The organism is Kiloniella antarctica (genome assembly GCF_042682825.1).
Lineage (GTDB): Bacteria > Pseudomonadota > Alphaproteobacteria > Kiloniellales > Kiloniellaceae > Kiloniella > Kiloniella antarctica.
Genome location: NZ_JBHUII010000011.1, coordinates 221,027 through 316,677, shown reverse-complemented (window position 1 = coordinate 316,677; position 95,651 = coordinate 221,027). Strand labels below are relative to the sequence as shown.

The 95,651-nt window shown below is 43.5% G+C and carries 87 protein-coding genes and 2 tRNA genes (1 of these 89 cut by a window edge); 32 read left to right on the top strand and 57 right to left on the bottom strand.

Features of this window, described 5'->3' with window-relative positions; translation table 11 throughout:
- Nucleotides 1–34: 34 nt before the first annotated feature.
- The gene (locus tag ACFSKO_RS17490; RefSeq protein WP_380254021.1) at nucleotides 35–1,486 is read right to left on the bottom strand and encodes a sodium:proton antiporter; all 1,452 of its coding nucleotides are present in this window, start codon (nucleotides 1,484–1,486) and stop codon (nucleotides 35–37) included.
- Between the two features lie 326 nt (nucleotides 1,487–1,812).
- Between ACFSKO_RS17490 and ACFSKO_RS17485 the strand changes: the two genes are divergently transcribed.
- The 6 genes from ACFSKO_RS17485 (at nucleotide 1,813) to ACFSKO_RS17460 (ending at nucleotide 8,803) form a co-directional block, all read left to right on the top strand.
- Nucleotides 1,813–3,600 carry an ATP-binding protein gene (locus ACFSKO_RS17485; RefSeq protein ID WP_380254019.1) on the top strand — a complete coding sequence of 596 codons (1,788 nt, stop codon included), beginning with the start codon at nucleotides 1,813–1,815 and terminating at the stop codon, nucleotides 3,598–3,600.
- Between the two features lie 6 nt (nucleotides 3,601–3,606).
- A complete protein-coding gene (locus tag ACFSKO_RS17480; protein WP_380254017.1) occupies nucleotides 3,607–4,989 on the top strand; it encodes a sigma-54-dependent transcriptional regulator in 1,383 nt (460 codons plus the stop codon).
- 260 nt (nucleotides 4,990–5,249) lie between these two features.
- Nucleotides 5,250–6,230, top strand: coding sequence for a TRAP transporter substrate-binding protein (locus tag ACFSKO_RS17475; protein WP_380254015.1), 981 nt, complete (start codon nucleotides 5,250–5,252; stop codon nucleotides 6,228–6,230).
- A gap of 117 nt (nucleotides 6,231–6,347) precedes the next feature.
- Entirely contained in the window at nucleotides 6,348–6,899 is a 552-nt protein-coding gene (locus tag ACFSKO_RS17470; protein ID WP_380254013.1) for a TRAP transporter small permease, read from the top strand.
- 2 nt (nucleotides 6,900–6,901) lie between these two features.
- A complete protein-coding gene (locus ACFSKO_RS17465) occupies nucleotides 6,902–8,263 on the top strand; it encodes a TRAP transporter large permease (protein WP_380254011.1) in 1,362 nt (453 codons plus the stop codon).
- A gap of 81 nt (nucleotides 8,264–8,344) precedes the next feature.
- Nucleotides 8,345–8,803 carry a CoxG family protein gene (locus tag ACFSKO_RS17460; RefSeq protein WP_380254009.1) on the top strand — a complete coding sequence of 153 codons (459 nt, stop codon included), beginning with the start codon at nucleotides 8,345–8,347 and terminating at the stop codon, nucleotides 8,801–8,803.
- 51 nt (nucleotides 8,804–8,854) lie between these two features.
- Here the strand turns inward: ACFSKO_RS17460 and ACFSKO_RS17455 are convergent, their stop codons facing one another.
- Complete coding sequence (locus ACFSKO_RS17455) at nucleotides 8,855–9,676, bottom strand: alpha/beta hydrolase (protein WP_380254007.1); 822 nt, start codon at nucleotides 9,674–9,676, stop codon at nucleotides 8,855–8,857.
- Between the two features lie 239 nt (nucleotides 9,677–9,915).
- On the opposite strand from ACFSKO_RS17455, the gene ACFSKO_RS17450 reads away from it, so the two are divergent.
- The 3 genes from ACFSKO_RS17450 (at nucleotide 9,916) to ACFSKO_RS17440 (ending at nucleotide 12,369) form a co-directional block, all read left to right on the top strand.
- Nucleotides 9,916–11,025, top strand: coding sequence for an S-(hydroxymethyl)glutathione dehydrogenase/class III alcohol dehydrogenase (locus tag ACFSKO_RS17450; protein ID WP_380254005.1), 1,110 nt, complete (start codon nucleotides 9,916–9,918; stop codon nucleotides 11,023–11,025).
- Nucleotides 11,026–11,096: 71 nt separating this feature from the next.
- Nucleotides 11,097–11,957, top strand: coding sequence for an S-formylglutathione hydrolase (gene fghA / locus ACFSKO_RS17445; protein ID WP_380254003.1), 861 nt, complete (start codon nucleotides 11,097–11,099; stop codon nucleotides 11,955–11,957).
- 118 nt (nucleotides 11,958–12,075) lie between these two features.
- Nucleotides 12,076–12,369, top strand: a complete 294-nt coding sequence (locus ACFSKO_RS17440; protein WP_380254001.1) for a hypothetical protein — start codon at nucleotides 12,076–12,078, stop codon at nucleotides 12,367–12,369.
- A gap of 100 nt (nucleotides 12,370–12,469) precedes the next feature.
- Here ACFSKO_RS17440 and ACFSKO_RS17435 read toward each other — a convergent pair whose 3' ends face one another.
- Together ACFSKO_RS17435 and ACFSKO_RS17430 are read right to left on the bottom strand one after the other, a co-directional pair.
- On the bottom strand, nucleotides 12,470–14,911 hold the full coding sequence (locus ACFSKO_RS17435) for a GcvT family protein (protein ID WP_380253999.1): 2,442 nt from the start codon (nucleotides 14,909–14,911) through the stop codon (nucleotides 12,470–12,472).
- 42 nt (nucleotides 14,912–14,953) lie between these two features.
- Nucleotides 14,954–16,525 carry a trimethylamine methyltransferase family protein gene (locus tag ACFSKO_RS17430; protein ID WP_380253997.1) on the bottom strand — a complete coding sequence of 524 codons (1,572 nt, stop codon included), beginning with the start codon at nucleotides 16,523–16,525 and terminating at the stop codon, nucleotides 14,954–14,956.
- A gap of 209 nt (nucleotides 16,526–16,734) precedes the next feature.
- On the opposite strand from ACFSKO_RS17430, the gene ACFSKO_RS17425 reads away from it, so the two are divergent.
- Nucleotides 16,735–17,619 (top strand): LysR substrate-binding domain-containing protein, encoded by an 885-nt coding sequence (locus ACFSKO_RS17425; protein ID WP_380253995.1) that lies wholly within the window; start codon nucleotides 16,735–16,737, stop codon nucleotides 17,617–17,619.
- A 57-nt stretch (nucleotides 17,620–17,676) separates the two neighbouring features.
- Here ACFSKO_RS17425 and ACFSKO_RS17420 read toward each other — a convergent pair.
- The 8 genes from ACFSKO_RS17420 to ACFSKO_RS17385 form a co-directional block, all read right to left on the bottom strand.
- A tRNA-Glu gene (locus tag ACFSKO_RS17420) sits at nucleotides 17,677–17,752 on the bottom strand.
- 364 nt (nucleotides 17,753–18,116) lie between these two features.
- Nucleotides 18,117–18,192: transfer RNA gene (locus ACFSKO_RS17415), tRNA-Glu, on the bottom strand.
- Nucleotides 18,193–18,266: 74 nt separating this feature from the next.
- Nucleotides 18,267–19,046 (bottom strand): DUF1194 domain-containing protein, encoded by a 780-nt coding sequence (locus tag ACFSKO_RS17410; RefSeq protein WP_380253993.1) that lies wholly within the window; start codon nucleotides 19,044–19,046, stop codon nucleotides 18,267–18,269.
- Between the two features lie 9 nt (nucleotides 19,047–19,055).
- Entirely contained in the window at nucleotides 19,056–20,846 is a 1,791-nt protein-coding gene (recJ, locus tag ACFSKO_RS17405; RefSeq protein WP_380253990.1) for a single-stranded-DNA-specific exonuclease RecJ, read from the bottom strand.
- A 112-nt stretch (nucleotides 20,847–20,958) separates the two neighbouring features.
- Nucleotides 20,959–21,927, bottom strand: coding sequence for a class II fructose-bisphosphatase (gene glpX / locus ACFSKO_RS17400; RefSeq protein ID WP_380253988.1), 969 nt, complete (start codon nucleotides 21,925–21,927; stop codon nucleotides 20,959–20,961).
- A 63-nt stretch (nucleotides 21,928–21,990) separates the two neighbouring features.
- Nucleotides 21,991–23,280, bottom strand: a complete 1,290-nt coding sequence (locus ACFSKO_RS17395) for a homoserine dehydrogenase (protein WP_380253986.1) — start codon at nucleotides 23,278–23,280, stop codon at nucleotides 21,991–21,993.
- A 3-nt stretch (nucleotides 23,281–23,283) separates the two neighbouring features.
- On the bottom strand, nucleotides 23,284–24,510 hold the full coding sequence (locus tag ACFSKO_RS17390; RefSeq protein ID WP_380253984.1) for an LL-diaminopimelate aminotransferase: 1,227 nt from the start codon (nucleotides 24,508–24,510) through the stop codon (nucleotides 23,284–23,286).
- Nucleotides 24,511–24,703: 193 nt separating this feature from the next.
- Nucleotides 24,704–25,717, bottom strand: a complete 1,014-nt coding sequence (locus ACFSKO_RS17385) for an OmpA family protein (RefSeq protein WP_380253982.1) — start codon at nucleotides 25,715–25,717, stop codon at nucleotides 24,704–24,706.
- A gap of 244 nt (nucleotides 25,718–25,961) precedes the next feature.
- On the opposite strand from ACFSKO_RS17385, the gene ACFSKO_RS17380 reads away from it, so the two are divergent.
- From ACFSKO_RS17380 to ACFSKO_RS17350, 7 genes are all read left to right on the top strand, one after another.
- Nucleotides 25,962–27,749 carry a PHA/PHB synthase family protein gene (locus ACFSKO_RS17380; protein WP_380253980.1) on the top strand — a complete coding sequence of 596 codons (1,788 nt, stop codon included), beginning with the start codon at nucleotides 25,962–25,964 and terminating at the stop codon, nucleotides 27,747–27,749.
- Nucleotides 27,750–27,852: 103 nt separating this feature from the next.
- Nucleotides 27,853–28,104: a hypothetical protein gene (locus ACFSKO_RS17375; RefSeq protein WP_380253978.1), complete on the top strand. Its 252-nt coding sequence runs from the start codon at nucleotides 27,853–27,855 to the stop codon at nucleotides 28,102–28,104.
- Between the two features lie 17 nt (nucleotides 28,105–28,121).
- Entirely contained in the window at nucleotides 28,122–29,399 is a 1,278-nt protein-coding gene (locus ACFSKO_RS17370; RefSeq protein WP_380253976.1) for an efflux transporter outer membrane subunit, read from the top strand.
- A complete protein-coding gene (locus tag ACFSKO_RS17365; protein ID WP_380253973.1) occupies nucleotides 29,389–30,729 on the top strand; it encodes an efflux RND transporter periplasmic adaptor subunit in 1,341 nt (446 codons plus the stop codon). The genes ACFSKO_RS17370 and ACFSKO_RS17365 overlap by 11 nt, the downstream gene beginning before the upstream one ends.
- The gene (locus tag ACFSKO_RS17360; protein ID WP_380253971.1) at nucleotides 30,722–33,880 is read left to right on the top strand and encodes an efflux RND transporter permease subunit; all 3,159 of its coding nucleotides are present in this window, start codon (nucleotides 30,722–30,724) and stop codon (nucleotides 33,878–33,880) included. The genes ACFSKO_RS17365 and ACFSKO_RS17360 overlap by 8 nt, the downstream gene beginning before the upstream one ends.
- Nucleotides 33,877–34,536 (top strand): response regulator, encoded by a 660-nt coding sequence (locus tag ACFSKO_RS17355; RefSeq protein WP_380253969.1) that lies wholly within the window; start codon nucleotides 33,877–33,879, stop codon nucleotides 34,534–34,536. Before ACFSKO_RS17360 ends, ACFSKO_RS17355 begins: the two co-directional genes overlap by 4 nt.
- Nucleotides 34,533–35,969, top strand: coding sequence for an ATP-binding protein (locus tag ACFSKO_RS17350; protein ID WP_380253967.1), 1,437 nt, complete (start codon nucleotides 34,533–34,535; stop codon nucleotides 35,967–35,969). The genes ACFSKO_RS17355 and ACFSKO_RS17350 overlap by 4 nt, the downstream gene beginning before the upstream one ends.
- On the opposite strand, the gene ACFSKO_RS17345 is transcribed toward ACFSKO_RS17350, so the two are convergent.
- The gene (locus ACFSKO_RS17345; RefSeq protein WP_380253965.1) at nucleotides 35,960–36,475 is read right to left on the bottom strand and encodes a gamma carbonic anhydrase family protein; all 516 of its coding nucleotides are present in this window, start codon (nucleotides 36,473–36,475) and stop codon (nucleotides 35,960–35,962) included. The genes ACFSKO_RS17350 and ACFSKO_RS17345 overlap by 10 nt on opposite strands.
- On the opposite strand from ACFSKO_RS17345, the gene ACFSKO_RS17340 reads away from it, so the two are divergent.
- Nucleotides 36,466–37,026, top strand: a complete 561-nt coding sequence (locus ACFSKO_RS17340; RefSeq protein WP_380253963.1) for a hypothetical protein — start codon at nucleotides 36,466–36,468, stop codon at nucleotides 37,024–37,026. The genes ACFSKO_RS17345 and ACFSKO_RS17340 overlap by 10 nt on opposite strands.
- A gap of 156 nt (nucleotides 37,027–37,182) precedes the next feature.
- Here the strand turns inward: ACFSKO_RS17340 and argC are convergent, their stop codons facing one another.
- Complete coding sequence (gene argC / locus ACFSKO_RS17335; protein WP_380253961.1) at nucleotides 37,183–38,130, bottom strand: N-acetyl-gamma-glutamyl-phosphate reductase; 948 nt, start codon at nucleotides 38,128–38,130, stop codon at nucleotides 37,183–37,185.
- 208 nt (nucleotides 38,131–38,338) lie between these two features.
- On the opposite strand from argC, the gene ACFSKO_RS17330 reads away from it, so the two are divergent.
- The gene (locus ACFSKO_RS17330; RefSeq protein WP_380253959.1) at nucleotides 38,339–40,300 is read left to right on the top strand and encodes a methyl-accepting chemotaxis protein; all 1,962 of its coding nucleotides are present in this window, start codon (nucleotides 38,339–38,341) and stop codon (nucleotides 40,298–40,300) included.
- A gap of 36 nt (nucleotides 40,301–40,336) precedes the next feature.
- Here the strand turns inward: ACFSKO_RS17330 and ACFSKO_RS17325 are convergent, their stop codons facing one another.
- Both ACFSKO_RS17325 and ACFSKO_RS17320 read right to left on the bottom strand, forming a co-directional pair.
- Nucleotides 40,337–40,894, bottom strand: coding sequence for a hypothetical protein (locus ACFSKO_RS17325; protein WP_380253957.1), 558 nt, complete (start codon nucleotides 40,892–40,894; stop codon nucleotides 40,337–40,339).
- Nucleotides 40,895–40,945: 51 nt separating this feature from the next.
- Nucleotides 40,946–41,863, bottom strand: coding sequence for a LysR family transcriptional regulator (locus tag ACFSKO_RS17320; RefSeq protein WP_380253955.1), 918 nt, complete (start codon nucleotides 41,861–41,863; stop codon nucleotides 40,946–40,948).
- Nucleotides 41,864–41,973: 110 nt separating this feature from the next.
- Here ACFSKO_RS17320 and ACFSKO_RS17315 point away from each other — a divergent pair, with 110 nt between their 5' ends.
- The 3 genes from ACFSKO_RS17315 to ACFSKO_RS17305 all read left to right on the top strand — a co-directional run bounded on the left by ACFSKO_RS17315 (nucleotide 41,974) and on the right by ACFSKO_RS17305 (nucleotide 44,941).
- Nucleotides 41,974–42,573, top strand: coding sequence for a short chain dehydrogenase (locus tag ACFSKO_RS17315; RefSeq protein ID WP_380253953.1), 600 nt, complete (start codon nucleotides 41,974–41,976; stop codon nucleotides 42,571–42,573).
- 172 nt (nucleotides 42,574–42,745) lie between these two features.
- The gene (locus ACFSKO_RS17310; protein WP_380253951.1) at nucleotides 42,746–43,330 is read left to right on the top strand and encodes a LysE family translocator; all 585 of its coding nucleotides are present in this window, start codon (nucleotides 42,746–42,748) and stop codon (nucleotides 43,328–43,330) included.
- Between the two features lie 678 nt (nucleotides 43,331–44,008).
- Nucleotides 44,009–44,941, top strand: coding sequence for an AEC family transporter (locus ACFSKO_RS17305; protein ID WP_380253949.1), 933 nt, complete (start codon nucleotides 44,009–44,011; stop codon nucleotides 44,939–44,941).
- A 184-nt stretch (nucleotides 44,942–45,125) separates the two neighbouring features.
- Here ACFSKO_RS17305 and ACFSKO_RS17300 read toward each other — a convergent pair whose 3' ends face one another.
- Nucleotides 45,126–45,623 (bottom strand): Lrp/AsnC family transcriptional regulator, encoded by a 498-nt coding sequence (locus ACFSKO_RS17300; RefSeq protein WP_380253947.1) that lies wholly within the window; start codon nucleotides 45,621–45,623, stop codon nucleotides 45,126–45,128.
- Nucleotides 45,624–45,708: 85 nt separating this feature from the next.
- On the opposite strand from ACFSKO_RS17300, the gene ACFSKO_RS17295 reads away from it, so the two are divergent.
- On the top strand, nucleotides 45,709–46,266 hold the full coding sequence (locus ACFSKO_RS17295) for a cysteine hydrolase family protein (RefSeq protein WP_380253945.1): 558 nt from the start codon (nucleotides 45,709–45,711) through the stop codon (nucleotides 46,264–46,266).
- 43 nt (nucleotides 46,267–46,309) lie between these two features.
- Here ACFSKO_RS17295 and ACFSKO_RS17290 read toward each other — a convergent pair whose 3' ends face one another.
- Nucleotides 46,310–46,474: a hypothetical protein gene (locus tag ACFSKO_RS17290; protein WP_380253943.1), complete on the bottom strand. Its 165-nt coding sequence runs from the start codon at nucleotides 46,472–46,474 to the stop codon at nucleotides 46,310–46,312.
- Between the two features lie 22 nt (nucleotides 46,475–46,496).
- Nucleotides 46,497–46,721 carry an IS66 family transposase gene (locus tag ACFSKO_RS17285; RefSeq protein ID WP_380254454.1) on the bottom strand — a complete coding sequence of 75 codons (225 nt, stop codon included), beginning with the start codon at nucleotides 46,719–46,721 and terminating at the stop codon, nucleotides 46,497–46,499.
- A 14-nt stretch (nucleotides 46,722–46,735) separates the two neighbouring features.
- On the opposite strand from ACFSKO_RS17285, the gene ACFSKO_RS17280 reads away from it, so the two are divergent.
- Nucleotides 46,736–47,014, top strand: coding sequence for an EamA family transporter (locus ACFSKO_RS17280; RefSeq protein WP_380253941.1), 279 nt, complete (start codon nucleotides 46,736–46,738; stop codon nucleotides 47,012–47,014).
- Between the two features lie 138 nt (nucleotides 47,015–47,152).
- Here the strand turns inward: ACFSKO_RS17280 and ACFSKO_RS17275 are convergent, their stop codons facing one another.
- The 8 genes from ACFSKO_RS17275 to ACFSKO_RS17240 all read right to left on the bottom strand — a co-directional run bounded on the left by ACFSKO_RS17275 (nucleotide 47,153) and on the right by ACFSKO_RS17240 (nucleotide 56,568).
- A complete protein-coding gene (locus ACFSKO_RS17275; protein WP_380253939.1) occupies nucleotides 47,153–47,920 on the bottom strand; it encodes a retropepsin-like aspartic protease family protein in 768 nt (255 codons plus the stop codon).
- 147 nt (nucleotides 47,921–48,067) lie between these two features.
- Nucleotides 48,068–48,700, bottom strand: a complete 633-nt coding sequence (locus tag ACFSKO_RS17270; protein WP_380253937.1) for a LysE family translocator — start codon at nucleotides 48,698–48,700, stop codon at nucleotides 48,068–48,070.
- Between the two features lie 206 nt (nucleotides 48,701–48,906).
- Nucleotides 48,907–49,650, bottom strand: a complete 744-nt coding sequence (locus tag ACFSKO_RS17265) for an ABC transporter ATP-binding protein (protein WP_380253935.1) — start codon at nucleotides 49,648–49,650, stop codon at nucleotides 48,907–48,909.
- Entirely contained in the window at nucleotides 49,647–50,402 is a 756-nt protein-coding gene (locus tag ACFSKO_RS17260) for an ABC transporter ATP-binding protein (protein ID WP_380253933.1), read from the bottom strand. The genes ACFSKO_RS17265 and ACFSKO_RS17260 overlap by 4 nt, the downstream gene beginning before the upstream one ends.
- Before the next feature lie 12 nt (nucleotides 50,403–50,414).
- Entirely contained in the window at nucleotides 50,415–51,563 is a 1,149-nt protein-coding gene (locus tag ACFSKO_RS17255; RefSeq protein ID WP_380253931.1) for a branched-chain amino acid ABC transporter permease, read from the bottom strand.
- A gap of 4 nt (nucleotides 51,564–51,567) precedes the next feature.
- Nucleotides 51,568–52,584 carry a branched-chain amino acid ABC transporter permease gene (locus ACFSKO_RS17250; protein ID WP_380253929.1) on the bottom strand — a complete coding sequence of 339 codons (1,017 nt, stop codon included), beginning with the start codon at nucleotides 52,582–52,584 and terminating at the stop codon, nucleotides 51,568–51,570.
- Nucleotides 52,585–52,733: 149 nt separating this feature from the next.
- Complete coding sequence (locus ACFSKO_RS17245) at nucleotides 52,734–54,101, bottom strand: substrate-binding protein (RefSeq protein WP_380253927.1); 1,368 nt, start codon at nucleotides 54,099–54,101, stop codon at nucleotides 52,734–52,736.
- 394 nt (nucleotides 54,102–54,495) lie between these two features.
- Nucleotides 54,496–56,568 (bottom strand): methyl-accepting chemotaxis protein, encoded by a 2,073-nt coding sequence (locus ACFSKO_RS17240; protein WP_380253925.1) that lies wholly within the window; start codon nucleotides 56,566–56,568, stop codon nucleotides 54,496–54,498.
- 309 nt (nucleotides 56,569–56,877) lie between these two features.
- On the opposite strand from ACFSKO_RS17240, the gene mazG reads away from it, so the two are divergent.
- Nucleotides 56,878–57,690, top strand: a complete 813-nt coding sequence (mazG, locus tag ACFSKO_RS17235) for a nucleoside triphosphate pyrophosphohydrolase (RefSeq protein WP_380253923.1) — start codon at nucleotides 56,878–56,880, stop codon at nucleotides 57,688–57,690.
- A 192-nt stretch (nucleotides 57,691–57,882) separates the two neighbouring features.
- Here mazG and ACFSKO_RS17230 read toward each other — a convergent pair whose 3' ends face one another.
- From ACFSKO_RS17230 to ACFSKO_RS17210, 5 genes are all read right to left on the bottom strand, one after another.
- The gene (locus ACFSKO_RS17230; RefSeq protein ID WP_380253921.1) at nucleotides 57,883–58,764 is read right to left on the bottom strand and encodes an AEC family transporter; all 882 of its coding nucleotides are present in this window, start codon (nucleotides 58,762–58,764) and stop codon (nucleotides 57,883–57,885) included.
- Between the two features lie 124 nt (nucleotides 58,765–58,888).
- Entirely contained in the window at nucleotides 58,889–59,233 is a 345-nt protein-coding gene (locus tag ACFSKO_RS17225) for an antibiotic biosynthesis monooxygenase family protein (protein WP_380253919.1), read from the bottom strand.
- Nucleotides 59,230–59,559 carry an NIPSNAP family protein gene (locus tag ACFSKO_RS17220; protein ID WP_380253917.1) on the bottom strand — a complete coding sequence of 110 codons (330 nt, stop codon included), beginning with the start codon at nucleotides 59,557–59,559 and terminating at the stop codon, nucleotides 59,230–59,232. The genes ACFSKO_RS17225 and ACFSKO_RS17220 overlap by 4 nt, the downstream gene beginning before the upstream one ends.
- 159 nt (nucleotides 59,560–59,718) lie before the next feature.
- Entirely contained in the window at nucleotides 59,719–60,534 is an 816-nt protein-coding gene (locus ACFSKO_RS17215) for an inositol monophosphatase family protein (RefSeq protein ID WP_380253915.1), read from the bottom strand.
- Between the two features lie 83 nt (nucleotides 60,535–60,617).
- Nucleotides 60,618–61,634: an adenosine deaminase gene (locus ACFSKO_RS17210; protein ID WP_380253913.1), complete on the bottom strand. Its 1,017-nt coding sequence runs from the start codon at nucleotides 61,632–61,634 to the stop codon at nucleotides 60,618–60,620.
- A 143-nt stretch (nucleotides 61,635–61,777) separates the two neighbouring features.
- Here ACFSKO_RS17210 and ACFSKO_RS17205 point away from each other — a divergent pair, with 143 nt between their 5' ends.
- A complete protein-coding gene (locus tag ACFSKO_RS17205) occupies nucleotides 61,778–62,083 on the top strand; it encodes a nucleotide pyrophosphohydrolase (protein WP_380253911.1) in 306 nt (101 codons plus the stop codon).
- Between the two features lie 132 nt (nucleotides 62,084–62,215).
- Here the strand turns inward: ACFSKO_RS17205 and groL are convergent, their stop codons facing one another.
- The 12 genes from groL to ACFSKO_RS17145 form a co-directional block, all read right to left on the bottom strand.
- The gene (groL, locus tag ACFSKO_RS17200; RefSeq protein WP_380253909.1) at nucleotides 62,216–63,877 is read right to left on the bottom strand and encodes a chaperonin GroEL; all 1,662 of its coding nucleotides are present in this window, start codon (nucleotides 63,875–63,877) and stop codon (nucleotides 62,216–62,218) included.
- Between the two features lie 49 nt (nucleotides 63,878–63,926).
- Complete coding sequence (gene groES / locus ACFSKO_RS17195; RefSeq protein ID WP_380253907.1) at nucleotides 63,927–64,214, bottom strand: co-chaperone GroES; 288 nt, start codon at nucleotides 64,212–64,214, stop codon at nucleotides 63,927–63,929.
- Nucleotides 64,215–64,379: 165 nt separating this feature from the next.
- Nucleotides 64,380–65,705 (bottom strand): GTPase HflX, encoded by a 1,326-nt coding sequence (hflX, locus tag ACFSKO_RS17190; protein WP_380253905.1) that lies wholly within the window; start codon nucleotides 65,703–65,705, stop codon nucleotides 64,380–64,382.
- 26 nt (nucleotides 65,706–65,731) lie between these two features.
- The gene (gene hfq / locus ACFSKO_RS17185; RefSeq protein ID WP_380253903.1) at nucleotides 65,732–65,992 is read right to left on the bottom strand and encodes an RNA chaperone Hfq; all 261 of its coding nucleotides are present in this window, start codon (nucleotides 65,990–65,992) and stop codon (nucleotides 65,732–65,734) included.
- Between the two features lie 164 nt (nucleotides 65,993–66,156).
- Nucleotides 66,157–66,804 (bottom strand): HAD family hydrolase, encoded by a 648-nt coding sequence (locus ACFSKO_RS17180; protein WP_380253901.1) that lies wholly within the window; start codon nucleotides 66,802–66,804, stop codon nucleotides 66,157–66,159.
- Nucleotides 66,805–66,872: 68 nt separating this feature from the next.
- Entirely contained in the window at nucleotides 66,873–68,249 is a 1,377-nt protein-coding gene (gene trkA / locus ACFSKO_RS17175) for a Trk system potassium transporter TrkA (protein ID WP_380253899.1), read from the bottom strand.
- Nucleotides 68,250–68,308: 59 nt separating this feature from the next.
- The gene (gene ntrX, locus ACFSKO_RS17170; protein WP_380253897.1) at nucleotides 68,309–69,700 is read right to left on the bottom strand and encodes a nitrogen assimilation response regulator NtrX; all 1,392 of its coding nucleotides are present in this window, start codon (nucleotides 69,698–69,700) and stop codon (nucleotides 68,309–68,311) included.
- Nucleotides 69,701–69,741: 41 nt separating this feature from the next.
- On the bottom strand, nucleotides 69,742–72,099 hold the full coding sequence (locus ACFSKO_RS17165) for a sensor histidine kinase NtrY-like (RefSeq protein WP_380253895.1): 2,358 nt from the start codon (nucleotides 72,097–72,099) through the stop codon (nucleotides 69,742–69,744).
- On the bottom strand, nucleotides 72,099–73,568 hold the full coding sequence (gene ntrC, locus ACFSKO_RS17160; RefSeq protein ID WP_380253893.1) for a nitrogen regulation protein NR(I): 1,470 nt from the start codon (nucleotides 73,566–73,568) through the stop codon (nucleotides 72,099–72,101). The genes ACFSKO_RS17165 and ntrC overlap by 1 nt, the downstream gene beginning before the upstream one ends.
- Nucleotides 73,565–74,728, bottom strand: coding sequence for a two-component system sensor histidine kinase NtrB (locus ACFSKO_RS17155; protein ID WP_380253891.1), 1,164 nt, complete (start codon nucleotides 74,726–74,728; stop codon nucleotides 73,565–73,567). Before ACFSKO_RS17155 ends, ntrC begins: the two co-directional genes overlap by 4 nt.
- A gap of 1 nt (nucleotide 74,729) precedes the next feature.
- Complete coding sequence (gene dusB / locus ACFSKO_RS17150) at nucleotides 74,730–75,713, bottom strand: tRNA dihydrouridine synthase DusB (protein ID WP_380253889.1); 984 nt, start codon at nucleotides 75,711–75,713, stop codon at nucleotides 74,730–74,732.
- A 144-nt stretch (nucleotides 75,714–75,857) separates the two neighbouring features.
- Nucleotides 75,858–76,658, bottom strand: a complete 801-nt coding sequence (locus tag ACFSKO_RS17145; RefSeq protein WP_380253887.1) for a cytochrome C assembly family protein — start codon at nucleotides 76,656–76,658, stop codon at nucleotides 75,858–75,860.
- 108 nt (nucleotides 76,659–76,766) lie between these two features.
- Here ACFSKO_RS17145 and ACFSKO_RS17140 point away from each other — a divergent pair, with 108 nt between their 5' ends.
- The 5 genes from ACFSKO_RS17140 to ACFSKO_RS17120 all read left to right on the top strand — a co-directional run bounded on the left by ACFSKO_RS17140 (nucleotide 76,767) and on the right by ACFSKO_RS17120 (nucleotide 80,415).
- The gene (locus ACFSKO_RS17140; RefSeq protein WP_380253885.1) at nucleotides 76,767–77,960 is read left to right on the top strand and encodes a bifunctional 2-C-methyl-D-erythritol 4-phosphate cytidylyltransferase/2-C-methyl-D-erythritol 2,4-cyclodiphosphate synthase; all 1,194 of its coding nucleotides are present in this window, start codon (nucleotides 76,767–76,769) and stop codon (nucleotides 77,958–77,960) included.
- A 78-nt stretch (nucleotides 77,961–78,038) separates the two neighbouring features.
- Nucleotides 78,039–78,542, top strand: coding sequence for a phosphatidylglycerophosphatase A family protein (locus ACFSKO_RS17135; RefSeq protein ID WP_380253883.1), 504 nt, complete (start codon nucleotides 78,039–78,041; stop codon nucleotides 78,540–78,542).
- A gap of 9 nt (nucleotides 78,543–78,551) precedes the next feature.
- Nucleotides 78,552–79,046, top strand: a complete 495-nt coding sequence (locus ACFSKO_RS17130; protein ID WP_380253881.1) for a CinA family protein — start codon at nucleotides 78,552–78,554, stop codon at nucleotides 79,044–79,046.
- The gene (locus ACFSKO_RS17125; protein ID WP_380253879.1) at nucleotides 79,043–79,807 is read left to right on the top strand and encodes a CPBP family intramembrane glutamic endopeptidase; all 765 of its coding nucleotides are present in this window, start codon (nucleotides 79,043–79,045) and stop codon (nucleotides 79,805–79,807) included. Before ACFSKO_RS17130 ends, ACFSKO_RS17125 begins: the two co-directional genes overlap by 4 nt.
- A gap of 80 nt (nucleotides 79,808–79,887) precedes the next feature.
- The gene (locus ACFSKO_RS17120; protein WP_380253877.1) at nucleotides 79,888–80,415 is read left to right on the top strand and encodes an NADPH-dependent FMN reductase; all 528 of its coding nucleotides are present in this window, start codon (nucleotides 79,888–79,890) and stop codon (nucleotides 80,413–80,415) included.
- A 66-nt stretch (nucleotides 80,416–80,481) separates the two neighbouring features.
- On the opposite strand, the gene ACFSKO_RS17115 is transcribed toward ACFSKO_RS17120, so the two are convergent.
- The 8 genes from ACFSKO_RS17115 to ACFSKO_RS17080 form a co-directional block, all read right to left on the bottom strand.
- Nucleotides 80,482–80,943, bottom strand: a complete 462-nt coding sequence (locus ACFSKO_RS17115; RefSeq protein WP_380253875.1) for a type II toxin-antitoxin system RatA family toxin — start codon at nucleotides 80,941–80,943, stop codon at nucleotides 80,482–80,484.
- A 15-nt stretch (nucleotides 80,944–80,958) separates the two neighbouring features.
- Complete coding sequence (gene lipA, locus ACFSKO_RS17110) at nucleotides 80,959–81,987, bottom strand: lipoyl synthase (protein ID WP_380253873.1); 1,029 nt, start codon at nucleotides 81,985–81,987, stop codon at nucleotides 80,959–80,961.
- 196 nt (nucleotides 81,988–82,183) lie between these two features.
- The gene (gene lpdA, locus ACFSKO_RS17105) at nucleotides 82,184–83,581 is read right to left on the bottom strand and encodes a dihydrolipoyl dehydrogenase (protein WP_380253871.1); all 1,398 of its coding nucleotides are present in this window, start codon (nucleotides 83,579–83,581) and stop codon (nucleotides 82,184–82,186) included.
- An 11-nt stretch (nucleotides 83,582–83,592) separates the two neighbouring features.
- Complete coding sequence (locus ACFSKO_RS17100; RefSeq protein WP_380253869.1) at nucleotides 83,593–84,906, bottom strand: pyruvate dehydrogenase complex dihydrolipoamide acetyltransferase; 1,314 nt, start codon at nucleotides 84,904–84,906, stop codon at nucleotides 83,593–83,595.
- Between the two features lie 22 nt (nucleotides 84,907–84,928).
- A complete protein-coding gene (locus ACFSKO_RS17095; protein WP_380253867.1) occupies nucleotides 84,929–86,317 on the bottom strand; it encodes a pyruvate dehydrogenase complex E1 component subunit beta in 1,389 nt (462 codons plus the stop codon).
- 27 nt (nucleotides 86,318–86,344) lie between these two features.
- The gene (pdhA, locus tag ACFSKO_RS17090; protein ID WP_380253865.1) at nucleotides 86,345–87,370 is read right to left on the bottom strand and encodes a pyruvate dehydrogenase (acetyl-transferring) E1 component subunit alpha; all 1,026 of its coding nucleotides are present in this window, start codon (nucleotides 87,368–87,370) and stop codon (nucleotides 86,345–86,347) included.
- A gap of 190 nt (nucleotides 87,371–87,560) precedes the next feature.
- Nucleotides 87,561–87,875 carry an FtsB family cell division protein gene (locus ACFSKO_RS17085; RefSeq protein WP_380253863.1) on the bottom strand — a complete coding sequence of 105 codons (315 nt, stop codon included), beginning with the start codon at nucleotides 87,873–87,875 and terminating at the stop codon, nucleotides 87,561–87,563.
- A gap of 218 nt (nucleotides 87,876–88,093) precedes the next feature.
- On the bottom strand, nucleotides 88,094–89,797 hold the full coding sequence (locus ACFSKO_RS17080) for a methyl-accepting chemotaxis protein (protein ID WP_380253861.1): 1,704 nt from the start codon (nucleotides 89,795–89,797) through the stop codon (nucleotides 88,094–88,096).
- A gap of 571 nt (nucleotides 89,798–90,368) precedes the next feature.
- On the opposite strand from ACFSKO_RS17080, the gene ACFSKO_RS17075 reads away from it, so the two are divergent.
- Nucleotides 90,369–91,085: a DUF4198 domain-containing protein gene (locus tag ACFSKO_RS17075; RefSeq protein WP_380253859.1), complete on the top strand. Its 717-nt coding sequence runs from the start codon at nucleotides 90,369–90,371 to the stop codon at nucleotides 91,083–91,085.
- Nucleotides 91,086–91,171: 86 nt separating this feature from the next.
- Here ACFSKO_RS17075 and eno read toward each other — a convergent pair whose 3' ends face one another.
- The 5 genes from eno to tpiA form a co-directional block, all read right to left on the bottom strand.
- A complete protein-coding gene (eno, locus tag ACFSKO_RS17070; protein ID WP_380253857.1) occupies nucleotides 91,172–92,449 on the bottom strand; it encodes a phosphopyruvate hydratase in 1,278 nt (425 codons plus the stop codon).
- A gap of 62 nt (nucleotides 92,450–92,511) precedes the next feature.
- The gene (gene kdsA, locus ACFSKO_RS17065; RefSeq protein ID WP_380253855.1) at nucleotides 92,512–93,375 is read right to left on the bottom strand and encodes a 3-deoxy-8-phosphooctulonate synthase; all 864 of its coding nucleotides are present in this window, start codon (nucleotides 93,373–93,375) and stop codon (nucleotides 92,512–92,514) included.
- A 55-nt stretch (nucleotides 93,376–93,430) separates the two neighbouring features.
- Entirely contained in the window at nucleotides 93,431–95,059 is a 1,629-nt protein-coding gene (locus ACFSKO_RS17060) for a CTP synthase (protein WP_380253853.1), read from the bottom strand.
- 90 nt (nucleotides 95,060–95,149) lie between these two features.
- Nucleotides 95,150–95,482, bottom strand: a complete 333-nt coding sequence (secG, locus tag ACFSKO_RS17055) for a preprotein translocase subunit SecG (protein ID WP_380253851.1) — start codon at nucleotides 95,480–95,482, stop codon at nucleotides 95,150–95,152.
- A 147-nt stretch (nucleotides 95,483–95,629) separates the two neighbouring features.
- A protein-coding gene (gene tpiA / locus ACFSKO_RS17050; RefSeq protein WP_380253849.1) for a triose-phosphate isomerase crosses the window boundary here: on the bottom strand, nucleotides 95,630–95,651 show its 3' end. It continues 725 nt past the right edge of the window; 22 of the gene's 747 nt are visible here — the last part of the coding sequence; the start codon falls outside the window, past its right edge; it ends in the stop codon at nucleotides 95,630–95,632.

The window sequence follows — 95,651 nt, the reverse complement described above, 5'->3', positions numbered from 1 at the left end:
CGAAGAGGGCTTTTTTTGTGGTTGGGTTTAATTTTTAGATAAAGAACATAAAGGTCAGAAGAACAAAGCAAGGGATCAAGATTGCGCCTGACCAAAGCATGTATCCAAAGAAACTTGGCATTGGAACGCCGGTTTCTTCTGCAATTGATCGAACCATAAAGTTCGGTGCATTACCAACATAGGTGTTTGCCCCCATAAAGACCGCTCCTGCAGAAATTGCCAGCAGAGTATTCGACATTTCGCCAGTCAATACACTGACATCAAGCCCCGTCGTGTTAAAGAAAACCAAATATGTTGGGGCATTATCCAAAAAGCTGGATAATAAACCAGTCGCCCAAAAATACATATAGTTCACAGGCTCCCCATTTTCCGTACTTACAGATTCGACAATAACCCCAAGAGCACCATCTGTCCCCGCTTTCAAGATCGCAATTGCCGGAATAATTGTGATGAAAATTCCGATAAACAATTTCCCGACTTCAAGTATTGGGAACCAACTGAAACCGTTTTTAACACGACTTTTGTCATCAGTAAGACGCATAGATAGATAAGCGATGGCGAGAAGGATTGCATCGCGCACCAGATTTTGAAGCTCGACATGTACATGATACACCTCAAAAGAGACGCCAGGCTTCCAAATCCCAGACATCAAGACGGCACCAATCACACCAAGTAGCAAGATAAGGTTAGTCTTCCCTTCTAAACCAAAAGCAACATTCTGTTCTTTTGTTGGAACAGTCTCAACAATAGGTCCTTCTCTTTTATAGAGGTAACTATCCAATAGGAAATAAACGCTCAACAGGATGGCAGAAAGCACCAACATCGGTACAAACATATGAGATGTCGGCCAAAAGAAATCGACCCCTTTAAGGAAGCCTAAAAAGAGCGGAGGATCACCCAAAGGGGTTAGTGAGCCCCCAATATTGGCTACGAGAAAAATGAAGAAAACAATCGTATGGGTTTTATGTTTTCGGCCTTCCAAAGCTCTGATAAGTGGTCGGATCAAGAGCATCGCAGCCCCGGTCGTGCCCATAAAACTAGCGAGTACAGTACCTATCAGAAGGATCGTCGTATTTAGACCGGGCTTGCCTTTTAAATGCCCTTTGACCCGAACGCCACCAGCGACAGTGAACAAAGAAAAAAGCAATATAATGAAAGGAAAATATTCAAGTAAACTAACGTGCAGTGTTTCGTAGAGGGCAAGCTCAAACCCAAAGAAAAAAGTGAAAGGAATAAGGAACATTGCAGCCCAAAATGCTGAAATTTTTCCAAAATGGTGATGCCAAAAATGTGGAGCCACTAAGGGGAAAATTGCAATAGAAAGCAGCATACACGCAAATGGAACAACCCAGATCAAGCCCAAGCCTTGGCCATCTAAATGAGGTGCGCCCTCGCTTGCAGCCATAGCCATTTCTGGAATAGTTAAGGTTATTACAGCTGAAAGACATAATGCGAATAACCGACTCATTCTTGTTATTAGAGTCATATTTTCCTCTTACTCGTTCGTATCTGGTTACTTTACTAAAAACTGAAAACAGTAATTAAATTTGAATATTATGCCTTTTTCTTAACCACATTACACAGCAAAGACAAGGCAAGCTTGCCTCATGAGTATACCCTCTGATGACGATAGAAGCTTCTGTTACAAATATTCCACAAAATGAAACGCTATTAATAATTCGGGTTTTAATATAAAGCCTTCTCTCTCTGATTAAATGTCGATTATACTTTCCAGCATCCAATTGGCTGCAAGCCTTCTGATACTCTACACCCCTCCTATCCCTCATAAGAGAAATTGATAGCCTCGCAGTTATGTTAAATAAGAACAGAGATGTCTCAAAAAAGATCCTATATGGGTGGTTGCTATTTTTAACGCTCGGGATTGTACTCACATGGCTTACCAGCCACTGGGTCGGAGTTAGCACCGCTCTGGAATTAAGGCAGGTCGCTAAAGAACGTCTTAGCCTTTATCAAGGTACATTAACCGGAGCTTTGGAGAAATATCGTTACCTCCCGTTTGTCTTATCGGGAAACGAGGATATTAAGCAGCTGCTAACAACGTCCAGATCAGATCCTTATTTTTCCAATACGGTAAGCAGATCTCTGTCAGCGACAAATAACAAAGCAGAATCAAACGTTCTTTATGTCATGGACAACAAGGGCAATACACTCGCATCTTCGAACTGGAAGGATATAAACAGCTTTGTCGGTCACAATTATTCTTTTCGACCCTATTTTTTAGACGCTATGCAGGGGAAAGAAGGCCGTTTCTTTGCCATTGGAATCGCATCCGGGATACCTGGATTTTACATGTCCCACCCTGTTTATGAAAAAGAAGGCATCGTCGGTGTTGTTATCGTCAAGGTAAACCTTGCTCCACTTCAACGACAATGGAGAGATGGCGGCGAAACAGTTTTTATTTCTGATGAGAACTCCGTGATCTTTTTATCTAGCAGAGATGATTGGCTATACAAAACGCTTAATCCGATCACGTCAGAAAGAATGAAACAAATAAAGTCGGTTCGACAATATGGTAACTCAAGTTTAGAACAATTAACTTATAAATCGGCGAAATTTGCGGGTGAAAAAATTATTGAAATTAACAAACGGAAGTATCTTGAAACAACCTGGATTATCACAAACCAAAGGTGGAATTTACACTATCTTTTTCCTGTAGATTTAATTAAAGAACGTCAGCGAACAACAATCGCGATAGGATCTGTACTTCTTATAACAATATTCGTTGCTGCTCTCTTTATCAGAGAACGTCGACAAAAACAGATTTCAAGTCGCAGAGCTTTAGAGAGCGAAAAAATACAGGCCATTAACCAGCAATTGGAAGTCGAAATTGTTGAGAGACGCAGAACAGAAAAAGAACTCCGCTCTGCACAAGATGGATTGGTACAAGCAGGAAAACTTGCCGCTTTAGGACAAATGTCCGCAGCAATCGCCCACGAAATTAATCAACCCATTGCTGCAATGAGAACTTTTGTGGCTAGTGCTCGGCTCCTTCTGCAGAAAGGCAAGATAGAGGAGCTGGATATTTCCTTACAAAATGTCACCTCCTTAACCGAACGAATGGGCGCGATAACCGGGCAATTAAAAACCTTTGCACGGAAAGCACCTAGCAAACTTGAACATGTCGAGATCATGCAAGCCATTTCACGCGCGATAGCACTCGTTCAGCCTCTTTTGGATTCAGGAAATGTTGTTCTTACTATAATGCCTCCCAAACATCTCCTCTTTGTCGAAGGGGATGAGGTAAGACTGGAACAGGTTTTTATCAACTTATTACGCAACGCAATTGATGCAATGGAACATATTGACAAAAAAAGGCTTGAAATATTTGTTGAAGAAAAAGACTCTAACGTAGTAATTCGCGTCAGAGACAACGGTACTGGGTTAAACGACACAGTTATAAATCAACTATATGATCCATTTTTCACAACCAAAATAAACAATGAAGGACTGGGATTGGGTCTATCCATTACTTATGGCATTGTGAAAGACCTTACTGGGCACATAGAAGCTACGAACAATGCAGTTGGCGGGGCTGAATTCTTGATTACATTTCCATCATCGAACAAACCAACGGACTAATACCTTATGAAAGATACAGATTCTAAAATAGACGGTCCCGTTTTCCTGATCGATGACGAAAGAGCGATAAGAGTCTCAACCCGTCAATGGTTAGAATTGGCTGGTCACGAAACCGTTGAAGATTTTCAAGATGCCCGCTCTGCATTAGAGAAACTTGACTGGCATTTTGCAGGTATCGTCATTTCAGATGTCAAAATGCCGGGAATGGACGGACTTTCGCTCTTAAAGGAAATAAAAAATATAGACGCCAACATTCCTGTTGTTCTGGTAACGGGTCACGGTGATGTTTCGATGGCGGTAGAAGCCATGCGTATTGGTGCTTATGATTTTATTGAAAAACCCTTCGAACCAGAACATCTTTTAGACATAGTCCGACGTGCACTTGAAAAACGCGCCCTGGTTCTTGATAACCGTGCCCTAAAACGAGATCTTTTTGCGGCTGAGGGTCTTGATGCCAGACTTGTTGGCGCCAACCCGATTATGCGGTCTCTCAAAAGAGACATAATGGATATAGCCCCAACGAATGCATCGGTTCTCATTCAAGGAGAAACCGGAAGCGGTAAGGAGGTTGTAGCAAGCTGCCTTCACGAGTTTGGCCCCAACCCCTCTGGTAATTTTGTTGCTGTCAACTGTGCCGCCATTCCCGAACAAATGGCAGAGAGTGAGTTTTTTGGTCATGAAAAGGGTGCGTTTACAGGGGCTCAAACCAAGAGAATGGGCAAATTAGAAGCCGCGAACGAAGGTACACTTTTCCTAGATGAGCTTTCTTCCATGCCTATGGAATTACAGGCCAAGCTCCTAAGAGCCCTTGAAGAACGCAAGGTCGTGCCTCTTGGCGCGAACACATCAAAGCCCGTCCAGTTCCGCTTAATCGCTGCCCTTCAGGAGCCACCTGAAGAAGCCATCGCAGCAGGAAGATTACGAGAAGATCTCTATTACAGAATAGCCACCTTTGTCATGGCGATCCCTCCTCTTAGAGCGCGTAAGGACGACCTCCCTATTCTTTTTCGCCTTCTCGCCAAGCGTGCGGCGGAAACCTTTGGCCGTGAGATTGAAATGCCGGGACCAGAAGGTATCGCCAGTCTCATGGCACACAATTGGCCGGGAAATGTGCGGGAACTCAGAAATGCCGCAGAACGTTATGCCTTGTCGACAAGACCATCTGAAGAAAAGCTCTCAATAATTTTAAACAGCGAAAAAGAAACCCAAGCTAGGACATACCTTCCACTGGCTGAACAGGTCCGTTTGTTTGAAAGAAACGTTATTCTCGCGTCATTGGATCGCCACAAGGGAAATGTCGCAGCTGTGATGGAAGAACTCTCCATTCCCCGGAGAACTCTGAATGAGAAAATGGTTAAATATAATCTCAAAAGAGCAGATCATGAATAAGGGTATGCACTAAAACAGCTGGCTAAAAACGACAAATATCGGCGAATTTCCGCCGATACATAGAACAGACATAGGCAAACACTTGCCAGCAACATTATTACGTATGGTTATTATCTTTTAAAAACAACATATTACAAATTCATTAAACTGGCACATCCTTTGCTGATATAACAGTTAGGTAAATAGCAATCGTTACCTATAAGATTTGCGAATTGTATATTTTAACAAATAATAAAAACTGATCCTTTGGGAGGATACTTATGCGTAAACTTACTCTGCTTTTGGCAGCTGCTGGTGTTGCACTCAGTGCTTTTGCTGTTCAGGCTGAACCTATTGTCATCAAATTGAGCCACGTTACTAAAGAAACTGGCCACCCTAAGGGTGAAGCCGCGGCTCTTTTTGCAAAAAGAGTAAACGAAGAAATGGCTGGTAAAGTCGTTGTTGAAGTTTATCCAAACTCTACTCTTTATAACGATGATAAAGCCCTAGAAGCCCTTCTTCTTGGCGACCTTCAAATGGCCGCACCTTCTCTTTCAAAATTTGAGAAGTTCACAAAAAAATATCGTATCTATGACTTGCCATTCCTCTTTAATGATATCGCTGCAGTTGATCGTTTTCAAAACAGTGAGAAAGGGCTAGAGCTTCTTGGAGCTATGGAAGCAAATGGTCTTCGTGCTCTTGGTTACTGGCACAATGGTATGAAACAAATTTCTGCAAACAAGCCGCTTGTTAATCCAAGTGACGCTGATGGTTTGAAATTCCGGGTACAAACATCAGATGTTTTGGTTGCCAACTTTGAAACACTTGGTGCAAACCCACAGAAGATGGCTTTCAGTGAAGTATATGGCGCCCTACAACAAGGCGTTGTTGATGGTCAGGAAAACACTTGGTCAAACATCTACACAAAAAAATTCTACGAAGTTCAAGACGGCATTACCGAAAGTAACCACGGTATTCTCGATTACCTTATTGTAACATCTTCTGAATTTTGGGACGGGCTTCCAGCCGATATCCGTGCTGATCTAGAGCGCATTCTTGCTGAAGTATCACAAGAACGTAACTCGATCTCTGCCCAGATCAACCAAGATAATAAACAGAAAGTTATCGATGCCGGTGGTGTTGTTCGTACTCTGACTGCAGAACAAAAAGCAGCTTGGCGCGCGAAACTCTCTCCTGTGTGGAAACAGTTCACAGATGATATCGGTCAGGACATGATTGATGCGGCTTTAGCCTCTAATTAATGAAGTCTTCGGCCTTTTTCAAGAAGACTAGGGCCTTTTCGTTCTGATCTGTTAATATAGGGAGGGCTTACTGGGTCCAGTACAGCCCTCCTTTTTGATATCCGGAAGCATTATCCCATGAGCAAAATCATCACGCACATAGAGGAAAGCTTCATCGCCCTACTTATGACCTCAATGGTACTGGTCACCTTTTCGCAGGTCGTAGCCCGATACGTTTTCAATAGCGGGGCTCTGTGGGCGCTGGAACTCACCACTTATCTCTTCGCCTGGCTCGTCATTTTTGGTATTTCCTATGGCGTTAAAACACATATTCATATTGGCGTAGATGCCTTCGTCAAAATATTTAACACACCAATACAAAGGTTATTTGGACTTTTAGCCGTAACAGCATCAATCATTTACGGTGCCATCATGTTTTATGGTGGATGGATCTATGTTGGAAAGTTGAAAAAAATTGGCATCGAAACTCATGATATGCCTGTCGAAAAATGGCTCTTCTTAAGTATTCTTGTTATTGGCATGGGTTTACTGATATTTCGTTTACTTCAAGCTTTTTGGACAATCCTTACCAATAAAGAATCAACGTCTATTCTTGGTGACGAAAGCAAAGATGCAATTGAGCAATTCATGGATGATGATTTAAATAACAATAAGAAAGAGGGAGAATAATCATGGCAATCGCTGTCCTCTTTATTTTGTTATTTCTACTACTTCTAATCGGCACTCCTATCGCCTTTTCACTCGGACTAGCCAGCCTTACTACCATTATATTCTTCTCTAATGACTCATTGGGCTCAATATCACTAAAGTTCTTTGAAACAATGGAGCATTACACCCTTCTTGCTATTCCATTTTTCATTTTATCCTCGGCATTTCTCTCCACCGGAGGAGTGGCGCGTCGATTAATACGCTTTGCAATGGATTGTGTTGGCCATCTTCGTGGAGGTATGGCGATAGCATCTGTATTGGCTTGTATGCTTTTTGCCGCTGTTTCTGGATCTTCTCCTGCAACGGTTGTCGCTATCGGATCTATCGTGATTGCAGGCATGCAAAAGGCAGGCTATTCAAAAGATTTTGCCGCTGGTGTGATATGCAATGCAGGAACATTAGGCATACTGATTCCCCCATCGATTGTCATGGTTGTCTATGCTGCAGCAACAGATGTATCTGTTGGTCGTATGTTTATGGCTGGTGTCATTCCGGGCATCATTGCAGGTGTAATGCTAATGATAGGTATTTACATTGCTGCGCGTGTAAAGAAACTTCCTCAATTACCCAAGGCATCTGCATCTGAAGTTTTCAGTGCTTTTAGTGAAGCTATTTGGGGTTTGTTACTTATTGTAATAATTATGGGCGGTATTTACGGCGGTATCTTTACCCCGACAGAAGCCGCAGCAGTCGCTTCCGTTTATGCTTATATTATCGCTGTCTTTGTTTACAAAGATATGGGCCCACTTAAAGGAAGAGATTCCTCTTCACTCGGCATTAGTGATTATATTATTGCATTTCCGAAAAGCTTTTTTGATCCAGAGGTTAAAAAGACCGTTCTTGAAGCCTCAAAAGTCACGATCATGCTGTTATTTATTGTCGCCAATGCAATGCTGTTTGCGCATGTACTAACGACAGAGCGTATTCCTCAGACAATAACAGCTGCGATTACAAGTGCAGGTCTTGAACCCTGGATGTTCTTGGTTGTAGTCAATATTCTTTTGCTTGTTGCCGGGAATTTTATGGAACCATCTGCCATCTTATTGATTATGGCACCGATCCTTTTCCCGATTGCAATCCAGTTTGGTATTGATCCCATTCACCTTGGTATTATCATGGTCGTAAATATGGAGATTGGTATGATCACACCTCCTGTAGGATTAAACCTTTTTGTCACAGCAGGAATAACGGGCATGCCGATACTTTCTGTCGTAAAGGCCGCGCTCCCTTGGTTGATGATTTTACTGGCTTTCTTGGTACTGATTACCTATGTACCAATAATCTCGACTTTCTTACCTGATCTCGTTTATGGGGCTCAGAGATAAATTAGAAAGGGGAGCTTGGCTCCCCTTTTTCTTAACGTATATATACACGCATCTATACGCACCACTGGGGAAATTTAAACGATGGAAATGACGGGTAGTTATATTATCAACTCACCACGACAAAAAGTTTGGGAAGCCATGAACGATCCCCAGGTTTTAAAACAGGCTATTCCCCGTTGTGATGAAGCAATTCGTCATAGTGATACAGAGTTCACTGCCGTGTTTTCTTTTAAGCTCGGTTTCATAAAGCCACAGCTTAAAAGCCTGATTACAATTTCTGACATTAATGCACCCAATTCTTACGTAATGAGTGCAGAGGGTCAGGGGAAAATCGCGGGCCTAGCAAAAGGCAAAGCAAATGTTGTCTTGATAGAAAAAGATGCAATAACCACTCTTTTGGAGTTCAAAGCCTCAGGCGACATGCAAGGCACCATTGCCGACCTGGCAACAAAGCTTGTGACCAAAACCGCCCAAAAACTCGCTGATGATTTTTTTGAACGTTTTGATCAGGTCCTCAGTAGCCAACAACAGGCGGTTTAAAAACCTGCCGAACAATTCCCCTTAGCTTGGAATTTTGTTATGAATTTGGGTTTAAGGGGATGACGTATTCAATTTTCCGATCACAAACTCTTGTAAAAATTCACGCACATTCTTTTCCGCACCATGATCATAGAGATCCATGTGGTACCCATCTTCAAAATAGATCGCCTGTTTATCGTTGGGTATTAACTCGAATAACTTTCGAGACAAAGCAATCGGAATAACCTCATCATTTTCTCCGTGAAAAAGAAAGACAGGCGCTTTTACATCCTGAATTGATAGGTCAGAGCGCCATTTGTCTTTTAAAAGATATTTGACAGGAAGGAACCAGTATTTGGCTTGCGCAACGTCAGCAATGGAACTGTAAGGCGCTTCCAGTATTACGGCCTGAACAGGAAACTGGGAACCAAGCCATACCGCCATCCCCGTTCCAAGGGATTCCCCATACATAATGAGCTTATCTTTGTTATATCCTTGTTCAGACAACCACTTTAAGGCACTCAAACCATCAGCTTTAAAGGCCTGCTCCGAAGGTGTCCCCTCATGCCCAGCATAGCCTCTGTATTCTACCTGAAATAATCCGAACCCCATTTCCGTAAAATATTTGAGTTTGGCAAGACGATCGCCTGTGTGGCCAGCATTGCCATGAAAAGCAACAACAACGGGGTAGTGTTTTTTTCTCGGTGGAATAAACCAATGTGTTAACTGAACCTCATCAGCCATTTTTAATTGGATTTCCTGAACACCAACACCCCCGTAAGCTTCAGGTTTACTGCGTAAATCTGATCCCGGATACACCAATCGCGTCTGAAGCAGATACATAGCAACCAGAACGACGATGTAAAACGTCGCAGCGAACAGAATCCAATTCATTAGCAGGCTCCTAAAATTCATAATTTATACTCTCACCTGAAAAATGTTTTGGTACCAGCAAGATCCATTAAGATATAGCATGTGTACGACAAAAGATTGTCGGAAAAAGGCATGAAGTGTCTTCTTAAATATTTCATAGATGAGGAAGAATTTATACACTGTTGCCCTTGAGGTAATAAGTTGAAACAATAAACTAAATTCAAGTTAATTTCGTTTAGAATATCAGGGAGTACCAGATCATGGATGTTCGTGCAGCAGTCGCCTGGGGCGCAGGAAAGCCACTGACCATTGAAACCGTCCAGCTAGAAGGCCCTCGTCACGGGGAAGTTCTTGTTGAGATGAAAGCAACTGGGGTTTGCCATACAGATGCCTTTACCCTCTCCGGTGATGATCCCGAAGGCCTTTTCCCAACTATCCTTGGTCATGAAGGTGCTGGTGTTGTTGTCGATGTTGGTCCAGGCGTTACTTCACTTAAAAAAGGTGACCACGTCATTCCTCTCTATACACCAGAGTGTCGTGAGTGTGATTACTGTCTAAACCCTAAAACCAATCTTTGTCAGGCAATCCGGACAACACAGGGGCAAGGCTTGATGCCGGATGGTACCAGCCGTTTTTCTATGGACGGTAAAATACTGCGTCACTATATGGGCTGCTCTACTTTTGCCAACTATAGTGTCTTGCCAGAAATTGCTTTGGCTAAAATCCGTGAAGATGCCCCCTTTGACAAGGTTTGCTACATTGGTTGTGGTGTTACCACTGGTGTTGGCGCTGTGATCAATACAGCAAAGGTAGAACCTGGTTCAAACGTTGTTGTATTTGGCCTTGGCGGTATCGGCTTGAATGTCCTTCAGGGTGCACGCATGGTTGGTGCCAATAAAATTATTGGTGTTGATCTCAATAACGACCGCAAATCCCTAGGTGAAAAGTTCGGTATGACCGACTTTATCAATCCTAAAGAAATCGACGGCAATGTCGTTGAAGCAATCATGGATCTCACCAATGGTGGTGCTGATTATTCTTTTGAGTGTATTGGTAATGTGAACACAATGCGTCAAGCGCTTGAGTGTTGCCACAAAGGTTGGGGTGTTTCCGTTATCGTGGGTGTTGCTGGTGCTGGACAGGAAATCTCTACCCGTCCATTCCAACTGGTGACAGGTCGCGTATGGAAAGGGACTGCTTTTGGTGGTGCCCGTGGCCGTACAGATGTTCCACAAATCGTAGACTGGTACATGGATGGCAAGATCAACATTGATGATCTCATTACCCATACAATGCCACTCGAAGATATTAACTCTGCTTTTGATCTGATGCACAGCGGTGAATCTATCCGTTCTGTGGTGCAGTATTAATAATAGTTGGGGCACCTTTTATCGGTGTCCCTCTTCTTTTCCCTTACGATGACAAATTAGGCCCCTGATAAATGAACAACACAAAAAATACCGATCTGGAACTGATCAGCGAAAATAAGATGTTTGGGGGTCTACAGCGTGTCTACAGCCATGTATCCACAGTTTGTAACGGGTCTATGCGCTTTGCAATTTACCTCCCTCCTGCTGCGCTCGAAGGAAAAAAAGTACCTGTACTAACATATCTATCTGGGCTGACCTGTACCGAAGACAATGTGACAGTTAAAGCCGGTGCCCAACGGATTTCCAGTGAACTTGGAATGATCTTTGTTGCACCAGACACTTCCCCTCGTGGTCAAGACATTGACGGCGAAGATGATAGTTATGATTTTGGTTCTGCAGCAGGATTTTATCTTGATGCAACTCAAGAACCTTGGGGAAAATCATACAATATGTATAGTTATATAACTCAAGAGCTACAGGATGTAATCACATCTAATTTCGACAGTGCAGATATGAAAAGACAAGGAATAACAGGTCACTCAATGGGCGGACATGGTGCTCTCACCATTCATTTAAAAAATCCAACCCTGTTTAAATCCTGTTCTGCTTTTGCTCCGATTTGTGCACCGATGAATTGTCCTTGGGGCGAGAAAGCATTTACGGGATACCTTGGTTCTAACAAAGACAGTTGGAAAGAATACGATGCCACGGAATTGATAAAAACATCCCCCAGTAAAGCTACCTTGTTTATTGACCAAGGGTTATCGGATAACTTTTTAAAAGAGCAATTAAAACCGGAGTTGTTGGAAATAGTATGTGAGCAAGTTGGACAAGCCCTAAAACTACGTTTTCAAGAAGGCTATGATCATAGTTATTTCTTTATGGCGAGTTTCATTGAAGATCATATACGCCACCATTTTGATGCACTATAATAATCAGATTTCTAAATAAATAATTGTTTTGAAGACACGTTAAGGAATTAGTGATGAATACAATGGCATGATCTCTATTCCGCCGCAGGTAGTGGCTTATTTAGTAGAGAGGCAAAGTATGTCTGATGTACTCGTTTCAAGTGATAGTCTTACCCCCAAAGATATTAATCTTATTCAAGCTTTTTACAAAGAGAATGTAAAAAGTGGCGATATTGGTGAGATCTTACCCCTCGCAACAAAAGACGGCGAACAAGTCGTCGCTGTCCTCACCGCAGATAACAGTAACCTCCTCTGCGCATTTGGCAAAGTCGCTGATTGGTATTGTGCAATAGATACTCATTCAAACGTTCTTGCAAAAGCGCAAATCCTCGGAGATCTTGTTTCAGGGCTTCCAGCAACAGCGTTGATCTAGATAATAGAAATTATATTCAAACACGCTACATAAAATTGTAGCGTGTTTTTTATGAAATTTTTGCGCTCTTTATTCTGATCGTACTGAATTCAATCAATTTCTATAAGCTTATATCCCTCAGCTTAAGGTTTTTGGGATCATATAGAGGTTCCTTGCCCACCACCGCCGGATAACGTTTACCAAGAATACTCACTTCCAGTTTTGTACCATCCACGGCCAAATCAGTTCTAACAAAACTCAAGGCAATATTTTTATCGATATGGTAGCCATATCCGCCAGATGAGGTTATTCCAACGATATCGTCACCTTGATAGATCGGAGAACAATAAGGAGCTTCAGCAATACTTGTACCTACAATCAAAGGAACAAAACGCTCCTTAATCCCCTTATCTTTATGAATTTTGAGAGCCTCGCGCCCCATAAACGGGCCTTTATCGACATCAATAAAGCGATCAAGAGACAATTCGTATGGCGTGTATTCGTGAATAATATCCACTTTCCATGAGCGATAGCACTTCTCAAGGCGAAGGGAATCCATCGCATACAATCCAAAATCTGCAACACCAAAATCCTGACCAGCAGCCATAACTTCATCATAGACATGCCCAAGGAACTCCATAGGTACATGTAGCTCCCATCCGAGCTCTCCAACATAGTTTACCCGCATAGCCAAAATATTTGGAGAAAACCCGATTTCAATAGGCTGTGTGGTTAACCAAGGGAACGCTTTATTGGAGAGATCAGATCTTGTGACCTTAGACAAGAGATCACGAGAACGCGGGCCTGCAACAACCAACGTTCCATAGCTATCTGTAATGTTCTCAAACTCAACCGAACCATCACCCGGCATGTTAGAAAGTAACCAGTCTTCATCGTGCCATTCCCCCGCTCCAGCAGAAATCAGCCAATACTGATCTTCAGTAAGACGCGTAATTGTCATTTCCGTCATCACATGTCCCTTACGGGACAGAAAATAAGAAAGGGACATTCCACCTATTTTGGGCATCTTACCCGCAACCATGAAATCAAGCCACGCAGTGGCTCCCGGTCCTGATACCTCGTACTTTGTAAAGCCACCAAGATCGAGAACGCCTACACGTTCACGAACTGCTTCACATTCAGCCTGAACAGCCTTGTTCCAGTTACGTCGGTCATCAATGTACGAGACGGTCTGTTCTTCTGGACGTTGGTCACCTTCCAACGGGAACCAAACTGCACGCTCCCAACCGCCACGAGCACCAAAGAAAGCGCCTTTTTGTTTAAGTTTGTCATAAACGGGGGTCATTTTCGCAGGACGACCAGCAGGGCGTTCCTCATGTGGAAAAGGAATCGCGTATTCGTTTTGATAAACTTCTATCGCTTTATCAACAACATATTTCTGTGTTCCGTAGTCGGTATAACGGCGTGGATCAAACATCCACATATCCCACTCGGACTCACCTTCAAGAACCTGTTCCGCGATAATTTTACCCGCCCCGCCGGATTGAGTAATACCGAAACTAAAACCACAACAATGGTAGAAATTATCCAGACCATACGCCGGTCCAATATAAGGAAGTCCGTCAGGAGTATAGGGAATAGGCCCGTTGATCACGCGTGCGACCCCACCTTTTTCCAAGATAGGCACCCGAGCCATAGCCTGTTCAATATACCATTCGATCCGTTCAAGATCCTCGTTCCACAACTGAGAAGCAAAGTTCTCTGGCAAACCATCGAGCCAATGGGGCGTTGCTTTCCACTCATATGGCCCCAGAATGAGCCCGTCCCGTTCCTGACGCAGGTAATAACTATCATCCGGATCTCTCAGCAGCGGTAACTTTTTATCTAAGGCTTCGAGTTCAGGGATCGCATCTGTCACCAGATACTGATGAGAGAGAGAAACGATCGGTATGTATTGCCCCACCATCGCCGCGATCTCACCACCGCGATAGCCCCCAGCATTAATGACCTTCTCACAGGTAATAGAGCCTTTTTCACAATCAACGCGCCATTCCCCATTGGGGGTCTGTTCTATGGCGGTTACACGGTTAAATCGAAGGATATTCACACCGAGATCACGCGCACCTTTGGCGTAGGCCTGTGTAAGCTGACTTGGATCAATGTCGCCATCCAACGGGTCCCAAAGGCCGCCTTCCAGCTTGTGCGTTTCAAGGAAAGGGTAAATGTCCTTCATTTCGTTCGGGGTCATGATTTCATAGTCAAGACCTTGAGCCTTTGCCATGGATTTAACGTGTTCGAACTCGAACATCCGCTCATCAGATTGTGCCAGCCTGATTGATCCTGTCCGGGTGTAATTCATCGGATAGTCAACGTCTTCAGCCAAACGCCCATAGAGCTCAACACCGTACTTCTGCATCTTCATGATGTTGACGCTACCGGAATAGGTCGGACAATTGCCCGCCGCATGCCAGGTTGATCCAGATGTCAATTCATCCATTTCTAACAAGACGACATCCGTACATCCCATTTTCGCAAGATGGTAAGCCGCACTACAGCCAACTGCACCCCCACCAATAACAACAATTCTTGCATGACTTTTCATTTTTTATCCCGTCCAACTCTCTTACTTTGTTGTCATCAGTGCTTAGTTATTTACACTTTTGCTCATTAATGCTCTGGGCAACTTGATATCAAACTTCTGGCGAATTTCCCGGTCCAGTTCTTCACTAATGTGACGGGGATGGTGATTGGCCATGGTATCTTTCACAATTTCCGTCGCGATAGACAGCGCGGTTGGCTTGCCCTTTTCATCCCACTCATTCGGGCTGCTGCGCTCTCCTGTTTCGGGGTAAAAATATTCTGACTGCATTACCGAAAGCGTTTGATCCGATCCCAGGTAATGCCCAGGCCCCTCTTCACAAACGCTGCGAATAGCCTCGAGAGATAAAGTATCTTCATTTACCTCAATCCCTCTCACCGTCCTTAACACCGACCCGATGGTATCATTGTCCAGAACCAGACTTTCCATACAAAATCCCAGTAAACTTGCGTGCATCCCAGCAGATTCATAAACCAGATTAGTCCCGGAATTCCCTGTAATTGCATGATTGTAGCCTTTTTCGGCCCCAGCTTGATAATCTGGGACTTTAGAATCACACATCCCGCTTGGAACCCCGGTCGGTAAGTCGTAGAATTCTCCCATCTGAGCACAGGCCGCTACCAACAGGGCCTGTTCTCCACTGCCGCCACTCATTGCTCCGGTACGAAGATCAGAAACGAAGGGCCAGGTCCCAAAGATCGCGGGCGCGCCCGGCTCAATTGCGTTTACATAACAAAGGCCTGCAAGGACCTCGGCAGTTTCCTGCACAACCGCCCCCGCAAGCGACGCAGGAGACGTTGCGCCTGCCTGACCTGCTGCGAGTAGTAGAACAGGCATCCCGCCACGCACAGAAGCCTCCAGACACTTACAGGCATCTTCAGCAAACTTTAAGGGCGGAACGACAAAACAATTAGACATGCTTACGAAGGGGCGCTCTCGCCATTTTTTTTCACCCCCCGCAATCATATGAAGCATCTCTAGAGATTTTTCAAAATGATCAACTTCGACCCAACTCGAACCAACATGTTTGGTCGTACCTGAGACAGAAGCATAACAGGTGTGAAAATCCATATCGAAGGGATCAGGGAGGTCTCGACAAACGACAGAGCGTTGGAAAAAATGAATGTTATCCAGTTTATCTACCTGACGCGCGATGTCATAGAGATCCTGTGTCGTGGATTCCCGGTAGTCACCTGTTTGGGCATCCACCATATGAACCGCAGCACCCGCCGTTCCAAAATATGTCTTACGCCCCGTAAGTTCCATATCGTGTTTGGGATCTTGCCCATAGAGAACGACGTTTCGGTTAACCTTGGTCAACATATCTTCCACAAGGGCGCGCGGGAACGTTAGCCTACCATTATCTTTTAGAACACCACCTGCGGCGGTGATAACGTCGATACAGCTTGGTATCGCATCCGCAAGGCCAATATTTTCCAATACATCCAGAACCGCAGTATGAATACGTTTAATTTGAAGGTCACTCAGGACCTTGAAATTACCGCTTTCCAATCCAGGATGAATGGCTCTTGTTTCCTCGGTTAAGGGCGCAGATCTAATAGCTTGTCTTGCAACACGTCCACCTCGGCGACGGTTCTGTGTAACGACTTCACTCATTTCTTAACTCTCCTGAAAAACCTGAATTAGATTGTGGAGAACTGTGAAATTTTGGACAATTGATGCTTTTTCACTAATTGGTCACATTTACTCATCATTTAAATTTAAAATATGTATATTGTTCAAAGAAAATCTGTGTCTTACTCAGTATCAATCTTTGCTAACTTGAGGGTTATTTTTACGTGTTACACAAAAGGCAGCTCCCAAATTTGAACGCTTTGCGGGCCTTCGAATCAGCCGCACGACTTTTAAACTTTCGTATGGCTTCTGAAGAACTCAACATAACACACTCAGCCATCAGCCATCACATTAGAAACCTAGAAGAACAACTTGGCGTTAAGCTATTTAGTCGATCTGGCAGAAATGTGGTTTTGACAGAATCTGGATTATTTTATCTACCCATACTAACTGATTGTTTTGACCGAATTTCCGATGGTACCCGTTTACTTCAATCAAGAGAACGTCCCAAGACTTTGATCGTTCAAGTCTACATTACCGTTGCCATGTATTGGCTTTTACCCCGCATCCACGATTTTTATCAGGCCAGTAATGGTATACAGGCACAACTCAATACCTCTTATCTTAATTGGGACTTTGATAAAAGCGGTACTGATGTTGGAATTATTTGGGCAAACAAAAAAGACCCCGATCTAGTTTATCTGCACCTGGCAGAAGCACGCCTTTCCCCGATGTGTCACCAAGACATTATGACGGGTAAATCCCCCATTAAAGAACCAAAAGATCTTTTAAATCACCATATATTACAGTTATTTAATCATAATCAGGATTGGATAATGTGGTTTAAAGAAGCTGGGATAGAAGGTTGGGCACCAGATCAAGCTCTTACTTTTGATAATTATCTTTTGGCACTAGAAGCTGCCAGAAAGGGGCATGGCATTGCCATGACCAACAGTCCCTTTGCCGCCCCAAGAGATGCCAATGAAACCCTTATCCGCCCCTTTGGTGACCAGAGCTGCCACAGCGGAGATTGGTATCTTGTTTGCAAGAAAGAGTTAATCGACAGCCCGAAGGTTAAAGCTTTTCATAAATGGATTATAAATGAATTAGCTACAGAAACTAAAAAGAAAGCTTAGCAACATATACATTATTCCAAGAATCAAAAAAGCCGCTAAAAAGCGGCTTTGAAACGATGGCGACCCCTACGGGATTCGAACCCGTGTTGCCGCCGTGAAAGGGCGGTGTCCTAGGCCTCTAGACGAAGGGGTCATCTATCGGTGAGCAAGTAATTACCTATTTAGCTGACCCAATGCAAGCCCCTTTTACCAACAAATATGATTTTTTTTAATTTTCCAGAAAATTATATGTAATTTCTCAATTCGCAGTTATAAATCAGTAACCTAAGCGAGAATATATTCTATTGAATGCGCATTTTTTTATTATCCATTATTCCTAAATCTCGAATCGATTTGAGAATAATCTGGAAATAAATCGTATTGACCTGATAACAGCGAACCACTTTACCCAATCACTAATAATTTCATCGTACCAATTATAAATTTATTCGCTGAGTGGAAAAATTTGAAGCACATCAAGAATCAAAGAAACCGCTGAAAAGCGGCTTTTGAAACGATGGCGACCCCTACGGGATTCGAACCCGTGTTGCCGCCGTGAAAGGGCGGTGTCCTAGGCCTCTAGACGAAGGGGTCATCTATCGGTGAGTGAGGATTTACCTATTTAGCGGACCCATTGCAAGCCTTGAATTTCGATTCTGTAATTTTTTTTAATTTTCTGTACTTGCAAGCTTCAAAGCAGGGTCTTTTTGGGCGACGGGAACCCCGCCAATTTCCTTAACCAACTTCTCCATCATGGCAATGCCGAAATCTTCGTATGTTGTCGCGGTCTGAACGAATGCACCGGTTCCCCCGATAACAAACTTCTCGTAGTAGCGATCAATAAAAGGGTCTTCGTTAATGATCGCAAGGCCATTAATGACAATCCCCTGAGACGTTGACTGATTACGAACCAGTTCCGGGGGTGCGCCCTGATTAGACCTCCCATCACCGGAAATGTCGATAACTTTACGTGCCCCGCTATAATCGTTTACTTCCATTTGCCGGGTTGAATAGGTAATCGCCCCCCCGATAGAAGTTCCTCCACCAAATATGTAACGCGGCGTTTCATCAACAAGATCAGCAAAGGCCAACGCACTTTCCTCATCTGTGATCAGATACCAATCAACAGCTACTTTTTGAAGTAAGTTATTAGCCCATTGAATAACGGATACTGCGACCCCCCTATCCCCGGACACAGCAATTGCCTGCATGACCTGAGGTTCGCGAAAGGCCTGCGCGATCCCGCGCATCTGTAAATCAAATTCTTGAGCGGAAACGCTGGTTGAAGCATCTACAGCGAGTACGAGTTCAAGATCCACATCAAGTTTATCCTGAGCTCCCCCGTGAGAGCTGTTAAATAATGTTGCAAAAAAAATAAATCCGACAAAAAAGGCAGAATAAATTCTGCCTAATAACCGTATTGCATAAAATTCAAACATGAGGTCCATAAATGCACCTTACCGATTAATTATTGCCGCGTCTTCAATTATCATCTGAACACCGTCTGGCCCAGACCAGGTATCTTTCTTCAATTTACCGCAGATATGTAAGGGCAGACCGCCAGTATTGAGTAAAACCTGCCCTAGTTCACTATCAAGTGATCGAAAAGCAATGCCCTTAATCGAACGTCCATCAGAACCACTGAGAATACAGCGTACATGGCTCTCACCAACAATACCTGGCCTCAGTATCCGTACAGAAGGGAGAACGAAACGCGGCTGTGGATTACCCATCCCAAAAGGCCCACAGGATTCTAGAAGATCAATCAATTCGCCGGATGCACTACCGGGCTGTAGGGCGCCATCGATACCAAGTCCCGGCACAAAAGACGTTTGCTCCATAGCAACAGATAAACGTTCGCGCAAAAACGTACAAAGTTCATTGTAGCGTTCCCTGCGTACCGTCAACCCAGCAGCCATCGAGTGTCCCCCTCCATTTTCTAGTATTCCGGCCTGACGTGCAGCAATAATCGCAGCACCAAGATCAACCCCAGGCACAGAACGTCCAGACCCTTTCCCTATTCCTTTGTCGTCAAAAGCAATAACAAAGGAAGGTAAATTGTAACGGTCCTTAAGCCTGCTGGCGACAATACCTATGACCCCTGGATGCCAACCATCCCCGGCCACAAGTACGCAACCATTTAATTCAGCTTCATCACCAACTGAACCTAAAGCTTGGTCAAGTACCTCGGTCTCAATATTTTTACGATCAGTGTTATATTCTTCAAGTTGTTTCGCAATACTTTCTGCTTCTTCAACGTTATTCGTAGAGAGCAGTTTAGCACCAAGCCACGACTGTCCAACGCGGCCACCTGCATTAACGCGCGGCCCCAAAGTATACCCAAGATGACCGCTGTCAGGACGTTCTGATAACTTAGCAACATCGGATAAAGCCACGATTCCAGGGTTGTGTCTTTTTGCCAGGATTTTGACTCCTTGGCTAACATAGGCTCTGTTCAACCCAGTAAGCGGCACCACATCGCATACGGTACCAAGAGCAACAAGATCAAGTAAGTTCATCAAGTTGGGCTCTGAGACACCGTTTTGGGTGAACCACTGCGCATCACGTAGGCAGCGGTTCAAAGCAACAAGAACAATGAACACAACACCAACAGCCGCAAGAGACGAAAATTCTCTGGTTTCGTCTTGCCTGTTCGGGTTAACCACAGCAATGGCCGGAGGTAGATTAGCCTCAGCTTCGTGATGATCAATAACCAACACATCGAGATTTGCGTCTCTCGCTCCTTCCAGTGCTTCAAAAGCAGACGTGCCGCAATCAACGGTGATAACTAAAGAACAACCTTCTTTTTGCAACTTGAGTAAAGCAGAAAGATTGGGACCATATCCCTCACTCACACGGTCAGGTATATGAACATAAAGATCAATACCAATGCCTTTAAAGTAACGTATTAGTAGTGCGCTGGAAGTTGCTCCATCAACATCATAATCTCCAAAAACAGCAATTTTTTCTTTCTTATTAATCGCATGCATGATCCGTGCTGTTGTAGCATCCATTCCCTTTAAATCTGAAGGGTTGGGTAACCAGTCACGCAAAGTTGGTTTTAGGTAGGCTTCTGCATTTTCAAAACTGACGCCGCGCGCGGCAAGCAAGCGTCCAATAATTTCAGGCAGTCCCAACCGCTGGCTTAATGCCAGTGCCGTTCTTTGATCCTTAAGTCTCTCTTCCCAGCGCTTGCCAGTAACTGAATTCTCAACACCAAGGAAAACGTCGCGGTTGCTGTCGGACATATACTCTTTACCACTTTTTCTAAATTGCGTTGAGAACAGCCTACTGCTCTCCACTCAAAAAACAAGAGGCGCCCTATAGGCGCCTCTGTCACAACTTATTGAGCTTGGGTTATTAAACACCCAAATTGTCGTACCATGTTTTACGGTAGAAATTATGTGTCGCATCAACAAGACGAGACGTACCCGTTTTCGACCGCATAACGATGGATTGAGTTGTAGCACCGCCTTTGTAGCGACGCACACCGCGAAGAAGGCTACCGTCTGTTACGCCAGTTGCAACAAACATCACATCGCCCTTGGCAAGTTCATCGATCTCGTACTTACGATCAAGATCATCAATGCCCCAACGCTTGGCACGAGCAACTTCGTCATCATTTCTAAACAATAGACGCCCTTGGAACTGTCCACCCGTACAACGAAGTGCAGCAGCGGCCAAAACCCCTTCAGGAGCACCACCAGCGCCCATATAAAGGTCAATACCGCTGTCAAAGCTGCTTGTTGCCATTGCACCAGCGACATCACCATCCCCAATAAGGACAATGCGTGCGCCACATTCACGAACTTGTATAATTTTTTCTTCGTGACGCGGACGATCCATAATACAAACCACAAGATCACTTACATCAGTCTTCTTGGCTTTCGCAAGATTGGTCAGGTTATTGAACACTGTGTCATCCAAATCAACAACACCTTCCGGTAAACCACCACCAACAGCAATCTTATCCATATATGTATCGGGGGCATTCAGGAAGTTACCTGATTCGGCCATAGCGATAACACACATCGCGTTAGGGCCGCCTTTGGCAGTTAAAGTTGTTCCTTCAAGAGGGTCAAGGGCAATATCAATCCCCGGACCGCCTAAACCAACTTTTTCACCAATATAAAGCATCGGCGCTTCATCTCGTTCGCCTTCTCCAATGACAACAGTACCATCAATGGCCATACTGTTTAGGGCATCACGCATTGCATTTACAGCAGCCTGATCAGCAGCTTTTTCATCTCCACGCCCCATTAAGCGGGAAGAAGCTAGCGCAGCTGCTTCTGTGACACGTACGGTCTCGAGGGCCAGGTTGCGTTCCATATCTTTGTCCTCTGACTTTGATATTGTTCAATCATGAACAGGTTATAATTTTCAGACGCCCTCTTAAAGAGAGACAATCCGGATCATATTAGGTGTTTCAAGAACACAATCCAGTTGAGCAATCTTCTCAAGGGATCGTGCCATTGCAGTTTCAACAGTTGCCTGTGTCGTAATAACCAAAGGCACCGCTTTACCAGGATTTGTTTCATGCTGCAGAAGAGATTTAACCGAAATATTTTCGTCTCGTAGAATATGCGCAATATCGGCGATTACACCGGGACGATCTTCCACATTCAGTCTTAAATAATAAGAGCCTTCTCGCTTTTCGACCGGTTGAGCAATTGGCTTCTCAAGATAGGCAGCCGGGACACCGAAAGTCGGTAGGATTGTCCCACGTGCGATATCAACCAAATCGGCGACAACAGCAGAAGCAGTCGGGCCGCCACCTGCGCCAGCGCCTTCAAACACGGTGGTACCAACGTGATTACCATTACACACTACGGCATTAAGCACACCTTCAACAGACGCAATCGGTTGATCTTTGGCAACCATGCACGGATGTACACGTTGATCAATTCCATGCTCAGTCTTGCGGGCAATTCCCAGAAGCTTAATACGATATCCAAGCTCTTCGGCGTTTATAATATCCTGAGCTGAGATTTTCCGTATTCCTTCGATATAAACCGCATCAAAATCAACCTCAGTTCCAAAAGCAACCGAGCTTAAAAGAGAGAGCTTATGCGCAGCATCAACTCCATCAACATCGAAACTTGGATCAGCTTCGGCATAACCGAGTTCTTGTGCTTCAAAGAGAACCTCTTCGAAATCCCTTCCCGTTTCACGCATGTTGGTCAGAATAAAGTTACAGGTACCATTAAGGATACCATAAACAAGATCAAATGAGTTCGCTGAGAGACCTTCGCGAAGACCTTTGATAACAGGAATTCCTCCTGCCACCGCGGCTTCATAGCAAAGTGCGACACCTGCTTCCTCAGCTTTAAGGGCAAGTTCAGTACCGTGATGGGCAAGAAGAGCTTTATTCGCCGTAATAACGTGGCGACCTTTTGCTATTGAGACTTCGACAACCTCTTTGGCAATACCTTCTGAGCCACCAATCAATTCCATCATAACATCGGCATCACATTCGGCTGCCATTTTGACAGCGTCATCATAGAAAACCATTTCGCTCATATCAAAATCGCGATTTTTTTTGCTACGAGCTGAAACCGCGACAATGGAAATGGAACGTCCCGTTCTTTGAGAAAGAACGTTAAGGTTTTCCTGAATAAGTTTTACGGTCCCAGTACCAACAGTACCTAACCCAGCGATTGCTATCTTAAGAGGTTCACTCACGTTTTATTTCCGCTCACTTATCTGTTCGAGGATACTATCTTTTTTCTGCATCATAGCTTTGATATTTTTCACAGCCTGACGGGTTCTTTGTTCATTCTCAACTAAGCCAAGCCGGACATAACCTTCACCGTACTCACCAAAGCCAACACCAGGAGCAACAGCGACATTAGCATGCTCCAGAAGTAATTTGGAGAATTCCATGGACCCGAGATGTGCAAATTCTTTTGGAAGCGGTGCCCAAGCAAACATTGTCGCCGGTGGGCTTGGGATTTCCCATCCTGCAGCAGCCAAACCTTTTATAAGAACATCCCGTCTGCCGCGATATCTGTCACGCATCTCATCAATACATCCCTGAGGACCATTTAGTGCCGCAACAGCAGCGACTTGAACCGGGGTAAATGCACCATAATCTACATAGGACTTCACACGCGTTAAAGCTGCAATCAGTTTTTTGTTACCAGAACAGAACCCGACACGCCACCCTGCCATGGAATAAGTCTTGCTCATTGATAGAAACTCAACGGCAATATCTTTTGCACCCGGCACCTCAAGAATTGAAGGCGGCGGCGTATCTCCGAAGTACACCTCTGCATAGGCTAAATCAGAGATAATATAGATTTCATGTTTGCGGCAAAAATCAACAATTTCTGCATAGAAATCCAAATCAACAACTTCTGCAGTTGGATTTGAGGGATAGTTTAGAATAATAGCAAGAGGTTTGGGAACGGAGTGTCTTACAGCAACTTCCAACTGTTCCATAATACTATTCGCGTGCGTCCCCCCCTGCTCTCCCACAGGCATCGAGCGAATAGCTGCTCCAGCAATGATAAAACCAAAAGCATGGATTGGATAACTTGGGTTTGGTGCCAAGATAATATCGCCTGGACTTGTTATTGCCTGAGCAAGATTTGCAAGCCCTTCTTTTGAACCAAGAGTCACAATTGTTTCTGTTTCAGGATCAATATCAACGCCGAAACGTCGATCATAATAAGCTGATATCGCTTTGCGAAGCCCCGGAATCCCTCGTGAAGTAGAGTATCCATGAACCCGGGGGTTTTGAATAACTTCTGTGAGTTTATCAATGACATGCTTCGGTGGAGGTTGATCCGGATTACCCATCCCAAAATCGATAATGTCCTCTTTCGCCGCTCGCGCTGCTGCTTTTAATGCATTAACTTCAGCAAATACATAAGGCGGCAAACGTTTAATACGGTGAAATTCCTGGTCCATTCTCAACTCTATAGTGATTAGTTTTATACAATCTGTCTCAAGATAGCTCTGACATTTCAGTCTTCTTTTAACAGTCGATCAACCTCAAAAAAAAAGGCCACGAAGCAGATAGCAGAATACCAGCTCCGTGACCAATGTTTTATGTGCTTATTTACACCAAGATTTCTCAAGAAAAACTCAAGAAACCTTTCTCCTAATTCACATAGATTTCTACACGACGGTTCCCAGCTTCACCTGTCGGCATAAATTCATGAAAGACTGGATTACTATCAGATTGTGCATCTGTGAGAACTTGCCCGCTAGGCACACCAGAATTAAGAAGCGCACGTGTCACCGCCTCAGCACGTTTACCTGATATTTCGTAATTGACCTGTTGATGACGCAACGCATCTGTCAGCTGTGTACGAGAGCTTGAATGCCCAAGAACTGTAATCGCCCCACCTCTTTGACCATAAAGAGAAGCAACATCACGTATGACCTGCATGTCTTGATTGTTCAGGTTTGATGATCCGTGAGCAAAATAGATAACAGCAACCAACTGGCCAGATGCCTGCGCACCATAGGGTGATCCATAAGGTTGTTGACCGTAACCGTTGGTCTGTTGTTGAGTATAAGGGGAGCCCCAACTCGGCGTATTGTAGCCTGGGCCACTATACTGTTGCTGACCGTAAGAGGGAGCACCATTTGGGAAAGCTGGCGGAAGAACCGAGCCCCCTTGTGAAGAAATTAGGGTTGTCTGCTGTGGCGTTTGTTGCGGTACAGAATTTACAGACTGAGGAACAGATGGAGCCGCACTTTGCGGTGCAGCCGGAATTTGAGGCGCGACACCCGGTGCTTGAGGCACAGACGGTGGTGGAGCAGCCGGAACCAGTGTTGAACGTGCCGTTAAAGGTTGATTGCTGTATTCAGCATTATTGCGATCAGCAACAAGACCTTCGGTCACTTGATTTTTATAATCACCGGTAGCTGTTTGTGGTGATTCGCCAGGCACACTGGAAAGATTAGGAAAACCTTCCGCAGGAACAACATTCTCAGCATTCGTAACCTGCGTTGGTTGTTCTGGTTCGTCACTGTCAAACCATGCGACTGGGTTTGCCCAATCCGGTGTGGAAGAACAAGCCGCCAACAATAGAGGTAGCGCAAGCACTCCCGCTAACCGACCTTTTCCCCCAATACGATACAAACTTTGTTTTTTCTGCTCAGGCATACATCTGTCCTTGGTCATAACTAAGACCGTTCCCCCATGTAAACGTCAAATAAATCGTAAACGTCAAATAAATCGGGGCATGTACATCAGCATTACAACTGATTTGATGTACACACGAACGATATTGACCTCACTTGTTGTTCTTTTATACTTCCAGCTGTAACAATGGGTGTATAACATTGAAAGAGCAACAAGGCGATATACGATTCAACAAAAAGACCAAACAGATCATAGGGAAGGCTGAATGGCCGATCAACACCCGGAGGGAATAAATATGCCAGATCCCACAGAAATTGCTGAAACGATGGCCGCAATTTCTGAGAAATCTCAGGAAATGGTACAAAGCTTTCTTAAGAAACAAAGTGAGCAAAACCTAGACAAAGACCCGGATCCCATGCGTATTGGTCAAGCATTTTGGGAAATGTCACAGCGCTTTTGGGCTGATCCAGATCAAGCATTAAAATTACAGGCCGACCTATGGCAGGGATATAATAATCTTTGGCAAGAATCTGCCCGAAAGTATTTTTCTTCCCAACAAATCGAAAAAGAATCGCCTTCTCCCGAGAAAACAAAAGATCGTCGATTTAAAGACGAAGCCTGGGAAGACAATCCCTTTTTCAACTTTATCAAACAATCCTATTTGCTCACAGCGGATTCCATTCACAAATCAGTCAAAGACGTTGAAGGACTGGACGAATCCCACGCTCTAAAAGTTGATTTTTATACCAAACAGTTTCTTGATGCCCTTTCCCCAAGCAATTTTTTAATAACCAATCCTGAGATCCTCAAAGCAACGGCGGAAACCGGTGGGCAAAACCTTTTACAGGGATTGGAAAATTTAATAGCTGACCTTGATAAAGGTCGCATCAAGATGACTGACGAAGATGCATTTACTCTTGGAGAAAACATTGCAACAACCCCCGGAGAGGTCATCTATCAAAACGAGTTGATGCAACTAATTCAGTATGCACCAACAACAGATAAAACACACACTCGCCCACTTATGATCATCCCTCCATGGATTAACAAATTCTATATCCTTGATCTGAAGGCTAAGAACTCCTTTGTAAAATGGGCCGTTGAACAAGGCTTCACTGTTTTTATGATTTCCTGGATCAATCCAGACGCAAAACTCGCAGAGAAGTCTTTTGAAGATTATATGATTAAAGGCCCCCTCGCTGCTCTTGACGCTATAGAACAAGCAACTGGATCCAAAGAGGTCAATGCCATCGGCTATTGTCTTGGCGGCACGCTTCTGGCTTCAACACTTGCTTATATGGCCGAGAAAAAAGATACGCGTATAAAAAGTGGAACATTTTTTGTTACCATGACCGACTTTACAGAAGCTGGGGAACTAAGAGTATTCATAGACGAAGATCAGTTGGTTGCCCTTGAAAAACGCATGGCTGAACAAGGATATCTTGATGGGGTCGAAATGGGCACGACCTTTAACATGCTACGATCGAATGACCTTATCTGGTCCTTTGTCGTGAATAATTATCTGTTAGGTAAAACTCCTTTCCCCTTTGATTTGCTTTATTGGAATTCAGACACAACTCGCATGCCTGCCAAGATGCATAGCTTTTATCTCAGAAACATGTATCTGGATAACAAGCTCATCCAACCCGGTGCTATTGAGCTGGATAACACCCCCATAGACCTCGGCAAGGTAACCGTTCCAACATTTATGATTTCGGCCAAAGAAGATCATATTGCGCCTTGGAAATCCACCTATGCCAACACGCAGCATTTTTCAGGAAAGAAAGAATTTGTCCTAGCAGCTTCAGGTCATATAGCTGGAATAATCAACCCTCCTGCGGCTGGCAAGTATTCTCACTGGATCAATAAAGAAACACCCGAAACACCCGACGAGTGGCTAGACAACGCGGTTGAACATCCAGGATCATGGTGGGGACATTGGGCACAGTGGGCTAAGAAAAAGAGCGGAAAACTTATACCCGCACGCACACCAGGGGCAGGCAAATTGAAGTCGATTGAACCAGCCCCAGGAAGTTACGTCAGAATAAGGTAACCACAAAACAAAGCCACATTACTGACAAAGTCAAATTTGGAGGTACACTTCTTAAATTAAGCTTTGTCAGTTTTTTGTCAGCCTCACCCGCTATCAAGCATTTATGCGCAATAGCTCCATTACCCATTTTCTTTTTCCATCATTCCCCATTGTCCTTATGGCAACGGCCTTAAACGCCTGTGTTGTTTTCTCACCGCCAAAGGATCATGCAAAGTTGCTTCCAAAGCCTCCTGAATCATGGGCAAGCGAGACAAGATATAAATCCAAGCTGGAACAATCGCCTAAAACCCACAAGCAAGCAGGAATAATAACATCACAATGGTTTGCAGTAGACGATGACGCAGAACTAATCTAGAGAATAACCCCGAAATAATGGCAGCGAGAGCTATTCATGAACAATATAAAGCCAATCTTATAAAACAGACCGCAGCTTTTTTCCCTAGCTTTGATTTTTTATCCAATGCCAGCAGAACAAAAAGCTCTACAAACGATTTTGACGGCAAACGCATTAAGAACTATGACAATAACTTTAGACTTGAAGCCAAAGTTTCGTGGGAAGTTGATGTTTGGGGGCGTTTACGCTCAACATCTTCTGCAGCCCAAAGCGATCTTAATCAAGGTGCATTTGATCTTAAGAACGCCAAATTGTCCATTGCAACAAGGGTTGCCCAGCAATGGATAGAACTAATAGCCTTAACTCAACAAGAAGTTATCGCCAGAAACCAAAAAAATAATCTCGCTCAAATCGTAGAAAGAACGACTAACCGTTACAATGCAGGACTGTCAGATATTTTGGACCTCCGCTTGGTTGAAACAGATTTAGCGACAGCACAAGCAACTTTGTTTTCCAGAGTTGATCAACGAAGCAAGGCTGCGAGGCAGTTAGAAATTTTACTTGGTCGTTACCCTTCTGCTGAGATCAAAACACGAAAATTTCTACCCGAAATAAATAACAATTTTAATGCAGGAATTCCAAGTAACTTATTGAAGAACAGGCCTGACCTTCTTTCCGCAGAAGAGAAAATAATTGCGTCAAACTTTCGAGTAAAAGAAGCTGAATCTAACCGTCTCCCAAGTTTGTCCCTTTCTCACTCAACAACTTACCAAAACGGAAAGCTCAAAGATCTCTTCGACCCCGTCAGCTTAATTACATCCATTGCTGGCAGTATCATCCAACCCATTTTTGACGGCGGACGACGCACTGCCATCGTTGAACATAAAAAAGCTGTAACCGATCAACAAACTGCAAATTATATAGCACTCGTCTTCAAAGCCTACCAAGAAGTCGAAGACACCCTAACCAGTGATGTTCATTTAGCAGACCAAGAGACACAACTCCAGAAAGCAACATTAAATGCTGCTGAAAGTGAAAGACTGTCTCAGGAAAAGTACTTCAATGGCCTCATCTCAATATTGGATTTATTACAAGCACAGCAACGTTTTTTTGTGGCTAAATCCCGCCTTGTGAACATACAAAAACAACGCCTTCAAACGAGGGCGATACTCTTTCTCGCGCTAGGAGGGCAAAGTATCCCAACAGTACCTGCAGAGAAAAAAACGACTTCCTTATCTGAGCCTAAAGACAAGGATCAAAAAACAAACGGAACTAAATTGGAAGAACCTACTGTGGAGCAATCAGTTGAAAAATAAAACAGCTGATCAAAATCATACTCATAAGCTTAAAAATGTCCTTCGTATCGCCATACCAATCTTTATGGTCAGCCTTGCTACAATAGTATTAACGAGTATCGAAGGAAACGATACAGCAGACTTGAATGACACGACCGTTTATCCAGTCACGCCTCTTCTGCCGACAATGGAACTATCATCAAAAATTGCTAATATTTCTATTCATACACAAGGTGTAATTGAGCCAATAAATAAGATTAAAATTATCACACAAGTATCTGGTATTATTATTAAAACACCAGAAAATTTAAAGTCTGGAAATCATTTTTACAAAGATGATTTCTTGTTCCAAATTGATCCTCGTGACTACAAACTATCGTTAACCAAAGCTCAAGCAGAAGTAGCCTCTGCAGAACAAAAATTAATCCGGGAAAAAGCAGAATCAAAGTTGGCAAAGGCCGATTGGGTAAAGTACGGTCAGGGAGAGCCTTCGGCACTGACCTTGCGCTTACCACAAATGCGTGAAGCCGAGGCAAAACTAGATGCCGCCCGTGCAGAACTTCAAAAAGCCCAACTGGATTTGGCACGTACCACTTATCGTGCACCCTTTGATGGCTTTATTAAAAGTGTTTCCCTTGAGACAGGCCAGTTTGTATCCAGTAATACGTCTGTTATGGATATATTCTCAGATCAACAATTTGAAATCCGCCTTCCCATTAGCCGAAAACAGTTGGAATACCTTCCTCTGTCTAATGACGGTAACATTGAGGGGATGGTTTCCTTTACGGATCCGCAAAGAGGAAACGATAAAAAGTGGTTTGGAAAAATACGGCGCCTTGAAAAAGAGCTCCTGAAAGATACAAATCAATATGTACTTGTGGCAGAGGTCTTAAACTTTGATGCGCCTTCCAACTCTCCTGATGCTCTACTATCCGGAACATTTCTACACGCCGAAATTACATCAAAAAACATCACCAACCTCTATAAAATACCAAGAAGCGCCCTCTATTTAAACGACAGTATTTTGACCGTAGATAAATTGGATGTTGTGACAAAAAATAAAGTAAATATATTAAAAAAACATAATAATTATATATATATTACAGCAAACATCTCACCTATCACACGAATAATAACCAAACCTCCGGAAATATTCATTGAAGGTATGAAAATTCGCACCAACTCGGGTGGCGCGACAGATATGCTGCTTTCCATAAAGAGCTTGGACAAAAGAGATCTTCATTCCAGTGATCAAACCAGCGATCAAAATATAACAAAGGGTCGGCCTGTCGAAAACGCCCCTTATCAGGCAACAGCTTCTACTCAAGACAAGGCGATAATCAATGAATAGTCTTATTCGCTGGTTTACCCTTAATTCAGTCTCTGCCAACTTGTTAATGTGTTTGATTTTACTCGGAGGCTTGATCTCGATACCCGATATCAAAACTCAAATTTTTCCAACGATCAAGTTAAATGCGGTTGATATTAGCATTGATTATCGCGGTGCGTCACCTCAGGCCATAGCACAAAATATTTCACTCCCCATTGAGAACGCTCTCAAAGATTTACCCGGTATCAAAAATATCTATTCCTTTGCTGTTGAAGGCCATGGAACGACGTCTGTGTTCTTCTATTCAAATGTGGATTTACAGGAAAAAATTACTGAAATAAAAAACAGAATAGACAGTTTAAGCACCCTTCCAGCCGGAAGTGAACGTCCCAGAATTGCTAAAACAGCCGATAATGATCGCATTATCGATATCGCCATTCACGGCAATACCGATTTGGAAACCCTGACACTCGTCGGTGAGAAATTACGCTTTACCCTATTACAGGAAACCTCCCTCAGCGAAATTAAACTCTTTTCAGCCCCGCCTTTGGAGCTGGTTATTGAAATCCCTTCAGAAAATTTACGACAAACCGGATTAAAGTTTTCAGATATTGCAGAAGCGATCAGAACATCTTCAATAGACATCCCGGCGGGATCCATTGGTCAAATTGGCAATCAATTGACGATAAGGGGGAATAGTCGAGCTTTCACGCCACAGCAGTTTGAGAAAATCTCCCTCGTTCATAGATCCAACGGCGCCACTCTTTTTCTTGGGGAAATCGCGACGATCAGGCTTCTCAGGAAAGAAGAAAAATTCACCAGCCGATTTAATGGTCAAAATTCCAGCGGCCTGGAGGTTTTCATCGACAGCTCTCAGGATATGTTGAGCGCCATCAAAGAATTGAAGCTAAAGGTACAGGATGTACAATCAACCCTCCCCGAAGGCATAACAATTACCCTGTGGCTGGATGACAGTGAGGATATTGCTCAACGATTATCCATGCTTGTTGATAACGGCCTCATGGGATTGGGCCTTGTCTTTGTTCTGCTCGTTTTGTTTTTGAGAGTAAGTCTGGCATTTTGGGTATGCGGCGGCATCGTCATATCCTTTACCGGAGCCTTTTGGTTTCTTCCCCTCCTCGATGTCTCGTTAAACCATATTTCAACTTTTGCCTTCCTCTTGGTTTTAGGGATCGTGGTTGATGATGCCATCGTTATCGGAGAAAGCATTTACAATCAGCAAAATAAACACGGTATAAGTACAAAAACAGCATATCTTGGCATTAAAGAAGTCTGGAAACCTGTGTTACTCGGCGTTATCACCACGATTGTTGCCGCAACACCCGGCTTGTTATTCAAAAGCATTATTGGCAGCTTTCTTTATGATATTTCTGTCATAATTGTTGCTGTACTAAGCTTCTCTCTTATCGAATCATTCTTTATTCTACCTGTACATCTCTCTCATCCTCAAAAATGGCTTAAATTACCCTCTTTATTTACAAAGCCCATCTCTAGGCTTCGGCTCGCTTTTCAAAAGTCTCTCCGTCGATTTATTTACGGATCATACAGAAAATTTCTCCACCAGACATTGATCTGGCGCTATACAACCTTGTCCCTTTTCGTCATTTTGGCTGTTTTATCAGGGTATCTTATCGTATCTGGGCGTGTGCCCATTCAAATTTTTCCCAATATGGCAGAAGCACAGATTGTTGCGCAGATCACTTTAAACAAAAACAGCTCCAATGATTTCTTAACCAACACAATGGAACGTCTGGAGACTTCATTCGAAAATGTTCAAAGGGAGATTAACCTTCCGCTTCAAGAAGACGGTACGCCTATAAAAGCTATTAAAAATTATGCTTCTTACATTTCGGGGCAAGATATTTTCATGGTCGTAGAGCTAGATACGCAACTTTTATCGGAAATTCCCATCGACACCCTTATTTCGCAATGGCAGGAAAAACTGGGTCCGATCCCGTCTGCAAAAAAAATAAGCTTTTCTGCAAGTGAAGATGGCACCCCCAACATCCTATCTCTGAAAATGTTTGGAGCAAATGATGAAGCCATCAGATCAAATATCACAAAATTAGAGCAAGAGGTTCTCAATCTTGCAGGGGTTTATAACTTCACAGTCACGGTTGGCACTCCACAGTCGGAATACAAAATTCAACTCCGACCAGAAGGCCAGCGTCTAGGCATTACCATGTCCGATATAAGCCAACAGATTGCGACAGCTTTTCAAGGCGAAAGACTGGATCGCTTACCTGGACGTATTCAAACCACAGATGTCGTTCTCCGCCTGCCCAAACAAGAACGCCTTGAACTGGAAAACATAGAGGATTTCCCCGTCACCCTAGACAAAGAACGAAAGGTTCCCTTGTCAACGGTCGCGACTTTGCTCGAAAATACAACCTCAAGCTATATAGAACGTATAAATGGCCGCCAAACTTCCTCTGTTGATATTATCTTCAGCAAAGCCACATGGACCCGGTTTGAACTTCTGCAAAAAATAGAGAATTCAATTATCCCCACCATTAAAGAAAGCTCCCCTGATTTTGATTACAAACTCTCTGGCGACGCTGAGGAGGAAGACGAATTTACAGAAGAGGCTTTGCGTTTATATGTTCTTTGTTTTTTCGTTATCTATGCCTTACTCGCCATTGGCAGTAACTCGTATTTTCTCCCCCTTATCATCCTTACAGCAGCGCCTTTTGGGCTGGTAGGAGCAATCTATGGACATTATCTCCTCGGTTTGGAAATCAGTGCCTTTTCAATCATGGGGGTTCTCGCAGCAGCCGGGGTTGTTATAAACGATAACCTGGTCCTGGTTGACAGGATCAATTATTTAAAAAACAAGGGGACATTGATCCAAGTAGCGGTAAGACACGCCTGTATCAGCCGCTTTCGTCCGATATTTCTGACATCTCTAACCACAGTTTTGGGATTGCTACCCATTTTATTTGAGGGGAGCTACCAGGCTCAATTTATTGTTCCCATGGCGATATCTTTGGCTTTTGGTGTTTTAATCGCTACTTTTGTTACGCTCTTGCTTGTCCCGACACTCTACGAGATAAGTCAGGACATCAAATGGCTGTTTACTTCAGATGAGAACCCCAAATCGAGTTTCAATACGAACGCACACGCCCGAGTAAATCAGGAACAGAACATATGAAAATCCTTCTCGTTGAAGATGACCCACAACTTGGCGCCAGTCTCGAGCGCGCCCTTCATCATGATGGCAGTGTATGTGAGTGGGTAAAAACAGCCGAAGATGCAGAGCTAGCCCTTAATATTAGTTTCTTTGACCTGATCATTCTCGATTGGATGCTGCCTGACCAACAAGGTATTGATTTTCTCAAAGAAGCCCGCAAAAAAGGTGTGACAATACCTGTACTCATGCTCACCGCAAGAACTGCGACTTCAGAAAAGATTGAGGGCCTTGACGGCGGGGCCGATGATTATCTGACCAAACCCTTTGATCTTGATGAGCTTTTTGCACGATTGCGTTCTCTTGGTCGGCGAAGGGAAGTAAAGGCATCCAGCGAGTTGGTAATTGGCAATTTAAAGCTTTGCCCGGACCGGCATGAAGTCACCCTTGGCGGAGATAAAATTCAGCTGTCCAAAACTGAATTTCTAATTTTACAAAAAATGATGGAAAGCCAAGGACGTTATATATCAAAAACGCAATTGGAAGAATATGCTTATAATTGGGATAATTGCGTAACTCCTAACGCAATTGAAGCCCAAATTTCCAGATTGCGTAAACGTTTGGGATCTGGTGTCATTACTACTCTAAGAGGTGTTGGCTATAAGGTCGAAAAGGTATGAAGTTTTATTCCCTCAAAAACAGGTTTCATATCTACACTTTAACAATAACAGCGATATCCTGGATATTAATCCTGGCCGTTGTCATGTTTGGTATGAGGAACTTGCTCCTTTCCCTAACCGAGGATGCCCTCGAAAGCAGAAGTGAACTACTAGCAAGCGCCCTGCCGTTAAGTTATTTTGAAGAAGGAAATCCCGCGTTAGAAAAATGGCTCGAAACCATTAGGCAATCCCCGCCGGAATTCGTGGATACAGGACTAGATTCAGACAGCAGCTATCAAGTCTGGTATAAAGGTAAGGTCATTGCCAGTTCTTACATTAGTCCGATAATGCCAGTTCCGACTAAAGAAGGGATCAGCTTATTTACTGACAAAGAACAAGACGATGTCATTGTATGGCAAACTTACGCAAAAAAAATTAAAGGGGTCGATGCCTGGGCCGTGGCAACAGAAGACATGGAGTTTGCTTTTGATGGCAGCCTTACTTTCATTGTCCTTGCCTTTTTCTTTATCGGAGAAAACTTTCCCCTCATTTATTTGGTTCTGCCCTTAAGTTTCATAAGTTTGTTTTGGGGCATTAACAGAAGTCTAAAGCCTCTTGTAAAAATATCAGATCAGTTCTCTGAGAGGGCAAAAAGTAATCTTTTACCTTTTTCTGTAAAAGCGGTGCCCAGTGAAATTTGGCCCATAGTTGAATCCTTTAATTACAATCTGGAAATCATTCATCGCAACCAGAGTGAGCTGGAGTTATCTTTGGAGAGTGAAAAGCGTTTTACAGCAAATGCTGCCCACGAGCTTCTAACGCCGCTCGCAGCCATAAAAACAGAGGCACAGCTGCGGGAACGCCAAACCACAGATCCAGAACAAAAAGAAGGCCTTATAGCTATTTCGTTACGTGTGGACAGAGCAACACATACTGTCGAACAACTCGTCACACTTGCCCGTCTAGACCCCAATACTCTGCATGAAAAGACCAAGGAAGTCGATCTCCACAAAATTATTCAAAACGTATCCGCTGATCTGGGTGATAAAATCAAAGACAAATCCATCGACTTTGATATTAACGCTTTGAACATCAACCAAATACACGGCCTTCCATCTGCCCTAACCTTTTTATGTCGAAATCTGGTCGATAATGCCGTTCGATATTGCCAGAAGAAGGGCATTGTTCGTATCACTATTAGCCAAAGTCATACCAATCTAACCCTATCCGTTAAGAATACCGGTCGCCCTCTTCCTGATTATATGAAAGATTACATTTTTGAACGTTTCGTGAGAGGCGCAGGCGAGCAAGAGACGGGTTCTGGGCTTGGCATGTCGATTGTCAAACGGGTTGCAGACATTCACAAGGCAGAGATTATCCTGAGTGACCCGGAAGATCTGGTTGGTTTACAGGTTGATGTTATCTTCCCCATCAAAGAGAAGTCTCAAGAATAACTTTGCCCCAATTCAGCATAGTTTCGCGCTGAATACCTTATTCCTTCAAGCTCGTCAGGCTTTAAATCTCTGAATTTTTTAGCAGGAGATCCTGACCACAACTCTCCAGTCGGCACAATCTTACCCGGCGTTACAAGCGCACCAGCAGCAACCATAGCATCAGACTGCACAACAGCTGCATCCATTACCACTGACCGCATACCAATAAACGCATGATCAGCAATGGAACATGCATGAAGAAGTGCCATGTGACCAACAGTAACGCCATCACCAATAATGGTTTGAAGCCCGCCGCCTGTTTTCCTGTAATCCTCGCCGCTCCTATCATGATTAACATGGATTATCGTCCCGTCTTGAATATTGGTGTTTGACCCAATGCGGATCGCGTTTACATCCCCTCTTACAACACAGTTAAACCAAACAGACGATCCAGGTCCGATCTCAACATCACCAATAATGACCGCATTTTCAGAAATAAAGGCATCTGGAGAGATTTTTGGGCTCACACCACGGTACGGCAAAATTATTCCAGGCAAAGGGCTATCCTCTTAAATTATTTATATTCTTTGGATTTTTTAAGTTTGAGGTTAACAAATTAACAATATTGTACTATAAAAAAATTACTTCGCCCCATCTTTACTATTTTTCAACCACCTTGATTCCATATATAAGATTATCAACTGTTTTAATTTGCTGGAGAGCAGAAAATATGCTGAGTGGCAACAAACGTATCGCGACCCTTGCCCTGACAGCCTTAATTGGTTTTGGTACACTAACTTTTTCAGCTCCGAGCCAGGCTCGTGGAAATGAACCGCGCTTTTATCAGCAGCAGGTTTGTCTCGCCAAAGCTTATATCAAAGTTAATAATTCGCAAAAGTCAGCAACTCATAAAGCTAAAGCTATAAAATCACGCTCTAAGTTGAGCAGATCAGGTGTTCCTGAATCTCATATCAAAGAATTAGCCAACCGTACTTTAAAAATGCTTCAATTTGGCATTCAGGGTAACCGCGAAGCCAGAGGCCCACGCCTTTGCCAGCAGTGGTATCCAATCGGATAAAACCAACTCGCCGCAATGAAGTTTAAATAAAAAAGAGGGCTTATTTATCAGCCCTCTTTTTTATGGTTATAGTTTTTATGAAAATAAATTAAGAGCTTCTTTTAAAACCGAGCTTTAAAGTCCCGCGTCTAAAGTCCCGCGTCTAAAGTCCCGCGTCTAAAGTCCCGCGTCTTCTGGGAGCCCAAGCATCAAGTTCAGATTCTGAACAGCAGCACCAGATGCCCCTTTGCCAAGGTTGTCAAGTCTAGCGATCAGAATGGCTTGACCAGTCAGCTCATTGGCATAAACAAATAATTCCAACTCATTTGTACCATTCAAAGTATCCGGGCGTAGAAATAGATTACGTTCTAACTGATCTGAATTGTTTAGTTCTCTCACCTTTATAAAGCGAGCATCCTCAAAGTGATCGGATAAAGCCTGATGGATCACTTGACCATTTGTTCCTTTTTTCAACTGCGCATAATGCAAAGGTACCGAAACAAGCATTCCTTGTGCATAGTCACCAACTGATGGAACAAAAATTGGTTTATGAACCAGACCGTTGTGGATTTGCATCTCTGGTACATGCTTGTGATCGAGGTTGAGACCATAAGTGCCAAACGGTTCAGCCTGTCCCTCCTCGTGAATGGCCATAAGTGCTTTTCCGCCTCCGCTATAGCCTGAAACTCCCGTTACATTAAGATGACTATCTTCGGGCAGGAGATTCCGCTCCAGCAAAGGTCGCAACAATGCAATTGCGCCAGTGGGGTAACATCCTGGGTTACTCACTCTTTTGGAGTTGGCAATCTTGTGCCGTTGTCCCTCGGTCATTTCAGGAAAACCGTAAGCCCATTCCGGATTGACACGATAAGCCGTTGAAGCGTCAATGATCCGAACATCTGGATTTTCAACCAAAGCAACAGCTTCGATAGCTGCTGCATCAGGTAAACACAGAATTACAAGATCCGCGGAATTCAAAAGTTCCTTACGTGCATTTAGATCTTTGCGAAGTTCCGGTGCAATAGAGAGTATCTCAAGATCTGTCCGATTTTCAAGGCGTTGACGTACTTGCAAACCTGTGGTGCCAGCTTCGCCATCAATAAATATTTTTTTGCCACTAGACATCCGAACATACCCTTTAAAATAACAACTGCTATTTATTTAGAACACTCAAGATTTTATTACAATCCAAATACACAAAACAAATCCTGCCTCTTTAATGTATTCAATATTAAATTCACTGCTCAATATACCTATAACGTTTACCCTTTCGAAATCTCTGATTGTTATTATCTCGCTGCCGTGTGGGGACATTGCTAAGGAAGACAAATAAATGGCTATTATGAAACGACTCTCTATCCGGCTTCAGATTCTTTCGATCTGCGGAATAACTTTGCTTGGTTTTCTAGCCGTCGGCTCTGTTTACCTGATAGGAAACTCTATTCAGAAAACGGAACAAGACAACCAAAACTATACATTAAAATTATTTGAGTTAGAAGAAGAGCTCCGTTTCGAACTACTAAATGCGCGACGTAGAGAAAAAGACTTTCTTATTCGATTAGACGAAAAGTATGTTGGGCAACACGCAGAGGTTGTTTCGACTCAAAAAACTCTCGTAAGAAGTTTGCAGGAAATCGTAACAACAGAAGATGCACGTAAGAATATTGATGGATTGGCAAACCTTATCACCAATTACGAAGCACAATTTGCACAAGTTGTTCAAGACAGATTAAAAATTGGCCTCGACGAAAATTCAGGTTTACGAAGCGAGTTACGCGGCGCTGTACAAAAAGCAGAAGATAAACTCAAAGAGTTTAACGCTGATAATTTAACCGTTTTAATGCTTATGATGCGCCGACATGAAAAAGACTTTCTGTTACGCCTTGATGAAAAGTATGTACAAAGGCTGGATGATCGCATTCTCGAATTCAATGAAGCATTGAAAAACGCCGATTTTCCAAATGCTTCGAAAACAGAAATATCTGCTCTCGTTGAACAGTATAAAAAAGCTTTCCATAACCTGACAGACGTCAGCTTGGCTCTTGTGCCGAAAGAAAAAGCCCTCAGTGAAATTTATTCCCAAGGTCAACCTTCTCTGGATGCCCTTCACGCAGAGGTAAATGTTCTTTTTAAAGAATCAGCTATTACTGCCAAAGAAACAACGACCTTTGTCCAAAACACTATGGCAATAGTTATCGTTGTTACAACACTGATCGTAGTCAGTTTCGGCCTTTGGATAAGTGGATTATTATCAAAACCTATTCAGGCTCTCACAGGGGTAATGAAAGACCTATCTGAAGGCAATATGGACGTTACAATCCCCGGTGGCTCTTATCAAAATGAAATTGGCGACATGTCACAATCAGTTGCCTACTTTAGAGATCGCTTGGTTGAAAATGAGAAATTAACAACCCAGCAACAGGCTGAACAGTCCAGACAAATTGAACAAGCGAATAATTTACGCGAACTCATCAGCTCGTTTGAAGGTGAAATTTCGATTGTTTTAGATGAAGTTAACAGCGCTGTCCAAAACATGACGGAAAGCTCTCCGATAATGCGGGATGCTGCTGTACAGGTGAAAGAGCAGTGCACAAATTCAGCAAATTCAGCTTCACGGGCTACTGAAAATGTACAAACTGTGGCAACCGCTTCAGAAGAGCTTTCAGCTTCTATAAAGGAAATTGGTCGCCAGGTTGAACAATCAACATCAGTAACACAAGAAGCCGTACAGCAAGCAGACAATACCCGTACAATTATGGATGAGCTTTCAAGTTCCACTGCAAAAATTGGTGAAGTTGTCGGGCTTATCACTGATATCGCTGAGCAAACTAATCTTCTTGCTCTTAACGCCACAATTGAGGCCGCTCGAGCCGGCGAAGCAGGCAAAGGCTTTGCTGTCGTCGCCAGTGAGGTTAAACATCTCGCCAGCCAAACATCCCAGGCAACTGATGAAATCACACTTCAAATCACGGGTGTTCAGGATGCTTCTGCTCAGGCAGCAAATGCAATTGGCAGTATCACCACCACAATCCAAAAGGTACACGAAATCGCCTCTGCTATTGCCGCTGCAGTTCAAGAACAGGCTGCTGCAACATCAGAAATCGCCCGATCTGTTGAGGAAACAGCTAATATTGCCCAAACCATGCGGCAAGACCTTTCAAAAACCAGTGATACGGCCTTTGAGACAGAAAAAGCAGCAGGAGATGTCTTAACCACTGCTGATAATCTTTCCTCGCAATCAACAAACCTTAGTAGTTCCATAAAATCATTCTTGGATAAAATAAGAACTGCATAGCTTTAAGAGAAAGTTGAACAATGCCGCAAGATTGGATTATTTTAGGTCCAGTCCTGCGGCATTACCATTTTTACGCCCAAGGATCACACTTACGACCTGGCCCATTGTCTGCTGCCGTATCGAAATAAAATAGTGTTTATCATCCAGTGCATAAACTACGAAGCAATTTTCAGGTTGTGGAATTTGCATTTTATATTCAAAACAAATTAAATCAGTTTTTAGCTGCCAATTGCCCTGGATCAATTGCTTAAAATCGTAATAAGCAACCCGCCCATCACCAGAGATGAATTCAACCCACTTACGATCATTTTTAGGCTCTTTTTCCTCGTTAGAGGACTGTTCCACATAACGGCCATACAATGTATTACCGGAAACAACGCCTACGATATCATTTCCTCTTAATTGTTGTGCTCCACCAGATATAAGATCTTGATCTGTATAATATTCTCGCTCCCCTAACTGGGTAGTAACACACCCCGACAAAACCCAGCCAAAAGCTATAATAAAGAGACATTTATTCATAGACTTAACTCCTTTGTCCCATATCTTTAAATTTCCACTACCTAAAGACCTGCTTCCTAAAATTTTACGCATATAATAAGCCATTTATTAAAAATGAAGAATTTCCTTATTTAAATCGGCATATTACATTTCAGAAAACTGATCACGTTCAGAGAACCATTCTTTCGTATAATCAATGAATTTTCTGAGTTTTAATGGCAACTTCTTTTGATAAGGATAAACAATAAAAATTGGATATTGTTCAACCAGATAATCAGGAAGTAAATGAGTGAGTCTTCCTTTCTTTATCTCTTCCTCGGCAAGATATGAAGGAAGTTTTGCTACGCCAGCGCCCTTTAAAAGTGCATTCTTGATCATAGGGAAGTGATGAACTGACAAGGTTCCTTCGATGGGAATAGCAAAATTTTCCCTATCCTTGCGAAATCGCCAAATCACAGTTTCAAGGTTACGCGTGTTTAACAAGCAATCGTGTACAACGAGATCACTTGGCTGAATGATCGTTTTCTTCCCCAAGAGATACTCTGGCGAAGCACATATATATTCTTTCCAATTACCAACCTTGATAGCAACAAGGTCATCGTCCAATTGAGATGTCGCCCTTAAAGCTACATCTATTTTTTCGAACTGAAGGTCTTTGATTCTATTATCTAGTTCCAACTCAAAACGAATTTCAGGAAAGAGCCTGGAAAACCCTAAAGTAATATCACCAAGAAACACTTCCCCAAATGAAATGGGCGCAGATAAGCGTAAGGTCCCCGTAACTGTACCCTTTAAAGTTTCAAGGGCCTTCTCAGCTTCTTGAGAAGTTTGTAAAATATCCAGACAATACTCTAAATAAACTTTACCAGCTTCTGTCAGGTCTAGCCTCCGTGTAGTGCGAAATAAAAGCTGTGTCGAAAAACGTTGCTCCAAACGGGACACCATCTGGCTAACATGCGCTTTTGAACACCCAAGTCTATGTGCAGCCTTGGTAAAGCTTGCCTCTTGTACAACGGATGCAAAAACCGCCATTGCTTCTAGATGGTTATAATTATCACTCATATAAAAACAATCTGTTCATAAATTACAATCTTATCATTTTAAATAAAAACAATATCTTTACCAGAGCAATTAACAAAACACCTGTAACTAACATAAAGGGACAAAACATCGTGAAAATTATATTGGTGGGTTCTAGCGGTATTATTGGACAAGCCGTGGATAAGGAATTGAGGCAACGTCATGAAGTCATAACCGCATCTCGAACCTCAGGTGACATTAGGATTGATATTACAGATAACCATTCTATTCGGGATGGGTTTTCCTCTGTTGGTTCCTTTGATGCATTAGTATCCGCAACAGGGTCTGTCCACTTTGGTGATTTTAATGAAATGACTGAGGATGAATATCAGATAGGGATCAAAAACAAACTTATGGGACAAATCAACCTTGTTTTAATAGGTCGCGAATTTATTAATCCCAACGGCTCTTTTACCCTAACAACCGGTATCCTTAACAGAGATCCCATACGCTTAAGTAGTTCTGCTGCAATGGTAAATGGTGCTATCGATGGATTTGTTAAAGCTACAGCCCTAGAAATGCCTAACAATGTTCGCATCAACTCGGTTAGCCCAACAGTCATCACAGAAGCAATGGACAAATACGCGCCTTATTTTAGAGGGTATAAACCAGTCCCTGCTGCTGAAGCAGCACTGGCATACAGTAAATCGGTTGAAGGCTTACAAACAGGTCAAGTCTATGAAGTAGATTGATTGAAATTAGGAAGAGCACAAGATGCCTGTTCTTAGTAAGAGGCACCTTGTCTTCTCCTAGATAAACAAAACTTCAATTATGTAATTTTTCAGAACAGTGATTGCTAATTAAATAATCTAATTCTTTCATAGTCATCGTGTTAGGTTCCTGTTAAAAGGAGAACAGAAAGCTATGTCTATTATTATCGCTATGTGCACCTACGCACTAACCATGTCAATCTCGCCAGGACCAGTTAATATCATCACGATGACCTCGGGTCTCAACCATGGTATTTACCGTACCGTCCCCTTTGTCGCAGGCGCAACGATTGGCTTTACAAGTCTTCTCTTCTGCATTGGACTAGGTGCTTCAGAATTAATCGTGCTTTTTCCGACGTTCATGCTGGCTATTGGCTATATCGGCGCAACTTTTATGTTGTACATGGCCTATAAAATCGCTTTTTCCAAAGGCACTATTGCTCTAAGTGAAGAAAACAAACCAGGATTTTACCAAGGATTTCTCCTTAACATTCTTAACCCGAAGGCTTGGATAGCTTCTATTTCTGGTGTCGCAGCTTTTACGACAACAGGAGACCTTTCAAGTCTATTCTTATTTTGTGCGTTGTATTTCTTTATTTGCTTTATCGGTGTCGGATCATGGGCTGTTGTTGGGCAACAAGCTAAAATCCTTGTGCAAACAGAAAGCCGCCTTCGTATTTTTAACATGCTTATGGGCGCAGGCCTGGCAACAGTAGCAATATATCTATTACTTACTTAGTTTTGTAGCAACCAACATTATTAGAGCTTAACATATTTAACCGCTTCTACTGTACAGTTCCTGAGTACTCATTATATTGAGCATTCATTTTTCAATATAATGAGTACAGCAATATACCATACGCAGCCGTTCTCTCTCGTCGTATTCGGAGCCATTATCCTTGGGGGAATCATTCAATATCCATAAACTATGCTGGCTTGATCTAACATTCTCAGGGCTAACTTTTGTTATAGAGCTTGAGTTGGCCGCTTTTTCCATTGATATCAAGGCTCTAAAAGGTGCCAAATTAGCTTTGGGAGCTGTGCTACTTTAAACATTTACAGCGCTTATGACCTGCTCCCCAATGTGTACTCATTTATAAGTTAGTTATGTTTTATAAATAGAAAAGAGCTATCATAGCTTCTGGTTAAACCAAAGACAGTTCGGAAAAGAAGCAAGGGTTGTTTTTTTCTAAGCCCATATAGATATAATACCATTGTACTCTCGTTGGAGGTGCCCCCCCCTTTTAGAGTATATTGTCTGACGGATACCTCTCAACTCTATAAGAAAGATGACATGGTAAGCGAACTATTAGTTGATAATAGTGTTCGTCGAACTCGCCCAAAAAAGTTGGATATTCGATTTATCACGGGAAACTCCCCTAATATAATTTACCTAAAAAAGGGTCTTTGAAAATATATGTTTGATATCTTAATTAAGGTTTCCCCCTTTTTTGGTCTTGTTGCGCTTGGTTATCTGGTTAAACATAAAGAGATTATATCTGCAACCGGGCAGCTATATCTCACCCGCTTTATCATGTATGTGTCACTTCCTGCTGTTTTGCTGGAAAAGCTTGCGACGACAGCGTTTGAAATGCTGTTAGATGTCACATTTCTTGGGGCATATAGTTTATCCTTACTCGCTCTCTTGATGTTGAGTGGGACCATCGGTTTTCTTGCCTTTGAGCGCAAGGCATCACATGGCATTATGATTGGCCTCAGTAGTGCTTATGCAAATATTGGTTTTCTTGGCATTCCTGTCTTGGCGCTGAGTATTGGTGAGTGGACATCCATTCCACTTGCTCTCATGTTGACAATTGATTTGGTGATATTGTTGCCGCTTGCTTCTTTTTTATTGCAACTCACGACAATGCAAAATGTGGATAATGCTCATACGCCCCTGAAGACCCTTAAACGATCGCTCCTCAACCCCTTAATCGTCTCTATTGTCGTTGGTCTTTGTCTCTCTGCCTTGAGGATTAAAGTGGAGGAACCGATAACGGAGGGCTTAAAGTTTATTGGTAGTGCAGCAGGGCCTTGTGCCATGTTTATTGTTGGGACATCGTTGGTTGGGCGCAAAATAAGCGCGAAACCTTACGAGGCTGGTCTCATATCGCTTTTCAAGCTTTGTATCGCCCCTTTTATTGTCTTCGTGGTGATGACAAGCTTTAACGTTTCCCCCACTTGGGTGATGGCGGCAACTTTAGGCGCCGCCATGCCATGCGCCGCGGTTTTAGGAATGGTCGCAGAAGAATATAAGGTCATGCCTTTCCAAGCCTCCACAGCGGTTGTGCTGACAACATTATGTGCAGCGGGAACTTTGCCACTTTTAATTCGTTATTTTTCAGGTTGAAGTTTTATAGAAAGCCCAGACGACAGGTAAGCTTCCAGTGTGGTACGCCGGAAGCTTACATTATCACTACTGTCTTCTCGTCATATAAAACTACAAGACAAAGAGGATGGCTACCGCTCGTGTTCCAATCATATAGGCTCAGAACCTACGTTCTGACTGATGAGGCCTCAGCTCAAAAACCATATCATCGATCCAGATGCGTCTCCGTTACCACATGCGTTTGAACTTTGTCCACCAACTCGTGATCGCTGATCTGGTTGGTGATACATCCGATGCGCTCTACATTGGACACGTTCAATAACAGCGTCACATCAACTTCTCCTGTCAATGACCAGAATTTTCGCAACTCCGGCAAATGCCCCAACTCTGCCACCAGCTTTTTACAATAAGCCCCTTTCAAATTAAGGATCATAATTACCTTGATCCCTGCCTCCTCATCACCCCGCTTCATGTCAATGGTATAGCGTTTGATGACTTGATCTTTTTCCATACGCGCAATGCGCTGGCGCACTGCCGTGGGCGACAGAGCGATCTGCCGCGCCAGTTCACTGATAGGCAGGCGGGCATCACGCTCCAATAAAGTTAGGATTTTTTGGTCACGCTCATCAAGTTTTTTCATAATTATATGTAAATTCAACTTTCCACATGGTGGATCTGACTGGAATGCATCGTCTTTGGCCAAAGCATCATATTGCCACTGAGGTCAAAATTTCAGACCATTATCAACAACATGTTTACTCCATTTCACCACCATAAGGAACCCAATTATGACTAACAGTAATAACACTGCACTCATCCTAATTGATTGCCAGGAGGGCTTTCATGAATGGGATTATTGGGGTGGGAACAGGAACAATCCGGATGTGGAGCAAAATTTAAAATCCCTGCTGGAATTCTGGCGTGAACACAACCGACCCATCGCCCACGTCATTCACCACAGCCTTAATCCGGAAAGCCCGCTGCGCAGAGAAAAACCTACCGGCAAAATCATGGTACCGCTCACACCTAGAAAAGGTGAGCCCGTGATCTTCAAACGAGCAAATTCGGCTTTCGCTGGAACTGACCTTGATGGCTATTTGCGTCGTCTAAATACCAACAGGTTGGTCATCGCTGGACTTACCACCAACCATTGCGTTGGTACCTCGGTGAGAATGGCTGAAAATATGGGCTACACAGTTAAGATGGTAGGAGACGCTTGTGCCACTTTCGATCGCTTAGGCCCCACCGGGAAAACATACAAAGCCCAACAAATCCACGAAATGGCTCTTGCAGACCTGCACGGAGAATTTTGCCAGGTCGTGGATGTCGCAGAAGTAGTAGGGTAGATATGAATTCAGGCGGTCACTATTTATGTGTAACGAACTACATTTATCGGGTTTTTGAAACCACATTACCTGCGAATGAAAGTAGCCGTCCGATCCCCCACACCTGCCAACTATACTGAACTGAACTGAACTCAGCTCTGTTCAGTATAGTTCCAAGGTAGCAGCTGTTGATACGGCTGATCTTATGATCGGCAATCCGTACTAACACATCTGTTAACCAGGCTTGAGGATCAATTTTGTAAGTTTAGCCGTTTCAATGAGGGGATAGGTAATAGCGGCTGACTTGCCACCTCGGTCAGCCCCCATGAACAGGTAGTTTTTTCGGCAAGGGCAATAGCCCGCATGGATCGCTCGACTGTATTATTGTCCAATTCCAGAAAACCGTGATCCAGATAGGGCTTCATACGTGTGATGGCATAGCGGATTGCCCCAGCCAAAGGTGTCTTGCTCGATATTCTAGGTTAGCTGTGTGTACAGCCATGTTTCTAACGCCTTAAGCCGTTGTCTACCGAACGGCTTCTTGATCCGGTGTGGTTTGCCGTGTACTTCTGCTTTTCAAAAACTTCCAACACCTGTCATTGCAATTTTGTCATTTATATATCCTGTAGTCGCAATCCTTGTTGATTATATTTTCTATTCACAGGATTTAAATAATTTACAGTTAATGGGCGTTTTTCTAATTCTCTTCAGCGCTGCAGCAGTAAATCTCGAATGGAAAATCGTTCCAACAAGAACAAGTATTTTATAGGGTTTTATCAAGCTCAAGATAGCATTCAGGCAAAGAATACAAGGACCTGACAACAAAGTCGTTACAAAATTAAGCCTGACACCTCAATGTAAATCAGCCCTACTCGCACTTAAGGTATTTACCCCCTTAACAACACAGCTAACTGCCATACTTCAAGATCAGTTTGTCGCCATTAAATTCGAAACTTTTAAACTGACTTAAAAAAGACATCCCAAGCAATGAAGTCGACATTTCTCTTTGATTTATAGACACCCTGACATCTCTGAATTCCTGTTCTCCAATGACAAGACTATAAAGGTTCGCCTTTGCCCCTCGTCCCGTTCCGTTAGCTGTTTCAAAGATTTGAGTAAAGTTAAGGTTATGGGCATCATATCCAAGTTTTTCTGCGTCACTGGGGCTTAAAACAATTGAGCTAGCTCCTGTATCAACAAGGAACTTGATACGTTCATTATTAGCAAAGCCTTCAATGTAAAAATGTCCATCATTCGCCTTGGAGAAGATGGTATCACCATTTACCGTTGTTCGTGCTTGAGAAGGCATCAAGGCGCTTGTTACCCGCAGCCCAAGACCTTCAAATTCATCCTTAAAACTGTAACCTAACAATAATACGATAAAAATTATGATCCAAAGACTAATATCTCGGAGACTTTTAGACAAACCTGAAAGACTAAGCCGTCTCATACCAACCAAAGATGACATAATAAGTAAAAGTATCGCCAGTGATCGAACAAGATCAATTTGATTATCTTCATCAGAGAGTACATCAGGAAAACGATCTGCGAGTAGGAAAATGCCTAAAGCTGTTAAAACTAAAACTCCTATCAAGAGCGCAAAAGAAGACAGACCTCTCGTTCTGGAAGAATTTTTATCCTTATCACCAAAAGGTTTTTGCCGATCATTAGACATCAAATATCAAAGCCTTTGAGAGTCACACTGTCGTACATGTAAGAGTATCACAAAAAATATAAAGTGAAATCAGGCTCTCTTTAACAGCAAACATGAACACCCTTGGTTCGATTGAGACAAACCATAAAGATTTGAGCAATTAATATCTCAGCTGTCCGACATCATCAATTTTACGCCTAGAGCACCCATTAAACCACCCGCAACACGGTCGATCCAGTTCTTGGCCCGAAGGTAGACATCTCTGGTCATTGGGATCGAGAGTGCACAAGCCACAATTAAATACCACCCAGTTTCAACAGCAAAAATAGCTGGAAGTAAAAGAATGGGAAACCATACGGATGTTTCTGAAGGTAAAAAAACGGCAAAAACACCACTATATATAATTGCGGCTTTTGGGTTACTGATTTGAGTTATCAAAGCATAATAAAACGCTCTAAAAAGTGTCTGTCCTGTATGGGTGTTATTATTTTTTGATTGAGCAACAAGATCATTTTTAGCGCCACACCATATCTTGATACCAAGATATAATAGATAAAGCCCTCCCAAAACCTTAAATCCAGCATAGAGCCAAGCCACTTGTGTAAAAACAACATGCAAGCCAAGAAGAGCTAAACTTGCAAAGATCAGAGCACCGATCCCCATCCCAAAAGCAGATGAAATCCCATGAGTCCGAGAATTGGAGAGAGCGGTTTGGGCAACAACAATAAAGCTCGGTCCTGGAGTCATTGCGCCTATGAGAAGAACTCCCAGAATACTAATAATAGCAATCACTTCATTCATTTATCGCCGACCTCAAATTATTGATTTTAAAGACTGTAAGTTTTGTCCTATAGCTCGAACGCTGCTTCATAATAAAGCAAATAATTTTGATAACGACTATCACCCAAAAACATAGCAAGTATAAGAGTAATCTGACCCGTCCTGAAATACAAAAAGGGGCCGCATTCGCGCAGCCCCTTAATTCCCAGCTAGCCTTCTCTCGCTATTTAAATCGCAAGGTACTCTTGGCGTAACTCTTCATTATCAAGTACTTCTTGCGCTGTACCATCAAAGACAATCTGCCCCATGTCGAGAATAATTGCACGATCCGCAAGATGTAGAGCTGCAATAGCATTCTGCTCCACGATAATTGTCGTAATACCATGGGTTTTAATTTCCACGAGAATTCGTTCAATTTCATGAACGATAACCGGTGCAAGCCCTTCGTATGGCTCGTCCAACAATAAGAGCTTTACATCGCGCGCGAGAGCCCTGGCAACAGCGAGCATTTGTTGCTCGCCACCAGACATTGTAATTCCCTCTTGATTACGACGCTCAGCCAACCGAGGAAAGTGTTCATACAACCGTTCAATCGACCAGCCAACTGGTTCGGCAATTTGAGCCAGTTGAAGATTTTCTTCGACAGTAAGACCAGGAATAATACGACGATCTTCTTGCACCAAAGCTACACCATTTTGTGCAGCCTCAAAATCCTTCATTTTATGAAGAGGCTTATGATCAAGCCAAATTTCACCATGTGTAAGTTGAGGATCAGACGCTCTGGCAATAGCACGAAGAGTAGATGTTTTACCCGCACCATTACGCCCAAGGAGCGCCAAAATTTCTCCTTCACGAACATCAAAGCTTACACCTTGAACAATATAACTTTCGCCATAATAAGCATGAAGATCATATGCCGAGAAATATGCCGGGGATGTACCCTCACTTTTAATTGGTTTCGTTCTGCTCATAGGTGTGCCCCCCCAAGATAAGCTTCCTGAACACGAGGATCTCCTTTGATACCTTCTGGTGTGCCTTCAGCAATAACAGTCCCCTGAGCCATTACACTCACTTTATCTGCAAGAGAAAAAACCACATGCATGTCGTGTTCAATAATCACCTTCGTGATCCCGCGCCCACCAATGCTTTTAAGTAATTCAATTGTATTATTGGTATCGGCACGAGACATTCCAGCCGTCGGTTCATCCAAAAGCAACAGCTTTGGCTTTTGAACCAAGCACATTGCTAACTCCAAACGACGTTTATCGCCACGAGACAAGCTACCTGCAATCACATCCCGCTTTTCAATAAGCCCAATATCTTCAAGCATATGTTCTGCTTTGTCTCTGACTTCTTTATCATTATCCACTCGTTTCCAAGCGCTGAATGAGAAAGCTCCATCACGCGCAGCAAAGGTTGGGATAATCACGTTATCAATCAAACTAAGATCTGCAAAAATTTCCGGTGTTTGGAATACGCGCGAGACACCAGCTTGATTAATTTCATGTGGTTTAATCCCCAAAAGAGATTGCCCATTAAAATTAACTTCTCCAGAATCAGGCACTAACAATCCAACCAGACAGTTCAAGAATGTCGATTTTCCGGCACCATTCGGACCGATGATCGCGTGAACAGATCCTTCTTCAACATCTAACTCGACTTTGTTTAACGCTTTTAGGCCACCAAAATTTTTGTTCACATCGCGAACTTCAAGAATACCCATTATCTTATCTCTCTATTCACCAGGTTGAACTTCGGTTGCGGTAACTTGATCTATCTTTTTCTTACTTATGATTTTTTGATAAATACGAGTCACCCCTTCCATGATACCGCCGGGTAAAAAGACAACAACGATCACAAAAAGTGCTCCAAGTGTAAGATGCCAGCCATCCCCAACAAATAATCCTGCTACAGCAACAACACCATCTTCCATAAAGTCTGGAAGAAAACTGAAGATTTCATGCAAAGCATTATCATTAAATGTAGAAAAAATATTTTCGAAATATTTGATAACCCCGGCACCTAAAACAGGACCGATAAGAGTACCAACGCCACCAAGGATAGTCATAAGCACAACTTCACCAGAAGCTGTCCATTGCATACGTTCTGCCCCTGCAAGCGGATCCGTGACCGCAAGAAGAGATCCGGCAAGTCCGGCGAACATTCCCGAGATAATAAAGGCAGTCAAAGTATACGGTCGCATATTGAGACCAGTATAACTCATTCTGTTTGAGTTCGATTTAACAGCTTTAAGCATCATTCCAAATGGCGATCTAAAAATACGCATTGAGATGTAAAAACTGATGATCAGCATTACAGCACAAAAATAGAACCCAGGATAACCGCTCATCTCAATACCAAAGAGATTTGTCGCAGGAATGCTTCCTTCAGCAACACTAACACCAAACAGACTATCAATGACCCGAGGATCTTGTTGGCTAAGTTGCAGACCGGTTTCACCATTGGTGATCGGCGTTAAAACAGAATAAGCCATGTTATATGACATTTGAGCAAATGCGAGTGTCAGAATTGAAAAATAAATACCAGACCTTCGCAGGCTAATATATCCAATCAAAACAGCAAACAAACCGGAAGTAACCACAGCAAATAGAACTGCCGGGATCACACTCATGCCCAAAAGTTTAAAAGACCAAACTGCGGTGTAAGAACCAACCCCAAGAAACGCAGCATGACCAAAGGATAAATAACCAGTTAAACCAAACAAAATATTAAAACCAATTGCGAAAATACCATAAATCGCAAATCGCTGTAACAAGTCCGGATAACCAGCACCAATCGGAGATAACCAGATTGGCATTGTGAGTACTGCTACGGCAAAGCCAGCCATTAACAGTAAATCTTTACGAGGCGTAATTTTAATCATTTCATTAAGTCTCCATCACGCCTTTTCGGCCCATCAAACCACGAGGTCGAACAAGTAGGATAACAACGGCAACAAGGAAAATAATGATCTGGTCGATACCAGGGATAATTTCTTTAACTTCATTCATGGATGCAAATGATTGAAGAATACCAAGAAGGAAACCCGCTAAGACAGCACCGCTAAGAGATCCCATTCCTCCGACAACCACCACAACAAATGATAGGACAAGAAAATCCATCCCCATCTGATAATCAGGAGGAACAATAGGCGTGTACATTACACCAGCCAATCCGGAAACTACCGCCGCCAAAGCAAAGACGATCGTAAATCGCCGCTCAATATTGATCCCCATAAGACCGACCGTGTCTCTGTCTGCCATGCCTGCTCTTACAACCATTCCAAAAGTAGTAAACTGTAGGAAACAGAAAACGGCTGCGATCAAAGTGGCGGCAAAAGCGAGATAAACCAAACGCCACCAAGGATAAATAACAGCGTCACCCAATCCCAAAAGTGCGCCAATATCAGCAGAACCCTGTAAAATTTCAGGAGGAGGCATTGGAACCGGGTTTGCCCCAAAGAACGCCTTTACGATTTCTTGTAATACAATCGCCATACCAAAGGTAACAAGTATCTGTTCAGCATGTGAGCGTTTGTAAAAGAAGCGAATTAGCCCTCTTTCTAACGCCAACCCAATAAGAAGCATAACCGGAATGGCGAGTAAAATTGAAATTGGTACAGAATAATCGATGATTGTTTCACCGGTTTCACCAAACCAAATCTTTAGGTAGGGTTCTTCTTTGAAAGCTTCAAAAAAAGTGATGCTCTCATCTTTGATCAACTTCGAATAGGTGAGAATTTTCTGCATGGTCACGGCACAAAATGCACCAAGCATGAACAGAGCTCCGTGAGCAAAATTCACAACCCCTAGGGTTCCAAATATCAGTGTTAGTCCCAGGGCAATAAGGGCGTACGAACCGCCCTTGTCCAGCCCGTTTAAGACTTGCAGTACAAATGCATCCATTGTTTTATTTTCGCTGCTGTTTTTGATGTCTCAAGGCGGTGTCGTCACGGCGGATGAGATCATTATCTCTTGTCAAATCGCAAGAGTACACTTCAAAAATATTGCTGGTCGCGATCTAAAGCGACCAGCAATTAACGCTAGAGTACGATTTAGACTTCGTACGGACCTAATTCACCACCAAAGATCGATGCATCATACTCGACTTGAGCACGAGGAACTTCTTGAACAATTTCAAGAAGATCGAACTGAGTTGATGGATTTTGATTACCACGCACAACCAGAACGTCTTTAAAGCACTGGTGATCTTCCGCACGGTATTCAGTTGGGCCGTTACCCATACCGTCAAACTTGAAGCCTTCAAGAGTTTTAATAACTTCTGGCGGATAAAAAGTTCCTGCCATTTCACAAGCATTTGCATAAAGCAGCGTCTGAACATAACAAGTATGTGCAGCCTGCGATGGCGGGAAGCCGTACTCTTGACCAAAGGCTTTAACAAAAGCTTGAGAACCTTCATCAGTAAGTGCCCAGTTCCAGTTTGTAGAGCCAAGAATACCTTTGATGTTGTCGCCAGCACCCTGTGCCATCAAACGTGAGAACAATGGAACAATAATTTCAAAGTTCTTACCATTGACCTGTTTGTCTCTCAAACCAAACTGAACGGCTTGAGTAAGCGAGTTGATCATATCTTTACCGTAATGGTTCAAGATAAGAACATCTGCACCTGAATTAAGGACCGGTGTAATAAAGGAAGAGAAATCACCAGCACCTACTGGCGTACGAACAGCATTTACTGTTTCCCAACCCAATGCTTCAGTCGTGTCTTTCATGGACTCTTCTTGTGTCCATCCCCATGTATAATCAGCTGTTAAATGGTAAGCACGACGCTGAGTACCGTATTCTTCTTTAAGAACAGGTCCTAAAGCACGACCGGACATATAAGCATTGAACATATGGCGGAAGCCATAACGACGTTTATCTTTACCAGTAGTATCGTTAGAGTGGGTCAAGCCCGTCATAAAGATAATGCCCATTTCCTGAGCAAGTGACTGACAGGCAATAGCCACGCCAGATGAAGAGCCACCAGAGAACATGGTGACGCCTTCTTTTTCGATCATACGTTTAGCCGATGCACGTGCAGCGTCAGATTTCGTTTGAGTATCGCCCGTTACAAACTCAACTTTTTTACCAAGAATGCCGTTTCCTTTTAAGGAACTCGGTTTCATGGTGTTGAGCATTCCGCCGTCACCTTCACCATTAAGGTGTTTTACAGCAAGTTGGAAAGCACGTAGCTCATCCGCGCCCTCATCAGCATAAGCACCTGTTTGTGGTACATTGAAACCAAGTTTAATAAAAGAATTGCTACTCGGATCATTACGGAAATCAGCGGCATATGCGCCTTTTACAAAAGAATATGGTGATCCACCACTAAACATCGCAGCGCCTGCGCTAGCCGCGGCTGCGCCAGTAAGTAGTTTACGACGTGATAATTTAAATTTGTTCGTAGGTTTATCGGTCATGACGGTAATCGTCTCCCAAGAAGATTCTCATGCTGTTTAAATTTGTGCGTGATAGCACATGCAGGCGTATTATTTTTATTGTTGCCTTTGTGCCTCAAATATCCTTCCCTTTGCTTATACAGGCAACAAAGGTTTCAGAGACGCGAAATAATCTGTAAATTTATTAACTAGAAATTTTATCAAAAAGATAACTAGTTAATATCAACCTATAATATTGATTTTAATAACAATAAATAACAATTTTCTACAAAGCTTTGACAAAATAACAGAACAGTATTGAATTCTTGAGTACAGATACCTTTTAAGAAACCATCTCAGAAAAAAAAGCCCATGAGGAGAAAGGATCAACTCATGGACTTAATTCATGCCAAAACTCTGAAAGTATAAAAGGTTATTAGGTAACAGCTCTTAGACGACCAAGAAATTCGTGAACCTGCGTCTCAAGAAGCTTTGCCTCTTGGGCAAGACCTGAAGCGGAATCCTGTACATCCTTCGCTGCTGAACCTGTTGTATTCGCAGCTTCTCTAACCTGAGTTATATTTGATGTTACTTCATCGGTACCGTTTGCAGCTTGTTGTACCGACTTGGTAATCTCCGCCGTCGCTGCACCTTGCTCCTCCACTGCAGAAGCAATCGCGGTTGCGACTTCGTGGATAGAGTTGATTGTTTCTGAAATACTGTGAATTGCACCAACAGCATCACGGGTTTCAGTTTGAATAGACGATATTTGACCAGAAATCTCTTCCGTCGCTTTCGCGGTCTGATTGGCCAAAGACTTAACTTCGGAAGCCACAACGGCAAACCCTTTACCAGCTTCTCCAGCTCTCGCTGCTTCAATTGTCGCGTTCAGAGCAAGTAAATTGGTTTGCTCGGCGATGTCGTTAATAAGTTTAACAACTTCGCCAATCTTATCTGCAGCTGCCGCGAGACCCTCGACCTTTTCATTAGTACGCGATGTTTCATCAACAGCATTACTTGCAATATCAGCTGAACGTTGAACTTGTGAGCTGATTTCATTGATCGATGCGGATAGCTCTTCAGTAGCTGCCGCGACCGATTGTACACTCATTGATGCTTCTTGAGCCGCCCCGGTCACAACATCAGCCTTATCAGATGATTGTGAGGCTGCTCCCGCCATACTTTCAGCTGACGCTCGCATATTTTCAGCTGAACCGGATACCGAAGAAATAATTTGTCCAACAGATGTCTCGAAATCATTAGCCATCTGCATCCGGGATTCCTGTCGCTCATCCGAAGCCCTTCTTTCAGACTCTACCTTTTCAGCTTCCATCAAGTTCACACGCTCAGCATTCCCCTTAAACTGCTCTAGTGCACGGTTGATATCACCAATTTCATCTCCGCGATCTTGTCCTGTCACTTCAACTTTATAGTTACCATCCATCAGAGCATGAATAACAGTCATGCTTCCTTGTAGAGGGTTTCGGATCATAATTCGCGACATCAACAATAGAGCGGAAACCAGAACAACCAAAAGAATACCACCACCAATAACGGTATACTGCTGCATGATAACAGCCTGCTCTGTCATTTTCCCGATAGGTACGTTGATAACTACAGACCAGGGGTCTTTGGAATCTCTAACATTCACTGGAATAAACAAGCGATATACATCACCATCAACACCTTCAAGTGTCTGTCCTTCTTTTATTAAAGGAATAGCGGTTTTGAACAGCTCATTCTCTTGATCTAGTGGTTTTCCTAAAAGTTCAGGTTCTGTATGTGCAACCCACTGGCCATTATTGGAAACCAAATTAACCGTACCTGTTTCAAAGACCGTAAGCTTATTGAAAGATGCCGCCATATCATTGAGGTTCATATCGACCCCAACAACCCCAAGAAAATTACCCTTCTCATCCAAAATAGGATACACAAAGGAGGTAAGTGTTACGATATTACCTTCAATGTCATATCCAATTGGATCAACGATGGCAGGTTTTTTCGTTCTTTTTGGAAGATAGTACCAATCGGTGTCGGTCGTTGTTTGATCAGTATCATAAGCCGTAATCACCGAAGGTAAGACACCTTTACCAAAATTATAGTAGTACGTTAAATAGCGCCCACTTGGATTATCTGCATTGACAAAATCAGTGTCATTGCCATCCAAAGCATTCTTCTCATACCCTGCCCATGCCCCTGCCAAAACTGGATTTGTGAGTAGTGTCTGGCGAAGGACTTCATCGTAGGCTGACCTATTGTTAACACCTTTTGCTCTCATCCCCGCAAAAGTTTGCGTGAGAGAGTGAGCAACAGTCATACCGATATCCAATTGACGTTGAACCTCAGTAGCTTCGGCCTTTCCGATTGCCCGCGCTTGTTCCAACGTTAAATTACGAACCGTATTCTCGGTAGTCTGCGCCATAAGCACGATGCTAACAGCCAAACAAACCACGACAATTAACGCGCTGCAAAGCGTTAACTTTGCACTTAAAGACAATTTATTCAGCATATATAAATTCCATCTTCCAACAACGAAGTAAGCATCATATCTATTCTAGACCACAGGTTGATCCATCTATGACATGCCTTTATCAGAAAGAACTTTAGCCATTTGATATTAAAAAGACGTAAACTAAAAATTGAATTTATTAAACGATAGGGTCGCAAATTTGGTTTTATTGATCGCTTTAATGGTATTATTAGATGTCATTTGATTATTAGTAAAAAAATATAAATTTTATTATATTTTGTTGTTTAAATATCAGTACGATAAAATGAGATCGCATCAAACGAGATACCTTCTAACACAGGCTTTTCCATGAATAAAAATATCCCCTGCAAAAACAAAAACGGTATTGATAGATTAATCCAATTGATGGCCGATCTCCGGGACCCCAATGGAGGATGCCCATGGGACATTGAACAAACCTTTCAAACTATCGCCCCCTATACTATTGAAGAAGCTTACGAAGTGGCTGACGCCATAGAGAAAAAAGATCACAGTTCATTAAGAGACGAACTAGGAGATCTTCTTTTACAGGTTGTTTATCATGCACGCATTGCCGAAGATAATAAACTCTTTGACTTTGAAGATATAGCCCAAGCAATCACGGATAAAATGGTCAACCGCCACCCACATGTTTATGGTGATGTTTCTCACAATAACGTTCAGGAACAAGCCATGGCTTGGGAAGATCTAAAAGCTCAGGAAAGAGTAAAAAAACAAGGAAAGGCAGAAGACAGTATCCTCGATGGCATCACTCTTGGCCTTCCTGCCGCAACCCGCGCAGTAAAGTTACAAAAAAGAGCAGCAAGGGTTGGTTTTGACTGGCCTGACTTACATCCTGTCATAGAAAAAATTCACGAAGAGATCGAAGAACTTAAAGACGTCCTTTTACAAGAAAAACCAATAGATATGGACAGTGCCGAAGATGAACTAGGGGATGTGCTCTTTTCCGTGGTTAATCTTGCAAGGCATTTGGATCTTGACCCTGAACAGGCCTTGAGGCGAACCAACCAAAAATTTGAAAAGCGATTTCGCGGTATAGAAACGGCTCTAAAAGAACAAGAAATAAAAATTCAAAATGCAGACTTGGAAGTCATGGAAGAGCTTTGGAACCAACAAAAATAACTCCTTTCACGGACTAAATCAAAATTCTCCTCCTTAAATGACATCGTCTTTATGGAAGAGAGAGAATCTTTGGGAAATGAATAACGAACGCCTACATGGCATAACGAGCCAACTCAAAAGGCTACCATACCAATAGTTACAAGCCCCAAAAATGGCTTGTAACTCTATAAACCGAACAACTGTAAAGAAGGTTTAGTTTAAAAGAACAAACCACATCAAAACAGGAAGAGTCACAATTGATATCGTCGTTGATATTACAACGAGACTCGCCACCTCTTCGGGTTGACGCTCATACAGTTCCGCTAAAAGATAACAAAATACAGCAACTGGTAGGGCGCATTGGAGAATAACAACGCCTCTTGCCGTTCCTTCAAGATTAAATCCCCAGGCAATACCAACTCCAACAGCAAATCCGATAGCCAACCTGAACACTGCAAGCCAAATACTGCGGCTGATATTAACAACCTTGAGGCTAGCAAGAGAAACACCAAGCGTTATTAACATAAGAGGAATTGTCAGATCCCCGATCAGTTTTGTTGTGTTTAAAACCCACTCAGGAACGTACAAATCACCAATAAGGACAACAGAGGCGATAATGGTTGCGGGAATAATTGGCATGGTGACCAAGGATTTTGGGGAAAACTGTCCCGAAACGAAAGCAACACCAATTGTGAGTTGGATGACCACATAAACGGCAAAAAAACCGATCGCGAGAGCAAGCCCCTCCTCCCCAAAAGCCAATAGACAGAGTGGCAACCCGATATTTCCAACATTTGGCCAAGTCAAAGATTGTAGGAAAGTCCTCTGAGACAATCCAAAAATCCAAAGTGTAATCGCACCAATAACGGCAAGAACAACGTTTGCAGCAATCGCAGCTCCCCCTATTGCAACAAGGGCATCCATCGAAAGTTCGACAGTAGACAGTGTGTAAAAGACAAGTGCTGGAGTGCTGAAATAAGTAACAAGAAACGTTACCATTGGGGTGTCAAATTTACGTCCTGCCTTTGCCCAGCAAAAGCCGATAGCAATACAAATAAGGACGGGAGCAATAATTCCCAAAATTTCAGCGAGCATGATTGTATACAAAACTTATTTATTTGAAGGGACAGGCAGAATTTCAACATTCTGCCCTCCTGTCAAAGAAAAGCCGTTACAGGTCACGGCTTTTCTTTCAAACAATATGCTTACTGGATTGCTCTTAATCGAATTTTTTACGTGAATCTAAAGGCGTCTCATTTCTATTGAACATAGCATAATCACGATTCACAAACGCAACTCTCAACCGATAGTCAGTAAAAACACTATCTCGTCCCTTTGCTTGGGTCTTTCTATGCTCCTCCTGATTTCTCCAACCTTTCACGGCTTCTTCATCACGCCAAAAGGATAGAGATAAAAGTTTCCCTTTTTCTGATAAGCTTTCGAAACGTTCAATAGAGATAAATCCATCCATTTTTAAAAGATCATCTCTGAGTTGTCCTGCAAGATCCAAGTAATTGTCACGTTGTTTCTCCCCCGGCCAGACTTCAAAAATCACGGCAATCATGGCAATAACAATTTACTGTGTGGTCCAGAAGCATGCCTGAGAAAAATTCTGTCCTCCTTACGAATAAATTTCTCTTTTTGAGCAAAATCATAATTTTCTTGGCCAAGAGGATGCTCCATCAACCGTGCCCTATAAGCTTCATATTCAGCAAGATTTTCAATATTATAAAGGCCATAAGCTATTGTAGCAGACCCCTCTTGAGGCGCATAATACCCAATCAAATCTGCACCGCATTGAGGAATAACCTGTCCCCAATTTCGAGCATATTGCTCAAAATCGGCCTTTTTATAAGGGTCAATTTCGTAACGTATAAAACATGTAATCATTGTAAGCCTCTCATATTTGATAGGCTTAATGTCTTAACATTTTTAATGAGAAGAATGCTTCGCTACAGGACGAAGTATGAAATTTCAATTTGTTATTAAAACTCTGGCATTATCGATCACGGACATGCCATTATATCAATATTTTGTGAGAAAGTTCGATTAAATTTCTGAGAACAACACGGAATTGATTTCCGCCCATATCTTTTTATTAGGCGCCAATAAAAGCCCACTCTTAGTGTAAGAATCGAGTTTATAGAGTTCCTTATCTAGACAAGCGCTATACCCTCCAGATTCGTTATGTATCAAAACTCCCGGCAAATGATCCCAAGGCATTAAACGAGTGTAGAGGGAGAATTGGGTCTTGGATGTCGCCAACCTTTCATAATCAGCTCCAGCACAACGCAGAGTTTTTACCACATTCAATTTTGATCTGTTTTTTTCAATCCTGCTCACCACCTCTGAATGACCATCTTTTGAGGTATGAAGTGTTCCAATACACTCAGGGCTTTTGCATTCTGTTGGTATAGAAATTGATAACCGCTTATTATCCAAATATGCACCTTCACCAGCACGGGCCTGAAGAGTAGTTTGATCGATTGGATCATATATCCAGCCAGCAACGGTCTCTCCTTGATAAACAAGGGCCAGCATACACTTAAAAACACTGACCCCTTTGGCAAAATTATTGGTTCCATCAACCGGATCAATAATCCATGTCATATGATCTGGATTGATTGTACGCAAAAGATCAGGTTCAAGGGCAAAGCTCTCTTCCCCAATTACATAACTGCCGGGAAAGAGATCTATGATTAATTTGGACAATCTCTTTTCGGTCTCAATATCTGCAACTGTGACCGTTTCACCCCCATCCTTGAAAGAGATATCGCCTTTTTTCAAGTTTCTAAAGCGCGGGACAATTTCTAAATCAGAGACCTCTTTGAGCAATCCCTCTACTTTGTCGAGTTTGGAAAACATACGCCCTTTCAGTACCGGATCATACGATACGCACTAAATAATTATACCAGCACATCTTTTATTAAAAACAACGCCCTATATTATCAATGCAAGGTGAGTATATCTTTAATACGCGCGATGTGAGGGGCTTTCTCTTCATCCGTCAAAAAGGATCCTTCAATTGAGTTATGGCATAACTGTGCAATTTCTGACTTTGATAGATCCAACGCCTCAGCAACAGAGAGGAAATTTGCCGTCATATAACCACCAAAATAAGCAGGATCATCTGAATTAACGGTTACTTTGAGACCCGCATTCATCATTTTTTTCAAGGGGTGCTCTTTCATATCACTAACACCACAAAGCTTTAAATTTGAAAGAGGACAAACCGTCAAAGCAATACCAGAACGCGCCAATTCTTTGGTCAGGTCACTATCTTCAATGGTACGGTTACCATGATCTAAACGATCAATTTTCAACAGTTCAATTGCTTCGCGTACGTATTCTGCCGGCCCCTCTTCTCCTGCATGCGCAACAAGCTTTAATCCCATTTCGCGAGCAGCTTCGAAGACTCTTTCAAACTTGGAAGGCGGATGCCCCAGTTCACTTGAATCCAAGCCAACACCGACGATGCGCCCATCAAACCAAGGTTCAGCTTCTTTTAATGTCGCAAAGGCATCTTCTTCACTGAGATGGCGGAGGAACGACATAATAAGCTCGGAACTAACACCCAGCTCTTCTTGACCATCATCCAGCGCCCGTAATATTCCATTAGTCGCTTCAGAAAAACTTACACCACGGCTGGTGTGCCCTTGGGGATCGTAAAACACCTCGACATGAACAACTCCTTCACCAGCTACCTTTTGCAAGTAGGCCATCGTGAGGGCATAAAAGTCCTCTTCGCCTTGTAGCACGTTCATACCCTGATAATAAATATCGAGGAAATCTTGAAGGTTAGAAAAGTCATAGGCTTTACGAATTTCATCAACGTTTTTATAAGGTAACTCGATATTATTTTTTGTTGCCAACTCCATCATCAACTCAGGCTCAAGTGAGCCTTCGAGGTGTAAGTGAAGTTCTGCTTTTGGCAGCGCAGTAATAAATTTTTCGAGATCACTCATATGTCTTGTCCAAAAATCAATTGTAATACGTGACGAATTCTACCTCCTAATCGGCAGAAAGAAAATAGAGCCCGAATAGATATACTCATTCGACCTCAAACTATTTCACTTAGCAACGGCATGGCCTATTCGAAAGCGACAAAATGGAAACACAACAGTCAATATGCCAATGGGCAGAGGACACTTTTGGCCCCGTGACAAATCCACAGGGCTTAGTGGCGAGAGCTCTACAAGAAATGAAGGAGTTAGCTGAGGCTAATAACGAAGAGAACCAAGACGGAATTGGTAAAGAAACAGCGGATGTTGTGATCTTATTGTATCGTTTACTAGATCAATATCACCTCAACCTTAACGAGGAAGTTGAAAAAAAGATGAAAATCAATCGTTCTCGCCAATGGATATCAAGCGGCGATGGCACTGGAAAACACATTCCTGAGATTGGCGAGTAAACTTTGGCTTCTTGAAAAGATAATTTCAAGAATTCTGTATCCCACCTCAAGTCATCAAGATATGACAGTATAGAAGAAGGGGAGCCAAACTGGCTCCCCTTCTTTTTAACAAAACGGTGTTTGGTGGTTGGCTTAGAAGCCCATACCGCCGCCCATGCCGCCCATGCCGCCCATGCCGCCCATGTCAGGCATGCCGCCGCCAGCAGATTTGTCTTCTGGCTTATCAGCAACCATAGCTTCAGTAGTGATCATCAGACCAGATACGGAACCTGCATCCTGAAGAGCAGTACGAACAACTTTAACCGGATCAATAATACCAGCTTCAAAGAGATCTTTGTACTCACCAGTCTGAGCGTCAAAACCGTAGCCAGCTTTGTTTTCGTCAGTGATCTTACCAACAACGATAGAACCTTCGAAACCAGCATTCTCAGCGATCTGACGGATCGGAGCTTCAAGAGCACGACGAACAACGCTGATACCAACGTCTTGATCGTTGTTATCACCTTTAAGAGTGGCAAGAGAAGAAACCGCAGCAAGCAGAGCAGTACCACCACCAGCAACAATACCTTCTTCAACAGCAGCACGTGTTGCGTTCATAGCATCTTCAACACGATCTTTGCGTTCTTTAACTTCGATCTCAGTAGAACCACCAACACGAAGAACAGCAACACCGCCAGCTAGTTTGGCGAGACGTTCTTGCAGTTTTTCACGATCGTAATCTGAAGAAGTATCATCAGCTTGAGCGCGGATCTGAGCACAACGGCCTTCGATCTGCTCACGCTCACCAGCGCCATCAACGATAACAGTTTCTTCTTTGGAAATGTTAACACGCTTAGCAGTACCGAGCATATCAAGAGTAACGTTTTCCAGCTTGATACCAAGATCTTCTGAAACAACAGTACCACCAGTTAGAACCGCGATATCTTCGAGCATTGCTTTACGACGATCACCAAAACCAGGAGCTTTAACAGCTGCGATTTTCAGACCACCACGAAGTTTGTTCACAACAAGAGTTGCGAGCGCTTCGCCTTCAACGTCTTCAGCAATGATCAGTAGCGGACGACCGGACTGAACAGCTGCTTCGAGAAGAGGAAGCATTGGCTGAAGGTTTGTCAACTTTGCTTCGTGAAGAAGAATGTATGGAGCTTCGAGATCAGCAACCATTTTCTCTGCATTCGTTACGAAGTATGGAGAAAGGTATCCACGGTCGAACTGCATACCTTCAACAACGTCAAGTTCAGTTGCAAGAGATTTTGCTTCTTCAACAGTGATAACGCCTTCTTTACCAACGCGTTCCATTGCTTCAGCAATCATGTTGCCGATTTCAGTTTCGCCGTTAGCAGAGATTGTACCAACCTGAGCAACTTCAGCAGTAGTAGAGATCTGTTTCGCAGAACCTTTAAGGTGTTCAACAGCTGTCTTAACAGCAAGATCCATACCGCGTTTAACGTCCATCGGGTTCATGCCGGCTGCAACAGCTTTTGCGCCTTCACGAACGAGACTTTGCGTTAGAACTGTCGCAGTTGTTGTGCCGTCACCAGCAACGTCGTTGGTTTTTGAAGCAACTTCACGAACCATCTGTGCGCCCATGTTTTCAAACTTGTCAGCAAGTTCGATTTCTTTGGCAACAGAAACACCATCTTTAGTGATGCGTGGAGCACCAAAAGATTTGTCGAGAACAACGTTACGGCCTTTAGGACCAAGCGTAACTTTTACAGCATTTGCAAGGATATCAACACCGCGAAGCATTTTGTCGCGGGCGTCAGTACCAAATTTTACATCTTTAGCAGACATGATCTTTTATTTCCTTTAATTTAGGGACCTGTTTGGCTGAGGCCAAATCTTATTGAAGAATGCCCATAATGTCGGACTCACGCATGATCAGCAGTGTTTTGCCATCAAGCTTGACTTCTGTACCAGACCACTTGCCATAAAGAACGGTGTCGCCTTCTTTAACATCAAGAGCAACAACTTTACCGTCATCACCACGAGCGCCACTACCAACAGCAGTAACTTTGCCCTGCATTGGCTTTTCTTTAGCTGTATCTGGGATGATAATTCCACCAGAAGTTTTTTCTTCTTGGTCTAGTGGCTCGATTACGACCCGGTCGTGAAGAGGTTTAAAGCTCATAGATCAACTCCGTTAGAGTAAGCTTATTAAAATAAATTCGGGGCACTGTCAGTGAGAGTTTTTACAATTATTAGCACTCTCACTAAACGAGTGCTAAAAGGCATATAGAATGCAGGTAGGCTGATGTCAACCAGACGGCCTAAATAATTCTAACTTTTTTTGGGATTAATCGATATCGGGAAGAATATCAAACTTGCTGGTAAATTTATCAGCGTCGGCTTGCGAAATTGAGATAGAGATCCAGACCCCATCTTCATGATGTTTCTGTTCTATAACATTTCCATGATCATGTAGCCAGGATAACGCCGCACCATCACTATAAGGCACTTCAAATTCATAAACCAAATTTTGAGCATCAAGCAACTGCTCAACCATATCCAAGAAATCATCACAACCTTCTCCTGTTATTGCTGAACACAACAAGGTCGTTTGATTATTACTGGATTGTATCTCAAGAGAGGTTTTAGTCTCATCTGACAAAAGATCTGATTTATTCCAAACTTCAATCATGCTGTCTTGAATATCTTGATCAAGCTCGAGATCCTTAAGGACAGATTTCACATCTTCTTTTTGAGCATCCGTATCTTCATGAGATACATCTCGAACATGAACAAGAACATTTGCCTCACGAACCTCTTCCAAAGTCGCCCGAAACGACGCAATAAGATCAGTGGGTAGCTCTGATATAAATCCTACGGTATCCGATAAAATAATTTCACGCCCAGACGGCAGTGTAACGCGCCGCATGGTCGGATCCAAAGTCGCAAACAAAAGATCTTCTGCAAACACATCTGAATGCGTTAAACGGTTAAAAAGCGTCGATTTTCCGGCGTTTGTATATCCCACAAGAGATACAATAGGAAAAGGTACCTTACGACGCGCAGACCGATGCAGTTCACGTGTTTTTTTAACTAGCTCCAAGTCACTTTTCAGGCGAACAATTCTCTCATCGATTAAACGCCTATCAATTTCGATCTGACGTTCACCAGGCCCCCCCATAAACCCGGCACCACCTCTTTGCCGCTCAAGGTGGGTCCATGACCTAACCAGTCTGGATCTTTGATAGCTTAACTGGGCAAGATCAACCTGAAGCTTGCCCTCTTTTGTACGTGCACGTTCGCCAAAAATTTCTAGAATTAAGCCAGTACGATCAATAACCTTCGCTTCCCAGCCGTTCTCCAAATTACGTTGTTGCACAGGCGTTAAAGCAGTATCCACAATAACAACTTCAATCTCGTTATCATGGATGTACTCATGAAATTTATCAATAATCCCTGAACCAAAAAGCGTCGAAGGTTTTGGCCGTGAGACTTTGACAACCTCGTGAAGGACGATTTCGAGATCAATTGCGAGCGCAAGACCGTACGCTTCTTCTAGTCGCGCTTCAGGCGTCCGAGAAGAGCTCGAAAACTTCTTTAGTTCAGGATGAAGTACAATGGCGCGAACCTTTTTATCTCGATCCACGCCACCGTCAGTTTGTTGAGAACCCATATATATTCAACCAAACCCTAATGGGCTTAAGATGCTGCTCCACCTTCTTCGTCCTTACCAGGATCAAAGAGCTGTACTGGTGTAGCTGGCATAATTGTAGAAATCGCGTGTTTGTATACGAGTTGCGCATGCGCATCACGGCGTAACAACACGGAGAAATTGTCAAACCAGGAGATAATGCCTTGTAGTTTGACACCATTTACCAAAAAGACCGTTACTGGGACTTTATTTTTACGAATCGTGTTCAGGAATACATCCTGTACATTCTGTGATTTTTCCGCGGCCATCGCGTTTAATCCCCTTTATTGTTTTTATTACGTGTTTTTATTGGTTTGTATTATTAGCTTTTGGGGTTGTGCGCGCTTTTAAACGTGCAAGTGAGATTCTTTATCATTCTGCCGGGGAAATACAACCCCTCATCGACCTATAATGAAGAAAACTCGACAAAACACTATGACAACGAATTCATTATATCCAGACATGACGTGAAATATTGCGCGGGTTCAATGTTATCAAACTCACCCTGAACAGGAGCTGTAGGGCGAACCAGGACAGGATAGCACTTTGCGTTATGGGCACATTGAAGATCAATATCTGTATCACCCACAAACCAAACACTTTGATCCGGATGAAGACCGCTTCCCTCTAAAGCAAGAGCCACCCCCATGGGATTGGGCTTATCCTGCGCAGCATCATTTGCCCCGATAACTTGGTTAAAATAACTTCCCCAACCTAAGTGTTCAACTTCTTTTCGCAAGATAACACCTTGCTTGTTACTCACAATCGCGAGGTAAACATTTGCCTTTTTCAAAGAATCAAGAAGCTCTTTTGCATAAGGTAACGGCGTAAGGACATCCAGATGGTTTGCTTCATAGGTGTTATAAAATATTTTGGTCGCAATATCAGAATCTGCGCCAAAAATGACAGGAAAACTATCTCTTGCAGACGCCCGAACACGGCCCTTGGCCTCTTCAAGGGTCCACGGCGTCCTCCCCATTTCTTTAAATGTTACAGAAAGTGCATGGTGAATAGTTATCCAACTATCAATCAGGGTATTGTCCCAATCAAAAATTACAGCTTTAGGGAAAGGTAGGCTCATTGCGGAATACACTTTTCGTTTTTATTCAGAATTTAAGTAACTTTCAGATGTTGGATCTGATTTTATTCTTAGAAGAACTCCAATTTTACAGCAAAGAGCTTTTCTATCTTTTTGACAGCTTCGGCAGCCGAGAAAATCACCACTAGATCCTGAGATCTTACAACTGTACCGCCTCGTGGGATAATCACCTCTCCATCACGAACAATGGCGCCAACAATAACACCCGCAGGAAGCTTTGCTTCGCGTATAGGAACACCTACTAAACTTGACGTCTCCAAGGCTTCAGCTTCGATAACTTCACCCAAACCATCTGCAATTGTATGAACAGAACGGATACGTCCACGGCGGACATGTTGCAGAATGTTCGACACCGTAATCGATCTCGGATTAACAACCGTATCAATTCCGAGCGTACTGATAAGTGGTGTATAAGACGTCGTATTGATAAGCGTTACAGCACGTTTACAACCATGCCTTTTCGCAAGTAATGAGGTTAGGATATTCACCTCATCATCATTGGTTACTGCAACAATTGTTTCCGTGGTTGAAATATTCGCTTCATTGAGGATCTCGGCATCCAGGGAATCTCCATGAATAACAACTGTTTTCTTCAGTGACCGCGCAACAAATTCAGCTCGTTTTTTGTCAAGTTCAATAAGTTTGAGCTTTACCTGAGGATGCTTTTCTTCAACCGCCTTGGCTAAATACAAACCGATATTCCCGCCACCGATAATAACAACCCGTCGCGCTTCCAGTTCGGAATGTCCAAACGCGTCCATTGTGCGATTAAGATGCGTATGGTCCAGAACCAAGTATACATCATCCCCGGGGCGCAACTCATCATCAGGTGTTGGTACAAATCCTTTTCCCTGACGAAATATCCCTACTACGACCACATTCAAGGTTGGAAACAATTCCGTTAGCTGTCTTAACGGCGTATGAATAATCGGCGTTTCCTCAGTGCAATGAACTCCAATAAGGCTGACTTTACCGTCAGCCAAAGGATACACATCAAACGCACCGGGAATTTGAAGACGTCGCTCAATTGCATCCGCCACCTCTATTTCCGGTGAAATAATAACATCGATCGGCATATGATCTCTTGTGAAGAGGTCTGACCACATTGGGTCAAGATAGTTTTGTTCGCGAATACGTGCGATTTTTGTAGGTACATCAAATAAAGAATGACAAATTTGGCATGCAACCATGTTGACTTCGTCAGCATGCGTTACTGCTATAATCATGTCAGCATCAGAAGCCCCTGCTTTTTGGAGGACATCAGGATGGGACGCGAAACCGATGACACCTTTAACATCCAAAGAATCTGTGATTTTGCTCACCAAAGCTGGATCGCGGTCAATCACAGTTATATCCGCATTTTCGCTTGCCAGATAACGAGCAATGTTGAACCCAACCTGGCCTGCTCCACAAATCACAACTTTCATAACCGGGTCCTAAATCCTAATTCTGTGTAAACGCACTTAACACTCTCAATACGTGCTCATTATACGCGTTCTGTGGAAATGCCAAGAGTGCGCAACTTTCGGTGAAGTGCTGAACGTTCCATACCAATGAAAGTCGATGTTTTCGAGATATTTCCACCAAAGCGTAAAATTTGAGCTTCCAAATAACGCTTTTCAAATAATTCGCGAGCTTCACGCAACGACAAAGACATTAAATCTTCCTGCCCACCACTTCCTGATGAAACACTTGGAGAAAGAGAGCCAATGTCCGGTGGCATCATATCAGCGGAAATAGCTGTACCTGTATCTCCAGGGGCCATGATAAGAAGCCAATCGATAACATTCCTGAGTTGACGCACATTACCAGGCCATTCATATGCTTGGAGAGAAGATATCGCGTCTTGAGCCAGAGGGCGGATAGGGATACCGTTCGTTTTTGCAGATAGCTCCATAAAATACTCTATAAGATCAGGAATATCCTCTCTGCGCTCGACCAACGCGGGAACAGCAAGGGGAACAACATTTAGCCGATAATAGAGATCTTCCCTGAATTCACCGGCAGAAATAAGGGCCTGTAAATCTTTATTTGTCGATGCAATCACTCGGACATCGACTTCAACTGCCAAGTCCCCGCCCACTCTGGTAAAACATTGTTCCTGTAAAACCCGAACAATCTTTCCTTGCGTTTCTAGGGGCATATCGGCGACCTCATCGAGCAGAAGTGTCCCACCATGGGCCTGCTCAAACGTACCAATTCGGATCGAGACCTCACCATCCTCACCCTTAGTTTCAGTACCAAATAACTCGCTCTCTAAACGGTCGGGATGCATCGTCGCGCAATTAAGCGCAACAAAAGCAGCATTGTGGCGGGCTGACTGTTGATGTAGCTGTCTCGCAACAACCTCTTTACCTGCCCCAGCTGGTCCCGTGATTAAAACCCGGCTCCCCGTTGGAGCAACTTTATCAAGAGCCTGCTGAAGATGAAGAACAGGCGCAGACTCACCGATGAGTGTTGATTGAACCGCAGCACTGACCTTTAAGATTTCGTTTTCTCTACGTAATTCAGATAATTCGATAGCACGATTAATGATCAGTAGCAGCCTATCTGACTTGAACGGTTTTTCAATAAAATCATAAGCCCCAATTTTGATTGCACTTACCGCTGTTTCGATGGTGCCATGTCCTGACATCATCACAACCGGCAAATCAGCATAATCATGCTTAATAGCTTCTAATATACCTATACCATCAAGTTCTGAATTATTGAGCCAAATATCCAAGACCACCAGGCTCGGGCGCCTAGAGTGAATAGCAGCAAGAGCTTGTTGACTATTAGCAGCCTCCTTAACGGAATAACCTTCATCTTCCAAAATTCCGCTCAAAGCCATTCTGATATCAGCTTCATCGTCGACAATAAGAATGTCACGTGCCATTAAGTATCTACTTATTCAATAGGTTAATATAATTACAAAAATTATGCTTGTTCCGGAAAAACCAAACTTGCTTGCGCCCCGATCACATCGCCAGTCTGATCCAAATTGTCTTCTAGGACAAGATATCCTCCGTGATCTTCCATAATTTTCTTTACTATCGCCAAACCCAAGCCAGTCCCCTTAACCCGGTTGGTCACATAAGGCTCAGTTAACTTCTCCCTATCGCCGACAGGCAAGCCTTTTCCGGTATCTCGAATAATCAATGATGTAACACTTTTGGTCACAGACAACTCCAGGCAAACCTTTGATGGGTCACCCTCCTTCAATGAAGGATCTTCTTCAAGCTTCCCTTCAATAGATTCCGCTGCGTTTAGAAGTAAATTTGTAAGCGCTCGATTAATTTGTTCTGGGTCACAGGAAATAACAACTTCTTCATCGGGAATTTCAGTTTTAAACTGAATATAAGGATGGGATGTGTCTTGAAGGAAAATGGCTTCTCCAACCAACTTATTGAGGTTGGTGTCTTTCATACGAGGAACTGGCATTCGAGCAAAGGATGAGAACTCATTAACCATAGTGCCAATGTCCGTCACATGTCGAATAATAGTATCAATACACAACTCAAATGTTTTTTTATCGCTATCAATTTCTTTAAGGTACTTTCGCTTTAAGCGTTCAGCGGAGAGTTGAATGGGGGTTAGCGGATTTTTAATCTCATGAGCAATACGCCGCGCGACATCAGACCAAGCCGCTTTTCTCTGTGCCGATACAAGTTCCGTGATATCATCAAAGGTAATTACATACCCAATAATTTCAAAATCATCCCCGAGTTCAGCAACAATTCTCAAAAGTAACGTTCTCTGAATACCATTGTTTTGAACATAAGGAAGGTGTTTTTCGACCGAGCGCAAAGGGCGGGATTTTGCCTCTTCAACAAACTCTGATATCTCTGGCATCACTAACGAAATATGTTTCCCCCGAAGATCGTCAAACTGATCAGCAAAAAAAGCAGAAGCAGATCTATTGGGCAGAGTTATTTCAGCATCTTTGTTTAAGCCAATGACCCCAGCCGATACACCACCAAGAACAGCCTCAATAAACCGGGTTCGTTCATCCAATTGCGTGTTCGTACTCAAAAGCTCTTGCTGCTGACGTTGAAGCTCACCTGTCATAAGATTAAAAGTCCGTGAGAGTCTCCCAATCTCATCCTCAGCCTGATTTGATATCACGCGCGTATCAAGATTGCCTTCCCGAACCTTTTCAGCAGCAGCGATTAAATTACCAATAGGAACAGTAAGGTTATTAGAGAACGTCAAACCAACCCAAACTGATGCTAACAAAATCATGAGAGCAACAATCGCAAAAATCATCGCAAAGGTTAAAACAAATCCAGAACGTTGCCCTTCAAGGTCCGTATACAAGGAAACAGCCTCTTTTGCGCGCTCAATATGTTTCAAAATATTTGGATCAATCAAGCGCCCGACAATCAGGAAGGAACCGTCAAACCCTCCTAAGTATACTAACGCACGTACACGATCATTGTTCTCAGAAGATAAGATAACAACTTCACCATTAATTGCATTATTCAATGCAAAATCAGGTATTTGCGGCGCAAAATTTAACAAAAAGCTGAACGCAGCTTTGCCTTGAACTTGACCAGATTGATCAAAAACAACGACTTCGGTCAAGTTCAACTGATTAGCCCGTTCAGTCAAAAATTCATCAAACTGTGATTCATCCTGAATAAGAGAGTTTAAAGTCTCACTAATATCAAAAGAGACCGAGAGTGCATCTGCAGTAATACCTTGCCTATGTTCGTCAAGGTAAGCTTCAGCAACCGCATACGACTCTTTAACGGCCGTACTAACACGCTCATTAAACCACCCCTTCAATCCAAACTCGAAAAAGCCGACAGACACGACAGCAACAATAATGGTTGGCGTTACAGCAACAATACTGAATAACCCCACCAATCGAGAATGAAGTTTAGATCCCGCGAGGCCTCTCTTACGCTCTAACCACAACAGCACCAAACGCCGTACAACGATGGCAATCAAAGCCATCAGAAGGATAAAATCTGCCGTCAATAATAATAATAAATTTTCTGGCTTAATTGCTTGTGATAAATCACCCGACAAAGCTAAAAAAGTTGTTATACCACTGATGCTTGCGGCAATAAGAAGCGTTGTAGCCAGTTTTTTTTCTAACCCTACACGCTTTCCCCAGACCAATGTGCGCCCCCAAAAGCCCAGGCTTTCTAGCTGTGTTTGAGCAAGGTCATCTGACACATTATCACCAGCGATGCTTTTAGAAGGCTTTGCTGTCTCCTCAAAAGAAGTCTTTTCATCTCCCGCCTCAAGGCTTACAGCAACCTTATGATCTTGAGTTTCATGTACCATTATTTTGCGCCCTTAATGATGGATACATCCAACTCTTTAATTTTCTTCCTTAAGGTGTTTCGATTTAATCCGAGCAACTTAGAAGCTTGGATCTGGTTACCATTAGTTGACATTAAAGACAGCTCGATCAATGGCTTCTCTATCTCTTTTAATATTCTGTCGTAAAGGCCGCTTGAAGGTAGTTCAGGAAAATGAGCAGCAAAATATTCACTTAAGTGACGCTCAACCGCCTCGCTTAATGATTCATTAAAAGGAGGAGCAGAAGATTGAGAAACCTTTTCCCGGCTCTCATGATTTACTTTAGAGATGAGCCCCAGTTCGTGCTCGACAATATCGCAACTAATTACATCCTGACTATAGAGAACAGTCAATCGGCGTACGACATTCTCAAGCTCTCTAATATTTCCTGACCAATAGTGGTTACGGAGCGAAGCCATACCTCCTTGATCTATCACTTTTCCAGGCAAGCCTTCCGACTCACATAATCGTAAAAAATGGGAGACCAGCTCTGGAATATCCTCCGACCTCTCCCTGAGAGGAGGAAGCCTCAGCGGAACAACACTTAGACGATAATAAAGGTCTTCTCGAAAACTTCCCTGTTCAACCATTTGCGTGAGATCTCGGTGTGTCGCTGTAATGATGCGTACATCAGCCTTTATCGGTATCCGCCCCCCGACAGTTGTGAACTCGCTTTCCTGCAGAACTCGTAAAAGCCTTGTCTGAGCTTCTACAGGCATATCGCCGATCTCGTCCAGAAACAGCGTCCCACCTGCAGCCTGTTCAAAGCGACCGGAATAACGGGATGTTGCCCCTGTAAACGCGCCCTTTTCGTGCCCAAAAAGCTCACTTTCAATCAATTCTTTAGGGATTGCAGCCATGTTTACGGCAATAAAAGGCCCCTCTTTTCTCTTGCCATAATCATGCAAGGCACGAGAGATTAACTCTTTTCCAGTTCCAGACTCACCAGTTACCATAACTGTCAAATCAGTCGGCATAAGCCGCGCCATCACTCGATAAATTTCCTGCATTGCAGCAGAGCGTCCAATTAAAGGTAGTTTCTCCTCTTGTTCCCGCTCCTCAACCACCTCATCAGGCATATCCTTTGGTTCTGAAAGAGCTCGACGAACGGTCAAGGACAGCTCCTTTAAATCAAACGGCTTGGGAAGATACTCAAAGGCCCCTCGCTCTGTCGCTTTTACTGCAGTGAGTAATGTATTCTGAGCAGACATCACTATGATGCGTAAATCAGGCCTTATCTTTTTAATTCGAGGGATCAGGTCTAAACCATTTTCATCGGGCATAACAACATCGGTGATAACGAGATCACCCTCACCCTTGGCAACCCACTGCCAAAGCGATGCAGCACTGCTAGCGGCTTGTACGCGATAGCCTTCACGCCCCAACGCATGAGTTAACACAGTCCTTATGGCCTGATCATCATCTGCAATCAAAATCGTCGCTGAACTCATGAGCCGTCCGAACCCTTATGTGTATTCAAAGTGAAAGTTTCTGATCGTAACTCCCTTGGCACCAAAGGAAGGCTGACTGAAAATTTAGTTAATCGAGGCTGGCTGGTAAATTCTATGACACCGCCATGTTCTTCAATAACTTTGGATACCAACGCTAAGCCAAGCCCCTTCCCACCCGCTTTTGTCGATACAAAAGGGTCAAAAAGATGCTCGTGCAGATCTTCGGGAATACCAGGACCATTATCCTCAATAGTCACAAGCATTGGCAAATCCATACGTTCTTTACCGCCAAATAAGCGCATACGTACCCCCTGCTGATAACTCGTCTTCAGAATAATTTCACCACCTTGTTTACCAATCGCTTCAGCAGCATTTTTAACCAAATTTAAAAAGGCCTGCACCAATAGATCTCTATTACCATAAACCTCCGGCAAAGAGGGGTCATACCGTTCAACAAAGGTAATGTTCTTCCCATGGGCTGATTTTGAAAGCAGACGAACATGTGAAAGGATTTCGTGAATATTGACTGCGCTACGTTCCAACGGGCGCGTGTCCGAAAACATCTCTATTCGATCAACAAGCTTCACGATACGATCCGCCTCGTCACAAATTAACCGTGTCAATTGCCGATCATCGTCGTCAGCATTCAACTCTAACAATTGTGCCGCCCCTCGAATACCAGAAAGTGGGTTTTTAACTTCATGAGCAAGCATCGCACCCATGGCCGTTATCGAACGCGCAGCATTACGGTGTACCAACTGATGGTCAATTTTTCGGGCAATACTCTGGCGTTGAATAGTAACAACACAGTGGTCAAGGCTTTCCTGCATCGGCGATGTTGTCACGGAAACCAGATGAGTCCCGATCCGGGGACTGTCTAAACGCACGCCGTACTCTGCAACAGAGCTTTGCATTTTTCTGGTCTGTTCAAGTAATTGATAGATTGGTGATCCATCCAAGAAATAAACACTCAGATTACCCCCCAGCAACACGGCCTGACTGCTCTCCAAAAATTGCTCCGCAGCTTGATTGACAAAGGTAATTTTATTTCCGGCATCAATAACAAATACTGGGTCGTTCAAAGAGTTCAATATCGTTGCTGTTGAGTGTTGCTTTACAGCGGATGTTCGAAAATCATCTCCCAGGGGAACTTGCGGCATCTTATGCCGCCTCATTGAGGTAAGGTTTAAAATATTCGCCAAGCATCTTGATCACAACATCCGGCTCGGAAACCTTGTTAATTTCAGCTCTAAAAGCCGCAGAATCAGGTAACCCCTTACAATACCAGGCCAAGTGCTTTCTAGCGATCGCGACCCCTTTTCTGACCCCGTAGTGAGACAATATACTATCGTAGTGCTCACAAATAAGGTCATGAACTTCCAGTAAGGGAGGAGAAGCTATTTCTGAGCCATCTCTCAAGAATTGCATAACCTCTCTCAACGCCCAAGGTTTACCATAACATCCGCGGCCAATCATTACGCCATCCGCACCGGAGGTTGCCATGGCGACCTTAGCATCTTCCGCTGTTAGAATATCGCCATTAATAATAACTGGAATTTTGACATTATCTTTTACAGCCTTTACCGCCGCCCAGTCCGCATCTCCCTTGTACATCTGATTACGCGTACGCCCATGTACAGTTACCATCTGTATCCCTACATTTTCTGCTCTCTTGGCAAGTTCAGGGGCGTTTTTATTATCATCATCCCATCCCAAGCGCATCTTCACCGTAACAGGAACATTAACTGCCTTGACGGTTGCTTCCATAATTCTTTCAGCAAGTAACTCATCTTTCATCAATGCAGAGCCCGCATATTTTGAAACAATTTTCTTCACCGGACATCCAAAGTTAATGTCGATAATCGCAGCACCTCTATCGACATTCATTTTAGCTGCTTCAGCCATGATTTCAGGATCACACCCGGCAAGCTGAACCGCCATGGGGAACTCTTCCGCACAGTTGGTACTTAGCTTAAGGGACTCTCTGCTCTCTTGAAGCATCGCCTTGCTTGCAATCATTTCAGAAATCACCAGACCAGCACCGTAGCGCTTTACTAGACGGCGATATGGCATGTCTGTAACGCCGGACATGGGGGCTAAAAACACTGGGTCATCGATTTGTATCGGACCGACAGAAATGCTCATTTGTTGGGCACCAATCATGAACGCCTAAGAAATAGGCAAATAAATATTGACTGGCTTTATACAAGATTTATATGAAAATGCGAAGAGTTTATCAGGTATAATTAAAAATACCTTGCGCAATCAACCTCAAAAAACCGCTCCTGCTTAACCGATAACAATATCCGTGACAAACTTCACCCCTGGATAGGCCAAAGTCATCAAAAGATAAGTAGCAAGAACAAACCGAACCGCATTTTGCCCTCTTATACCTATGTATCTGTGAAGGATTAAAAGAACGGCAATAACAACAAAGGCAATCAAGGCCAACAGAGTTTTGTGATCAAAATCGATTAAACTGCCTGACGATGAATACTGCCTGGCGATCCCCGTTAAAATACCAAGCCCCAACACGACTTCAGCCATGGTCAATAAGCTGACCTGAAAACGGTCAGCAACATACACAGCAGGAAGTCTCTCCAGCAATCGGCTTTCCATTTTTTTTGTTTTGAGCGCCCTCTCGCGCAAAAGCACTGCAAAGGAAGAAATCGCGGCGAGCGTACAAAGAGCATAAGTTATTACAGAGGCAATAATATGCAAGACAAGCCAGAAGTCTGGCTCTGCTTTCAAAGCACTATGTGTATTATGCCCTTCCCACAACAAAGCAAAAACACCGAGTACAAATAAATATGGCAGCAAAAGCACCGCTAGCTTTGAAAAATCTTGAACCAATAAAGAAAAGCATAAAAACAACACCATGCTAAATGATATTGTCACCCAAATAGAAATACTTAGCCCACTATCCCAATGCCCACCAAAATAAAGCAAGGTAACAAAGCTTGGTCCGACAAGAGCCAGAAGCAAAGTTCCTCGCTTCATTAGAGAAGTATTTTTTTCAGTACTAAACCAACTAACCATGATCGCAGGCAAAAGAGACGCCAAGGCCAGAAGACCCCAAAAAATAGTCATTTCAACACCTTCTTACTAGACATCCTACGGGCCTTTGCTACATATCTTTTTTGTTATTACTGTATGTTAGCCTGAAATGGCAAGAATCGAGAATTCAGGAGATACATTATGCCTGGTACCTGGGCCATCATCGTTGCTGCGGGCAGAGGGAGTCGTCTTGGAACTGAAATCCCCAAGCAGTATCTGCGCTTAGGTAAACATAGTATCCTGACACACACACTTAAAAAATTTTTAGAACACCCTCTTATAGATAAAATTCTTGTTGTTATACATCCCGATGACAATCAATTATTTCAAGACAGTTGCCCAGACTACCTTGATAAGGTTCTTCTTGAACAAGGCGGAAAAACACGACAGATTTCTGTTCGAAACGGCCTGAAGGCGCTTGCCGTTCATACGCCTGATTGTGTTCTCATTCACGATGCCGCGCGACCTTTTGTCAGCGCAGATGTAATATCAATACTCGCCTCCACTGCCCAAGGGGGAAAGGCATGCATTGCTGCAACCCCTGTCGTCGACAGCTTAAAGTCTGCATCAGAGACCGAAGATAGCATCAAAGTAAAGAAAAGCATTAAACGCGACGGGTTATGGCATGCACAGACCCCTCAGGCCTTTCCCTTTACAATAATACAAAAAGCACATCAATCTGTGAGTGATCAGGAAAATCATACTGACGATGCCGCGATAGCAGAAACTTGTGGTATAGACATCACGCTGGTCCCATCTGACAGAAATAATATCAAAATCACAACGACTGAAGATCTACGACTTGCTGAAGTCATGATCGCTTCATCTATTACGAAAAGATCAATTATGGAAAGTAGAACCGGGCTTGGTTACGACGTGCACTGTTTTGAAGCAGGTGATCATGTAACTTTATGCGGCGTAGATATCCCCCACACACGTAAATTGAAAGGTCACTCCGACGCCGATGTCGGCCTTCATGCCCTAACAGATGCCCTTCTTGGCGCTCTTTGTGAAGGAGATATCGGCACCCATTTCCCTCCAAGTGACCCACAATGGAAGGACGCAATGTCTGATCAGTTTTTAGCATTTGCAAAAAATCGTGTCACAAAAAGATCCGGAAAGATCATCCACGTTGATGTCACTCTCATATGCGAAAAACCCAAGATCGGTCCCCATCGAGAAGCCATGGTGGCCAGAATGGCTGAAATCCTTGATATCTCGCCATCTCGTGTCAGTATAAAAGCGACCACTTCAGAAAAGCTGGGATTTACCGGCAGAGAAGAAGGGATCGCCGCTCAAGCTGTCGCGACGATACAAATTCCCGCTGAAGATTAACGCGCACACCAACCTTAGTTAGCAAATAAGCAAAAGTCCGATCATGTTAAACAACAAAATTTGTAAAAGACCCTACATATGAGCTCAACTCCCTTAAGTTTCTTTCATCCCGCAACACTCATTTCAACTTGGTTTGGATCCGGGCTCATAAAATTTGCCCCGGGAACCTGGGGATCCCTTGCAGCCCTTCCATTTTCCTGGGTTATATTCGAACGTTTTGGCTCAGAAGGCTTGATTATCGCCTCTGTTCTCGCCTATGGCATCGGGGTATGGTCTAGTGGTAAGTACTCCAAGGCTCTGGGCAAAGAAGACCCAGGTTCTGTCGTCATTGATGAAGTTGCAGGACAATGGCTGGCCTTAGCATTCGTCCCCCTAGATCCTTTCTTGTACTTCATCAGCTTTTTACTTTTCCGATTCTTCGACATTGTAAAAGTCTTCCCGGCAAACTGGCTGGACAGAAATGTCAAAGGTGGCCTCGGAATCATGTCAGACGACATGGTCGCTGGACTTTATGCACTGATAGTCTTTTACCTTTTTCAACGTTTCATCCCATATGATGGAGAAATGTTTAAGTTCTTCTAGGAGAGACAGGTGAATATAGCTCAGGATATAACCACTCTTTCAACTGAAGTCATTGATCTCTGCAGAGCTAAAGGAATAAAAATTACAACCGCTGAATCCTGTACGGGGGGCATGATAATTGCCGCCCTTACAGATATAGCGGGGTCATCAGATGTGGTCGACAGGGGGTTCATCACCTATTCCAACGAAGCAAAATGCGAGATGCTCGGTGTACGCATAGAAGCTCTTTCAATGCATGGCGCCGTCAGCTCACCTGTTGCAACGGCCATGGCAGAAGGTGCCATGAAAAACTCTAACGCAGAGTTGACGATTTCCGTGACTGGTATAGCAGGTCCGGGAGGGGGAACTTTTGAAAAACCCGTAGGGACAGTATATATTGCAACAGCGTATGAGAGCGATCGCACGCTTTACCAAAAACATTTCTTTAACGGCGACCGTACATCGATACGGCAACAAACCGTTCTTGCCGCAATTCACTATCTGAAAGCCAGAATCACTTCATGACGACGACACCACCTCAATTCGAAGATAATTCTATTCCCAAATTTAAGTCAATCGGACAAGTTTCGATTAAAGATTTGATTCTTACCATTGTCGTATTTCTTATTATTCTCAGGGTTTCAATCCCTTTTATTACCGATCTCGTTACCCATCACTCAGAAACTATCACACCCTCATTTGCAATTACCTGCCTGGTGTTGTTCCAGAATTTGGTACTTCTCAAACTGATCCATTATTTTGTGCTCAAGAAACATGGATTGACCTGGAAAGATGCAGGCCTGCAACCAACTACGTTAAAGTGGTGTTACAGTGCAATTCTTTTAGCTTTGCCTTTAATGATTATCGTGGGCCTTGTGAACTTTGGGATGATGCAGTTCGTTGACAAGGATTTTGTCAATCCACAGTTACAGGCCATCACTCCAGAAGGCTTTACCTGGACTTCGTTTATTTTCATCATGATCGCCACAGGTATAATTGCACCCATTGCAGAGGAGCTTACTTTTAGAGGAGTCCTTTTAGGATGGCTTGATCAAAGATACGGAAAAGTAATTGCAATTGTAATTAGCTCAATATTTTTCGGATCCGTACACGGCGTCCCCATGTTAATACCTGCCTTATCGGTCGCGGGAATAGCCTTTGCACTCCTTACATACCGCAGTAAGTCTCTGTGGCCCCCCATTATACTTCACGCCACCTTCAATATGTTCATGACCTCCACGTTATTCTTTGTCCTCTCTCAAGGGATAACCATACCAGAGGCATAAAAAACCTCTAGCTTCATTTAAAGTTTTCAAATTAAACATCTCTATAGTTGTCCGAACAAAGAAACAGTGAGATCTAATTGATGAAAATTCTAGCTATCTCAGGTAGCACAAGACAGGCCTCCACTAACACAGCAATGCTGCGCAGTATCGCAAGTGTTGCACCATCTGACGTTCAGATTAACGTTTTTCAAGGAATTAGTGAGCTTCCAATTTTTTCACCAGACTTAGAAGCTATAGCGTTACCTAGAACAGTTCAAAACTTCGCAAATCTGGTACATGAAAGTGACGGCGTAATCATCGCAAGCCCGGAATATGTTAAATCAATCCCAGGTGGTTTAAAAAACGTTATCGATTGGCTGGTATCTCGAGAAGAGATCGTTACAAAACCGATTTCACTGGTACACGCTTCTCACCGTGGCGACGATATGCTTCAGCAGCTCAGATTAGTTCTATCCACTGTCAGCGAGCTTTTTTCAAAAGATATCTTCTTGAGGTTTAACTTGTTGAACCAAACTCCCTGTGAAATTTTAGATTTCCTCGAGCTGCCACAACACAGACTAGCAATAGACGAATACCTGCAAATATTTTCTGAATATTGCCGTAAATAGCCCCATAGCGCCCCCTTAAACGATTTTTGTAGGAGGATGCTTACCTATACGAAAAAGTAAATGACATTAAGCGGTTGCCGCGCCGGGTCCAGAGTAAGGCTCATAAAGAACGGCAGCTCTGGTTTCAAAAGCTTGAACCATACGCTTGACCGCTTCGTGGAACAAAGGTTCGATCAAAATTTGTAACATTCTGGATTTGAATTCAAAATCCACATGAAAATCGATCAGGCACCCTTCAGAATGTTCTTCAAAAATCCAGGTATTGGTCAGGTACTTAAAAGGACCATCCACATAAGCCACATCAATACGTAACTGTTCTGGGTGTAAGTCGACCCGGCTGGTGAACTTCTCTCTTATCATTTTAAAGCCAATAATAAGGTCGGCAAAAATACGCGTATCCTCACGCCGCTTAATACGCGCCCCCACACACCAGGGCAAAAAGTCAGGATAGCGTTCTACGTCAGACACCATCTCAAATATTTGCTCTGGTCGAAATTTTAATACTTTTTTTTCTGCATGGACTGGCATGTATTTAACCGCAAATCAGGAAGATGATACCTTTTGCTCTCTCGCTTTTCTCAGTTCCTGAAAATCCTCATCTGCATGATAGGACGATCGAGTTAACGGAGAAGATGCAACGTGCAAGAAACCTTTGTTATACGCCATTTTTTCGTAAAACTCGAACTCTTCTGGCGTTACAAAACGGTCAACAGGATGATGTTTTGGTGTCGGCTGTAGATACTGACCAATCGTCAAGAAATCCACATCGGCTGCACGCATATCATCCATTACCTGTAAAACTTCATCTTTTGCCTCTCCCAATCCAACCATAAGGCCAGATTTTGTGAAAAGCGTCGGATCCATTTCCTTCGCCCGATCCAAAATTTTCAAGCTGTGATAATAACGCGCCCCAGGTCGAACAGAAGTATAAAGCCGGGGAACGGTCTCAAGATTATGATTGAAAACGTCCGGCTTGGCTTTTACCACCACTTCAAGGGCACCGTCTTTGTGCCTGAAATCTGGTGTCAGGATTTCAATCGTCGTATCAGGAGCTTCTTTTCTTGTTGCAGCAATAACCTTGGAAAAGTGATCCGCACCACCATCATCCAGATCATCACGATCAACCGAAGTTATAACCACATGACGCAACTGTAATTTCGAAACCGCTGCCGCAACACTATAAGGCTCAAAGGGGCTCAAAGGTTGTGGTTTTCCGGTCGCAATATTACAAAATGAACAAGCACGGGTACAAATCCCACCCATTATCATCATTGTTGCATGTTTTTTTGACCAACATTCGCCAATGTTTGGACAGGCGGCTTCTTCGCAAACTGTAGTCAGGTTATTGTCACGCATAAGCTTACGTGTTTCCTGATATCCTTTGGATACAGGTGCTTTTACTCTGATCCAGGAAGGTTTTCTCTGAATTGGAGCATCGGGACGTTTGGCCTTTTCTGGATGCCGCATCTTTGCGCGATCATCCTTAGAGGAAATAATACGCTCTGCGCGTTCTTTCCCCTCGAGTTGGCCCTCGAGCTGGGGTGCTTGTTCTGAAACAATTGTTTCTGTCATCAACTCACTCCGACCTAATTGTGTCCCCAGTGTACGATAAAAGTATACGTCAAAAACCGGGCTTACACGAAGTTATAAACCGGAAGGTCACCTAACCTTCCAGCATTACGCTGTAATACATATGCCATTACAACAAAATCTCAAGTATTCAGATGCGACACAATGCCCTCACCTGGGCTCTCATCCTGAATACATTCTAAAAATGAATAGCGCGATCATAAGCATCAAGGACAGATTCATGCATCATTTCCGATAACGTCGGGTGTGGGAAGACCGTATGCATCAGTTCTTCTTCCGTGGTCTCCAGTCCCATGGCAACAACAAAACCCTGGATGAGCTCAGTTACCTCGGCACCAACCATATGTGCCCCCAAAAGTTCCCCGGTTTTCGCATCAAAGATGGTTTTAATCAAGCCCTCAGCTTCCCCCAAAGCAATCGCCTTGCCGTTACCAGCAAAGGGGAAACGTCCAATCTTGACTTCTCGACCTTCTTTTTTAGCCGTTTGCTCGTTCATGCCAACCGAAGCAATTTGCGGATGACAATAGGTACAGCCCGGAATTTTGCTCTTATCGATCGGATGCGCAGATAGTCCCGCAATCTTTTCGATGCAGACAACGCCTTCGTGTTCTGCTTTATGTGCCAACATCGGAGGACCGGCAACATCACCGATAGCAAAAACACCAGGTACGTTTGTCCGGGAAAATTCATCGGTTACGATACAGCCGCGATCAGTTTTGATCCCGACAGCTTCCAGACCAATGTTTTCGATATTCCCAACAACACCAACGGCAGAGATCACACGATCAACTGTGATCTGCTCAGTTTTACCGTTCTTTTCCAGTGTCGCCGTTACCTGATTGCTCTTTTTATCAAGCTTCGTGACCATCGTCCCGGTCTTAAACTTCATCCCATGCTTACCAAGCAGTTTCTGGGCAAGTTTAGAAATCTCATCATCTTCGACGGGCAGGATCTTGTCGAAAACTTCAACAACGGTAACTTCCGCGCCAAAGGTGCTATAGAAATCAGCAAACTCAATCCCAATTGCTCCGGAGCCAACAACCAAAATGGATTTTGGCATCGTATCCGGCCGCAAAGCTTCGCGATAAGTCCAGACCAATTTCCCGTCAGGCTCCAACCCAGGAAGGGTACGGGCCCGCGCGCCTGTCGCGATAATAATGTTCTTTGCTGTTAGTGCAGTCTTTTTCTTATCTTTGCCCTCAACGGACAGCTTACCGGGTGCTGTAAGTGTTCCAGCACCATCAAAAACGGTGACTTTATTCTTCTTAAGAAGATGACCAACACCGCCATTGAGTTGCTTGGATACGCCTTTGGAACGCTCGACGATCTTTTGGAGATCAAAATCAACGCCCTTAGCAGACAGACCATAATCTTCGGCATGTTTCATATTGCGGTAAATTTCCGCCGATCTCAGCAGGGCCTTTGTCGGGATACACCCCCAGTTCAGACAAATACCACCAAGATGATCACGCTCAACTACAGCCGTTTTAAGGCCAAGTTGAGCTGAACGAATAGCTGTCACATAACCACCCGGACCACCGCCAAGGATGATAACGTCAAAGTTTGTATCACTCATAGTATCACCCCTTAAAGAAGCATAGAGAGAGGTTCTTGGATCAGAGCTTTAAAGGCTGCCATATATTCAGCACCTACCGCCCCATCAACAACCCGGTGATCCACAGAAAGCGTACAGGTCATAACTGTTGCGATTGCCAAGGCACCATCTTTAACAACGGGGCGCTGCTCTCCGGCACCAACAGCAAGAATACATCCCTGAGGCGGATTAATAATCGCTGAAAAGTCTTTAATTCCAAACATTCCAAGGTTGGATATTGAGAATGTTCCACCCTGATATTCTTCAGGCTTCAACTTGCCATCACGTGCCCGACCAGCAAGATCCTTCATCTCGGAAGAAATTATACCAAGCCCCTTACCTTCAGCAGCTTTGATAATCGGTGTTATCAAACCAGACGGTGTAGCAACAGCTACTGAGATGTCAGCGTTCTTATAACTTAGAATACCTTCTTCGCTATAAGAAGCATTGGCAGCAGGAACTTTTTTCAAAGCAAGAGCCGCAGCACGAATAACAAAATCATTAACCGATATCTTCACATCGCCACTTGCATTTAACTCCTTACGGAACGCAAGTAGTTTGTCCATCTCACAATCAACAGAGAGATAGAAATGTGGAACAGTTTGTTTTGATTCGCTCAAACGGTTAGCAATGACGCGGCGCATTGAAGTCAATGGCTCTAGCTCATATTCCATACCAAGCAAGTCAGCCAGTTCGCGTGCATTTGGTCCTGACGTTGTTGATGCAGCAGCTTTTGGTGCCTGTGCACTTGGTGAAGCCGCAACAGCTTTTCCAGTGCCTTGCTCCAACGCAGTCAGGATATCAGCTTTCACGATACGACCATGTGGCCCCGTACCTTTAACAGCAGAAAGATCCAGGCTCTCTTGAGCCGCCATACGCCTTGCAAGCGGGCTTGCAAATACGCGACCACCAGATGCCGCAACAGGGGCCGCAGGTGCAGGCGTAACCTGTGGCGCGGGTGCTGAGACAGCCGCAGGAGATGGGACTTCTTCTTTTACCGGATTAGCTTGAGGTGCAGCAGTTGGAGCCGCGTTATCAACGCTATCCATAGCACTGGCATCTTCACCTTCTTCAAGAAGAATGGCGATCACTTGATTTACCGGTACGCCCTCACTGCCATCAGGAATAAGGATTTTCCCAATCGTACCTTCGTCAATTGTTTCCACTTCCATCGTCGCCTTATCGGTTTCGATTTCGGCAAGGATGTCACCAGAATTAACAGTATCACCTTCTTTAACCAGCCAGCGGGCCAGTGTACCTTCTGTCATCGTCGGAGACAGGGCGGGCATAAGAATATTGATTGGCATCGTTATTTCTCCCCTGCCCCGCTTATGAGCGGTAGCAGACTTCTTTTGCTGAAGTGATGATGTGAGAACTTTGCGGCAGGGCTAGCTGCTCCAGGTTCGCGGCATAAGGAAGTGGCACATCGACACCCGCAACGCGCTTAACGGGCGCATCCAGATAATCGAAAGCCTGCTCCATAACCATCGCTGAAATTTCAGACCCAACGCCGGAGAAAGCCCAACCTTCTTCTACAGTCACCAAACGATTAGTTTTACGTACAGAATTCAGAATTGTTTCCGTATCAAGCGGACGAATGGTCCGAAGATCGATAACCTCGGCTGAAATGCCTTCTTTTGCGAGTTCTTCAGCAGCAGCAAGCGCCTTACCGACCATAAGAGAGAAAGTCACAATCGTGACATCTGTCCCGGCACGAACAATCTTTGCCTTGCCGATCGGAACCGTCCAGTCATCAGAATCTGGCACATCAAAACTCGTACCGTACATCAACTCATTTTCAAGGAAGATGACAGGATTTGGATCACGGATAGCCGACTTAAGAAGCCCTTTGGCATCGGCTGCAGAATAAGGAGAAACCACCTTTAGGCCCGGACAGTGCGCATACCAGCTTGCATAACATTGTGAATGCTGGGCACCCACACGAGAAGCCACGCCGTTTGGTCCACGGAACACGATTGGGCTGCTCACCTGACCACCAGACATATAACGGGTTTTCGCCGCAGAGTTGATGATATGGTCAATCGCCTGCATGGCAAAGTTAAACGTCATGAACTCAACAATTGGGTTGAGGCCATAAAAAGCAGCACCCACACCTAAACCGGCAAAACCATGCTCTGTAATCGGGGTGTCAATAACACGTTTTGCACCGAATTCGTCCAAAAGACCCTGGCTGATTTTATAAGCGCCCTGGTACTGAGCCACCTCTTCGCCCATCAGGAACACTTTTTTATTACGGCGCATTTCTTCGGCCATGGCGTCACGCAAAGCATCGCGTACCGTGGTCTTCGTAACAGATCCGGTCCACTCGTCTTCAGGTGCAACAAATTCAACGGCAGGACCAGATACACTTACAGGCGCGGGAACAACAGCTGGCGATGGTGCTGGCGTTTCAGCAGCAGGCGCACTAGCTGTTGGAGCATTAGATGAAAAGTTTGCGAGGTCTGCTTCGGTTTCACCCTCTTCAAGCAAAATCGCAATCGGCGTGTTTACAGCCACATTATCCGTATCACCTGCGATGAGGATCTTCCCAAGGATTCCCTCTTCAACGGCTTCAACTTCCATTGTGGCTTTATCGGTTTCAATCTCGGCCAGAATATCACCAGATGATACGCTGTCGCCTTCGTTTTTTAACCACTGTGCCAACTTCCCCTCTGTCATGGTCGGGGAAAGCGCAGGCATAAGAATTTCTATTGGCATATTTTCTTCTCCGGAATGACGGACAGCTTACGCGTCTGCGTACACATCGGTGTAAAGTTCGGAAGGATCTGGCTCGGGGCTAGACTGGGCGAATTCGGCTGACTTGGAAACGATCGCTTTAACGTCTTTATCGATCTGTTTCATACCGGCTTCGTCAATAACCTTCTTTTTAAGCATAACCGCGCGAAGGCGTTCAATTGGATCGCGCTCTTCACGAACCTTTTGAACTTCTTCTTTGGAACGATATTTGGCAGGATCGGACATGGAGTGACCACGATAGCGATAGGTCATCATCTCCAGGATATAAGGCCCTTTACCACTGCGCGCATGTTCAACAGCCGTTAAGGCAGCTTCACGAACAGCCTCAACATCCATACCATCGACTTGCATGCCCGGAATGCCATAGGCATGTCCACGGTGGTACAATTCAGTTGAGTTGGCAGAAGAGCGCTCAGTTGAAGTTCCCATCCCGTAACGATTGTTTTCGATCACATAGACAACGGGAAGCTCCCAAAGAGAAGCCATATTGAATGATTCGTAAACCTGCCCCTGGTTGAGAGCGCCGTCACCAAGGTAGGCGACGTTTACAGCGTTTTCTTCAAGATATTTATGAGCAAAGGCAATGCCGGTTCCGATTGGAACCTGAGCGCCAACGATACCGTGGCCGCCGTAAAAACCTTTTTCCTCACTGAACATGTGCATGGATCCGCCTTTACCGCGAGAGTAGCCACCACTACGCCCCGTAAGCTCAGCCATAACACCATCAGGATCCATACCACAGACCAACATATGTCCATGATCACGGTAAGATGTGATAATCGTGTCCCGGTCTTCCAGTGCAGACTGGATACCGACAACGACAGCTTCCTGACCGATATAGAGGTGACAGAAACCGCCAATTAGCCCCATGCCGTACATCTGGCCAGCTTTTTCTTCAAAGCGGCGGATCAGGAGCATTTCGCGGTAAAATTCAAGGATTTGTTCGTTCGTAACGCTAGAAGAAGCCGTACGTTTTTTCGGAGCCCGTTTGGTGGGCGTTTTTTTTGTCGCCATGCGAGGTATCCCATAAGATCTAGTGTTATTCACTAAGGGGTGTGTTTCTCGCAATTAATGTAAGGCAAACGAAATAATATTACAACAAGTTTTATCTATTTGATTTGTATAGTATTTTCACGAATTAACTTAAAATAGGTAAACTATAAAATATTTGCTGCATTGCACCATATCAAGTTAACTATACAACTTATCTTTTTTGCAAAATTACATAATCATTTTCACGACCGTAATTAAGAACTTCACGTGCTCTTTCCTCAAGAAGATCAGGGTCAAGATTATCTGGGCGTAACAGTGCAACACGAGACTGAAGAACCTCTCTCTGCCCCTGCGTCACCTGCATTTCAACCTGTCTTTCTGCTAGGTCTTGTTTGAGGTGTACCCACGCCCATATGCCTCGTTCCCCCTCAATAGTATGATAGGCAAAATAGGCAACCAAAGAAGCTCCCAGCACTTGAGGAATAACAACCCTGGAACGTTTATGGATTTCTCGAAACAAAGACATATTAGGATCGAATCATATTTAAAAGATACATGCAACTATTATGATAACAGATAAAAGGGGCCTAGGAAATAAACAAAGGAGTTACATAATCCCTCCCGTCTTTACATAAAAATAATCCTTATTAGAAGTATCTAAAAGCAACAAGCGAACAAAACTCTGCCCTAAGAGTCTCGCCCACTTGTACCTAGAAAACCTTATAAACTAATTTTGATTGATCTCTACCCCATCCGACTAATAAACCCATCTACTTTCTCTGATAGATCCTTACTGAAACCCTGCAATTCTGTCGAAGCAGCAAGGACATTCTGAGAAGCACCGTTCGTTTGATTTACAGAATTTTCAACCAAAGAAATTTGCTCTGAAGCCGTTGATGTATTTTGCGACGCAACAGAAATACTGCTCGCTATTTCTGCTGTAGCACTGCTTTGCTCTTCAATTGAAGAAGATATAACCGTGGAGATTTGATTTATTTCATCAATGATCGTTTGAATATCCTTGATAGCCCCACCAACAGAACCCGTTGCTGATTGTATATCATTCACCTGCTGCTCAATCTCTTCAGTTGCCTTCGCGGTTTGAGAGGCCAAACTCTTAACTTCGGAAGCAACAACAGCAAAACCTTTTCCAGCCTCGCCAGCACGAGCCGCCTCAATTGTCGCGTTCAATGCTAATAAGTTTGTTTGCTCTGCGATCTCCGCAATCAAGCTAACTACTTCTCCAATTTTCTGTGCCGCAGTGGTCAACTGATCCATCTTACTGTTGGCGCCGTCAGCTTCTTGTGTTGCATTTGCGGCTACCTGCCCAGACCTTTGCACCTGTTGCATTATTTCATTAATTGATGCTGCAAGCTCTTCGGACGCAGCAGCAACAGTATTGACGCTTTCCGTAGCGTGTCGAGTAGAACCGGTAGCCTGACTGGTTCCTGAAAGTGCTAATTCAGAATCCTTCGACATACCTTGCGCAATTTCTGTAAGGTTTTGTACGGAAGAAGAAACTTGTTTTACAATTGTTTCAACAGAAGCCTTAAATTCTTCAGAAAGCGCCTTTCTTTGGCTTTGTGCCGTTAGCTCATACTGCTTTTCAGATTCGAGACGCTCCTTCTCCATGCGGCCTTTTTCTTCTGCATTGGCACGAAAGACCTCTAGCGCTTGAGCCATCTCCCCAACCTCGTCCTTACGATCTACATAAGTGTTTTCAATCGTAAGATCACCTGCAGCTACCTTTTCCATCATAGTCGCAAGTAGTGGTATCGGGCGCATCAAACCACGGAGGACAATAATAGTTATGACAGCACCAATTAACGTTGCAATCAAGGAAGCAACAATCAAAGCATTAATAATATTGCTTAAACCAGCATTAATTTTTTCCTTGAGTACACCCGCATAGAGAATACCAATTTTATCACCTTTTGGGGATAAAATTGGCTCATAAATAGTGTAATAATCCCGCCCAAGAATAGTCGCTTCACCATTAAATGTCTTACCAGCCATTATAATGGGATAAACCTTACCAGTTTTGCCTAATGGCGTTCCTACAGCACGGGCACCGTCGCCCTTGATGATGTTAGTCGTTACGCGCCAAAAATCTTTGCTCTCGTCTTCCCACTTAAAGACAGTAACCGTTTCACCAGTTGTCTCCCCTATTTCATCAATCATTTCATGATTAGCAAAAGTAGCTATACCGTTCATAACTAAATCATGAACCTTACCCTTTTTGTCGATTGTGAAAGATGTTTCAGGGTATTGCTTCTTTAAGAGTGCCGCGGCTGTTCGCAAGCCAGAATTTTGTTGCTCAATAACAGTTTGAGAAAGATCAGTTTTAAAAGTCCACGCTGCCCACCCACCAACAATGGACGCAGTAATTGCAATAATGAATACAAACAAAAGCACAATTTTTGTACTCATCTTTAATGATTTTGTCATTTCCCTACCTGCTTATTTCGTTTCATTCGAGAAATATAATCAATCAACAATATTTATTTTTAATTAATAGCTAAAAACCAAAACCATTACTTACAATTCGCATACAACCATAGATATTAATTACCTCTATTTTGAATAAATTATTGAAATTACTTTATCCAAAAAACTTAAATACTGATCAAAAAACCATATGCACAGCCAAATAAAATTTAAGAGATAACAACAGTCATAAAACAAAGTCCCGCTTGTATCGACGAACTTAATTAAAGGTCATTAAATAGATTTTAGAATAAGGTTGATACATTATGAATGAAGGAACGCATTATATTTCAAAGCTGAACAATTTTACCATCTGAAATATATACCTTTCTACTAAGTGATCTTTAAAAATACATTTAAGTTAAAACAAATTTTCAAATAATCTTAAAATTATAGTTGATAATTATGCAATGTTATATCATAACATCATTACATCTCCACAACCAAAAAAATGAAACTCACGACATCTACAGTCGGAATATTACGCCCCTACAACGGACGATTATTATTTTACAAGAATGAGAAAACAAACATGAAGAAGCTATTTATCGTACTAATACTTTTAGTGTTACCAATTAACAGCTGGGCGCATGGCATCTGGATAACAGATCGATTTGGTGAACCCTCAATTGTTTATGGACATGGAGCATCAGATGATGCTTACACGCCTGACAAGCTTGTCTCTGCATTGGCAATCAACAAATCAGGACAAGTCATCCCTGCCCGAACGATCAAGACAAACAGCCATATAAATGTGCGCCTCCCCAAAGAAACGAAAGCCGTTGCCGCTACTTTTGATAATGGCTACTGGACCAAAGATACGAAAGGAAAATGGCATAACTTAAAAAAACATGAAGTACCAAACTCCGTATCTTCAGGGCATTATTTGAAATACACCACCTTTATCCCCCCTCGCTCCCCAGGGTACTCAAAACCCTTCGGCTTTCCTTTGGAGATAATAGCGCTGGAAAATCCACATAAACTGAGCAAAGGAGATAACCTCTCCCTTCAAATATTACTCAATGGAAAACCCGTTGAAGGCTTAGGGGTTATCAGCGATTACGTTAATGATGATAGCGCACCGAAAATACTTACAGATAAAGAGGGAAAAGTAACGGTAACTATTCGTAATCAAGGCCTAAACGTTATTGCAGTTGCAACAGAAACTAAACTTAAAGATACCACCGACGCTGATCAGGAAGGATACTTTACGACCCTTTCTTTTGCACTGGAGCATTCACACGACTAAGCCAAATTAGATTTTTAACTCAAACGACAAAGGCCCCGATTTTGCAATCGGGGCCTTTGTTTTAATTCATCTTTATAGTCGAGAGATTATTTTCTCAACACACCACGACCAGCAAAATGCGCCATAGAGCCAAGCTCTTCTTCGATGCGAATAAGCTGATTGTATTTAGCAACCCGGTCAGATCTGGAAAGCGACCCGGTTTTAATCTGACCGCAGTTCATAGCAACAGCCAAATCTGCAATGGTGCTATCTTCGGTTTCGCCAGAACGGTGTGACATTACAGAAGTATAACCCGCTTTGTGTGCCATATCCACGGCTTCCATTGTTTCCGAAAGCGTACCTATCTGATTTACCTTAATCAGGATTGAGTTCGCTGTGCCGGTTTCAATACCGCGAATTAGGCGTTTAGGATTGGTTACGAAGAGATCATCACCAACCAACTGAACTTTATTACCAATGGCCTCGGTCAGAGATTTCCAACCATCCCAGTCATCTTCGTCCATCCCATCTTCAATCGAAAGAATTGGATAACGGTTTGCCAAGTCTTCAAGGTAGCGAACCATTTCGTCCGATCCTAGGGACTTGCCTTCACCAGCCAGTTCGTACTTACCATCCTTGAAATACTCAGACGCAGCACAATCAAGCGCCAACATCACATCATCACCAAGCTGATAACCTGCGTTATCAACCGCCTTGGTAATAAACTGCAGCGCTTCGTCAGTAGAGGCCAGACTTGGTGCAAAACCGCCTTCATCACCAACATTGGTGTTATGACCTGCATCGCTGAGAGACTTTTTCAGCGAATGAAAGATCTCAGCACCCATACGGATCGCATCAGAACCAGAAGCCGCGCCAACAGGCATGACCATAAATTCTTGGATATCGATTGGGTTATCAGCATGTGCCCCGCCATTGATAATATTCATCATTGGTACAGGTAATGTACGTGCAAACGTTCCACCGACATAGCGGTATAACGGCAAGCCAGCATCTTCGGCAGAAGCTTTAGCAACAGCAAGACTTACACCCAAAATCGCATTAGCACCCAAACGAGATTTGTTTTCAGTACCGTCCAGATCGATCATCACCTGATCAATTAGAAGCTGATCTTCACCATCAAGTTCGATCAGAGCTTCATAAAGTTCACCATTTACGGCTTTAACTGCGTTCTGAACACCCTTACCCAAATAGCGGCCGTTATCTCCATCACGTAACTCTACAGCTTCGTAGATACCAGTTGAGGCACCTGAAGGAACTGCAGCGCGTCCGAAAGCACCACTTTCCAAAAGAACGTCAACTTCTACGGTGGGATTTCCACGAGAATCAAGGATCTCACGACCTTTAATGTCGATGATCGCCGTCATTTTATTCTATCTCCGTTAAGAAAGTTGAGGCACAGAGAGGGTGCGGGCCTCGGTAGTAATTATTAAGCAATAGACACCGGATGTGCCTTTGCCAGTTTATCAAACTCAACCAGAACCGAAAGCAGCTCTGGAAGCTCTTGTACCCGGATCATATTTGGCCCATCACAAGGGGCATTATCAGGATCCTGGTGTGTTTCCATAAATAGTCCAGCAACACCAACCGAAACGGCTGCGCGCGCAAGTACAGAAATAAATTCGCGCTGCCCGCCAGAGGTCGCGCCCTGCCCACCGGGTTGCGCCACAGAATGCGTAGCATCAAACACAACGGGACATCCGGTTTGATGCGCCATGATCGGTAGGGAACGCATATCCGATACCAGCGTGTTGTACCCAAAGGACACACCACGTTCACAGACCATCACTTTATCATTGCCTGAATCGATGATTTTTTGTGAAACGTTTGCCATATCCCAAGGTGCTAAAAACTGCCCTTTTTTGACATTAATTGCTCTTCCAGTTTTTGCCGCCGCAATCAATAAATCAGTTTGACGACAAAGGAAGGCAGGAATTTGCAAAACATCAACGACCTGAGAAACAGGTTCACATTGGTGTGCCGCATGAACATCGGTAATTACGGGGCAACCAAATTTTGATTTGATTTCTTCAAAGACAGACAAAGCTTCATCCATCCCAATACCACGTGAAGAATCAAGACTGGTACGGTTCGCTTTATCAAAAGAACTTTTGTAAATCAGGGGAATAGAAAGTCTTTCACAGGCCTTCGTCAAAGTCTCAGCCATTTCCAATGCATGAGAACGGCTTTCCATTTGGCATGGACCTGCAATCAAAACAAACGGCAGATCATTTCCAAAAGTGACATTACCAACATTAACATGACGTGATTGAAGACCTGCATGCACTGTCATAAATTTATCTTTCTATTTACCCTAATATTACACCATTCAACTATACCAAGCCCATTTAAACGAGGCGGGACTGTTCAATTGCAGCTTTCACAAAAGAAGTGAAAAGTGGATGCGGATCAAATGGACGGGACTTCAATTCCGGATGAAATTGAACCCCAATAAACCAAGGATGATCTTCAAGCTCAACAATTTCAGGAAGCCCACCATCAGGTGACAAACCAGAGAACTTCATTCCTGCAGCCTCCAGTTTTTCACGATAATTGATATTTACTTCATAACGGTGACGGTGACGTTCTTCGATCAAATCAGTGCCGTAAGCTTCACGAACACGAGACCCCTCACTCAATGCGCAAGGGTAAGATCCCAAACGCATTGTTCCACCTAAATCACTTCCATCGGAACGCTGTTCAAACTCATTGCCGCGCGCCCATTCGGTCATGATACCTACAAGTGGTTCATCACAAGGTCCGAACTCAGAAGAGCTGGCATCAGGTAACCCGGCAAGGTTTCTTGCTGCGTCCAACACAGCCATCTGCATACCAAAACAAATACCAAAATATGGAATATTTGCTTTACGAGCAAAACCTGCCGCCGCAATTTTACCTTCGGAACCACGTTCACCGAAACCACCAGGGACTAAAATACCATGAACGTTTTCAAGAGCTTCGATAGCTCCTCCGCTCTCAAATATTTCAGAATCCAACCAGTTGATTTTAACTTTTACGTTATTGGCGATGCCACCATGAACCAGCGCCTCAGCCAAAGATTTGTAGGCATCCAGTAAAGAAGTATACTTACCAACAACTCCAATTGTGACTTCACCATCAGGTTCACGAATGGTGTGGGTAACCTTATCCCAATGGTCCAAATCCAGTTTGGTATTCAGGTCCAACCCAAAATGACGACAGACTTCTTCATCCAAACCACGTTCATGATAAGCACGTGGCACAGCATAAATAGTATCAACATCAAGAGCCGGTATGACGGCTTCCGGACGGACATTACAGAACTGTGCAATTTTTTGAAGCGCGCCTTCAGGAATTTCCTGTTCACAACGGCATAAAAGCATATCAGGCTGAATTCCCAAAGACTGTAGCTCTTTAACCGAGTGCTGCGTTGGCTTCGTTTTCAATTCACCAGCAGCGCGTAAGTAAGGAATCAAGGTCAGATGAATGAAAAGACTGCGTTCGCGTCCAAGCTCATTTCCAAGCTGACGAATAGCTTCCAAGAATGGCAGACCTTCGATATCTCCAACCGTTCCTCCGATCTCACAAAGAATAAAATCTTCATCGCCAAGATCGGACATCACAAATTCTTTGATCGCATTCGTAATGTGCGGAATAACCTGAATAGTCGCCCCGAGATAATCGCCACGACGTTCTTTAGCCAGAACTTCAGAATAAATCTTACCCGTTGTGACATTGTCACTTTTACGGGCAGAGACACCTGTATAACGCTCGTAATGACCAAGATCCAAATCGGTTTCAGCACCGTCATCGGTTACGAATACCTCACCATGCTGATAAGGGCTCATCGTACCTGGATCAACATTGAGATAGGGATCAAGTTTGCGAAGGCGGACTTTGTAGCCGCGCGCTTGAAGCAACGCGCCGACAGCCGCAGAGGTTAACCCCTTGCCAAGAGAAGAAGTTACACCACCGGTAATAAATATAAAGCGCGTCATGAAACTCGTTGTCACTTAAATCAGTTTCAACAAAACCGGGACCCTAATGGTCCCGGTCAATGATAGTACGTATCGGATGAAATCCGAAACTTATTCTGAAACCGGTGGAGCAACTGGTTGCTCACTCTCGGTTGGAGCTATTGGTGCAATGATATCATCAGCAATCGAACGCGTATTACCAGTATCGGCAAGTACGGTTAACAGAAGGCTTGAAGCTATAAATGCAGCAGCAAGGATGGCTGTGGTACGCGTTAAAAGGTTCGCAGTTCCTTGGCCGGTAAGAAAACCACCAAAACCACCAGATCCGCCACCGCTGCCACTACCGCCCATACCAAGACCACCACCTTCGCTCTTTTGAACAAGGACGACGCTGATAAGCGATAGCGTAATCAACAAATGAATGACCAATAAAACTTCGTTCATCGTTAGTAGTCTCTCAAAATTTCCGGGATTCTCATCCCAATTTAACGCACAAAAACCGCTTCATATCGTACTCTTGATACAAAGCTCTTCTGTGTCTATGAAGATCTTTACAGGCTATTTAGCCTTTTCCAACCCATATGGCTAGACTCATCTGACACCAATTGCCCAA

Excerpts from the sequence above, each read along its gene's own strand:
- ACFSKO_RS17490 (WP_380254021.1), bottom strand. The coding sequence starts at position 1,486 with ATGACTCTAATAACAAGAATGAGTCGGTTATTCGCATTATGTCTTTCA.
- ACFSKO_RS17485 (WP_380254019.1), top strand. The coding sequence starts at position 1,813 with ATGTTAAATAAGAACAGAGATGTCTCAAAAAAGATCCTATATGGGTGG.
- ACFSKO_RS17480 (WP_380254017.1), top strand. The coding sequence starts at position 3,607 with ATGAAAGATACAGATTCTAAAATAGACGGTCCCGTTTTCCTGATCGAT.
- ACFSKO_RS17475 (WP_380254015.1), top strand. The coding sequence starts at position 5,250 with ATGCGTAAACTTACTCTGCTTTTGGCAGCTGCTGGTGTTGCACTCAGT.
- ACFSKO_RS17470 (WP_380254013.1), top strand. The coding sequence starts at position 6,348 with ATGAGCAAAATCATCACGCACATAGAGGAAAGCTTCATCGCCCTACTT.
- ACFSKO_RS17465 (WP_380254011.1), top strand. The coding sequence starts at position 6,902 with ATGGCAATCGCTGTCCTCTTTATTTTGTTATTTCTACTACTTCTAATC.
- ACFSKO_RS17460 (WP_380254009.1), top strand. The coding sequence starts at position 8,345 with ATGGAAATGACGGGTAGTTATATTATCAACTCACCACGACAAAAAGTT.
- ACFSKO_RS17455 (WP_380254007.1), bottom strand. The coding sequence starts at position 9,676 with ATGAATTGGATTCTGTTCGCTGCGACGTTTTACATCGTCGTTCTGGTT.
- ACFSKO_RS17450 (WP_380254005.1), top strand. The coding sequence starts at position 9,916 with ATGGATGTTCGTGCAGCAGTCGCCTGGGGCGCAGGAAAGCCACTGACC.
- fghA (WP_380254003.1), top strand. The coding sequence starts at position 11,097 with ATGAACAACACAAAAAATACCGATCTGGAACTGATCAGCGAAAATAAG.
- ACFSKO_RS17440 (WP_380254001.1), top strand. The coding sequence starts at position 12,076 with ATGTCTGATGTACTCGTTTCAAGTGATAGTCTTACCCCCAAAGATATT.
- ACFSKO_RS17435 (WP_380253999.1), bottom strand. The coding sequence starts at position 14,911 with ATGAAAAGTCATGCAAGAATTGTTGTTATTGGTGGGGGTGCAGTTGGC.
- ACFSKO_RS17430 (WP_380253997.1), bottom strand. The coding sequence starts at position 16,525 with ATGAGTGAAGTCGTTACACAGAACCGTCGCCGAGGTGGACGTGTTGCA.
- ACFSKO_RS17410 (WP_380253993.1), bottom strand. The coding sequence starts at position 19,046 with ATGGACCTCATGTTTGAATTTTATGCAATACGGTTATTAGGCAGAATT.
- recJ (WP_380253990.1), bottom strand. The coding sequence starts at position 20,846 with ATGTCCGACAGCAACCGCGACGTTTTCCTTGGTGTTGAGAATTCAGTT.
- glpX (WP_380253988.1), bottom strand. The coding sequence starts at position 21,927 with ATGGAACGCAACCTGGCCCTCGAGACCGTACGTGTCACAGAAGCAGCT.
- ACFSKO_RS17390 (WP_380253984.1), bottom strand. The coding sequence starts at position 24,510 with ATGGACCAGGAATTTCACCGTATTAAACGTTTGCCGCCTTATGTATTT.
- ACFSKO_RS17385 (WP_380253982.1), bottom strand. The coding sequence starts at position 25,717 with ATGCCTGAGCAGAAAAAACAAAGTTTGTATCGTATTGGGGGAAAAGGT.
- ACFSKO_RS17380 (WP_380253980.1), top strand. The coding sequence starts at position 25,962 with ATGGCCGATCAACACCCGGAGGGAATAAATATGCCAGATCCCACAGAA.
- ACFSKO_RS17375 (WP_380253978.1), top strand. The coding sequence starts at position 27,853 with ATGCGCAATAGCTCCATTACCCATTTTCTTTTTCCATCATTCCCCATT.
- ACFSKO_RS17370 (WP_380253976.1), top strand. The coding sequence starts at position 28,122 with ATGGCAGCGAGAGCTATTCATGAACAATATAAAGCCAATCTTATAAAA.
- ACFSKO_RS17360 (WP_380253971.1), top strand. The coding sequence starts at position 30,722 with ATGAATAGTCTTATTCGCTGGTTTACCCTTAATTCAGTCTCTGCCAAC.
- ACFSKO_RS17355 (WP_380253969.1), top strand. The coding sequence starts at position 33,877 with ATGAAAATCCTTCTCGTTGAAGATGACCCACAACTTGGCGCCAGTCTC.
- ACFSKO_RS17350 (WP_380253967.1), top strand. The coding sequence starts at position 34,533 with ATGAAGTTTTATTCCCTCAAAAACAGGTTTCATATCTACACTTTAACA.
- argC (WP_380253961.1), bottom strand. The coding sequence starts at position 38,130 with ATGTCTAGTGGCAAAAAAATATTTATTGATGGCGAAGCTGGCACCACA.
- ACFSKO_RS17330 (WP_380253959.1), top strand. The coding sequence starts at position 38,339 with ATGGCTATTATGAAACGACTCTCTATCCGGCTTCAGATTCTTTCGATC.
- ACFSKO_RS17325 (WP_380253957.1), bottom strand. The coding sequence starts at position 40,894 with ATGCGTAAAATTTTAGGAAGCAGGTCTTTAGGTAGTGGAAATTTAAAG.
- ACFSKO_RS17320 (WP_380253955.1), bottom strand. The coding sequence starts at position 41,863 with ATGAGTGATAATTATAACCATCTAGAAGCAATGGCGGTTTTTGCATCC.
- ACFSKO_RS17310 (WP_380253951.1), top strand. The coding sequence starts at position 42,746 with ATGTCTATTATTATCGCTATGTGCACCTACGCACTAACCATGTCAATC.
- ACFSKO_RS17305 (WP_380253949.1), top strand. The coding sequence starts at position 44,009 with ATGTTTGATATCTTAATTAAGGTTTCCCCCTTTTTTGGTCTTGTTGCG.
- ACFSKO_RS17295 (WP_380253945.1), top strand. The coding sequence starts at position 45,709 with ATGACTAACAGTAATAACACTGCACTCATCCTAATTGATTGCCAGGAG.
- ACFSKO_RS17275 (WP_380253939.1), bottom strand. The coding sequence starts at position 47,920 with ATGTCTAATGATCGGCAAAAACCTTTTGGTGATAAGGATAAAAATTCT.
- ACFSKO_RS17270 (WP_380253937.1), bottom strand. The coding sequence starts at position 48,700 with ATGAATGAAGTGATTGCTATTATTAGTATTCTGGGAGTTCTTCTCATA.
- ACFSKO_RS17265 (WP_380253935.1), bottom strand. The coding sequence starts at position 49,650 with ATGAGCAGAACGAAACCAATTAAAAGTGAGGGTACATCCCCGGCATAT.
- ACFSKO_RS17260 (WP_380253933.1), bottom strand. The coding sequence starts at position 50,402 with ATGGGTATTCTTGAAGTTCGCGATGTGAACAAAAATTTTGGTGGCCTA.
- ACFSKO_RS17255 (WP_380253931.1), bottom strand. The coding sequence starts at position 51,563 with ATGATTAAAATTACGCCTCGTAAAGATTTACTGTTAATGGCTGGCTTT.
- ACFSKO_RS17250 (WP_380253929.1), bottom strand. The coding sequence starts at position 52,584 with ATGGATGCATTTGTACTGCAAGTCTTAAACGGGCTGGACAAGGGCGGT.
- ACFSKO_RS17245 (WP_380253927.1), bottom strand. The coding sequence starts at position 54,101 with ATGACCGATAAACCTACGAACAAATTTAAATTATCACGTCGTAAACTA.
- ACFSKO_RS17240 (WP_380253925.1), bottom strand. The coding sequence starts at position 56,568 with ATGCTGAATAAATTGTCTTTAAGTGCAAAGTTAACGCTTTGCAGCGCG.
- mazG (WP_380253923.1), top strand. The coding sequence starts at position 56,878 with ATGAATAAAAATATCCCCTGCAAAAACAAAAACGGTATTGATAGATTA.
- ACFSKO_RS17230 (WP_380253921.1), bottom strand. The coding sequence starts at position 58,764 with ATGCTCGCTGAAATTTTGGGAATTATTGCTCCCGTCCTTATTTGTATT.
- ACFSKO_RS17225 (WP_380253919.1), bottom strand. The coding sequence starts at position 59,233 with ATGATTGCCGTGATTTTTGAAGTCTGGCCGGGGGAGAAACAACGTGAC.
- ACFSKO_RS17220 (WP_380253917.1), bottom strand. The coding sequence starts at position 59,559 with ATGATTACATGTTTTATACGTTACGAAATTGACCCTTATAAAAAGGCC.
- ACFSKO_RS17215 (WP_380253915.1), bottom strand. The coding sequence starts at position 60,534 with ATGTTTTCCAAACTCGACAAAGTAGAGGGATTGCTCAAAGAGGTCTCT.
- ACFSKO_RS17210 (WP_380253913.1), bottom strand. The coding sequence starts at position 61,634 with ATGAGTGATCTCGAAAAATTTATTACTGCGCTGCCAAAAGCAGAACTT.
- ACFSKO_RS17205 (WP_380253911.1), top strand. The coding sequence starts at position 61,778 with ATGGAAACACAACAGTCAATATGCCAATGGGCAGAGGACACTTTTGGC.
- groL (WP_380253909.1), bottom strand. The coding sequence starts at position 63,877 with ATGTCTGCTAAAGATGTAAAATTTGGTACTGACGCCCGCGACAAAATG.
- groES (WP_380253907.1), bottom strand. The coding sequence starts at position 64,214 with ATGAGCTTTAAACCTCTTCACGACCGGGTCGTAATCGAGCCACTAGAC.
- hflX (WP_380253905.1), bottom strand. The coding sequence starts at position 65,705 with ATGGGTTCTCAACAAACTGACGGTGGCGTGGATCGAGATAAAAAGGTT.
- hfq (WP_380253903.1), bottom strand. The coding sequence starts at position 65,992 with ATGGCCGCGGAAAAATCACAGAATGTACAGGATGTATTCCTGAACACG.
- ACFSKO_RS17180 (WP_380253901.1), bottom strand. The coding sequence starts at position 66,804 with ATGAGCCTACCTTTCCCTAAAGCTGTAATTTTTGATTGGGACAATACC.
- trkA (WP_380253899.1), bottom strand. The coding sequence starts at position 68,249 with ATGAAAGTTGTGATTTGTGGAGCAGGCCAGGTTGGGTTCAACATTGCT.
- ntrX (WP_380253897.1), bottom strand. The coding sequence starts at position 69,700 with ATGGCACGTGACATTCTTATTGTCGACGATGAAGCTGATATCAGAATG.
- ACFSKO_RS17165 (WP_380253895.1), bottom strand. The coding sequence starts at position 72,099 with ATGGTACATGAAACTCAAGATCATAAGGTTGCTGTAAGCCTTGAGGCG.
- ntrC (WP_380253893.1), bottom strand. The coding sequence starts at position 73,568 with ATGAGTTCAGCGACGATTTTGATTGCAGATGATGATCAGGCCATAAGG.
- ACFSKO_RS17155 (WP_380253891.1), bottom strand. The coding sequence starts at position 74,728 with ATGCCGCAAGTTCCCCTGGGAGATGATTTTCGAACATCCGCTGTAAAG.
- dusB (WP_380253889.1), bottom strand. The coding sequence starts at position 75,713 with ATGAGCATTTCTGTCGGTCCGATACAAATCGATGACCCAGTGTTTTTA.
- ACFSKO_RS17145 (WP_380253887.1), bottom strand. The coding sequence starts at position 76,658 with ATGACTATTTTTTGGGGTCTTCTGGCCTTGGCGTCTCTTTTGCCTGCG.
- ACFSKO_RS17140 (WP_380253885.1), top strand. The coding sequence starts at position 76,767 with ATGCCTGGTACCTGGGCCATCATCGTTGCTGCGGGCAGAGGGAGTCGT.
- ACFSKO_RS17135 (WP_380253883.1), top strand. The coding sequence starts at position 78,039 with ATGAGCTCAACTCCCTTAAGTTTCTTTCATCCCGCAACACTCATTTCA.
- ACFSKO_RS17125 (WP_380253879.1), top strand. The coding sequence starts at position 79,043 with ATGACGACGACACCACCTCAATTCGAAGATAATTCTATTCCCAAATTT.
- ACFSKO_RS17120 (WP_380253877.1), top strand. The coding sequence starts at position 79,888 with ATGAAAATTCTAGCTATCTCAGGTAGCACAAGACAGGCCTCCACTAAC.
- ACFSKO_RS17115 (WP_380253875.1), bottom strand. The coding sequence starts at position 80,943 with ATGCCAGTCCATGCAGAAAAAAAAGTATTAAAATTTCGACCAGAGCAA.
- lipA (WP_380253873.1), bottom strand. The coding sequence starts at position 81,987 with ATGACAGAAACAATTGTTTCAGAACAAGCACCCCAGCTCGAGGGCCAA.
- lpdA (WP_380253871.1), bottom strand. The coding sequence starts at position 83,581 with ATGAGTGATACAAACTTTGACGTTATCATCCTTGGCGGTGGTCCGGGT.
- ACFSKO_RS17100 (WP_380253869.1), bottom strand. The coding sequence starts at position 84,906 with ATGCCAATCAATATTCTTATGCCCGCCCTGTCTCCGACGATGACAGAA.
- ACFSKO_RS17095 (WP_380253867.1), bottom strand. The coding sequence starts at position 86,317 with ATGCCAATAGAAATTCTTATGCCTGCGCTTTCCCCGACCATGACAGAG.
- pdhA (WP_380253865.1), bottom strand. The coding sequence starts at position 87,370 with ATGGCGACAAAAAAAACGCCCACCAAACGGGCTCCGAAAAAACGTACG.
- ACFSKO_RS17085 (WP_380253863.1), bottom strand. The coding sequence starts at position 87,875 with ATGTCTTTGTTTCGAGAAATCCATAAACGTTCCAGGGTTGTTATTCCT.
- ACFSKO_RS17080 (WP_380253861.1), bottom strand. The coding sequence starts at position 89,797 with ATGACAAAATCATTAAAGATGAGTACAAAAATTGTGCTTTTGTTTGTA.
- ACFSKO_RS17075 (WP_380253859.1), top strand. The coding sequence starts at position 90,369 with ATGAAGAAGCTATTTATCGTACTAATACTTTTAGTGTTACCAATTAAC.
- eno (WP_380253857.1), bottom strand. The coding sequence starts at position 92,449 with ATGACGGCGATCATCGACATTAAAGGTCGTGAGATCCTTGATTCTCGT.
- kdsA (WP_380253855.1), bottom strand. The coding sequence starts at position 93,375 with ATGACAGTGCATGCAGGTCTTCAATCACGTCATGTTAATGTTGGTAAT.
- ACFSKO_RS17060 (WP_380253853.1), bottom strand. The coding sequence starts at position 95,059 with ATGACGCGCTTTATATTTATTACCGGTGGTGTAACTTCTTCTCTTGGC.
- secG (WP_380253851.1), bottom strand. The coding sequence starts at position 95,482 with ATGAACGAAGTTTTATTGGTCATTCATTTGTTGATTACGCTATCGCTT.